The sequence below is a fragment of the Paraburkholderia sp. FT54 genome (assembly GCF_031585635.1).
Taxonomy (GTDB): Bacteria; Pseudomonadota; Gammaproteobacteria; order Burkholderiales; family Burkholderiaceae; genus Paraburkholderia.
Genome location: NZ_CP134198.1, coordinates 173015 through 288357 on the forward strand (window position 1 = coordinate 173015; position 115343 = coordinate 288357).

The 115343-nt window shown below is 59.9% G+C and carries 85 protein-coding genes and 22 pseudogenes (2 of these 107 running past the window's edge); 40 read left to right on the forward strand and 67 right to left on the reverse strand.

Going from position 1 to position 115343, the window contains the following annotated elements:
• Positions 1–619 (reverse strand): annotated as a pseudogene (locus tag RI103_RS37815) (ATP-binding protein) (it extends 500 nt beyond the left edge of the window).
• Positions 620–750: 131 nt separating this feature from the next.
• Between RI103_RS37815 and RI103_RS37820 the strand changes: the two are divergent.
• Entirely contained in the window at positions 751–1149 is a 399-nt protein-coding gene (locus RI103_RS37820; RefSeq protein WP_310819704.1) for a response regulator, read from the forward strand.
• A 316-nt stretch (positions 1150–1465) separates the two neighbouring features.
• On the opposite strand, the gene RI103_RS37825 is transcribed toward RI103_RS37820, so the two are convergent.
• The 22 genes from RI103_RS37825 to RI103_RS37930 form a co-directional block, all read right to left on the reverse strand.
• A complete protein-coding gene (locus RI103_RS37825; protein ID WP_310819705.1) occupies positions 1466–1780 on the reverse strand; it encodes a TrbM/KikA/MpfK family conjugal transfer protein in 315 nt (104 codons plus the stop codon).
• Positions 1781–1791: 11 nt separating this feature from the next.
• Positions 1792–2244, reverse strand: a complete 453-nt coding sequence (locus tag RI103_RS37830) for a hypothetical protein (RefSeq protein WP_310819706.1) — start codon at positions 2242–2244, stop codon at positions 1792–1794.
• A complete protein-coding gene (gene stbB, locus RI103_RS37835) occupies positions 2244–2957 on the reverse strand; it encodes a StbB family protein (protein WP_310819707.1) in 714 nt (237 codons plus the stop codon). The genes RI103_RS37830 and stbB overlap by 1 nt, the downstream gene beginning before the upstream one ends.
• A gap of 76 nt (positions 2958–3033) precedes the next feature.
• Positions 3034–4710, reverse strand: coding sequence for an LPD7 domain-containing protein (locus RI103_RS37840; RefSeq protein WP_310819708.1), 1677 nt, complete (start codon positions 4708–4710; stop codon positions 3034–3036).
• Complete coding sequence (locus tag RI103_RS37845; protein ID WP_310819709.1) at positions 4707–6488, reverse strand: type IV secretory system conjugative DNA transfer family protein; 1782 nt, start codon at positions 6486–6488, stop codon at positions 4707–4709. Before RI103_RS37845 ends, RI103_RS37840 begins: the two co-directional genes overlap by 4 nt.
• A gap of 2 nt (positions 6489–6490) precedes the next feature.
• Positions 6491–6814, reverse strand: coding sequence for a hypothetical protein (locus tag RI103_RS37850; RefSeq protein ID WP_310819710.1), 324 nt, complete (start codon positions 6812–6814; stop codon positions 6491–6493).
• 89 nt (positions 6815–6903) lie between these two features.
• On the reverse strand, positions 6904–7194 hold the full coding sequence (locus RI103_RS37855; protein ID WP_310819711.1) for a hypothetical protein: 291 nt from the start codon (positions 7192–7194) through the stop codon (positions 6904–6906).
• Positions 7191–7418 (reverse strand): DUF3717 domain-containing protein, encoded by a 228-nt coding sequence (locus tag RI103_RS37860; protein WP_310819712.1) that lies wholly within the window; start codon positions 7416–7418, stop codon positions 7191–7193. The genes RI103_RS37855 and RI103_RS37860 overlap by 4 nt, the downstream gene beginning before the upstream one ends.
• The gene (locus RI103_RS37865; protein ID WP_310819713.1) at positions 7415–7678 is read right to left on the reverse strand and encodes a hypothetical protein; all 264 of its coding nucleotides are present in this window, start codon (positions 7676–7678) and stop codon (positions 7415–7417) included. The genes RI103_RS37860 and RI103_RS37865 overlap by 4 nt, the downstream gene beginning before the upstream one ends.
• Positions 7675–8712: a P-type DNA transfer ATPase VirB11 gene (gene virB11 / locus RI103_RS37870; RefSeq protein WP_310819715.1), complete on the reverse strand. Its 1038-nt coding sequence runs from the start codon at positions 8710–8712 to the stop codon at positions 7675–7677. Before virB11 ends, RI103_RS37865 begins: the two co-directional genes overlap by 4 nt.
• Positions 8713–8766: 54 nt before the next feature.
• Positions 8767–9426, reverse strand: coding sequence for a hypothetical protein (locus RI103_RS37875; protein ID WP_310819716.1), 660 nt, complete (start codon positions 9424–9426; stop codon positions 8767–8769).
• Between the two features lie 11 nt (positions 9427–9437).
• Complete coding sequence (locus tag RI103_RS37880) at positions 9438–10670, reverse strand: TrbI/VirB10 family protein (protein ID WP_310819717.1); 1233 nt, start codon at positions 10668–10670, stop codon at positions 9438–9440.
• Positions 10671–10796: 126 nt separating this feature from the next.
• Positions 10797–11687, reverse strand: coding sequence for a TrbG/VirB9 family P-type conjugative transfer protein (locus RI103_RS37885; RefSeq protein ID WP_310819777.1), 891 nt, complete (start codon positions 11685–11687; stop codon positions 10797–10799).
• Positions 11688–11704: 17 nt separating this feature from the next.
• Positions 11705–12562, reverse strand: coding sequence for a type IV secretion system protein (locus RI103_RS37890; RefSeq protein ID WP_310819718.1), 858 nt, complete (start codon positions 12560–12562; stop codon positions 11705–11707).
• A gap of 301 nt (positions 12563–12863) precedes the next feature.
• On the reverse strand, positions 12864–13736 hold the full coding sequence (locus RI103_RS37895; protein WP_310819778.1) for a type IV secretion system protein: 873 nt from the start codon (positions 13734–13736) through the stop codon (positions 12864–12866).
• Positions 13737–13805: 69 nt separating this feature from the next.
• The gene (locus RI103_RS37900; protein WP_310819719.1) at positions 13806–14051 is read right to left on the reverse strand and encodes a hypothetical protein; all 246 of its coding nucleotides are present in this window, start codon (positions 14049–14051) and stop codon (positions 13806–13808) included.
• Positions 14041–14814: a type IV secretion system protein gene (locus RI103_RS37905; RefSeq protein WP_310819720.1), complete on the reverse strand. Its 774-nt coding sequence runs from the start codon at positions 14812–14814 to the stop codon at positions 14041–14043. Before RI103_RS37905 ends, RI103_RS37900 begins: the two co-directional genes overlap by 11 nt.
• A gap of 25 nt (positions 14815–14839) precedes the next feature.
• Positions 14840–17410: a transporter gene (locus tag RI103_RS37910; protein ID WP_310819721.1), complete on the reverse strand. Its 2571-nt coding sequence runs from the start codon at positions 17408–17410 to the stop codon at positions 14840–14842.
• Positions 17410–17847, reverse strand: a complete 438-nt coding sequence (locus RI103_RS37915) for a VirB3 family type IV secretion system protein (protein WP_310819722.1) — start codon at positions 17845–17847, stop codon at positions 17410–17412. Before RI103_RS37915 ends, RI103_RS37910 begins: the two co-directional genes overlap by 1 nt.
• Positions 17848–17854: 7 nt before the next feature.
• Positions 17855–18118: a hypothetical protein gene (locus RI103_RS37920; RefSeq protein WP_310819723.1), complete on the reverse strand. Its 264-nt coding sequence runs from the start codon at positions 18116–18118 to the stop codon at positions 17855–17857.
• Between the two features lie 152 nt (positions 18119–18270).
• Positions 18271–18930: a lytic transglycosylase domain-containing protein gene (locus RI103_RS37925; RefSeq protein ID WP_310819724.1), complete on the reverse strand. Its 660-nt coding sequence runs from the start codon at positions 18928–18930 to the stop codon at positions 18271–18273.
• A gap of 136 nt (positions 18931–19066) precedes the next feature.
• On the reverse strand, positions 19067–19327 hold the full coding sequence (locus RI103_RS37930) for a DNA-binding protein (protein WP_310819725.1): 261 nt from the start codon (positions 19325–19327) through the stop codon (positions 19067–19069).
• Positions 19328–19411: 84 nt separating this feature from the next.
• Between RI103_RS37930 and RI103_RS37935 the strand changes: the two genes are divergently transcribed.
• Positions 19412–19810: a helix-turn-helix transcriptional regulator gene (locus RI103_RS37935; RefSeq protein ID WP_310819726.1), complete on the forward strand. Its 399-nt coding sequence runs from the start codon at positions 19412–19414 to the stop codon at positions 19808–19810.
• Between the two features lie 163 nt (positions 19811–19973).
• Here RI103_RS37935 and RI103_RS37940 read toward each other — a convergent pair whose 3' ends face one another.
• Positions 19974–20996, reverse strand: coding sequence for an autoinducer binding domain-containing protein (locus RI103_RS37940; RefSeq protein WP_310819727.1), 1023 nt, complete (start codon positions 20994–20996; stop codon positions 19974–19976).
• Between the two features lie 12 nt (positions 20997–21008).
• A complete protein-coding gene (locus RI103_RS37945) occupies positions 21009–22982 on the reverse strand; it encodes a diguanylate cyclase domain-containing protein (protein WP_310819728.1) in 1974 nt (657 codons plus the stop codon).
• 512 nt (positions 22983–23494) lie between these two features.
• Here RI103_RS37945 and RI103_RS37950 point away from each other — a divergent pair.
• Positions 23495–24940, forward strand: coding sequence for an IS1182 family transposase (locus RI103_RS37950; protein WP_310819779.1), 1446 nt, complete (start codon positions 23495–23497; stop codon positions 24938–24940).
• 556 nt (positions 24941–25496) lie between these two features.
• Here the strand turns inward: RI103_RS37950 and RI103_RS37955 are convergent.
• From RI103_RS37955 to RI103_RS37965, 3 genes are all read right to left on the reverse strand, one after another.
• Positions 25497–26810, reverse strand: coding sequence for a diguanylate cyclase domain-containing protein (locus tag RI103_RS37955; RefSeq protein ID WP_310819729.1), 1314 nt, complete (start codon positions 26808–26810; stop codon positions 25497–25499).
• A 304-nt stretch (positions 26811–27114) separates the two neighbouring features.
• Entirely contained in the window at positions 27115–28698 is a 1584-nt protein-coding gene (locus tag RI103_RS37960) for a methyl-accepting chemotaxis protein (protein ID WP_310819730.1), read from the reverse strand.
• A gap of 388 nt (positions 28699–29086) precedes the next feature.
• Complete coding sequence (locus tag RI103_RS37965) at positions 29087–30247, reverse strand: EAL domain-containing protein (RefSeq protein WP_310819731.1); 1161 nt, start codon at positions 30245–30247, stop codon at positions 29087–29089.
• A 570-nt stretch (positions 30248–30817) separates the two neighbouring features.
• On the opposite strand from RI103_RS37965, the gene RI103_RS37970 reads away from it, so the two are divergent.
• Positions 30818–31162, forward strand: coding sequence for a cytochrome b/b6 domain-containing protein (locus tag RI103_RS37970; RefSeq protein WP_310819732.1), 345 nt, complete (start codon positions 30818–30820; stop codon positions 31160–31162).
• Positions 31087–31380, forward strand: a complete 294-nt coding sequence (locus tag RI103_RS39880) for a cytochrome b (RefSeq protein WP_409077091.1) — start codon at positions 31087–31089, stop codon at positions 31378–31380. The genes RI103_RS37970 and RI103_RS39880 overlap by 76 nt, the downstream gene beginning before the upstream one ends.
• 406 nt (positions 31381–31786) lie before the next feature.
• Here the strand turns inward: RI103_RS39880 and RI103_RS37975 are convergent.
• Together RI103_RS37975 and RI103_RS37980 are read right to left on the reverse strand one after the other, a co-directional pair.
• Positions 31787–32955, reverse strand: a pseudogene (locus RI103_RS37975) (IS91 family transposase).
• 16 nt (positions 32956–32971) lie between these two features.
• Positions 32972–33136 (reverse strand): annotated as a pseudogene (locus RI103_RS37980) (tyrosine-type recombinase/integrase); the annotation flags it as partial.
• 154 nt (positions 33137–33290) lie between these two features.
• Here RI103_RS37980 and RI103_RS37985 point away from each other — a divergent pair.
• From RI103_RS37985 to RI103_RS37995, 3 genes are read left to right on the forward strand one after another with little or no spacing between them, the layout of a single operon-like run.
• Positions 33291–34526, forward strand: a complete 1236-nt coding sequence (locus tag RI103_RS37985; RefSeq protein ID WP_310819733.1) for a tyrosine-type recombinase/integrase — start codon at positions 33291–33293, stop codon at positions 34524–34526.
• Complete coding sequence (locus RI103_RS37990; RefSeq protein WP_310819734.1) at positions 34523–35467, forward strand: tyrosine-type recombinase/integrase; 945 nt, start codon at positions 34523–34525, stop codon at positions 35465–35467. The genes RI103_RS37985 and RI103_RS37990 overlap by 4 nt, the downstream gene beginning before the upstream one ends.
• Positions 35464–36462: a site-specific integrase gene (locus tag RI103_RS37995; RefSeq protein ID WP_310819735.1), complete on the forward strand. Its 999-nt coding sequence runs from the start codon at positions 35464–35466 to the stop codon at positions 36460–36462. The genes RI103_RS37990 and RI103_RS37995 overlap by 4 nt, the downstream gene beginning before the upstream one ends.
• 114 nt (positions 36463–36576) lie before the next feature.
• Here the strand turns inward: RI103_RS37995 and RI103_RS38000 are convergent.
• The 3 genes and pseudogenes from RI103_RS38000 to RI103_RS38010 all read right to left on the reverse strand — a co-directional run.
• Positions 36577–37288, reverse strand: a pseudogene (locus RI103_RS38000) (tyrosine-type recombinase/integrase); the annotation flags it as partial.
• Between the two features lie 409 nt (positions 37289–37697).
• A complete protein-coding gene (gene serC, locus RI103_RS38005) occupies positions 37698–38792 on the reverse strand; it encodes a 3-phosphoserine/phosphohydroxythreonine transaminase (RefSeq protein WP_310819736.1) in 1095 nt (364 codons plus the stop codon).
• Positions 38789–40063, reverse strand: coding sequence for a RimK family alpha-L-glutamate ligase (locus tag RI103_RS38010; RefSeq protein WP_310819737.1), 1275 nt, complete (start codon positions 40061–40063; stop codon positions 38789–38791). Before RI103_RS38010 ends, serC begins: the two co-directional genes overlap by 4 nt.
• Positions 40064–40854: 791 nt before the next feature.
• Here RI103_RS38010 and RI103_RS38015 point away from each other — a divergent pair.
• A pseudogene (locus tag RI103_RS38015) lies at positions 40855–41481 on the forward strand (tyrosine-type recombinase/integrase).
• Positions 41482–41702: 221 nt separating this feature from the next.
• On the opposite strand, the gene RI103_RS38020 reads toward RI103_RS38015, so the two are convergent.
• Both RI103_RS38020 and RI103_RS38025 read right to left on the reverse strand, forming a co-directional pair.
• Positions 41703–43115, reverse strand: a complete 1413-nt coding sequence (locus tag RI103_RS38020) for a sensor domain-containing diguanylate cyclase (protein WP_310819738.1) — start codon at positions 43113–43115, stop codon at positions 41703–41705.
• 420 nt (positions 43116–43535) lie between these two features.
• A complete protein-coding gene (locus RI103_RS38025; protein WP_310819739.1) occupies positions 43536–43844 on the reverse strand; it encodes a hypothetical protein in 309 nt (102 codons plus the stop codon).
• 700 nt (positions 43845–44544) lie between these two features.
• On the opposite strand from RI103_RS38025, the gene RI103_RS38030 reads away from it, so the two are divergent.
• Positions 44545–50070, forward strand: a complete 5526-nt coding sequence (locus tag RI103_RS38030; RefSeq protein ID WP_310819740.1) for an AAA family ATPase — start codon at positions 44545–44547, stop codon at positions 50068–50070.
• 236 nt (positions 50071–50306) lie between these two features.
• On the opposite strand, the pseudogene RI103_RS38035 reads toward RI103_RS38030, so the two are convergent.
• The 6 genes and pseudogenes from RI103_RS38035 to RI103_RS38060 all read right to left on the reverse strand — a co-directional run.
• Positions 50307–50597, reverse strand: a pseudogene (locus tag RI103_RS38035) (IS3 family transposase); the annotation flags it as partial.
• Between the two features lie 18 nt (positions 50598–50615).
• Positions 50616–51794 (reverse strand): annotated as a pseudogene (locus RI103_RS38040) (IS30 family transposase); the annotation flags it as partial.
• Positions 51795–51874: 80 nt separating this feature from the next.
• Positions 51875–52213 (reverse strand): hypothetical protein, encoded by a 339-nt coding sequence (locus tag RI103_RS38045; protein WP_310819780.1) that lies wholly within the window; start codon positions 52211–52213, stop codon positions 51875–51877.
• Between the two features lie 59 nt (positions 52214–52272).
• Positions 52273–52494: a hypothetical protein gene (locus RI103_RS38050; protein ID WP_310819741.1), complete on the reverse strand. Its 222-nt coding sequence runs from the start codon at positions 52492–52494 to the stop codon at positions 52273–52275.
• A gap of 36 nt (positions 52495–52530) precedes the next feature.
• Positions 52531–53004 (reverse strand): hypothetical protein, encoded by a 474-nt coding sequence (locus tag RI103_RS38055; protein ID WP_310819742.1) that lies wholly within the window; start codon positions 53002–53004, stop codon positions 52531–52533.
• Positions 53001–53555, reverse strand: coding sequence for a Tautomerase enzyme (locus RI103_RS38060; RefSeq protein ID WP_310819743.1), 555 nt, complete (start codon positions 53553–53555; stop codon positions 53001–53003). Before RI103_RS38060 ends, RI103_RS38055 begins: the two co-directional genes overlap by 4 nt.
• Positions 53556–53659: 104 nt before the next feature.
• Here RI103_RS38060 and RI103_RS38065 point away from each other — a divergent pair.
• The 7 genes and pseudogenes from RI103_RS38065 (at position 53660) to RI103_RS38095 (ending at position 60909) form a co-directional block, all read left to right on the forward strand.
• Positions 53660–54696, forward strand: a pseudogene (locus RI103_RS38065) (GlxA family transcriptional regulator).
• Between the two features lie 216 nt (positions 54697–54912).
• Positions 54913–55395 (forward strand): MarR family transcriptional regulator, encoded by a 483-nt coding sequence (locus tag RI103_RS38070; RefSeq protein WP_310819744.1) that lies wholly within the window; start codon positions 54913–54915, stop codon positions 55393–55395.
• Positions 55396–55470: 75 nt separating this feature from the next.
• On the forward strand, positions 55471–56463 hold the full coding sequence (locus RI103_RS38075) for a carbon-nitrogen hydrolase family protein (protein ID WP_310819745.1): 993 nt from the start codon (positions 55471–55473) through the stop codon (positions 56461–56463).
• 43 nt (positions 56464–56506) lie between these two features.
• Entirely contained in the window at positions 56507–57550 is a 1044-nt protein-coding gene (locus RI103_RS38080) for an alpha/beta hydrolase (protein ID WP_310819746.1), read from the forward strand.
• A gap of 81 nt (positions 57551–57631) precedes the next feature.
• Entirely contained in the window at positions 57632–58564 is a 933-nt protein-coding gene (locus RI103_RS38085) for an NAD(P)H-binding protein (protein WP_310819747.1), read from the forward strand.
• 22 nt (positions 58565–58586) lie between these two features.
• Positions 58587–59938 (forward strand): annotated as a pseudogene (locus RI103_RS38090) (epoxide hydrolase family protein).
• Between the two features lie 336 nt (positions 59939–60274).
• Positions 60275–60909, forward strand: a pseudogene (locus RI103_RS38095) (LysE family translocator).
• A 1025-nt stretch (positions 60910–61934) separates the two neighbouring features.
• Here the strand turns inward: RI103_RS38095 and RI103_RS38100 are convergent.
• The 5 genes from RI103_RS38100 to RI103_RS38120 form a co-directional block, all read right to left on the reverse strand.
• Positions 61935–63038 (reverse strand): hypothetical protein, encoded by a 1104-nt coding sequence (locus RI103_RS38100; RefSeq protein ID WP_310819748.1) that lies wholly within the window; start codon positions 63036–63038, stop codon positions 61935–61937.
• Positions 63039–63693: 655 nt separating this feature from the next.
• A complete protein-coding gene (locus tag RI103_RS38105; protein ID WP_310819749.1) occupies positions 63694–66807 on the reverse strand; it encodes an efflux RND transporter permease subunit in 3114 nt (1037 codons plus the stop codon).
• Positions 66804–68015 (reverse strand): efflux RND transporter periplasmic adaptor subunit, encoded by a 1212-nt coding sequence (locus RI103_RS38110; protein WP_310819750.1) that lies wholly within the window; start codon positions 68013–68015, stop codon positions 66804–66806. The genes RI103_RS38105 and RI103_RS38110 overlap by 4 nt, the downstream gene beginning before the upstream one ends.
• A complete protein-coding gene (locus RI103_RS38115; protein WP_310819751.1) occupies positions 68012–69493 on the reverse strand; it encodes an efflux transporter outer membrane subunit in 1482 nt (493 codons plus the stop codon). Before RI103_RS38115 ends, RI103_RS38110 begins: the two co-directional genes overlap by 4 nt.
• A gap of 159 nt (positions 69494–69652) precedes the next feature.
• Positions 69653–70330 carry a response regulator transcription factor gene (locus tag RI103_RS38120; RefSeq protein ID WP_310819752.1) on the reverse strand — a complete coding sequence of 226 codons (678 nt, stop codon included), beginning with the start codon at positions 70328–70330 and terminating at the stop codon, positions 69653–69655.
• A gap of 161 nt (positions 70331–70491) precedes the next feature.
• Here RI103_RS38120 and RI103_RS38125 point away from each other — a divergent pair, with 161 nt between their 5' ends.
• The 5 genes and pseudogenes from RI103_RS38125 to RI103_RS38145 all read left to right on the forward strand — a co-directional run.
• Positions 70492–71175 carry a response regulator transcription factor gene (locus tag RI103_RS38125; protein ID WP_310819753.1) on the forward strand — a complete coding sequence of 228 codons (684 nt, stop codon included), beginning with the start codon at positions 70492–70494 and terminating at the stop codon, positions 71173–71175.
• Complete coding sequence (locus tag RI103_RS38130; RefSeq protein WP_310819754.1) at positions 71162–72517, forward strand: ATP-binding protein; 1356 nt, start codon at positions 71162–71164, stop codon at positions 72515–72517. The genes RI103_RS38125 and RI103_RS38130 overlap by 14 nt, the downstream gene beginning before the upstream one ends.
• A gap of 260 nt (positions 72518–72777) precedes the next feature.
• Positions 72778–73497: an EAL domain-containing protein gene (locus tag RI103_RS38135; protein ID WP_310819755.1), complete on the forward strand. Its 720-nt coding sequence runs from the start codon at positions 72778–72780 to the stop codon at positions 73495–73497.
• A 317-nt stretch (positions 73498–73814) separates the two neighbouring features.
• Entirely contained in the window at positions 73815–75395 is a 1581-nt protein-coding gene (locus RI103_RS38140) for a methyl-accepting chemotaxis protein (protein WP_310819756.1), read from the forward strand.
• A 28-nt stretch (positions 75396–75423) separates the two neighbouring features.
• Positions 75424–75529: pseudogene (locus RI103_RS38145) on the forward strand (IS6 family transposase); the annotation flags it as partial.
• Here RI103_RS38145 and RI103_RS38150 read toward each other — a convergent pair.
• The 3 pseudogenes from RI103_RS38150 to RI103_RS38160 all read right to left on the reverse strand — a co-directional run.
• Positions 75527–75769 (reverse strand): annotated as a pseudogene (locus tag RI103_RS38150) (DDE-type integrase/transposase/recombinase); the annotation flags it as partial. The pseudogenes RI103_RS38145 and RI103_RS38150 overlap by 3 nt on opposite strands.
• A 419-nt stretch (positions 75770–76188) precedes the next feature.
• A pseudogene (locus RI103_RS38155) lies at positions 76189–77200 on the reverse strand (IS110 family transposase).
• Positions 77201–77474: 274 nt separating this feature from the next.
• Positions 77475–78536 (reverse strand): annotated as a pseudogene (locus RI103_RS38160) (IS110 family transposase).
• An 87-nt stretch (positions 78537–78623) separates the two neighbouring features.
• On the opposite strand from RI103_RS38160, the pseudogene RI103_RS38165 reads away from it, so the two are divergent.
• Positions 78624–78929, forward strand: a pseudogene (locus RI103_RS38165) (IS6 family transposase); the annotation flags it as partial.
• Positions 78930–79092: 163 nt separating this feature from the next.
• On the opposite strand, the gene RI103_RS38170 reads toward RI103_RS38165, so the two are convergent.
• The 4 genes from RI103_RS38170 to RI103_RS38185 form a co-directional block, all read right to left on the reverse strand.
• Positions 79093–80469: an IS30 family transposase gene (locus RI103_RS38170; RefSeq protein WP_310819757.1), complete on the reverse strand. Its 1377-nt coding sequence runs from the start codon at positions 80467–80469 to the stop codon at positions 79093–79095.
• Positions 80462–81760, reverse strand: a complete 1299-nt coding sequence (locus RI103_RS38175; protein WP_310819758.1) for an MFS transporter — start codon at positions 81758–81760, stop codon at positions 80462–80464. The genes RI103_RS38170 and RI103_RS38175 overlap by 8 nt, the downstream gene beginning before the upstream one ends.
• Before the next feature lie 163 nt (positions 81761–81923).
• On the reverse strand, positions 81924–82757 hold the full coding sequence (locus tag RI103_RS38180) for a fumarylacetoacetate hydrolase family protein (protein WP_310819759.1): 834 nt from the start codon (positions 82755–82757) through the stop codon (positions 81924–81926).
• Positions 82758–82909: 152 nt separating this feature from the next.
• On the reverse strand, positions 82910–83512 hold the full coding sequence (locus tag RI103_RS38185; RefSeq protein ID WP_310819760.1) for a VOC family protein: 603 nt from the start codon (positions 83510–83512) through the stop codon (positions 82910–82912).
• Positions 83513–83854: 342 nt separating this feature from the next.
• Here RI103_RS38185 and RI103_RS38190 point away from each other — a divergent pair, with 342 nt between their 5' ends.
• From RI103_RS38190 to RI103_RS38205, 4 genes are all read left to right on the forward strand, one after another.
• Positions 83855–84181 (forward strand): NIPSNAP family protein, encoded by a 327-nt coding sequence (locus tag RI103_RS38190; protein WP_310819761.1) that lies wholly within the window; start codon positions 83855–83857, stop codon positions 84179–84181.
• Entirely contained in the window at positions 84166–84819 is a 654-nt protein-coding gene (locus RI103_RS38195) for a polysaccharide deacetylase family protein (RefSeq protein ID WP_310819403.1), read from the forward strand. Before RI103_RS38190 ends, RI103_RS38195 begins: the two co-directional genes overlap by 16 nt.
• 134 nt (positions 84820–84953) lie before the next feature.
• On the forward strand, positions 84954–85724 hold the full coding sequence (locus tag RI103_RS38200; RefSeq protein WP_310819404.1) for a TetR/AcrR family transcriptional regulator: 771 nt from the start codon (positions 84954–84956) through the stop codon (positions 85722–85724).
• Between the two features lie 451 nt (positions 85725–86175).
• The gene (locus tag RI103_RS38205) at positions 86176–86457 is read left to right on the forward strand and encodes a hypothetical protein (RefSeq protein WP_310819405.1); all 282 of its coding nucleotides are present in this window, start codon (positions 86176–86178) and stop codon (positions 86455–86457) included.
• A 124-nt stretch (positions 86458–86581) separates the two neighbouring features.
• On the opposite strand, the gene RI103_RS38210 is transcribed toward RI103_RS38205, so the two are convergent.
• Positions 86582–87442, reverse strand: a complete 861-nt coding sequence (locus RI103_RS38210; RefSeq protein ID WP_310819406.1) for a pirin family protein — start codon at positions 87440–87442, stop codon at positions 86582–86584.
• A 398-nt stretch (positions 87443–87840) separates the two neighbouring features.
• On the opposite strand from RI103_RS38210, the gene RI103_RS38215 reads away from it, so the two are divergent.
• Complete coding sequence (locus RI103_RS38215; RefSeq protein WP_310819407.1) at positions 87841–88818, forward strand: LysR substrate-binding domain-containing protein; 978 nt, start codon at positions 87841–87843, stop codon at positions 88816–88818.
• Between the two features lie 118 nt (positions 88819–88936).
• Here the strand turns inward: RI103_RS38215 and RI103_RS38220 are convergent, their stop codons facing one another.
• Together RI103_RS38220 and istB (RI103_RS38225) are read right to left on the reverse strand one after the other, a co-directional pair.
• Complete coding sequence (locus RI103_RS38220; protein ID WP_310819408.1) at positions 88937–89266, reverse strand: hypothetical protein; 330 nt, start codon at positions 89264–89266, stop codon at positions 88937–88939.
• Positions 89267–89554: 288 nt separating this feature from the next.
• Positions 89555–90302 (reverse strand): annotated as a pseudogene (gene istB, locus RI103_RS38225) (IS21-like element helper ATPase IstB).
• A 117-nt stretch (positions 90303–90419) separates the two neighbouring features.
• Here istB (RI103_RS38225) and RI103_RS38230 point away from each other — a divergent pair.
• The 8 genes and pseudogenes from RI103_RS38230 (at position 90420) to istB (RI103_RS38265) (ending at position 97998) form a co-directional block, all read left to right on the forward strand.
• Positions 90420–90722: a hypothetical protein gene (locus tag RI103_RS38230; protein ID WP_310819794.1), complete on the forward strand. Its 303-nt coding sequence runs from the start codon at positions 90420–90422 to the stop codon at positions 90720–90722.
• 863 nt (positions 90723–91585) lie between these two features.
• Positions 91586–93229 carry an IS21 family transposase gene (gene istA, locus RI103_RS38235; protein WP_409077075.1) on the forward strand — a complete coding sequence of 548 codons (1644 nt, stop codon included), beginning with the start codon at positions 91586–91588 and terminating at the stop codon, positions 93227–93229.
• Positions 93226–93996: an IS21-like element helper ATPase IstB gene (gene istB, locus RI103_RS38240; protein ID WP_310819409.1), complete on the forward strand. Its 771-nt coding sequence runs from the start codon at positions 93226–93228 to the stop codon at positions 93994–93996. The genes istA (RI103_RS38235) and istB (RI103_RS38240) overlap by 4 nt, the downstream gene beginning before the upstream one ends.
• Before the next feature lie 202 nt (positions 93997–94198).
• Positions 94199–94774: pseudogene (gene istA, locus RI103_RS38245) on the forward strand (IS21 family transposase); the annotation flags it as partial.
• A gap of 100 nt (positions 94775–94874) precedes the next feature.
• Positions 94875–95854, forward strand: a pseudogene (locus tag RI103_RS38250) (transposase); the annotation flags it as partial.
• A gap of 8 nt (positions 95855–95862) precedes the next feature.
• Positions 95863–96651, forward strand: coding sequence for an IS21-like element helper ATPase IstB (gene istB, locus RI103_RS38255; RefSeq protein ID WP_253045107.1), 789 nt, complete (start codon positions 95863–95865; stop codon positions 96649–96651).
• Between the two features lie 91 nt (positions 96652–96742).
• A pseudogene (locus tag RI103_RS38260) lies at positions 96743–97183 on the forward strand (IS21 family transposase); the annotation flags it as partial.
• Positions 97180–97998 carry an IS21-like element helper ATPase IstB gene (istB, locus tag RI103_RS38265; RefSeq protein WP_310819411.1) on the forward strand — a complete coding sequence of 273 codons (819 nt, stop codon included), beginning with the start codon at positions 97180–97182 and terminating at the stop codon, positions 97996–97998. The pseudogene RI103_RS38260 and the gene istB (RI103_RS38265), both read left to right, overlap by 4 nt.
• A gap of 961 nt (positions 97999–98959) precedes the next feature.
• On the opposite strand, the gene RI103_RS38270 is transcribed toward istB (RI103_RS38265), so the two are convergent.
• The 5 genes from RI103_RS38270 to RI103_RS38290 all read right to left on the reverse strand — a co-directional run bounded on the left by RI103_RS38270 (position 98960) and on the right by RI103_RS38290 (position 103778).
• Entirely contained in the window at positions 98960–99460 is a 501-nt protein-coding gene (locus tag RI103_RS38270; protein WP_310819412.1) for a VOC family protein, read from the reverse strand.
• Positions 99461–99635: 175 nt separating this feature from the next.
• Positions 99636–100301, reverse strand: coding sequence for a polysaccharide deacetylase family protein (locus RI103_RS38275; RefSeq protein WP_310819413.1), 666 nt, complete (start codon positions 100299–100301; stop codon positions 99636–99638).
• A 61-nt stretch (positions 100302–100362) separates the two neighbouring features.
• Positions 100363–101205, reverse strand: coding sequence for a fumarylacetoacetate hydrolase family protein (locus RI103_RS38280; protein WP_310819414.1), 843 nt, complete (start codon positions 101203–101205; stop codon positions 100363–100365).
• A 362-nt stretch (positions 101206–101567) separates the two neighbouring features.
• Positions 101568–102881, reverse strand: coding sequence for an MFS transporter (locus RI103_RS38285; RefSeq protein WP_310819415.1), 1314 nt, complete (start codon positions 102879–102881; stop codon positions 101568–101570).
• A gap of 309 nt (positions 102882–103190) precedes the next feature.
• Positions 103191–103778: a VOC family protein gene (locus tag RI103_RS38290; RefSeq protein WP_310819416.1), complete on the reverse strand. Its 588-nt coding sequence runs from the start codon at positions 103776–103778 to the stop codon at positions 103191–103193.
• A 341-nt stretch (positions 103779–104119) separates the two neighbouring features.
• Between RI103_RS38290 and RI103_RS38295 the strand changes: the two are divergent.
• Positions 104120–104281: pseudogene (locus RI103_RS38295) on the forward strand (IS110 family transposase); the annotation flags it as partial.
• Positions 104282–104365: 84 nt separating this feature from the next.
• Here RI103_RS38295 and RI103_RS38300 read toward each other — a convergent pair.
• From RI103_RS38300 to RI103_RS38320, 5 genes and pseudogenes are all read right to left on the reverse strand, one after another.
• Entirely contained in the window at positions 104366–105256 is an 891-nt protein-coding gene (locus RI103_RS38300; protein WP_310819417.1) for a recombinase family protein, read from the reverse strand.
• An 819-nt stretch (positions 105257–106075) separates the two neighbouring features.
• Positions 106076–107524: a catalase gene (locus RI103_RS38305; protein ID WP_310819418.1), complete on the reverse strand. Its 1449-nt coding sequence runs from the start codon at positions 107522–107524 to the stop codon at positions 106076–106078.
• A gap of 40 nt (positions 107525–107564) precedes the next feature.
• Entirely contained in the window at positions 107565–108275 is a 711-nt protein-coding gene (locus RI103_RS38310; RefSeq protein WP_310819419.1) for an HD domain-containing protein, read from the reverse strand.
• Positions 108276–108296: 21 nt separating this feature from the next.
• A pseudogene (locus RI103_RS38315) lies at positions 108297–109115 on the reverse strand (IS5 family transposase).
• A 483-nt stretch (positions 109116–109598) separates the two neighbouring features.
• Positions 109599–112484 carry a winged helix-turn-helix domain-containing protein gene (locus RI103_RS38320; protein WP_310819420.1) on the reverse strand — a complete coding sequence of 962 codons (2886 nt, stop codon included), beginning with the start codon at positions 112482–112484 and terminating at the stop codon, positions 109599–109601.
• 256 nt (positions 112485–112740) lie between these two features.
• Here RI103_RS38320 and RI103_RS38325 point away from each other — a divergent pair.
• The 3 genes and pseudogenes from RI103_RS38325 to RI103_RS38335 all read left to right on the forward strand — a co-directional run.
• Positions 112741–113150 (forward strand): annotated as a pseudogene (locus RI103_RS38325) (IS6 family transposase); the annotation flags it as partial.
• Between the two features lie 69 nt (positions 113151–113219).
• Positions 113220–114596, forward strand: coding sequence for an IS30 family transposase (locus RI103_RS38330; RefSeq protein WP_310819782.1), 1377 nt, complete (start codon positions 113220–113222; stop codon positions 114594–114596).
• Positions 114597–114650: 54 nt separating this feature from the next.
• Positions 114651–114875: a DDE-type integrase/transposase/recombinase gene (locus RI103_RS38335; protein WP_409077076.1), complete on the forward strand. Its 225-nt coding sequence runs from the start codon at positions 114651–114653 to the stop codon at positions 114873–114875.
• A 106-nt stretch (positions 114876–114981) separates the two neighbouring features.
• Here RI103_RS38335 and RI103_RS38340 read toward each other — a convergent pair whose 3' ends face one another.
• A protein-coding gene (locus RI103_RS38340) for a hypothetical protein (protein ID WP_310819421.1) crosses the window boundary here: on the reverse strand, positions 114982–115343 show its 3' portion. It continues 376 nt past the right edge of the window; 362 of the gene's 738 nt are visible here — the last part of the coding sequence; its start codon lies off the right edge, out of view; it ends in the stop codon at positions 114982–114984.

Sequence of the window (115343 nt, forward strand, 5' to 3'; positions counted from 1 at the left end):
TATCGTCAAGCAGCGCCTGCATGCGAGCGCCGCTTCTGATCAATCGAGACGCTGCGACCGATACTTTTTCACCGGCATTCAACGCCGCCAGATAAGTCGCTGTTATCCGGACCGTCTGGAGGGGACTGCGCATGTCGTGCCCCAGCATCCCAAGGAACAAATTGCGAGCCAGATCCGTCTGCGCACTAAAAAAGCCTACCGACTCAGCGATGGCCTGGTCGATGCCCTCATTGAAACGGACGATGTCCTCGACTTGATGCTCGTCGGGCCCACCTTCCTCGATCCACAGTCGAAGTACGCTGGAGCGCAGCGCGCGGTATTCGGCCGTCAGTTGATTGATGTCAAAACCACTTCGCGCACGCAGAAGGGCGTGCGTTTGTGCGGCTGTCTCTGGAGCCCCAGGAGGCGCAGGCATGTGCCCCTCGGATCTTTCAATCTGGTCCGTCCTGGTTTGGGGCGTGGAAATATCCTTTGCCACGGCCTCCAGAATTTGTTGGGCGTGGTCCCGCAAGGCTAGCGGCCTCATGTCTGTCGCTGCCGGTGAGAGTGTGCTGGCAAACGCCTCCCATCGAGCCACAATGGCTTCCATGTGTTCGAGGATAAAGTTTGCTAATCGCATGTGTACCCCTTGTGGGACGGGAAAGATCCCGTACGAGTTATTTTTGCGGAATGTCTTGCTAAATAAAAGCAAACTCTGCGCCATTTGCTCGGGCTCATGAATTGCGACTCACATAGCAATCGGAGAAGTCAATGGCCAACCCAAACGCCGCGCGCCTGCTCATAGCCGACGATGACCCGAACATATTGGCCGCCTACGTGTTGTTTTTCGCCGATCGCGGTTACGACATCCGGACCGCGAGAGACGGAGCGGGTGCGCTTGCGGAATACCATGCATGGCGCCCAGCCGTTGTGGTTCTCGATATTCAGATGCCCGCTATGGATGGGCGGACGGTGGCAAGGGAGATTCGACGCCAACAATCCAAACCGTTTCCCTTGCTGGTCGCGATTACCGCACTGTCATCGCCCTCTGAGCAGGCCGAGTCAATCAAGTCCGGCTTTGACCACCATTTTGTAAAGCCTGCTGACCTGCTTGTAGTTCTGGCGGCGATTGCCGCCCCCCGCACAGGCCCCAGCGGCACGGACGCATGATGGTCCACTCTGCATTGAGCGGCCGATTTTCCGCGTTTCCATTGGATTCACTGAAATGGCGGGGAAGCACCAGCCCCATTTCTTCCGGAATCCACTCTGAGCGATGCCAGTCTAACCTTCAGTGATAGCGGCTGGGCGTCGGCAATCATGCGCGGCGGTTGGCAACGATCTGCACGACTACGCCGACCGGCCGGTCATGGCCGAACCCGGAAGCCTGCTATCGCGTGCTGTCGACTGCGGGACGTAGCCCGCACCGTAAAAAAGTCCTGACTTCCGAGGGCAAGATATTGTCAGGATCTGAGAGAGCGGCTACGCGTCACGGACCAGATTGAACGTTTCCGTACCGGTCGTTCACACCTTTCTTCGTATCCGGTCCAGCGCTCTGGCACTGGTTCGTGAAATCGCTACGGGCATTCGACGTGCCTGTCTCATCGAAGTGACCGTGGCGAAATTTCACGATGGAAAAGTAACCCGTCATATAATTATTGCAGTCCCCGCCGGCACTTCCATCGGCGATCAAGCCGGCGAGACACAGGACGGCACCGCAGGCGGACGGGTTGTCGTCGTCGGCCAGCGCCACCGTCTGGGTGGCGACCGCGCTGCAGATCAATATTGCGATCATTCGTTTCATGAGTTCCCCTGTCAGGTGGTCAGAAGGCGCAGCACCGCGAGGGCTCCTACCGTGAGCGCCGCCGAGCCAAGCATGGCGATCACGGTCCATGCGGCCAGTTCGATTCTGCCGATGCCACGGCCGCGGCCGCGCTCTTCGCGCAAGATATCTCGCAGCAGATCGCGGCTTCGTCCGTTGGCTTCGTCGTATTGCCTGAGCGAGATCTCGCCTAGCAGTTGATCGCGGGCCTCCGAAAACCGCCCCGCTTCGGCCAGCACATCGGTGCTCGATGCTGCGAACTGGTTGAGGAACTGCTCGTAGCGGGACGTGAAGCGCAGCAGCGTAAGTTCACCGTCGTCCTTGAACTGCTTGCCCGTGGTATCGAGCAGCTGGGACAGACCCTTCACGTCCCGTCGCAGCATCGATAGCTCACCCAGTACTGCGCCGATCAGTTCCTCGCGGATCGAATCGTCCGAAGCGCCCATCAGTGCACCACGAGTTTGAAGACTGCGTCCAGTTCGGTGGTGACCCGCGTGGCCAGACGTTTGATTGCAACCAGTTGGCGAATCTGTGCAAGATGTTCCTCGGGCTCCCCGCTCTCCATTGCTTCGGCGTTCATCGCGACATAGTCGGTCGGATCGTTGCGAATATCGATGATGGAGCGATCGAAAGCCTTGATCTTTTCGTAGATAGGGTTCTCATACATCACTGCATCGCGATTCAAGACAAAATTGCGGTTTCCCGCGTAGTAGTCAAAAATTTTTGAGAAAGTCTTTGACACGTCGTCTTTCGGGTTGACCGTGTTAAACACGATGCGAATGCGGTTTGCCGGCACACCGATTTCTCCGGTGAGTGCGCGCAATGTCGAAATTGTGTCGACCTGTTGTTTAAGCGCAGGAACGGTCGGTACCACGAAGGCATCGAAGTCTTCATGAGAACCGTGATAGTCACGCATCAGCGAGACAAAGTCTTCGACGTTCGATGCCCCGATATCGACCACGGCATGCCGCAAGGTCATGAGTTTGTCCTGCAGTTCTCCAAACTCCTTCCCACGCATCGCCGATCCTTTTTCGCTGTCGTCTGAGTTGATCGACTCGACCGGAATCACCTGAGCATCTTCCAGCCGTGGCGCGAGAAGGTGATGTGCAATGGTGCTCTTGCCAACGTTGCCGGAGAAATTGATTACGGCGATCTTCATGATGGTTTGCTCCTGTTGTTCGATTCGACGATCACGGTCGCGAGGCGATCGCGGCCGCCCGTTGTTCTGCGCCGCTTTATGGTTCCATTTCGAGCGTCGGCCCGTCGTGTTCGGCGGTCTGCGACTGCGGGTCCTGTCCGCGCTCCGGCGTCGCCGGTTGGGTGCCCTGCTGTGCTGCGTGAGCCTGGCCTCGCTGCTCCCGCTCGATCTGCTCGCGCACGGCCGCGATCGTTGCTTCGCTTACCTGAGGCATGGGCACGTCCAGTGGCCGGTTAGTTGCGCGCGCCTCAGCCACGGCGCTTTCGAACTCCCCCATCAGCTTCTCCTGCTGCTGCTCCGGCAGACCCTTGATCTCGTCACGCAGCACCTCGCGCGCGGCCTGCGCCTTGATGCGCTCGCGTGCTTCATCGAGTGTCTTCTGCTGTTCCTTTGAGTATTTCCAGTCTCCGCTCAGGAACCGCTCACGCGCCTCATTGATCTGTCGGCGCTCATCAGCTTCGCGCCGCGCGCTGGCCAACGCTTCTCGCTGCTCGCGCGTGGCCAGACCCGGCACATCGGGAGAGAACACCAGCCACTCGTTGCGCCGGCTCTCGACTGACTTTGGAGCGAGCTCGGTACCCTTCTCGTCGAACTGGCGCTGCTGCGCCGTTACCGTCTTGCTGCCGCCCTTTTCCAGCTCGATCCGCTGACCGGGCTGCACACCGCTCTCGCCGATCGCGCGCTCGAGGTCCAGCCCCCAGACGGTGCGCTCGCCGTCCTCTGTCCGCACGGTCGCGTAGTAGCTGTCGTTCTGCTTTTCATCGTGGTTGAACGGGGCGGGACCGTGCGCCACCAGCACCCCCGCCGTGACACCGGCCGGCGTTGGCGTGCCCTGAACGGGAGTCGCCGGCGCAGCTGCAGACTGTTGCGTGGCGGTCGTCGGGTTGCCTCCGGGCGCGGCGTTTTCACGCCCTGTTGTGGCCGTTTTCGCCGACCCCGGCGCTGCGGGTTGCTTTTGCCCCGCTGCATCTGTTGCCTCCATTTCATTCGTGCGCGCCTTGTCCGTGTCATTGGATTTGTCACCGGCCCCGATGCGCATCGCCTCGCGCGCAGCGGTCAGTGCCGCCCGATCCTGCGCACCAGGCTTGAAGCCACGCGTCGGTACACCGGCGAGTTCGGTCGCGATCCAAGCCTGCCGACGGAACTCTTCGCTGCCCTTAAGCTGCAGCTCACCCCAGTTCTTTGCCTTCGCGACTTCGACCATGTGCGCGATCACGTCGCGGTCCTCGCTGGCCGTCGACAGCGAGCGGCCCTTGTCCTCGAAGTGCACCGTCTCGCTTTTGCGATCGAGAAACTTGCCCTCATGCGCCACGTACCGGTTAGTGACCGACTTCGGCACGTCATAGCCGGTCTTCTCGAAAACCGGCTTCGGGCGGATGGTGTTCTCCGGCTGCTCGCCCTTCTTCCCGAGCGGTTTGCCGGTGCCGGCGGCCGGCTTCACCGCCTCGTCGGTCGCTGTGCTGGACGCTGTGTTCGTCGACGGGTCGCGCTTGAGCAGTTTCTCGACCTTCTCCCGATCGGCCGCGCGGATCTTCTTCAGGCGCTCTCCGGTTGCGTCATCGACCGGCGTTTCCGGGGTGCCGGGCACGGCGCCCGCGTCCGGCTCGTTCGCCGGCGGCGTGACGCGCGCGCGGATGGTCGACGCATCGTCGGCATTGGCCGCGTCGCGTTCGCGGTAGTCGATCCGGTCGGCGGGAAATTCGATCTCGTTCATACGGTCACTCCTTGCGGTTGAGGCTGTGATTGAGGTACTGCGTTTTGCGCCGACACGGCGGCCGCCGCGTCCGGCAGGACTTCTTGCAGATAAGGCATCAACTGGAACAGCGATGCGCGGATGCTGTTACGGTTGGCCAGGTGGACAGGCGCGAGCACTCCGATTTCGTGCTCCCGGACGTCACGCACGTGACCGGCCGACTGTCTGGCGGCGTCTGCGACCGCCGCTGCCTGCTGCGCACGTCGGGCCGCGTTCTGTGCCTGCCACCACTGCTCGACGTCGATCTTTGGCACGGGTGCGCACAGCTCGCGCGCGACGAACGCGGCGTGTTTCATCTGTACTTCATTGGGAAACTTCGGACCGAAACCGAACCAGGCGCGACGGCGGTTGGTCTTCTCCAGCTTCGCCATCACCCCCTGCAGGTAGGGGCTTTGCCTCACGAGCCGGTCGACGAGTTCGGCGTCTTCATAGAAAAACGCCTTCTCGCACAGGATCGGCTCGCACCCCTCCATCGTGATGATCTGTTTGTTGTGCTTTAGCGCCCGCAGCTCCTGCGGCATCATCAGTGCCCTGCCGTGCTCCGACTCATTGGTGCTCGTCGACGAACTCCGCCCGCGACTGCGGTTGCGCGAGCGAGCCATGTACGTGAAGGTCCCCAGCATCTTCGAGTACTCTTCCGATTCCTTGACCGTACGCGGCGCATACAGGCTGCGCATCTTGCAGTTGATGGCGAGCGTTTCGGCGCCGTGCTTGCCGTACAGCTTCGGATCCTCGATCTGGGACATGCCCTGAAAGATCAGCATCAGCCGGAGGTTGTAGCCAGCAATGAACGGGTTGGCCGTATCGATGATGTCAATCTTGCCGGGCGCTGCAAACTCGTCCAGCACGAGCGCACACTGGTATTTAAGTGCAGGATTCTCGGCAGGGAGCTCGCGCGTGTTCAGGTCGATCAGCTGCGAGAAAAAAAGATTGACCAGCAGCGCGCCGGCCTTCAGGTCGCCCGGCTTGATGCCCACGTAGATCGACATGCGCTTTTTGCGCACATCCGCCAGATCGAAGTCCGAGCGGCTGGTTGCCGCGTCGACAACCGGATTGCTGAAGACGTTCAGCGGCGCGGTCATCGTCGATACGATGTTCGCGAAGGCTTCCTTCGACTGCGACAGAAAGCGGTTCAGCGCGTCGAGACATTCGAACGTGAGCGCCGGCAGCCCGTCAGTCGCGTGAGCTGCATCGGCGCGCGTGCTGACGATCGACGAGATGTGTTCACGGATCGCCCTGCCCTTGCCGGAGGCCTGTCGCAGCACCTCGCCGAACGTGCACGGCAGCGAGGGCGTTTCCAGCAGATACAGCACGATACCGATGAACAGGTTGCGGGCATTGTCGTTCCAGTACTTCAGACGTGCGTCGACGTTGGACGGATACAGGTGTTCGCCGATCGTCATCACGTCGCCCACGCGCGTGTATGGCGCACGGCGCTGGATGTATTCGAGCGGGTTGTACGCGTGCGAGCGGCCTTCTTCCGAGAACGGCGCCCACAGATAGGTTTCGTGACCGCATGCCCGCCGATAGCCGGACGTATAGTGGTAGTTCTCTTCCTTGATGTCCTCGACCACGACGGAATCGGGATAGGTGAGAAGATTCGGGATTACGAGCGATGTGCCCTTGCCGGAGCGGGTGCCGGCAGCTGTCATCAGGAAGTCCTGGCCGTAATACTTCAGGTATTCGCCCTTGTACTTGCCGACAATGAACGGCGGATACAGATGTTGTGAGGTCGTCATGGTTATTTCTTCTCCAGCAGGCCCGCTTTCACAATGTCGTTACGGGTTGCGAACCGGGCCTCGCCAAACTGCGCGAGGCGCTTTCGGCCCGACACGAGCGCCATCGTGATCACGACCACTGGCAGGCCGGTGACGACCACCGACAGCAGCGTGCACACCTTGAGCGCGCGCACCACCGCAGGCACGTCGCCGTAGGCATGCCAGTAGTCGTACAGCGTGAAAACGCCCGCGCTGCCCTCCGGCAGCTTCTGCATCTTCGCCAAAAGCTGGCCGCCGGCGAACTGGCCGAGGAACGCGAAGCCGCACAGGATCAGCAGGAAGACCACGACGGGGATCAAAATTCGAAGCGGCTTTGGCATGGTCGGTCCTCAGTGCGCGGCCGCGTCGATAGCGGCCTGGAATTTCAGATGCGTTGTCATGCGGCCATCTCATGTTGTTGCAGATGCGCGCTCAGGTCGCGATGCAGGCGCATCGCGTCGCGCACGTTACCGAAGGGTCCGTGGAACTGGTTGCTGTTGTCCGCCGTACAGCGATTGATCGGCTCCCACAACAGGTAGTGCCACTCGCCATAGACTGAGTACCGCGCGATCGTCCAGCCCGACGGGTGGACCAGCGCAAAGTCGCCGGACGGTCGCCATTTACACTGGCTGTCAGCGTGCGAGTCCGCGGCATCGGCAATCGCGGGAACCGGAAGATCTGCCTTCATTGCGGGAACTCTCTGAGTGGATCGGCGGACAGGATCCGCAAGGCGTCGCGCTGCGCGTCGTCCAGCCCCGCGTCGGTGATACCCTTACAGCCGTGCACGATCACGGCGCCGTAGAGCCGCGCCAGCGCGCGGACCTCTGTGCTGGCAGCAAATGCTTCGTCCGACGGCGAACGCATGCGCCATCCCTCGATCGCCGCCTCGATATCGCTGATCGCGAAGTTCATACACGGTCCTCCCTGGGGACGAGCCAGTGCGCCGTGAAACCGCGCGCCCACGACGCCGCATAGACAAAGCACACCGCGAGCACGCCGTACTGATGCGCTCGCCACGCCATGTCGAACCAGAACGGCTGTGCGGCCAGCCCGAAGATGCAGGCCCAGCGCCGCCAGTGCGGACGCCGGTCCTGCGACAGAAACACGGCGAGCGCACCGCACAGGCTGATCGCGATCTGTTCGATCATCTGCGCCGCGGCATCGGCGCTCATGAGACACAACCCAGCAGCTGCGCCTTGCCGATCGGGTCGTACCAGATCTCGGCCAGTCGCCTGTTGCGCATGAACAGGACGAAATCCACCGTGACCCGCACCTGATCCATAATGAATTGCCAGTCGAGCGTCTGGCCGACCGCGCTCTGCTTGACTAGCGTCGCGATGCGCGAATGGGCCGAACGTGCATCGTTGCAATGCACCGTCGTGATGCCGCCGGGTTTGCCCGTGTTCAGCAGCGTCAGGTAGTCCCATGTTTCGTCACCTCGCAGTTCGGCGAGAAAAACACGATCGAACGTCATGCGCAGGGTGGAGCGCACCAGTTCCTTCGCCGGCAGCGTGTCGCTGAAGAACATATGCACGCGGTTCGGGTGATTCGGCAGCGATAGCTCCGGCGTGTCCTCGATCGTGCCAATCCGCTCATCGGACGGCACGATGTCGGAGAGCGCCTTGTTCAGTGTCGTCTTGCCTGAGTCAGTGCCGCCGGCGAGCGCAATGTTCAACCGGTTGGTCACCGCCAGATCGAGCATGCGCCTGACGTTGCGCTGACCCTGCGCCTCAAGCATCCCGAGCTCGAACGGCTGCAGGTCGAGCCCCGGTGGCATGTCGCGGCGCGGCGAGACGTCGCGATATCCCTCAAACCATCCGTTGGTCTCATACTCATCAGCTGTAAAGCGCACATTCGACGGGATACGGATGGTGATCGAGATAGTGTCCTGCTCGCAGGCCGGCTGCATCAGAACGTGCCCGCGTTGCCCATCGGGCAGCACCACCGGGTGAATGGGCTCCTTCGTCGAGAACTTGCCGCCCTTCATCACCGTCAGGGCGTTCGCGAGCTTGAAGCACGCGTCGAGCGAGCAGGCAGGCGCGTCGTGTCGTCGCCATCCGGCACCGCCCTTTGTCCAGATCTCACCGGGACGGTTGATCGCGACCTCGGTGAGGCTACCGTCGAAGAAGTTCGAGATGCCCATCTGCTTGAGGAAGCTGCGGGCGATCGTGCCCTTCTCGATCACATCGATTACGACTGCACTCATTCGTAGTCCTTTCTGGATTAGGGTCACATCCGTTCATCAAAGTGCCGCGTAGGTTCAGCGAGGCGTGGTGCCCGAATCCTGCGGCTCGATCTGCACTGACACGCGATACGCGCGTCGATCGTCCGGCACGCTGCTGGCAAGCTCGCGGAGCGTTTGCGCCGGCGACGTGGAAACCACGGTTGCGCTCAGAGGCGCGGCAGGCCGGGTCAATTTCCAGGCCGCACCGCCGATCGCCACTGCGCAGAACCCCGCTGCAAGCAGGACGCGCGATGTGCGTGGCGCCTGGCGATCGTAAATTGCCGGGATCTCGACGGGTTGACGGTTAGTTGCGCGCGTTTCCATTGCGTGATCGACCGCGTGATTGACTAGCTCATCGAGCGACGGCAATGCGCTGTCGCCCCATTCCGAAATCGTCAGCCCGATACGGGCCCCGACGTTACGCAGCAGGGTGCGCCGCAACGGCGCTGACATGTCGTCGATCCGGCACCCGTCGAGGGTCATGCAATCCTCAAACGCGTGCTCGTCGGCGATCTGCCGAAGTGGCAAGGCATCAGGAACCACACGCGCACGCCGTGCATCGATCCGCTCGGCCAGCTGTCGGATCGTGTTGCCGTAGAAACAGAAACGCAGGGCGTCGCGCAGCTTCGTCTCGAACATGTCGCGATCGAGACCATGCAACGGGAAGTCGTTCGGGTAGGTGATCTTCAGGTTCATGGGTCCGCTCCTCATTGCTGCCCGTTCTGGCCAACAGGGTTGCCCTGCGAGTCGACGTTCTCGTACACGCCGGTCAGGTCAATGTCGCGCGCCACAAAGATATTGATTACCGAGCCCTGGTTCGAATAAGCTGTCGGCGGGATGTTGATGGTGTTACGCAGCGTCTCCGCAGCCACATCCTGCGTGGCGTTCGAACTGTTGGAGAACGTGATTTGCTGGCCAGACCCGGTTGCCTTGTTCGCCAGCGCCTGGCCGAAATCGCCGATCAGGCTCACCATCAGTGCGCCCTTGAACCGCAGCCAGAAGTGCTCGTCAACGTAGGCCGGAATGCCGGCGGCACCCAACGGATCGGCAGCTGGCGAGTTCAGTGGAATGTGTACGTCGCCGTCGTCGATCTCGTCCCAGATCGCGCCGATCACGCCCTGCCCCTGGATCACCGCATCGCGCTGCTCGCCCTTCGCCATTGCACCCTTCCGAACGAGCAGCGTCGTGCCATCGTCGGACCACACGTCCTGCGCGATCGGGCACCCGATCAGGCCCGGCCGATCGGTACGGATCGCCGTCGACTGGCCACAGCGGATCATCGTGTTGCGACTGAGCAGGTAGTGTCGGTTCGGCCGGAACGATGCCTGCATCGGCTGCAGCTTTGACGGTTGCAAGGACTGGTCGATCGCGGAGCCCTTGCCGTCGCCCGCGTCCGCCTTGCTGGTTGAGCTGGGCGCACCGCCTGCACTGCCGCCGCGCAGCGCTGACATGCCCATCGACTTCGCCAGACCTGCCAGACCACTGGCATCGTGGCCGACGGCTCCAGTGCTACCACTGTCGCTGTCGCCAGTGGCTTCATTTGATGCCACGGAACCATCTTTGCTCTGGCCGGAATCGTTGTTGCCGCTCGCGACGAGCACGCTGCCCTGCAGGCGGCGCTCGGCCGGCGTGAGCGGCCGCGGCTGGTTGCTCACGGCCACCGCCTGTCCGTTCGTCTGCGATGCCGCGCCGGCCGGCGTCGCGAGGTGGGAATTCCCGGCAGCGGCGGTCGCGGCCTCCGACGCTGCACGGGCCTGATCTTCCGCGCGTTTGATACGTTCCTTCTGCGTCTCCAGATCCGCACCGGCGTCACTCGCGCTGCTGTCTTTCGGTTTTGTCAGCGCCGCCTGTTTCGCGTCCTGATGCTGCTGGAACAGGCGCTGCAGATAGATCGTGACGCCCGATGCACCCAGCGCAATAACGGCGAGCGCGACCAGCACCAGACGCAGCTTGCCCACGCGCGTTTTCCGACGGCCCGGCAGGTCGAGCGAAGGCTGCGGGCCGACGTCGGTCGACGCCGCATGTTCCATTTCGTTTCGTTCAGTCATACCCTGTTCGCTCCCTGATCAGTTCGTCGATGCATCGGTATGGTCACGCGCGATGCGCGCGCTGCCCGGTACTGACGAGCCCGCACGGTTGTATTGACCATCAGGCGAATAGCCGTCGTTGCGGATACCCAGCACTGACTGACCGTAGCGGATGACAAACGACTTCGACACTTCGTGCACGACGACCGTATCGCCCTCCATATGGAAGTTCGCCGTCGCCTCGCCGCCGTCGGGAAGCTTCGTGAAGATCGTCGGCAGATCACGCGCGGTTGAGTACTTGAAGTACGTGAATCGGCCGTCGTCCCACAACGCGGTCGGCGCGAGTGCACGATCGCCGCGCATCATGTACTGGATATTGGCCGCAGAAACCAACGCCACAGGAGCGAATTTCGGAGCGCCCACGCTGCTCACGATCGATGCGGGAATGGCCGGCCCATTGCCCTGTTGACTGCCCAGCGCAGCGCTTACCGCCTGCTCACGGCGCAGCTGCGCGCTCGCCGCTTTGGCACGCGTGTCCGGATAGTCGAAACGCAGTATCCATGTCGCGGGCTGTGCGGCGGACACGTCGACAAGCGAGAGCGGATAGGTGCGCCGGTTGGTGACCAGCAGAAGATTGGTTTCCGGCTGCGGCGCACCCGGTTTAAGCATCGCGCCACTGTCGTTGATGGCCACGTGCCAGGCCTTGCCGTCTCCAATGCCCTCGCCGCTGTTGATGATGTGTTCGCCTGGCTCAAACTGGATCATCACCGCACGCCCCGGCATGGTCGCCACACGATAGGCCTGGTCCGGATCGTAGGTCGCGCACTGGATGTGCGGGTCTGAACCGCAGCTGCGCGGCGTTTCGAGCGCTCGCACGTGGATCGGTACCAACGCGAAGCTTAGTGCGACGGCCGCTGCGCCTGCTGACATCCGGATCGTTCGTCCTTTCATGCTCCACCTCCGGCCGCCGCAGAGCCCGACGCCGACCCCGACCCCGACGTAGCCCCGGCATCGGCGGGCGCCCGGGTCCAGTCTCGCGTGACCTCGTAGCTCGTGCAGCGAAAACCGTCCGCGTTGAGATCCTGCTGATCCTGCTTTTCCGGTACGTTCACACGCTCGAATGCGACCGTCGCAATCCAGTACGTCGGATCCGGCCGTTTCGCTGCCGGATTCAGCGGGACCAGCTGACGCGAGAAGAACACCTGCGCGGCGGGTGCGAACGTGATCGAGCCGACGTGTGCGATGACCCGCGCCTGATCCTTCAGAAGCTTGAGCGGGCCCACCGGGCCGCGCACCAGCCCGTCATAGGCTTCCTTCTCGTGATCGTCGCTCATGAACATCACCGCGGCGTGCGTGTCCGAAATCGTCTCCCAGTCGTAGCTCTCGCGCAGTTCGACGTAACGGTGCAGATCCGCGCGATTGGTCTTTTCCGAAAACGTAACGTGTCCGTTAGCTGTTGTCGGCAGCACGTCGACCTTACCGGTCGACGAGTCCACTCGCAGCACGGCGGGTGGGTTCGGCCGCTTTAGGAGTCCTAAAGCTCCCATGCCAAAAACAGCGGCGAGAGCGACAACTCCCGAGAGCACCGAGCGCCGGTCCGCGATACGGGCCTTTTCTTCGGCTGCTTCGACCTTCGACTTCTCGAACGCCTGTGCCTGTTTCAGGTACCAGCTGACCGCATCGCGCTCACCCGACTCAACATCGCTCACCGGCGCGTCTGCTCCCGCGATCGACTCTGCCGGGCGTCCCTTACGTTTGCGCGCGGGCGTTGCCGACGCAAACCATTGCCTGATAGTCGATGTCATCCTGTTCCTCACTTCGGTTCCGTAGGAGCCGACTGCTGCGCCAACGGTTGATTGACGGGTACCCACTGACCAGTCGGCTCGGGTGGCTTCGGCGCCGAGCTGCACGCCTGCAGTGCGAAGGCCATCAGCAAAATTGCGACGGGAGATTTCATGGTCTCCGATTCTCCTTTAGGTTGAGCGAATAGCACGTACTCTGTGGTATCTAGTAAAACAGCTTGATCGATACCATCGCACCGATCGTTGCCACCACCGCCGCGATAAGCCACCAACGTGCGATCGTCCTGAATAACCTGACCATCTTTTACGCCTCACTCAAGCTACCGCCGGTCTTCGGCGATCCGCCGCCGCCCATTTTTCCAAGCGAACCGGCAAATCTCGCGACGCTACCCAGCTTGCCCACCATCGTCGAGATACCGACACCGCCCGCGAGAGACGAAGCCAAACCCGGCAGGTTAAGCGAGATAACCCAGAAGGCCAGCCCCATGATGTCCAGGTCGATGACCTGCGCAATAGAGGGGGATCCGTTCAGCGGTACCACGCCCATCGCGAAATTGACTTCGAGTGCACATGCAGCCGCGAAGAGCGCGACCAGCAGGGTGTAGTTCATGCATTGACCGACCCAGTTCCAGAAGAACTGTCGCGATGGCGGGAAGAGCGCCGCTGAGATGAACAACGGACCGAGTGCGAGCAGAAGCCCAAGCGCAAACTTCGCCAGAATGATGTACGCAATGGCTATCGCCATGAACGGGCCACCGAAAATGATCATCAGGGCGATCGTCCAGATGGCCGCAATAACCTTCAGGCCGGACGCCTGCGCATAGATCTCCTGGGCTGCATGGATGTATGCATTGAGCAGGTTGTCGAGACCGGACACCGGGTTGCTACCATTGGTCAGCGCGCCGGCCAGCTGCTCGCCAAGACCATTAAAGAACGGAACGACGTACTCGCTGTAGAACTGGATGTTCATCCCGCAGGTCAGGATGACCGCCCAAGTCGCCATGCGCATCAGGAAATCGTTGATCGGCTCGTCGTTGCGCCCTTGCCAGTACGTCCAGAGAATCAACAGGACATAGATGCTGAAGCAGGTGGCCATCAATGGCGAGATCAGCGCAATGATGTTGCTCGAACCGGTCGAGACCGTGTTCAAAACGTTCTTGTCGAACGAATTGGTCATTGAGGTGAAAAGCTGGACGTCTGCCACGGATAACTCCTGCTTCGGTCAGTGATTGATGGACGCGCCGGATTACTTGAGCCCGGCCGCGCGGGCTTTGGCATCGTCGCTTGCAGCGTTGATACCCTTCGCCTTACGCTCAGCGGCAAGCTTCTCGGGCGTCGTGCCGAGAAACGCCGCATCGAACTTCAGATCCTGCTGCTGCTGTTGCTCTTCCTGCAGGTTGTGCTGGTGACGATCCCACGCGAGGTATCCGAGGTAGCCGGCGATCGCGACCAGCAAAGCGATGATTGAACCAAGAAGTGTCTTATTGACCATTGGTTTTCCCCAGGAATGCGTTGTCGAATTCACGGTCGCGCTGCTGTTCGGCAAGCTGCAGCTCTGTTTTCTGCAACTGCGCGGTGAGCTGCAGGCGCGTCTGGTCATTTGTCACCATCGCCTCTTCCGCGGCCATTCGGTTTTGCAGATCAGCCTTTTGCGCCGGATCCTGCGTCATGTTGGACTGCTGCATTAGCGCCTGGATGTTGTTCAGGCGCGCCATCGTCGCGCTGTACGCCTGCTCGTTCATCGCCTTGTTGGCCGCGAGCGTGTCGTAATAGCGCTGTTGCCCAGTCGTGCTGGCGCCGGTCATGCTTTCCTGCTGCTCGATCGACCGCATCGACGAACTGACGCCCGAGAGACCGCCGTTCTTCGCCTGGTCGTAAATGTTTTGCCACTGTTCCGGAAGGTAGTTACGCAGCGACGCAGCGTTCATAATGTTGCCGAAACTGCTGTTGCCAGTCAGCGCACGGTACTGGTCTTCCTGATTCTGGATCTGCTGCCCCAACTGCTCAACCTGCATCATCTGTTGCGCGAGCTCCGCCGGCGAGATGGTCGGCACACCCTGCGCGTGAGCCTGCGAAAACGCACACGCGCACACCAACGCGGCCAGACTGCGGCGCGGCCAAAGCGTAGAACTCGGCATATAGGCAAAGATGCCCATGCCAGCGCGCATTGATCGAGCCCGCAGCGCCTCGCGAAGGTTCCGGATCGCTCGGTCAACCGGCCGGCGTACGGCCGGATAGAGATCGGTGCTGTTCATCGTTCCCTCCCTGAGTTGCAGCACATCAGGCAAAAACTTCGTCGTCAACCGGCTGGTCAGCCGGTGGATAAATCTGCGCAAGCTCGGCACGTTTGCGCTCGAGGCCGTGCTGCAGCTCGGCGGACCACAAACGCTCATCGGCGCCGTGCTTCGCCGCGAGCCGCGTGCGCAGCTTGCGTTCGAACACGCGGTACAGATGGACGGGTAACCAGACGTCCGGATCGTCGCCAAATTCGGCGCGCACCGCGTCGCAGATCAGTGCGTTCTCGCGATCACCAGAGAACACCGCAATCGCATCGTCCAGGCCGCTCAGGTCAAAGCTGGCGAAGGCCGACTGGTTGCCCTGCTTGATAAGGAAACGGCGCGACTGTGGCGTGAGTTTTTTGAATTCCTTGAACTCCTTGCGGCTCATGCCGTCACGCAGATAGGCCTCTTCTTCGGCCGCCGGATCGGCCAGCCAGATCTTCGTGGCGACCAGACTGCGCAGCGCGGGAAACAGGTCTGCCGCCCGCTGCGCCTGTTCCGGCTGTTGCGTGATCAGGCCCATGAATTCCCCTTCCTTACGCCCGCTCGCCAGCGTTTCCTCAATCTGTTCGCGGATCGTGCGAAAGCGCAGTGGCAACCAATATTCTTCGATCACCGTGAGCATCAGGGTGCCTTCCCGACGCATCAGTTTCTTGAGATGGAATAGGTAGGCAAACGCGGGCTCTGACGGCTCGTAGTTCTCGACAAGAAATGCCTCAACGTCGAAACCGATCCAGCGTTGCTCGCTCATGTTCAATGAGAGATTGGGCGGGTTATCGAACACCCACCAGAACCGGCCGCCCTCCGACTTGCACCAGATCGACAGACGTGCTCGCAGGCCGTCGTCGCCTTCGTCCGGAATGCTGTCCAGTAGCAGGCTGAAGCGGCGCAGCCGAACGTCATCAACCCCCATTACCGCATCGACGGCGTTGCGGCAGTGAATCTTCTCGCCAGCCGTCAGGTCAATCCTGATTGGCTTCCCCTGATGGTCGACACCGTTCTTGCGGCCGCACAGTTCGACGAGCCCGTACAGGAATTCTCGATTGTCTGGTGTGTCGGTGAGCTCGAACGGCGCCCATCCGGTCGGCTTGCCTTTCTCCAGATAGACATAAGCGCCACCCATCGCGCGGATGAACACTTCCCAGCCACGGCCCTTGTCCAGCACGTAGAGCATCGGATCGAAGCGGGACAGCATGCCAGTCGCCGCTGCGATGACCGTAGATTTCCCGCTGCCCGTCGTGCCTTTCGCTTCAAAATGCCCGGCGACCTTCTCCGAAACGTTGATGTCCCCCAGCCGGCTCGCGTGCGAGCTGTAGTTGTACACGCCCGAATCCGAGCGAAACGGAATGACGGCTGACCCGTCACCGATCGGGTTACCTTCCGCCTTGCCTGACGAGTAGTCATGGCACGTGTACATCGCCGCAAAATTGCGCGAGGATTGCACTTTCGGACGCGGTTTGACCGCAGCGCCCGGGACCTGCGAGAAGTACGTGAACGGAGCAGAACCCGTCGCGGGCGACCATTCAATCCCACACTCGTTGCGTGAGCGCGATGCAAACCTGTCGGCGTTCTCCAGCGCTTCTTTCGCTGTTTCGCCGTAGATAACCGCCGCGCCGTGATACTCGCCGAACGACAGTTCACCCGTGTTCACATAACCCTGTGCGTCGCGCAATTCCTTGACCTGATGCTTGGCCTTGTCACCTGCCGACTCCAGCTTGTTGATTGCCGAATCGATGGTCCGGTTGGACTCGAAACCCGTCATGCAGTTGAACGTATGCGTAATCGTGAATTCCATGTTCAACGTGATCAACGGGTCGAGCTGGCCCCAGCCCGGTTTCTCCGGGCAACTGCGAAGGTCGAGGCAGGTTGCAACGCGCCGGTACGCCGGCACGTCGCTCGCCCCGATCTCGAGCGTGTTGTACCCAAAGTGCAGATGGCTCGACGGGATGACATCGGTGCCGGGTTCCGCTGCGACCGGCAGATCGCCAGACTTCCCATTGACGAGATAACTGACGAGCCCATACAAGGGCGAGAACAGCATCTTCGTGCCGTTCATGTGCTTGCGCTCGTACATTTCAAGCAACTCGGCCTCATACCCGGCGAACTGCAGCAGCGCCTGTTGTGCGAGAGACCCGATTTCTTTCAGCCCGTCGTCGAACTCCTCGTATTTGAGGATCAGCGACAGGTAGTAACGGTTCTCGAAGAACTTTTCGTCTCCGAAACGTCGCCCGATGTACTCGCGTACGAACCACTGCAGGAAGCATTCTTTGAAACGGTACACACGATCAAAACTCACGCGCTGTCGCACAAACGTTGCGTGATAGCCAAGGCGGCCACCCAGGTCGCGACCAAGCTTGCTGTACGCTTCCGTGTCACGATCGAACATGCGCTCCATCGCGACGTTCTCGTGCACCTCGAACGGCACGCCGCGCATGGCCAGCATCACCATGAACCGGTTGCCCTCCAAGTGCTGTACGTGTTTCGTGACCGGATGCCCGTACTTCGGAATCCAGTCGTCCACGGTGCCGATCGCGCCGAGGATGTCGCTGGTGACGGCGGGTCTGCTCTGCATCAGGCCTCCGGATCGAGCTCACGCAGTCGGCGCTCACCCTTGGACAACGGTTTGAAAAAATCGCGGTAGACGCGGCGTTGCCGTCCGTATCGCAGCGGCGCGAGCGTGGCGGTGTTGCCGAAGCGCGGGGCCGCTCGCCCGGCATTTAGCCGCGCGCGGACCCGCAGCTGCCAGAAGTAAAAGCGGCATCGCAATTCCAGCCACATGATCCGCAGGCCCTGGTCGTCGGTTTCGCAGATGTGCTTGAAATACAGCAGCACCGGAAAGCCCAGGAAAACGAACAGCAGACCGCCTGGTCCGACGAAGAAGGAAACCAGCACGCCGACAAACATCGACGCGACGACGACAACCAGCATCGCCATGTAGGGAACGCCCCAGATGGCTGCCGTGCGGCCAAGGCCGTTGAATCCGGGGTAGCGGGTTTTTTCGTCCGACATGGCGTGCTCAGCTGAACATGTTCCACAGATACGGTGCGAGCACACCGACCACCGAGCCCACTGCCGCCACCTTGCCGCACATCGTCACAAACTCGCTCCAGTGCGCGCGATCGGCCCAGCACTCCGCCCCTTTCCACATCAGCACGCAGGCCGCAACGACGCCAAGGAACGAATAAAGCCAGATCTTGAAAGTGGTCGCGCCCTGCGTCGCCGAATCGAGCCCACCACCGGCGAATGCGAGTTCCGGACCGATTACAATGCCGATGGCCATCGACTGGCGCATATGGGTTGCGATTCGCCGCATTGATATGCGATATGAATAACCTTTCAGTTGTACTAATTTCACGGTCTTGGGCTTCGTATTGCAATACATGTCTTCTCCTTTTACGTGGTTGAGATCAGGCCGCGTCGCCGCGGCTCAGGTCAGTTGCAGTCGTTGTCGCAGGCGGAATCGCCGAATGCGTCCCATGACGGATGCGGTGCGTCCTGCCGTTGTTTTGGGCCACTACGTCGCGCGGAAGATGTTTTGGCATCGGGCGCTGCTGCGCGTGCTGGTCTGTCGGACTGACTGTCCATCACAACAGGAATCGCAGGAACGGCATTCGTTGAACCTGCCACCGTCTGGGCGTTGGCAACAACGCGCTGGACGTAACTGGTACCGTTGGCGTCGGCAGTCTCGCCGCGCGTGAAATTGCCGCTGTAGTAGCAGCTGATAGCAGCACGCAATGCCGGTGTGCCCTGCCCCATTGCTGCGACCGCCCGCTGATAGCACTCGTGCAGGATGGCGCCGCCCGCGCGCAGGTTTTCGCACGGGTCGAAGGCGGTTTCGTAGGTCAGTCCGTAGCGGGCAAGATTGGCCTTGTTGACCTGTCCAAGCCCCATGCTGAAATTGATGCCTTGCGCTTCGAGTGCCTTCGCCGTCGCTACGGCCTCTTCACGATCACGCGGCTGCCGAACAAGGCGGCCACCAACGACTCCGATCGCGTACGGATTGAAGCCGGACTCAGTCCTCACGACCGCCTGAAGCGTCATGGGGTGCACGTTCGGCGCGCATTGCTGGGCTAATGGGATGAAATCAAGCATGACTTCCCCCCCCTCGCCCACGTTATGTCGCCGGCTGTGCCCGAACGATATAATGGCTTTAGCCATTGTCGACCTCTCAGGTTCCAACAACTGGTCAGGTCGGCGCCGATGCTCGCTACATCGACGCCGACCGCTCCTACTCCCTCACCTGCCCTTCCCTGGCTGGCAGTACCTCGCGAAGATCTGGCTCGTGCGCATCCTCACGATTTACAACGCCGTCTTTCAGGCCCAGCAGGACCGCCGCGTTGTGCGCGTGGCCACGCTTGCCCTTCAGTCTGCCTTGCAACACGCCGCTCACGATGTTGCGGTGGATTCCGTGTTTTGCTGCCCAGCTCGAAACCGAAAGTCCACACCGGTCGAACTCTGCGCGTACGTCTTCCAATGTTTTCAGTGCCATGCGGCGGCCCGTATACTGAGCAAATTGTCCGTATGTGACCCAGTATGAGTCATTTTTTACACGTTTTCAACTAAAATCCCATTTATGACCCATTCGATCGGATCCCGCCTGCTTGAGGAGCGGGAGCGCCTCGGGCTGTCGCAGGTTCAAATCTGCGACCTCACCGGCGTGAGCCGAAAAACCCAGTTTTCTTACGAGAAAAGCGTTCGTCTGCCTGATGCTGGCTACCTGTCCATCCTCGCCAGCAACAATCTCGATGTGCTTTACATCGTTACGGGCAAACGCGCTCCCCGGTACGGGACAGTCGATGAAGAACTGCTGCGCCGCGTATTCACCACTGTCGAAACGGCCCTTTTAAAGGCTGCTCATTCGGTAGCTGTTGAAAAGAAAGCGAAGCTTGTCGCACTGGTTTACCAGACCGCCTCCGAGACAGGTCAGATCGACCCGCTCGTTGCACAGAAAGCAATCGACCTTCTTTCCTGATTCTTTCATTAGCGATGATCGACGCCATCGCACCGGAACGGTACTGACACTATGGCGCAGCGGTTATGGCGAATTCAAGCCATTGAATTAGTATGCGCAGAAAATATCGTAAGTTACGCTAACTATTTACCGCGATCGGGATACAGTGGATCCAACAATAGATTCAGTCGAGCAAACCGTGGGCGGCCGCCTTTTCGACAGCATCTGTAATTCTGGTTGCACCCGTTTTTCTGGTGATCCGCTGGTAGATGGTTTTATAGACCGTATGCTTGGACATTCCCAGTTGATCGGCGACGTGGGATGCGCTCGCGCCATCGCGCAGCATCCTGAGGATTTGTGTCTCCTGTTCGCTGAGTTCGTACTTTGCTTGCGCATCGTGGCGCACCTGCGACACGCGCCAGTCCAGGAGTTCCGACGACATGGCGCGCAACAGCACCCGGTTGTCCCACAGCACCCCCTCACCAGCGGGCGCCCGGACTGAATTGCTCACATGCAGTAGCCCGACCATGCCATGGCCATGGATATGTGCCGGGACAACGATCCCACTCGCAAAGCCGTGCATGCGCGCCTCCGTTACCAGCCAGTGATCGATGCGATGCACATTCACGTGCGACATAAGCGCAGGCGCTACATTCGTTCTGGCGTACACCACGCAGGGATCGTTCATATACCAGAGCCTTGCGATGTACTGTTGCGTCCAGCCAGGCCTGCAACCAACGAGGTAACGGGTCTCTACGGGATCGCCCGCGGCGGGAGTTGCACCGTCAAAACGGATCCATTGGTAAATGAACTGCATTCCGCCCAAACTCGCAGTGATTGTCCGCACCTTTGACAGCAGCGCGCCTTCCGTCGCGCACATTGAAAGCTCGCCAATCAATCTTACGGGGTCGCCGGTTTCGACCTGTTTTGGGCGATCACCTCCCGTCGCTGCGACGCACTTCTGCCGGATACGGTCATAACTCTCCTGCAGGCGGGTCCCATATGGGTCAGCCATCGCAAAGTCCGACAGATCGTCCGCGCTATCTATCGCGACAATCTGGCTGAACGACGCGCCGTCACTCCGGATCAACCTTCGTGTCAGGATGCAGTCCTGCGACAGACTCAACTCCACGCACTCGTTGAAAATGTGATGTTCATCTTCATGCAGTGGCGCGTGTGTAGCTTCCTCGATTACTTTTTCCCGCATCGACGCGTACCTCTACATCGATGAACTCGCCGCGGAGAAGGCATCGGTAACGAAACGACCTTGCACCTCAGCTCCGGGGAATTGCGTGAGCCACGTGAACTGCTCCTTGCTGTTCACACCATGAACGAGGACGCTCAATTCCATCTCGCTGCAGACGCCAACGATGCCTTTAACGAGTGCCCGGGAAACCGGCTCTGAAGGCACACGCGCCACAAGCTCTTCGTTGATGCAAAGGCCATCAACAGGCAGCTTCGCAAGATTCGGAAATGCCGAGTCGGCCGTAAGCGCAGCAAGAACCTGCACGCCTGTCGAACGTATCGCCCCCAGCCTGTCGAGGACATGCGCTGCGGTCTGATCCAGGCGGTGCTGGACGATCAACCGCAGGGCCGACGGCTCCATCGCTTGCTCACGCAAACATTCGGAGATACAGCCAGCAAGGTCACCATCAACGAGCTGCGCGTACGGCACACTCAGGGTAACGTGCTGGACACCCTGCCCGGCGGCACGCCACTCCTGCAGTTGCCGGCACGCTTCGGTCAGTTGGAACTCGCCGAGCTGGACGCCGAAGCCCGACGACTCAACCATTGAGAAAAGCTCGCGTCCCTCCAGGGGAGCGGCCCCATCCCGATTCCACTGCACCGATGCAAGAAGTCCGCGCGCCGTTCCGTCGACCGTGTAGCAGTCCCGGTAATCGAGGGCGAATTCCTTCCTGAGAAACCCATACTGCAGCGCCTGATAAAACTCCAGTCCGCGCTCAGCGCGTTCGGACAGTTCGGGCGTATATACATGACACGCGCTGATATCCTTGCCCTTTCCAACTGCTTTGGCGGCATACATCGCGAGGTCGGCACACGTCAGCAGATCGAATGCATTGTCCCCGTGTCGCACGTGCTCAACCACGCCAATGCTCGCCCGCATACGGTAGCTATTTGCGCGCAGCACATAGGCGAGTTCAAAGTCTTCTACGACGCGGTTTGCCAGTTCTTGCGCTGTGAAGCGGGCAAAGTCATCGCTAATGACGATCACGAATTCGTCGCCGCTGACCCGGATGACCTCCTCCTTATCGCTGCTGACGCGCTGCAGGCGTTTCGCTACCTGCTTGAGCAGTTGATCCCCGTCCTTGTGTCCAAGGGAGTCGTTGATTCGCTTGAAGTTGTCGAGATCGATAAAGAGAAGCGCGAGACGGCCAACGCTTGTCGGAGCGGACATCAGATGGTCGAGGCGATCCATCAGGTAGTTCCGGTTTCGCAAGCCAGTCAATGTATCGGTATTTGCCAGTTCAGCAAGCCGATCCCGTGCCCGTCGTTCTTCGGTGATGTCGATGCCCGAGCAGATTAGAAACGTGTCGTCAGGACGATCGCCCGTTCTGGCGAACTTGTTGCGGAACAGGAACAGCCGCGGACCTTTGATTGTCTTGATCGTCCGTTCAACCTCATACGCCTCTCCACGCCGGAAAAAACCCTCGATGTTCTGACGTGACTCGCTTGCGTCTCCTTCGGACATGAAGAGGCGCCATGCATTTTTGCCAATGACATCCGCTTCCTTGAGGCCGGAGAGTTCTTCTGCAAACCGGTTAAAACGCTGAATAGCGCCATCGCGACTCAGGATAACAACTAGCGAATTGACTTCTGACAGCACCGTCTCGGCAAATGACAATCCGCGTGCGAGATCGCCCGCCACGGCTTCGGCATTGATGCTTGGAGAAGCCGTGCCGGCCCACCTGGTCTGATCGACCTTCCGTCCCACTAGGTGCAGGCGAAACCGTTTTTCAAACAGCTGCGCGTCGACCGTCACGCTCGACGTGACGCCAGTAAGGGAGCGGATTTGTGCGGCCTGCCCGGTGGAAAGCATCACAGCAGCCGCAACGGGGCCGGTGATCGGACTGAGTTCGAGGGCGTTGCTGTCGCGAGACAGTTGCCAACGCGGGCTCAGTGTTTCAAACTGCGCGCGGAACAGGTCGATCGCTTCGTGTTCGTGCATGTCCATCCGAAGACCTTAAATCGTCTGAAGGATCGAACGGGACGTCTTTTACAAAACGTTACATGCTAGGCAATCATTTTTATGCGACTCGCATGACGGCATAAGGTGATGCATGCTTCATCGCCGTGGGCGTATTCGTCTACGGACAGACGCACAATGCTTTCCGAAGCTCTCCTACGGAAAGGACCGCTGCTGAACGCATCGCGGGCAGCTAACCTGCGGATGGCCACCGGCGAAATAAGAGCACGCGAATTAGCGGCGCCTCCATCCTTCCTCCTTACGCACGAGATATGCCGAGACATAGTGGCTGGCCAGTTCTTCCGCGCAGCGCTGTATGAGGTCCGCGACGCTGTCGACTGATTTAGGGCCGAGCACCATTACGATCACGATCTTGTCTGTCTCCGGCACCGTAGCGGACATACCGAAAGCGTTGATGAGGGGGACGGCAACGGGTCGAGCTTGTGTGAAAACACGCCGATCGCCTAGACTGGATTAACTCATTCAGCATGGGTGACCGGATGAAGCGATTTATAGAAGGTGAAGATCGCAAGCAGGTGACGCTGCTTCCGGAGTGTCTCGATGACTTCGTCGCAGAGGACAACCCGGTCAGGATTATCGAGGCGTTTGTAGAAGAGCTTGACCTTGCATCACTGGGCTTCGATGGAGCAATGCCGTCGACTACAGGTCGCCCGTCCTATCATCCAGCAGTGCTGCTGAAGATCTATATCTACGGCTACCTGAACCGGGTGCAATCGAGTCGGCGTCTTGAGCGCGAATGCCAGCGCAATGTTGAGTTGATGTGGCTGACGGGCCGTTTGGCGCCGGACTTCAAGACCATAGCTGACTTTCGTCGTGACAACGGCGTCGGCATTCGCGACGTGTGTCGCCGCTTCGTGATGCTGTGCCGTGAGCTGAAGCTGTTCTCGCAAGCGCTGGTCGCCATTGACGGCAGCAAGTTCAAGGCAGTCAATACGCGCGATCGCAACTTCACCGAGGGTAAGGTTGACAAGCGCCAGAAGCAGATCGAGGAGAGTATCCAGCGATATCTGAACGCGCTGGAAACTGCCGATCGTACGCAACCCGCTGAGCTGGAAGCGAAGACGACCCGATTGCAGGACAAGATCGCGCGCTTACGCGAGCAGATGCGAAACCTCGATCAGATCAAGCAGCTACTCAAGACGCAGCCTGATGGCCAACTCTCGATGACTGATCCCGACGCGCGCTCCATGGCGACGAGCGGCAAAGGCTCGGGAATGGTGGGCTACAACGTGCAGGTGGCCGTTGACGCCAAACATCACCTCATCGTGGCTCACGAGGTCACAAACTCTGGCAGTGACCGGGCGCAGCTTAGCCCCATAGCAAAAGCTGCGCGCGACGCGATGGGTAAGACCAGACTGCGGGCCGTCGCCGATCGTGGCTACTACAGTGGGCCTCAGATCAAGGAGTGCGCCGACGCGGGGATTTCGGTCATGCTGCCGAAGCCGACAACATCAGGTGCGAAATACCATGGCCGATTCGACAAGGCAGACTTCATCTACATTGCGCGGGACGACGAATACCAATGTCCAGCTGGAGAACGGGCAATTTACCGTTACACCAGCGAGGAACACGGGATGCAGCTACACCGATACTGGAGCAGCGCCTGTTCGCAATGCAAAATAAAGTCACAGTGCACGCCCAGCGGCCAACGACGGATAAGTCGATGGGAGCATGAATCGGTGCTGGAAGCAGTTCAACGTCGGCTGGACAAGACGCCTGATGCGATGACCGTGCGCAGGCGAACCGTCGAACATGTCTTCGGAACGTTCAAGCACTGGATGGGTTACACGCACTTCCTGACGCGCAGGCTGCCCAACGTGGGGACCGAGATGAGTTTGAACGTACTCGCCTACAATCTCACTCGAGTGCTGAGAATCCTGGGCTTCAGGAAGACGATGAAGGCGATGCGGTTGGTGGGTGCATGAGCACCCCGTAAGTCCTGAACCCAAGCCCTTAAACTCGTCAGAACGTATCAGAGGGGTACACCCTCTCGTCGGCGCCGTGATAGTCGCAAAGGCGGTCAAACGCACCGCTGGGGTCAGCAGTCACGCGTCGCATTGTAGTGCCATCGGGTTTCCACACACCCTGGGTCGCGTGCTGCCGATCGCGACCGTGTGAGATTCGGGCGGTCCATGCCGTTTGCATGAGGCAGTGATCGGCCAGTTTGAGTCACTCAGGCACGACTCGCGAATGTCGGGTCGCAGGACGACAGGAGACGTTGGCCGAAAATGTTTCGATGTGGTGACGTCTGTCATCTGTCGGCTGTAGTTGCTGATCTAGAATGCTCGCGACGAGGTCGTGCCCGGCTCCCCTGATTCCGTCCACGAACGCGCGCGATTGTGAGCGGCCATCCCCACGCTTCACCCCGACGGAAATGCGCCCGCATGACGATCTAGCCCTGGTCCTCCAGCTTGCGGTCAACTTTGATGAAGCCGCGCACGTCGTCGCCCCGGCAAGGGTGACGCGTCGAAGTTGCAAAATTCAGGCGCACTTGCCAGCGATGCCTGCCTCATTTAGCACGACGGCATTGCCGCCACGGCTTTTGGCCTGGTACATCGCGTGGTCGGCATTGACCTGCAGGGTCTGTTCGTCCAGTCCGTCGTCCGGATAAAAAGCCACGCCGATGCTGGCCGAAACTCCCAGGATGCAACTTTCAACTGCAAAGGGTTCTTCGATAGACTGACGCAGCTTTTCGGCGATCGAAACCGCGTCTTCAGCCTCATTCACGACCGGTAAAATGGCAACGAATTCGTCTCCACCGATACGCGCGATAGTGTCCGATTCGCGTAGGCATTGCTTCATACGCTTGCCGATGCGCTGCAGCAACATGTCGCCCACGGCATGTCCGTAGCGATCGTTGACCGGCTTGAACCCGTCGATGTCGACAAACAGCAGGGCGAATTTCGTACGCGAACGTTTTGCGTTGAGTATGGCCTGCTTAAGCCGGTCGCCAAACAGAATGCGGTTAGGGAGATCGGTGAGGGGGCAATGCTGGGTGAGATAGATGATGTGCTGCTCGGCTTTCTTTCTCTCCGAGATATCCCGGAAAACCACGGTTACCCCATACATGTTGCCGGCGTTATCGCGCAAGGGGGCGCACTTGTATTCAACGGGAAAGCAGGTATTGTCCCTGCGCCAGAATACGTCCTCCTGGACATGGCGGTACTTGCCATCCGATAGCGTCGCATGGATCGGACAGTTTTCGACAGGAAAAATTGAGTTGTCGGCGTGATGGTGGTGGATAGTGTCGTGTCCGAGCCTTCCGACCAGACTGTCGGCATCTTCCCAACCAAACATGATCATGGATGCGGCGTTCTCGGCGATGATCACGCCGTGCATGTCGAGGACATGAACCCCCTCACTGACCGAGTTCAGGATATTGTTCAGCGTGCCGTTCGCCGTTTCCAGTTGACGCCTCACTGTCGCCGTCCTGACCATGGCGAGGATTTTCGCTTTCACGAAATCTTCAGGCGCTGTTTGCGAAACAAGATCGTCAGCTCCAGCCTGAATAACGGTGACAGGGTTTTCCAATGAATCTGGAGCGGTGAGTACAACTATCGGTGTCCATGGCAATTCCTGCATCGCCTCGATCACCCGGATCTTGCCGGTAATCTCGAGTCCCGACATGACGCGCACATCCATATCCATCAATATCAGATCGACGCGTTCAGTGCAGAACGTATCGAGTGCGTCGCGTCCATCGGAGGCGACGATCACGTCGCAGCCGGATGAAGACAGGACAGGCTTCAGGAAGGCGATAAAAGCAGGGGTTACACCTGCAAACAGGATCTTCACGACTGCGACCTCTGAGAAGCGCGAAGCCAGATACAATCGGGGACAGAGATACTGCCGAAGCAGATGATGCGCCAAGCCTGGAGCATCATCAAGCGGCACCTCGCGAGTCCCCGGCCAGTCTTCAAGTGCATCCGCCGGCGCCTCCGACGGCAAAAGGTCGGGAGAACAGATGGTCCGTGGATGTGTAGTGCTAGCCCACGATCAGACGACAAGCCGTTAAGGCGTTTCTTGATCCACTGGTCGGCTCCAACATCGATGAAGCCGCGCCCAGTACATCTCTGCCAGATATTAACGACCGGCTCGTTCAATGCGTCTGAAACGGGAGCGTGAATACCTGCGCCGAGTCCAGCAAACCCTGCGCTTGCTCCTTCAACGTCTGCGCCGCAGCGGCCGACTGCTGCACCAGCGTCACGTTTTGCTGCGTGTTTTGCTCAAGGTTCCCGATCACGCCACGTACTTCGCCGATCTGCTGCGTCTGAGCACGGCAAGCCTGGTGCATCGCTTCCATGATGTGCGTGACGCGCTGCGATGCTTCGACGATGTTGGAGATCGTCGTGCCTGCCGCATCGACCTGCCGCTCCCCCTCGCTAATCCGCGCGCTGCTCGCGCCGATAAGTTCCTTGATTTCCTTCGCGGCAGCTGCGCTGCGCTGTGCGAGCATGCGCACCTCGCTGGCGACGACCGCGAAGCCGCGACCGCCGGCACCGGCTCGCGCCGCTTCGACTGCGGCATTCAACGAAAGCAAATTAGTCTGGAATGCGATCGAATCGATGACGGAGATGATGTCCTCGATGCGGTTCGACGATTCGCTGATCGCGCGCATCGTGTTCACGACCTGACCAACCACGGTGCCACCCTGTGCTGAGGTAGCCGAAGCGTGCTTTGCCAGTTCGTCGGCGTTGCCCGCGCTTTGCGCATTGGCCGCCACGCTGGAGTCGAACTCCTCGAGCGCGCCGCTCGCCTGTTCGAGCGCAGCTGCCTGCCGCTCGGTGCGCGTACTCAGGTCGGCGTTACCCAGCGCGATTTGCTCCGTGGCAGCCGCGACGCCCTGAGCGGCGTCGCGCATTTGCGTGACGATTTCGGCGAGCCTTTGCTGCATGCGCGCCATCGCTGCGATCACGCTTGACGTATCGCCGGGCCGCAATTCGATCCCGCGCGCAAGGTTGCCTGCGCGGATCGATTCGGCCAGCTCGACCACGTCGCTGGGCTCGGCTCCGAGGGACTGCGTGATGTTGCGCACGGTCGCGTAGACGACGGCGATGCCAACGCCGCACGCGAGCAGCGTCAGCACGCTCATCAACCAGCGAAAATCAGTGCTGATCTTGCGCGCCTCGGCGCCTTCCTGCTGATCGAGGTGTTCCTGATAGTCAATCAGCGCGTTGATCCCAGCAAGCCATTCGACAAGCGCGGGACGCGCATCATCGAGCAAAATCTTGCGTGCGCCCTCAACGTCGCCCGCTTGCTGCAAGCTGATCAACTGCTGGATCAGCGGCAGGCTTTGCTCCCGCGCGGCGTTGACACGTGCATAGATCGCCCGTTCCTCCGCGGTGATGTCGGTACGTTCAGCATAGATCCTGGCGAGCGGTCCAGCCGATTCCTCGTACTGGCTCGCGAGCACATTAATGTGATTGATGACCGAAGGCAGTTCCGCCGCGGATACAAGCGTCACGTCACGCACCGCGATGGAGCGGTCGTGGACACTTCCGCGAAAGTTGATTGCGTAACGTTCCTTTACGCCGTTTACGTCGATGATGTCGTCGAGTCGCGCCCGAACCATCTCCACCCGGCTGATCGCGATGACCGTCAGCGCGACGAGCGCAATGAGAACCACGCCGAACCCTGCGATCAACCGCGCCCGAATGGTCAATGTCTTCCTGTTTGTGTTCATGGGGTTCCCCGCGTGCTAACGTAGCCTTGACTTGTGTGGACCGTTGCTGGGCAAGCAACCCTGCGCGGCGCGCCGTCTCTGTTTCGGGGTCTAATAATAACAACAAAATCTCTTTTCGATACTCTATTTATATTGCGATTAAAGTATCAATTGACCTTGACTATCGAGATCCGCAGGCGTACCGCAGTTGCCTGCCGTTGCGTGGTCACCCGAACAGGAATCCTGGATCTTCGCTGCATCGTTCGTGCCGGCGCCCTTTCCTCCGCCGCTCGCCCTCTCACCGGGCAAATGGCATCTTTCGAGGTACAACGGTCGTCTTTTCTTCGGCGTCCGGCAGGTCTTAGCGGTCCTTCCAGATTGTCTTTTGCGGTCCCATGCGATCAGACCGTCAGCGTAGGACGGACTCGGCGGCCTCCGGCTTGCCATAAAGCCAGCCTTGGGCGAGTTCGATACCGCAACCCTGCAATGCGGCATGCTGATGTTCTCGTTCCACGCCTTCGGCGAGCACCAGGCAACCCAGCTTGCAGAGCCGCTCCGCTGACTCACGAATCGCGGCCATAAAGTGCGAGCCCTTGTCGGCGTTGCGTATCACCGTGATGCAAAGTTTGACGATGTCCGGCCGCAACAGGCGGACGGTATCGAAGTCGGCGAACCCGCATCCTGTGTCATCCAAAGCCAACCGAATCCCCAGGGTGCGCAACCGATCGACCACTTCCACCAAACCCTCTGCTTCGTTGAGCGGCAGGTGCTCAGTGAGTTCGATCATCACTTCCGGTCTGCCGGCTAATGCCAGCCTGTCCGCCGCAAGGGCCAAGGCATCAGGGCCCAAATTGATGGTCAGGAAGGCACCTGGCGGTAGTTTGTCTTTAGTGCGCTCGAGAGCCAATTCGGCACACAACAATTCCGCATCCACGGTGCGCCCGGCGGCGTAGGCCGCATCAAACAACTTATCTGGGCGTTCAAGAGGTGACCCCTTCGGACCTCGGGAAAGGGCTTCGAAACCAACCACCGCACAATCGCTGACGCGCACGATCGGCTGCAGAAATGTCTGTATGCAGCGGTGCGCTAGAATCGCTGTCACGTCGGTAGAAGATCCTGTCTGCTCCGCAACCTGACGTTGGGGTTGAGACCTCAACTGGTCTTCGGTCCATTGAGTCCAGCATGCCTTTGCATCCCGCTCGCCTGTTTCGGAGGACATGAGGAATACGGACATGTTGGCGATGATGCGAGCGCCCGTCGCGCCGCCGAATACAGCCAGCAGTGACTCCCGGATCAGGTTGCGCCCCGCGCGCTCTATGGCATCCGCCACTTCCCTGGCATCTCGCGGCAGGCCGTCCGAAAGGACACGAAAGCATGCCGCCCACATTCCATCGGCAGCACAACCATATCGGTCAATCACCGCATGTTGAGCCAGCAAACGCGTGAGCAAGCCATCTGCTGCTTCGCCAAAATCGGCCATCGCCTGGCGGGCTGCTTCATCACCGAAGATTTCAGACAGGTGCACGCTCTGCGCAATATTCACGCTCAGGACGCCAATGCTTCCGGTCATTTGCGACAACCCCGATCGCCGCGGCACGTACGCTTCAGCGACTTCATTTGCATGTATCAAACTATTTTCTGGATCTGGTGAGTATCCGGTCCGTGAGATTCATGCCCTGTACGATCCGGATCCGGTAAAGCTGCCGTGTGTCGCGTCAGACGACTATTTCGCGCAAAGGGCAGAGGACCCGGGAATCATGAGCATCCCGTTTCTGTTTTGAATCCTGCTGCTGACCATACTTGATCAGTGTGCCTTCACCAACATGACATGATCCGGTCGTCGAGATGGCATCTTTGTCATGTCTGCCCCGACCGTCGAAAAGTGGTCGAACTTCGGACATTCGCACGCTTATGTCGAAAGGCAAATCCGGGTCGAACCCAGCCGAGCGCGGTCGTCGCTGATCGACCGCAATCGGTTCGTAATGGGGTTTCCGAAAGTTGACGATCACTTGATTTGTTTGTATTAGATGACCTGTTGGATAGTTGATCCGTTGATCCAGGGAGGCGTGTCGTTGCTGTTTATGCTCTGCAATAACGCAAGGCCGCCTCTATCTCATAGTTTTTTTGAAGGGGGGACTGAATGGTGCACCGCGCGCGCTACGGAGCCGTGGCCCAATTCTTCCACTGGGCGACGGCGGTTTTTGTCCTGGTCGCCTTCACATTTGGGCCCGGAGGGTCCGAGCAGCGGGTATACGCACACGCCCGCGACTTCGACCGACAGCTCCACGAGACGTTGGGTTTGTGCGTGTTCGCGCTTGTCGTAATGCGCGTACTGTGGCGGATGCTCGACACGCAACCGAATCCTCTCCAAGTTTCGCTTTGGATGAGCGTTGCGGCGAAGGCCGTGCAATGGACGCTGTATCTGTTCCTCTTTGCGCTCCCGCTCACCGCGATCACCGGCGCGTGGCTCGAAGGCATCCCCTGACGCTCCTCGCGGGACTGGAGATTCCACCATTCTTCGGGGTTTCACACAATGCTGGCGCGACCGTCGCGACGGTTCACACCTGGCTAGGCGATGCGATCCTATGGGTCGCGGGGTTTCACGCGCTTGCCGGGCTCTACCATCACTTTGTCCTCAAGGACAACGTTCTCGTCTCAATGCTTCCGCGCTGGCTTCCCCTGCGGCGATCGAACGGTGATTAAGGAATGCATGACAGCTTCGGGTGGAATCCGAGGTTCGTCAGGAGACTCAGTTCGTTAAGCGTTGTTCGATGCCTGCCCTTGTCCGCAGCCCATGAGTAAATGAGGACGCATGCGGGCAGGCGTTGGACAAGGCTCGAGGGAGGAAACCGCGGAGTGAACCGACGCGGCCGGAAACTTGGGCGGCTATGGGGAATAAAGCGAGCTCACCGTCAGCCTTGCCACCGGATGCTGAAGCGAACCTGGGTCGGGATGGTGTCGAAGGCGCTTTCGAAGGTGTCGCCCGAGATGATGTGACGATGCCGCGATCGGCGCCAGGGGCTGCCTGGAGCGGCAGACGCGAGTGTCTCCTGTTGGCGCTCGTTGCCGAAGAGCCGACAGTCGGAATGAAGATTCTGGTCATTTACGCTCATACGCTGCCTCGGAATGTCGGGGGCGCGCGAATCGGATTGGTGCGCAGGAGGATCTCGATGATGATCATCGGGGCGCCGCAGTGTTTGCAGACAAAGGTCGGCGCTCTGGTATCCGCAGATGTGTCATCGCTGGCGTCAGTGACTGCTGGGGCGTGCAGCAACGCACGTATGCTCGCCAGGTTCTGCCGTCGCACCGGATTGGCAAGCAGCCCATAGTGACGGATGCGGTGGAACCCACCGGGCAGCACGTGCAGCAGGAATCGACGCATGAACTCACCGGCCTCTAGCGTCATGGTCTTGTAGCGGGTGCGCCCTCTGGCGCGGTAATCCTTCCAGTGGAAGGTCACGCCCCGTTCATCGAGCGCGATGAGTCGCGGTTGGAGATGGCCACGCGATGCGTATAGCGCGACAGATACGCGAGTACGGCCCCGGGTCCGGAGAACGGGCGCTTCGCATACACCACCCATTCACACGCGCGCAACGGCGCGAGCCACCGGCCGAAGGTAGCCCGATCGGCGAGCGCGGCATACTCGCCGAAGAAGCGTAGCTGGCCGCGACCATGCATTGCCGCGAGTTCTTCCAGGAAACGGCGCCGGAACAGGCGCGAGAGCACGCGCACCGGCAGGAAGAAGCCGGGCCGGCATGCGACCCACCGCTCGCCGTCAGGCGACAGGCCTCCACCAGGGACGATGCCGTGCACGTGCGGATGGTGCGTCAGTGCCGAGCCCCACGTATGCAGCACCAGCGTCGCGCCGATCTGCGCGCCCAGATGCTTCGGATCGGCGGCGATGGTGCGCAGGGTTTCGGCGGCAACATCGAACAGCAGGCCGTAGATCACCGCCTTGTTGTACCAGGCGATCGCGCTGATCGCGGCGGGCAGCGTAAAGACGACGTGGTAGTACTCGACCGGTAGCAGATCGGCCTGACGTGCCTCGAGCCACCGGTGCGCGGCGCTCGCCTGACACTTCGGGCAATGGCGGTTACGGCACGAGTTCTAGGCGAGCTCGATCTGTTCGCATCCGGAGCAGCGCAACACATGTCCACCCAGTGCCGCGCTGCGGCACTGTTCAATGGCCGACATCACCTTCAGCTGTCCCAGGCTCAACTGTACGGTTTGTCGCCACGCGGGCCCATGCGCGCGGAAGACGTCCGCGACTTCGGGCACGGAGGTGCTCTGTGTTTCAGGTGCGGTGCAGGTTCTCCAGCGGACTGGTGACTTCGCGCAGCAGGTCGGTGGCCACCTGCGCGTAAAGCGCGGTGGTCTCCAGCTTCTTGTGGCCGAGCAGCACCTGGATCACGCGGATGTCGACCTTCTGTTCGAGCAGGTGCGTCGCGAAACTGTGCCTCCTATCTACCCGGCGACATAGGCGTCACTATGTGCCGTTCCGGACTATGTCGGGTAATCCGGAGATAGCGCGGATTTCACTGGCGATTCAAGTGATCGGCTGGAGATAGTCTTGGCTCCTTCCACCAGCCCCGCATGTCGGGAAGGAGCTCATCGTGAAGTACGTCGTCCATAATCAGGTTGTGCTGTCGCGAGCGCCTGAAGGGCCGCTTGCGGCCTATATCGCATCATTTGCGAGATCGCTCAGTGAGCAGGGATACAGCGCTGGATCATTGCAGCAAGTACGGATCGCAGCGGGGTTTAGCCGTTGGCTTGAACTGACGGGTCTCGGAGTGCGCAGCATCTGCGCTGACCACGTGATACGTTATTTACGATATCGTGCGCGACATGTTCGGCCCCGCCGGGGGGACCAGGCTGCGCTCAGACACCTCATTGATTTTCTGCGCCAGGAGCAACTGACTCCTGCGGAGCGGGTATCACTGCCCCGACTGCCGTCTACTGAGTGCTGCGTACAGGCATACGTGACGTACTTACGCGAAGCGCGTGCCTTGGCCACAGCGACGATCGTCAACTACGTGCCGTTCGTCCGCGGCATCCTTGAAGACTGTTTCGGTAAAGGACGCGTCACACTTTCTCGCCTCTGTGCTGGCGATGTCGTGAGATTTGTACAACGTCAGGCGCCGCGTTTGCAGCCGAAGCGTGCGAAGCTTCTGACCGCTGCGTTGCGATCCTTTCTACGTTATGCGCGCTATCGCGGCGACATTACACTGGATTTGGCCGCCGCAGTTCCAGTCGTGGCCAACTGGTCGATGCCGTCAATCCCACGTGGGATCGCCCCAGATCAAACACGGCAGTTGTTAGCCAGCATCGATCAGCGAAGCGGAACCGGTCGTCGAGACTATGCCATTTTGCTTTTGCTTGCTCGATTGGGGCTGCGCTCCGGGGAAGCAGCGTCGCTTGAGCTGGATGATATCGACTGGAGCGCGGGACGTTTGAGTGTGCGCGGTAAAAGCGGGCAGCGCAACGAATTGCCATTGCCCGTCGACGTCGGCAAGGCGATCGCTACATACCTGATTCGTGGGCGACCGCGTAGTACTTGTCGTCGTGTATTTTTGCGCGTCCGGGCTCCGATCACAGGGTTTAGCGGGGTAAGTGGGGTTGGTTCGGTTGTGCGGCATGCTCTCCAGCGCGCCGGCATCGACGCTCCAACCATGGGGGCTCATCAGTTCCGTCACGGATTGGCCACCGAGATGCTGTGCCATGGTGCCTCGCTCGGTGAGATAGCAGAGTTGTTGGGGCATCATCACCCGCAGACCACGAAGATCTACACCAAGGTCGACATCAAGGCATTGCGTACGCTGGCTGTGCCGTGGCCGGGAGGTGTGCAATGAACACGCTCCGGCAGGCAGTTGCTCAGTATCTCAGTCTTCGACGCAGTTTGGGATTCAAGCTGCACGATGCAGGCAAGGCGTTACTCGATTTCGTCACCTTCATGGAACAGCATCGCGCCCCCTACATTACCCAGGCATTGGCTCTCACCTGGGCGCAACAGCCATTCGAAGCCCAACCCGCACACTGGGCGAAACGACTCAGCTTCGTACGCGAGTTCGCACGTCATCGCAGCGCCACCGATTCGCGCACGCAGATTCCAGCGCAAAGCCTGTTGCCGTTCCAACCGAAACGGGCTCGACCGTACCTGTATTCGGACGATGAGATTCGCGACTTACTGCGGGCCGCACTTCAAATACCATGCCGCTATGAGCGTAGTGCACTGCGGCCCCGGACGTTCTACTGCCTGCTTGGGTTGCTGAGTGTGTCGGGCATGCGTCTCGGGGAAGCACGCAATCTTGAGCTTCGGGACGTGGACCTCACCACTGGGGTGCTAACAATTCGTGGCACCAAATTCGGTAAGTGCCGGCTCGTGCCTTTGCACGACTCGACTCGCGAGGTGCTCGCCGACTACATAGTGCGACGTAATCGTCATTGGGCCGGTCGGCCAGTGTCCTCCTACCTGTTCGTATCCAACCGGGGCAATCGTCTGGACGACGCCGGGGTACATCGGACTTTCTATGCGTTGTCACGACAGGTCGGTCTGCGCGGCGTTTCCGACCATCATGGACCACGTCTGCACGATATGAGGCACGCATTTGCGACGAACACGCTCGTGCACTGGTACCGGTCTGAACAGGATCCAGCGCGTTGCCTGCCGATTCTGTCAGCCTACCTCGGCCACGTCCATGTCGCCGATACGCAGTGGTATTTAAGCGGCTCACCGGAACTGATGCACGAGGCCATGCGCCGGCTCGAACAGCGCTGGGAGAAGCAGCCATGACCACGCCCGCCAGCTTCGCTCCGCTGCTCGAGCGTTTCTTCACACAGCGACTGATGCAGCAGCGCCAGGCGAGTCCCCACACAATCAGTTCCTATCGCGATACCTTCCGTCAATTTCTGAAGTTCGCACAGCAGCGTTTGCATAAGCTACCGTCACGCCTGAATTTCGAGGAGATCGATGCCTCTTTGATCGTTGCGTTTCTGGACGACCTGGAGAAGCACCAGGGCGTTAGCATTCGCAGCCGCAATCTGCGCCTCACGGCAATTCACTCCTTCTTCCGTTACGCTGCCCTCGAAGCACCGGCGCATTCCGCACAAATCCAGCGAGTGCTTGCTATCCCCAGCAAGCGCTTCACCCGCAACTTGGTCAACTTCCTGACGCGACCGGAAGTCGATGCCTTGCTTGCAGCGCCTGATGAGCGTACCTGGTCCGGTCGGCGTGATCACGCCTTCATACTGGTAGCTGTGCAGACGGGACTACGCTTGTCCGAAATGACCGGACTCAAACGCGAAGACCTTATCCTCGGAACCGGCGCGCACGTGCGTGTGATCGGCAAGGGCCGTAAGGAACGCTGCACTCCCATCGCCAGATCCACGCTCGCAGTGCTGAAGCGCTGGCTACGAGAACCTCAACGCGGGAGTGGTGAAGTGCTGTTTCCGAGTGCCAGAGGCGAACGTCTGAGCGTCCACGGTGTGCAGTACCTGCTAAACAAGCATCGCGAGGCTGCGTCCCGAGTTTGCCCTTCGTTGAAGCAGAAACGGATCACCGTCCACCGCTTGAGGCACACGATGGCCATGGAACTTCTGCAGGCCGGCGTTGATCGTTCAGTGATCGCGTTGTGGCTCGGGCATGAATCGGTGGAAACCACGCAGATCTATCTCGAAGCAACCCTTGCGATGAAGGAGCAAGCCCTTGCGAAGACATCTCCGCCACGGGGCAAGTCGGTTCGCTACCGGCCGCCAGACCAGCTCCTCGGCTTCCTGAACAGTCTGTAGGATAGACAAACTATGTCGCGTGATGCAGAGGGCTGCCTTGCGCGACGACGCACGAATATGGGGTGATCGTAAAAGCCCGGTCTCGTTACCCGACATAATCCGGAACGGCACATAGTGGCGCAGCGTGTGCATGGACACGCGCTTGTCGATCTGGGCCGCCTCGGCGGCGGCATGAATGGCGGTTCAGTTGCCGGGTGCTGAGCGGGTCGATGGGATCGAGCCCGGGAAATAGCCACCCGCCGTCGGGCATCTTGCCCTGGGCTCGGGCCACACGCCACCAGACCCGCAGGCGTTCGAGCAGTACGGGAGAAAGTATCGCGTAGCGGTCCTTACGGCCCTTGCCCTGTTCGATGCGCAGGGTCATACGTTGGCCGTCGACGTCCGTGACCTTCAGCCCCACCACTTCACTGACACGCAGCCCGGTGCCATAGGCGAGCGAGAGGGCCGTCTGGTGCTTGAGGTTGCCCGTTGCGGCGATCAGCCGCCGCACTTCATCGGGGCTGAGCACAACGGGCAGTGTGCGGGGTACGCGCACGGGTTGCATCCGGGCCATCAGTTCCGGTTCGTGGAGCGTGATCTCGAAGAAGAACTTCAGCCCGGTGATCGCGGAGTTCAGCGACACCGGTGACGTGCCGTGATCGACCAGATGCAGCTGGTAACCCCGCAGGTCCTCGACGGTGGCAGTATCAGGCGAGCGCCCAAGGTATCGGGAGAACTCGCGCACGATGCGCAGATAATTGGCCTGCGTCTTGGGGGAAAGCTGGCGCATGCGCATGTCGTCGATCATGCGCTGACGCAGCGGGCTGACGTTCGGTTGGGAGGTCATGATTCGGCTCCTGCTGGAGAACGAGGCGGATCGCCTCATTCGCCAACATACGGAACCGCGCAGCCGACCCCTCACGAACCGCCGCGCTTAGCCGGAGCCCCCTACCGCGCGAGCGGCTTCGTTCTTCGGCCACAAGCGGTCCTTGGGGCACACTGTCTCTGTGACAGTTGAACGGCGGCTGGGCCTTTGGAAGCGGACGTCCGATAACGTCTCGGACAGTTCCGTCACCGCTGTCCGGTCATCTTCTCCGGCCCCAGCCACAGGCTGATTTCGCCAGCAGTCCCAGATTGCCGCATTAAGCAGCGGACGCAGGACGTCGATCGCATGCACGAGACCGCGTCCGCGTGCTTGGCCCGATCACTGGCGGGCTGCTGCAGAACAGGTGAAACTGCGACGGCTGCTCGGCTGTTCAAATCCGCTCGAGGCTAAATTCAGTCACTGCGTTCGCGAGAATTTCCACAGCCTGATCGGTAACAGCATTGTAAAGTGACGCCCGCAGACCGCCAATTGAACGATGCCCTTCGATTCCGACGATACCCTGTTCACGGGCTGCGTCTATAAATGCACTGTCGAGCCGCGAATCGCCGAACGTGAACGCCACATTCATCTGCGAACGCCAGCGACGGTCCGCGTGAATTGTCACGCCCCCTTCCAATGCGTCGAGCGCGTCGTACAACCTCTTTGCCTTTCTTTCATTAATGCTTTGCATCGTTTCGAGACCGCCGACGTCGAATCGCAGCCAGCGCGTCACCAACGTCAACACGTAGATCGCAAAGACGGGTGGCGTGTTGTAGTTGGAACCATGCGACACGTGAGTGCGGAAATCGAGGATGGCTGGCAAACCCGCTGGAATCCGTTCAAGCAACGAACGTTTGATTACAGCCACCGTCACGCCCGCCGGTCCCAGGTTCTTCTGCGCGTGCGCATAGATCATAGAGTAAGCGTCTGGCCGGATCGACTTCGACAGAAAATCGGATGACATGTCCGCGATCAACGGCACACTGGTCGCCGTTTCGCAATGCGGAAATTGCAAACCTTCCACAGTCTCGTTCGACACGTAATGCAAATAGGCAGCCGAATTGGAGATATCTAACTGACCGAGATCGGGCAATTGACGATACCCGGTTGCGCGCCCGTCCCACGCCACTTTTCTGCTGGTGACCTTCTCCGCCTCCGATGTCGCTCGGCCGCTCCAATAGCCGGAGGTGACGTATTCCGGCGGCGCGAATGCGCGCCCGGCGAAATTCATCGGAATCATCGCGAATTGCAGGCTACTGCCTCCTTGCTGGAAGGTAATCGCGTAGTCGTCGGAAATGCCAAGCAGCGCGCGCAAATTCGATTCGGCTTCGTTCAGTATCGAGCGGAACCAGTCCGAACGGTGGCTCATGCCAAGTACGGAAATACCGGTTTCCGGCAAAGCGGAGATCGCGACTCGCGTCTGTTCAAGCACAGTTTCGGGGAGCGCTCCGGGCCCCCCGGAAAAATTCAATGCATTGGATTTCACCAGGCCTCCACAGCCGTCGGGTTGGGCTTAAATTGCGAGCGCGGCGCGGCGCGGCGCAGCATTTGTTCAAAGGCGTGTGCGATTCGCCGGATTTGCGGCACCTTGTAAGGGAAAAGTTCCGGGTCGTCCATGTCATGCACGACCATTCCCGTTGCGATTTCGAATATGAGCAGTCGGCCATCGTTCGCTTCGGCGCAATCGAAGCCCACATAGTCGAGACCGGTCAGTTCGGCGACATGGCGTAACGCATCGCGATGACGCTCCGCGAATTCGGCATCGAAACTCGCCATCATGCCCGCCTCTTCTTCGCGTCGATTCGCGTGGGCCATCATCTCCGCGTAGGGGTAGTGAACCATCCAGTCTTTCGAAATGCCCATGTGGCAAACGAACGGTTTTCCGTCGATCATGACGATCCGGTATTTGCGGAACAGGCCATCTGCGCTGCTGTAGTCGATGAAGGGCGCCATGTAAAACTCCTTGGCCTCCGAATTCTCCAGATAGCTGCCAAGCGCCTGTTCGTCGCATATCTTTTCCAGTCCTGTTCCGGCGTGCGATCCTAACGGCCGGATGATGAACGGGTAGTCGTTCTTCAGCACCTCGGGCAGGTTGAGTGCGCCCGAAACGGCCTGGCCGACTTGCTCGCGCGACAAGCGTACCGTGCGAGCCATGCAGATACCATGCGCCGCGCCCAAAGTGGCATATGCGGTATCGCGCATCGTCTTCATCACATGCTCAGGCCGGTTCAGGACCCGGCAGGCGGTGCCGCTCACCATCGACGAAATCTGCGCAAGTACATCCGCTGACTCATCCGATGCGCACGCCGCGACGAAGATCACGTCGTGCTCGGGCAACGCGGTGTTCGCGAGCGGTCGCGCATCGGCGTACAGGACGTCAATCTGCACATCGGCGTTCTCAAGCAGACATTCGAGGGGTGTGTTCGCCATCAGATCGCCGGGAGCCTTAAGCACCAGCACCTTCAGTGCACACGGTAACGTGCCGGCGCGCCTCAACCGGAAATGCCTGGTCATCTGCAACGCTTGCTGCTGGACCGCCAGCGCACTCTCCTTCTGGTATTTCATTTGCAAGACAAGCGACAAATCGAGCAGCGCGTAGGGATCGTCGTGCTGCCTCACGTGATCGAGCAGCAATGCGCCCAACTGCGTCAGATCCTGCCCTGCAGTCGCTGCGCGCAGCAACGGAGCCAGCCCTATTGGCTGGTGCATCCACGGATGCTCGGCGTCAGGGGAAGGTGGAACTTGGACTGTGTTCATTGTTGCTGGTCGGGTCGAATGAATCTGGGAAGCGCAGCAGTGCGCTTATCGCGATATCGGCGTGAGCAGTTCGGATCAGTCGCGGCGTTCCGGAGTCGTGGCGCGGGCAGAGGGCCGCATCTCGCTGATGAGCCCGATTTCTTGCTCGAACCATCCCGCCTCCATCCGCTCAACCGTCGTGGCTTCTTGCTTCGACGGAGAGACGGCAGTGCTGGAGTTGTTGACTATCAATGACAAACCTGGCGAACCGGCACGTGGTCTTGTAATCGGCATATATCTCTTCGGTAGAAATCGCAGCCATCTGTAGAGGCAGAGTGCCCTGGTGGCTGCATTGTTTCCATGACGAGCCATCATACGAGTGGCACACAGATCCGGAACCGGAGAATAGAGCGGCAATTTGCCCTCTACTCACAACTATTCAAATAACAAGAAGCGACAAGCTTTCACAGAGAAAGGTTTGAGCCATAGATGATTGTCCTGGATTACGGCAGCCAGATCACGGCGCGCATCGAGCGCCACATGTCGGTGCGACTCGTGCCCTTTGTGCGACTGACTTTATCTGGCGCACGGCCTCCGGCTATGGCATTCGCGTCATTTGTGCTGCACGCGACGAGACGCCGAGAGCTGCTTGGACCAAGCTGCGATCGAGAGACGGGACGCGGAGACTGAACCACTCCGCTAGGGGACGTTGCATGCTCGACTCCGCGACGGACGGCTGCGGGTCGGGTAGCGACCGTTGCTTCCACTGCGAGACGCACACTGGATCTCCCTTCAACTGGAAGGAGATCATCATGGAAACGCAGAATGGTCGCGCAGGCAACCGTGTGCCGTGGAACAAGGGCAAACTCACCGGCCAGAAGCCGCCGTTGAAGCTTCCGGAAATCTGGGCGATTCGCACCCGACTCCAGATGTCTTCGAACATTCGCGAGCTGGCTATGTTCAATCTCGCAGTTGATAGCAAACTTCGGGCATGCGATCTGACGCGGCTGCAGGTGCAAGACGTCTGCCAAGGCGCCCACGTCGGATCGCGGGCAATGGTAATGCAGCAGAAGACGCAACGACCGGTTCAGTTCGAGATCACGGAGCAGACTCGTCAGAGCCTTGAGACGTGGATTGGGGCGCGGGAATTGAAGTCTACCGACTATCTATTCCCAAGCCGATTGCATGCGTCGCCGCATCTGTCGACACGACAATATGCCAGAGTGGCTCATGGGTAGGTCGCATCGATCGGACTCGACGATACGGCGTACGGAACCCACACTATGCGCCGCACCAAGGCTTCGTTGATCTACCGGCGAACGAAGAACCTGCGGGCGGTGCAGCTACTGCTCGGACATACCAAGCTCGAAAGTACAGTGCGTTACCTTGGCATTGAAGTCGACGATGCCCTCGAGATGGCGGAGCAGACCGAGGTCTGACGGCAACATGGCCGGCGAGCGGACGCTAGCCGGCCATGTTGCCGCTCGCCCAAGTTACAGAGTGGCCACTCGAACGGCCGATTTCAGTTCGATTCCCGTCCGATGCCCCAACCTCGAATATCGGTCAATGCAGTGACTGGGCCACATCGCCCACTATGCGCCGCTGCCGACCCCGGTGAGCGCCTGAGCAACGAAGGCCTGCTGACCCGTGCGAGATGCGCTTAATGACCGAAACGATGGGAAGCGTCATTTTCGGAGAAAGACTGCTGTTCGGCAATTTCGGTAGCGTCGACTACCCGATTGCGACCGCGTACCTTCGCCTGGTATAGGGCTGTGTCCGCCAGTCCCAACAGCGCGGGCGCCGACTCGGGCGGATCTGGGAGCGTCCTGGCCAGGCCGACCGAGACGGTGACGGATGCCCTGCCAGGTGATGCCGATCGGATCCCACGTTTCTCGACAGCGGCTCTTAGCGACTGCGCGACGCGCAGTCCCGCCGCCGGTTCGCAAGCCGGAAGAACCACCACGAACTCTTCGCCACCGTAGCGCGCGACGAAATCGCCCTGCTGCCGCAGGGTGCCTGATAGTGCCCCCGCGACTTGCTTCAGGCAGTCGTCGCCGGCCATATGTCCGAACGTGTCGTTGTACTGCTTGAAATGGTCGACGTCGATCAGCAACACGCAAAACGACTGATTGCGGGCCGAAGTTAATGAAAAATCACGCGCGAACCGGTCGTCAAAATAGGCACGGTTGAAAACGCCGGTCAGGCCGTCGCGTGCAGAGGTCTCAACGAGTTTCCGGTGCGTCTCTGACAGTCGCCGGTACAGGCCCGTGGTCTCGTAGATGAGCATGCCAAGCACTGCGCTCGATGACACCATCGAGGCTACACGCGCTGCGTACCACCCAACGCTGTATCGCGCGCCCGCCGAAAGGGTGAGCGTCACGTCAATGAGCGCGCCGAGGAGCGCGACGGCGAGCCACAAGTCCATCAACGAGCGCACGCGGGTCGTCGACACATGCAGCCGCAGGGCCGCGAGGCAGAGCGCTTCGACAACGAGCCCTGCTCGGCTGTCCGACAACTGGGTGTACGAGCCAGATGTCGCGACCAAAGGCGGGAGGTGAGATTGTCCGGCGGTGGCGAGGATGCACAGTCCGACCGCCACAGCGACGGCGCCAACTGCGACGGCTCTGGCACGAGCACGGTGCGTCAAGCTCGCCGGAACCGACCGAGCGAGCAAGGATGCCGTGACCAACGCGGGAAAGCCGCCGTGCCAGAAAACCCAGATCCATACCGCCGTCTGCGGTCCTGCGCCTAACAGGCCGGTAGGCGAAAACACGCCCGGAAAGACCAGCAACTGGATCGCGGCGATGGCACCGGTGAACGCATAGGCGCCGCTGAGCGCCGCGAACAGCAGCCTGCCCGAGACGGCGTATTGTGTCCACAGTAGCAGGGCCGTCAGGGCTTCGGTCAGCGTAACCCAGGTTGAGAACACCGGGAGAAACGGCGGAACTACCGGGCCCGAATCTTTGGCGTATGGCCAGACCAGAGCGGCGGCGGCAGTCGCAAGTACGGCGACAACCCCGACCATAACTTTGTGTCGGTGCGTGGACGGCAGGTGGATAAGCGTCGTTTGCATTGGAAAAGAGGCGCAAGTGTGGCGGGCGCCACTATAACCCTTGCCGCAGAGGGAAGCCTCCGTATTGACGGCGGTATGCGGAACTTCTTGAGCCCCGGCCGCCCCTCAGGCGGGTCGCCTTTGTCCGTTCAATTCCAACGCGGTGTTTTTCATTACTGCCGCGAACCAGGTCCAATCGGACATGTCAGGCACTCCCCGGGCAATGGAAGCATCGATACACCGCTGCGACAAGACTCCTTGGATTGTCGATTCGCGCTATTAGTCGGTCATCAGCTCGCAAGCAAAGCACGCCCTTCGGCTAGCCAACGACCGGTGCGCGCTTGAAAGCCGCCACGCTGGGACGATGAACCTTGTCGCTGACGGGTCGCATGCGGCCGATCGCTCTCAGACAGAGGTCAGGCAAGCGCATTCTGTGGGCATTTATGCTCCGAAGTAGTCGAGTTCAGGCGTCACGCGCTGAAGATCTGCGACCGAGAGCGTTATGCGTTCGCCTGATGCAGATGCTGCTCCAAATTGTTGCACGGTCCTTAGAATTCGGCGTTTGTTCAACTCGAACGCGAGTCGCACCTCCTGTACAGTCTCACTGCGGGCGCCAAGCTCTTCGCGAACGACTTCAAATGCCAAGGCGAAGGCGCAGTATCCCCAGCCGAACCCGTAGGCGGAAAACCACACCGCAGCCGAGTCGGCGCAAAAAATGGGGACGGTAATGACAGTACGTGGCTGATCCATCGCATTCACCTGCATCGACGATAGCGTGACATCAAAGTGTTGCACAGCGACCTTACAAACGCGGGGCTTCTGCCGGCAAGAAGTTACCGCAGCGATGGAATCTGACAATCGCTGCGGCTGCAGTGCGAACGGCCGGAAAGCACCCATAGCCGCCTAACCAGCGCCGACATCTGAATGTCGGCGACGGTCGACTTGAGCCGGATCCGGTCTGCTCGATGGCGTGCTCCGCCGTTGGTCATGCGTCGGACCGGGCCCGGCCACAACCCGCCGTTCACATGCGTCGTCGATTGGACGTTCGGGCGCCGGCTCTGGCCCGTAACCGGCCTTCCGATTGTCGAAGACGAATGCTCCGTCATCGGCCATTGCGGTCGTTGGTTCATCAACGGGTCAACGGCCGGTATAAGTTCCTCAGCTGACAACGATCGACCAATCCTGCCGGACGGCCGCTTTGACCGTCGCAGAGTGGCAGTGCAACCTCGAAACAGACGGCCAGCCGCTATTGAGACCGTTCAGCATCCGAACCAATATGAGTTCTTGGGATTCGCCTGGAAACATCGAACAGACGCCTTCAGCTGTGGCAGACTAACTTCTTACAGTTCTGACCCGCCGACGCGGATGACGCGCCTTCTCCACTTGGCGTGGCAACCGGCTCGACGGCGGAGACCAGCAGTCGAACCTGACTTATGAGGTCGGTGCAGTCGTGGATAGCACCTTCGAGGTCTTGGGAAAGGACGGCGACCGTGCCTTCGTCAGGACATGGCAGGTAACGGTCGACGGCACGCGAACTTCCGTGCTAGCCACGTGGTCCACCGGCGAGCCTCCGACGGCTGCCGGCCAGGATCGCCTGTTCCACGAATACGCCTTAAAGGACCAGCTGGATAGTGCATGGGCGGTGCGGCCGCTGGAACTCGTGCGTAAAGGCGATCGGACCGTGCTGGTATTCGCGGACCCTGGCGGCGAGCCACTCGAGCGGCTGCTGGGCAGGCCGTTCGAAACGGACCGATTCGTGCGGCTGGCGGTCAGCATTGCTGCGGCGCTCGGCGAAGTCCATCTGCACGGCCTTGTCCACAAGGACGTCAAGCCGGCCCATATCCTTGTCGACGAATCAACCGGATCAGTGCGGCTCACGGGGTTTGGCCTCGCCACACTCCTGCCGCGCGAGCGCCAATCGCCCGCACCGCCCGAGAACATTGCCGGCACGCTCGCCTACATGGCGCCGGAGCAGACTGGCCGGATGAATCGCTCAATCGATGCGCGCAGCGACCTTTACTCGCTCGGCATCACGTTCTACCAGATGCTCACTGGCTCGCTGCCGTTTACTGCATCTGAGCCGATGGAGTGGATCCATTGCCATATTGCGCGAAAGCCGGTACCGCCGGGCGAGCGGGTTAAGCGCGTTCCAGCGCAAGTCTCGCGCATCGTCATGAAGCTGCTCGCCAAGACGGCCGAGGAACGCTATCAAACGGCGGCTGGCCTCCAGCATGATCTTCGCCGTTGTTTGGCTGCATGGGAAGCGGTTCGCCAGGTCAATCCATTTCCGCTGGGCGAACGCGACATCCCCGACCGGCTGCTGATCCCCGAAAAGCTGTATGGGAGAGAGCGCGAAATCGCGACCTTGCTCAGCGCCTTCGATCGTGTTGCCAACGAAGGTACCCCGGCGTTGGTGCTGGTTTCCGGCTATTCCGGTGTTGGCAAGTCCGCCGTCGTCAATGAACTGCATAAGGTGCTCGTGGCGCGCCGCGGGCTCTTCGCATCAGGCAAATTCGACCAGTACAAACGAAATATCCCTTATGCGACGCTGGCTCAGGCCTTCCGGAGCCTTGTCTCACAGATTCTCGGCAAGAGCGACACGGAGATGGGCCAATGGCGCGCCGCATTCCGGGAGGCGCTGGGTCCGAATGGCCAGCTCATCGTCTCTCTCGTCCCCCAGCTGGCTCTCATCATCGGTGAGCCGCCTCCGCCCCCTGACCTTCCGCTACAGGACCAGCAGGCCCGGTTCCAGATGGTATTCCGGCGTTTCCTCTGCGTGTTTGCCAGGTCGGAGCACCCGCTAACGCTGTTCCTCGATGATCTGCAGTGGATGGACCCGGCAACCCTTGACTTGATCGAGCATCTGATTGCGCACCCGGACGTGCGCCACTTGCTGCTGGTCGGGGCCTACCGTGACAACGAGGTCGGTCCCGCGCACCCGCTAGCGCGAACGCTGGCGAGACTCCGCGGCGCCGGCGGGCGGGTGCGGGAGATTGTGCTGGCGGCCCTCCGTCCGGAGGATGTGGCGTGGCTGCTGGCGGATGCGCTGCACATGGAGCCAGGGCGCGTACGACCCTTGGCTGAACTCATGTTCGAGAAGACGGCTGGCAATCCCTTCTTTACGATCCAGTTCCTGCTCGCCCTGGCCGAGCAGGAACTACTGACATTCGATTCCGGCATGGCGGCCTGGACGTGGGACCTGCCCCACATCCGCCTCAAGGGATTCACCGACAACGTCGCGGATCTCATGGCGGCGAAGCTGCGCCGCCTGCCCCGAGCGAGTCGGAAAGCCCTGGGACAGCTGGCCTGCCTGGGGAATGTCGCAAACGCGGACACACTCGCTCTGGTGCACGCGGAGGGCGAGGAGGCGACGCACGCAGCGCTGTGGGACGCTGTGCGTTCCGGCCTCGTCGCGCGCTCGGATTGCACCTATACATTCCTTCACGACCGTATCCGGGAGGCGGCGTATGCGCTCATCCGCGAAGACGCGCGGGCGATGGCGCATCTCCGGATTGGCCGCGTTCTCGCGACCCGGACGTCCGCGGAGGACCTCGAGGAAAACATCTTCGATATTGTGAACCAGTTTGGACGCGGCGCGGCACTGATCAACACGCAGGAGGAGCGCGAACAGGTCGCCCAGCTCAACCTTTTGGCTGGCAAGCGTGCCAAGGGGGCAACCGCTTATGATGCGGCCCTGCAGTATTTCACCGCCGGCCGCGCGTTGGTGGCAGAGACCGGATGGGAACAGTGCTACCGGCTCACCTTCGACCTCGAGCTCAACTGCGCCGAGTGCGAATACCTGATCGGAGAGTCCGCATCGGCGGAAGAACGGCTCGCCATGCTGTCGATTCGCGCACAGACCATGGTTGACGCTGCGGCCGCCACCTGCTTGCGCATCAATCTCTACACTACCTTGGACCAGAGTGACAGCGCTGTCGAGGTCGGCGTGGAGTATCTCCGCCGGGTTGACGACCGGTGGTCGTCGCACCCAACGGCGGAGGACGTTCGCCAGGCCTATGATCGATTATGGCAATACCTGGGGGAGGGCTCGATCGAAGCACTGCTTGACCTGCCGCTGATGAGAGATCCAGAGCGATGCGCGACCATGGATGTGCTCACGGTACTCACATCGCCGGCCTTGTTCACGAACCTGAATCTGTTCCGGCTTGTCGTCAGTCAGATGGCGACCCTCAGCCTCGAGCACGGCAACAGCGACGGTTCATGCCTCGCCTATGCATGGCTGGGCGGCGTCCTGGGGACGTACTTCGGCGAATATCAGGCCGGGTTCCGCTTTGGCAGGCTTGGCCTGGACCTTGTGGAGAAGCGTGGGCTGGGCCGCTTCAGGGCCCGCGTCTACCTGGTCTTCGCCGTCCATGTTGCTCACTGGACTCAGCCCTTGCAGACGTCTCTCGCCTTCCTGAGGCGTGCCTTTGAGGCGGCGCTGGAAGCCGGTGACCTGTCTTATGCCGCGTATAGCTGCATCGACGTGATCACAAACCGGATTGCCACCGGAGATTCGCTCAGCGACGTCGAGCGAGAGGCCGAGCATGGGCTCGAATTTGCGCGGAAAATAGGGTTTGGTCTCGTGTGTGACTGCATCACTGGGCAGCTCAGGCTCATCCGGATGCTCCGTGGACAGACACCGGACTTCACCTCCTTCAATGACGCGGAGTTCGACGAGCACCGCTTCGAGCAACGCCTCGAGAACAATCCCCGGCTGGCCATTGGCGCGTCCTATTATTGGATTCGCCGGCTTCAAGCGAGCATCTACGGCAGCGACGAGGCATCTGCCATGGCGGCTGTATCGAAAGCGGCTCCACTGCTTTGGACAACTCCGACCCAATTTGAATCGGCTGAATATCATTTCTATGGGGCATTCGCGTGGGCGGCGCATTGCGATTTGAACGGGGCCGAGCAGCGACCTCAGCACCTGGAGGCGCTGGCGAGTCATCACAAGCAGCTCGCGGTCTGGGCAGAGAACTGTCCCGCAACGTTCGCGAACCGCGAGGCATTGGTAGGCGCCGAGATTGCACGGCTCGGAGGCCGTGACCTGGACGCGATACGCCTCTATGAAGAGGCCATCAGACTGGCGCGCTCGGATGGTTTCATCCAGAACGAGGCATTGGCTCACGAACGCGCCGCAGGGTTTTGTACGGCGCGCGGCTTTCCGACGATGGCTGACGCGTTTCTGCGAAACGCCCGGCGTTGCTACCTGAGCTGGGGCGCCGATGGGAAGGTGCGGCAACTTGATCAGCTCTATCCCCAACTGAGCGAGAAAGAGCCTGTAGCCGGACCGACGAGCACGATCCAGGCACCGGTCGAGCATCTGGATCTCGCGACCGTGCTCAAAGTGTCGCAAGCCGTTTCAGGCGAGATCCTGCTGGACAAGCTGCTCGACACGCTCATGCGTACGGCTATCGAGCATGCTGGAGCCGAACGAGGCCTGTTGATTCTGTCACACGGGATTGAGCAGCGAATCGCGGCGGAAGCCATAACGAGTGGCGATACAATTGTCGTACGGCTGCGCGACCAGGCCTTGAGCGCATCGGCGCTGTCCGAGACGATCGTCCAGACTGTCCTTCGCACGCAGGAGGCCATCATCCTCGACGACGCCGCGGCCGAACCCGCATTTGCCGCGGATCCTTACATCCGGCAGCGTCACGCCCGGTCCATTCTCTGCCTGCCCCTGGTCAACCAGAGCAAGCTCATCGGCGTGCTCTACCTCGAAAACAACCTGGCTGCGCGCGTGTTCACGCCGACCCGGATCTCGGTGCTGCGGCTGGTTGCCTCCCAGGCGGCGATCGCGCTGGAGAACACCCGTTTGTACCACGACCTCGCGGAGCGCGAAGCGAAGATCCAGCGCCTGGTCGATGCCAACATCATCGGGATCTTCTTCTGGGACCTTGAAGGTCCCATCCTCGGGGCCAATGACGCGTTTCTCCGGATCGTGGGATACGACCGCGAGGATCTCGTCGCGGGTCGCCTGCGCTGGACTGAGCTGACGCCCCCAGAATGGCGCGATTGGCATGAACGCATTTGGACTCCAGAACTCAAGATGACCGGGCGCGTGGCACCCTATGAAAAGGAGTACTTCAGGAAAGACGGCAGTCGTGTGCCCGTGCTCGTCGGCTCGGCGAGCTTTGATGAAGCCCGGAACCGGGGTGTCGGCTTCGTGCTCGATCTGACCGAGCGCAAGCGGGCCGAAGAGGCCTTGCGCGTCGTGCAGAGGGAATTGGCGCACGCAAACCGTGTCGCCACCATGGGGCAACTGACAGCCTCGATTGCCCATGAAGTAAAGCAGCCCATCGCCGCGACGATCGGCAACGCCGAGGCGGCGATACGCTGGCTCGGCCATCGACCGCCGGATCTGGATGAAGTACGCGACGCGCTTTCGCGCATCGTCAAAGAGGGTCGGCGCGCGAGCGAGGTCATCGGCCGGATCCGTGCCCTTGTCGAGAAGGCGCCGCCTCTGACGGATCGCCTGGACATCAACGAGGCGATCCGAGAGGTGATTGAACTCACCCGTGGCGAAACCGTGAAGAACGATGTCACGGTGCGGACGGACCTCGCGGACGGATTGGCGCTCATTCACGGCGACCGGGTCCAGCTGCAACAGGTGCTCCTGAATCTGATCATCAATGCCGTCGAGGCCATGACCGAAGTCAGCGAGGGAGCGCGAGAGCTATTGATCAGGACCGGGGAAGTCGAGGCGGGCTACGTGCTCGTTGCGGTGCGGGATTCGGGCCCGGGCCTGGACCCGAAGCATGCGGAACGCCTGTTCGAGACCTTCTATACGACCAAGGCCAGCGGGATGGGCATGGGCCTGACGATTTGCCGTTCGATCATCGAGGCTCACGGGGGGCGGCTGTGGACCTCCACGAATGAACCACGGGGTGCCGTCTTTCACTTCACCCTGCCTGTAGGACGGGACGAGGTCGTTCGCCCCGACCACCACCGGCCAGATGCTGCGGTATGACGTTGCGGGTCCGGAGAGCGAGCCCGGTCCGTTCCTGGCGACCGTCAACGTGACTCGTGTGATCGCCTCTTCGGACTGTCGGGTTGGATCGATGGTGTTCGCAAGAGTCTGCCCCTGGAAGTCATGATCAAGCAGGCGCTAGTTGTACGAGGTACCGAAGCTGTTCAACGGCTACCTGGTTCGTCGTGCTGCCGCACCGGAAGTGAGGTCGGTCGAGACGCGTGGACGCCAACGGGTTAAGCAGCGACCTGATTCAGATAGTATCGCTGCGTGAATGCTACGGGTGACAGGTAATCTAGACGAGCCTGCGTGCGCTGTCGGTTATAAAACATCTCGATGTATTCGCTGATGGCTCGCCTGGCTTCATCGCGCGTGGCGAAGCGTCGATGATAGACCAGCTCGCTTTTTAGAGTGCCCCAAAACGATTCGATCGGCGCGTTGTCAAAGCAGTTTCCTCGTCGACTCATTGACGCCTGCATGCGGAACTGGCCGACGAGATCCTGATATGCGTGAGCGCAGTATTGGGCGGATTCAACCCGTCGTCCAACACTAGATTGTTGAACAGATTTTAGATACTCGTCCAGAGCTTCGGCAGGTGTCTTCCAGCCAAGTGTTTTCCGGGGTCTGGTATTCAGTGCATTGGCAACGGCCTGGATCTCTCGAGCGCTCCACCTGGATAGGTCTGTGCCCTTTGGAAAGTATTGTCGCAGAAGGCCGTTCGTGTTCTCGTTCGTGCCGCGTTGCCATGGACTGTGCGGGTCGGCGAAGAATACCTTTACCCCGGACTCGACGGTGAAGCGGGCGTGATCGGATAGTTCCTTGCCACGATCCCAGGTCAATGACCGCCACAACTGGGCAGGCATGTCAGTCACGGTCTTCTTGAGCGCATTGGCCATCGTGACAGCTCCGTAGCCAGCCAGCGCGGGGCCGTTCTTCGTTCGGGGAGTCAACCCATAGCCTTTCTCCCGAGGCAGGTGCACGAGCATGGTGAAACGGCTTGATCTCTCCACCAGCGTCCCAATAGCAGATCGGTTCAGGCCGATGATCAGGTCACCCTCCCAATGCCCTGGCACGGCACGATCCTGCACTTCTGCAGGCCGGCTAGAGATCATCACATCCTCGCTAACGTGCGCCCAAGCCTTGGCTTGTGCCCTGGCTCTCGGTACGCGCAACGCCCGCCCTGTGCGAAGACAGCTGACCAGTTCGCGCTTGAGGGCACCTCGGCTCTGGATATAGAGAGCCTGGTAAATCGCTTCGTGAGAGATGCGCATAGATTCGTCATCCGGGAAGTCGAACTGCAGCCGTTTGGAAATCTGTTCGGGTGACCAGCCATTAGCCCATTTACGGTCACCGCGATGCGGCTTGTTTCTCCCTTTGAACGGCGCTTGCCGAGGCCCAGCAATCGCACGGCCATCCGCATCGCGAACCTTGCCCTCCAAACGGTCTTGCACGTAGTGGTGCAGCCGTGGGTTAGTCACCAGTTTCGACGGTTTGGGTCTTCTGGCAACCAGTTCGGCCTTCCACTGCGCAACCGAAGCCCGATAATCAAGCTGGCCGCTGCGAGTTGCAGCGTTACGTGTCAGTTCCCGGGAGACCGTTGACGGGCTGCGTCCGATACGGCGAGCGATCTCGCGTATTCCGACGCCCTGGACCGTGGCGTGGTCAAACGGCTCACGCGCGTCATGACGTTGCCCGTCTGTGTCTACCACCGCCTTCGTCGCCACAACGGCGAGATAGTCTGCCCGCGTTGCCGGTTTCTCCAGGAAAACCGGCGGCGCAGCAACCCAATACGCTTTAGCGCTTTCTACTGGGGAGACGGCGGATTCAAAAGCTTACTCAACGGCTTCAGTGGGCCGATTGGGAGCAGCGAGAATATCATTAAGTGCGCTTTCCCCAAGGGAAGTGCCTCAAGCATTTCATGCGCTCGACTGACGTCCGTAACGTTCAGGATGAACGCCACCCCAGCCCGGTCTTGCATTGAATACCACTGGTCAATCTTGCCCTCGAGGTAGAGTTGTGCCGTATCGCGAACTTCGGTCGGAAGAATGCGTTGGACAAGTTGCATGTCCGTGCCCGGCGGAAAGATACTAATCGCCAATATCTTCGTGGTTGGCGTGGTCGGCATCGGAGTGGTTTGCGCCATGGAGACTCCAGCAGAAGCGACCAGCACAGAGGCTGTTGTCAAATTCAGAAGAAAGCGTTTCACGCAACGTCCAACACCGACATGTCGGCAGAGATTCCGGCCAGTTGGGCAATATCGGTGGTGGCAGCAAGCCCATGCGGGTGAAAGTGGTCGAGGGCGCCCAGTTGCTGTGGTGTGAGCGGGTGATTTTCCGGCCCAGGGACCGTCAGTGCGATCTTCAGCCGATCGGTCAGGCCGGTCGCGCGATAGTGTTCGCGTACGCCACCAAGTGCATCAGTCATCGCAAAATCCTCACTGCTTCGATCGGTAGTCGTTCGTTACGGCAACTCTTCAATACAAGGAGGCTGGCGCGAGGCCACACCAGGTGCCGTATTCAGCGCTGCGGCTTCTGGTCCCGTCAGATAGCAATCTCGGAAGCGCTCATCGACGCGTTCCCCCATCCGTTTCGAAAACAGCAGCGCTGCGTTGAGCGGGCGATGATTGATGACCACGGAATCCGTCTCGCCCTGTTCGTTCAGATGCGCGACGACCACCGTTTCGATCGGCACGCCCTGGATCTGCGACCGATAGGATTTCATGTACAAACCGTTGCCGATCTCGCCCTTGTAGCTGTGATGCTGGAATTCGTAGAGCGAGACCGCGTGTTTGATTACGGAGAGAATATCGGCTCGTCCCTCGATCAGACGCTTCAGCACGGTGGCTTCGAGCGTCGCGTTTTCGGCGAGCCTCGCCAGCCAGAGCGGCGGACCGCCTGCGGGCGCCAGCACGGGGGCTGTGTCGTTGAATTTCATGCTGGACGCTCCAGTTGCGGTTTGTTCGTCATGCCTGCGCTGGAGGCATCGAGCGCTGCTTCGAGCGTGATGCGCGCCTTTTCGAGGCGGCGTCGCGCGAGGCGTCCAACGCCCGCGCCGCGCTCAGACTCGCCCGCCAGCAGCGCATGAATATCGGGCAGCATCCAGATCGCCCCGCGCGTCCCCCATGCGCCATCCGGAATCTCGGTCGGGAAGACCCAGACGCGCGGCGCAACGTCATCGTACGGCCGGTTCTCCGCGCGCGCCACCGCTTCCGTGACGTTTCTGACGAGCGAGCGACGCGATTCGTCGGTGTATTGCCCTTCGGGCGCAGACGGACTGATCCGGTAACGTCTCGTGTTCGTGCGTTCGCCGCCGATGTAGATCGCATCAGGCCGATGCAGATGGAACACGGTGACACGCTGTGCGATCGGATTGGCGGGATCGTACCCTTCCGCCTTGATCAGGATGTCGGTCAGTTCCTTGACGAGGCGCGCTTCGGCCTCGGGTGTCAAGGCGTCTTCGGGCCACAGTGCATCGATCATTGGCATGGTGCTGCTCCTGCTTTCAGGTCATTGGATGTGGCCATGACCGGGGTTTCTCGTGCGGCCGGAAGTGGCAGCATCGCCATTATTCAGGGAATTTCAGACACGCAATGGCCATCGTCCGCATCTGGGTCTATGACGGAATCCTCGCGTCCGGCGTCGCGGGCCCTGTTGACGTCTTCAGCGCGGCCAATCAGTTCCATGCGCGCAAGGCTGCACCGGGCACGACATCCCCGCCCGTGTTTGCATGGCGCGTGGAATCTCTCGACGGGCAACCCGTCACGGCTGCGTCGGGCCAGATCATTCACGTCGACGGCAAGATCGACCCGCGCAAACGGGCGGACGCCGTTCTGCTGACGGCACCGTTTTTCTCGAACATCGACGAGTTCATCGGGCGCCGCGAGCAGTTGAACGCGCTGTCTTCCGCACTGCGGCGTCAACGCAAGGCAGGTGCCGTGCTGGCGGCTTATTGCACGGCCAACTACCTGCTCGCCGAGGCGGGCCTGCTGGATGGCGGCGCCGCAGCGACGCACTGGGCGAGAGCCGCGGACTTCGCGCGCCGCTATCCGCGTGTCGAAGTTCGCGCACAGGAACTGCTGATCGCGCAAGACGGCATCATCTCGGGCGGTTCCGTGACGTCGTATCTGAATCTCGCGGTGCGGCTCGTCGAAACATTCGCCGGCGAAGAACTCGCCACGATGACCGCGAAGGCGCTGTTGATCGATATGAACCGGACTTCGCAGGCTTCCTTTGCAACGCTTCTCGACGAACATGGGCATACCGACACGCTCGTCGCGCGCGCCAGCAGCAGATGGAGGCTACGCTGCAGCAGGGATTCCGGCTGAGCGATCTGGCGGCGTCGCTTGCGGTCAGCGAACGCACGCTCAATCGCCGTTTCAACGAAGCCGTCGGGCTCGCACCGTTGGCGTATCTGCAGAATCTGCGCATCGAGGTCGCGAAAAGGTTGCTGGAAACGCGGCCAATTGGGCTTGAGACGGTGAGTCAGCGGGTCGGTTATGGCGATATCAGCACATTTCGGCAATTGTTCAAGCGCAAGACCGGGCTGTCAGCGGGTGAATATCAAATGCGCTTCTCGCGTGCCGCGGCGGCAAATATCGAGGCGGGGTCAGACCGCAACGACGGCTGACGCGTCGCAAGATCATCACGCCGCAGTCCTCGTCTTTTCCCTCCCTCTTTCCCGCATTGCCCTTTTTGTATCTCAACGTATCTGCAACAGATAGGGATACGCACGCTTACGCATAACCGGTTTTCGGACACAAGCGGGATACGTTCATCCGCTCAAATGCGCCCATCGCGAGCAAAACACCGCACCGCAAAAACTGGGCTTACCGAGGTAGTGCATATGCAACACGAGTCGAACGCAACCGTTGAACTGGACCGCCCCGCGGATGAACCGCTGAGCAGCCAGATCGCGCGCAATTGTCTGCTGACGCGCACCCGGCAGATCGCCCGCGTCATGACTTCCGTTTATGACGATGCGTTGCGTCCGTTCGGCATCGTGGCGCCGCAGTTCTCATTGCTCGTGCTGATCGCGGAGTTCGGGCCTATTAGCCGCTCAGATCTGGGCCGACGGAATCATCACGAGCGCTCGACGCTGACAAGGAATCTGCAGCCGCTGATCGCGCAGGGCTGGGTTGCCGAGGGCGCCCCGGCAAGCGATGGTCGAAGCCGCCCTCTCTCGCTCACGCACGAAGGCAACGCGCTGCTCAAAAACGCCGCGAGCGCGTGGTCGGCTGCACAGAGCCACGCGACGCGCCTCCTCGGCGAAAGCGGCGCCCATGAGCTCATGAATATCGCACGCAAATTGCCGCTGCGCATGGTCTGAAGTTTTTCGGTCGATGTTGCATATGCAAGATTGACCAACGTCTGGTACCCCTCCCCTCTCGTCAAGGAGTTTGTCATGAAAGTCGTCAAAGCCGCCGCCGTCCAGTTCAGCCCGGTGCTCTATAGCCGTGAAGCAACCGTCACCAAGGTCGTGCAGAAGATCCACGAACTCGGCCAGAAAGGCGTGCAGTTCGCCACCTTCCCCGAAACGGTCGTGCCTTATTACCCTTACTTTGCGGCCGTCCAGACGGGCATCGAGCTTCTGTCGGGCACCGAACATCTGCGCCTGCTCGAACAGGCTGTCACTGTGCCGTCCGCTGCCACCGACGCGATCGGCGAAGCCGCGCGAAAGGCCGGCATGGTCGTGTCCATTGGCGTCAATGAGCGCGATGGCGGCACGCTGTACAACACGCAATTGCTCTTCGATGCCGACGGTACGCTGATCCAGCGCCGCCGCAAGATCACGCCGACGCATTTCGAACGCATGATCTGGGGCCAGGGAGATGGCTCGGGCTTGCGTGCAGTCGACAGCGCAGTCGGCCGTATCGGCCAGCTCGCATGCTTCGAGCACAACAACCCGCTCGCCCGCTACGCGATGATCGCCGACGGCGAGCAGATCCATTCGGCGATGTACCCGGGTTCCGCCTTTGGCGAGGGCTTTCCCCAGCGCATGGAAATCAACATCCGCCAGCATGCGCTCGAATCCGGCGCGTTCGTCGTCAATGCAACGGCGTGGCTGGACGCGGACCAGCAGGCGCAAATCATGAAAGATACCGGTTGTGGAATCGGTCCGATCTCGGGCGGCTGCTTCACCACGATCGTCGCGCCTGACGGCATGCTGATGGCCGAGCCGCTTCGCTCGGGTGAAGGCGAAGTGATCGTCGATCTCGACTTCACGCAAATCGACCGCCGCAAGATGCTGATGGACTCGGCCGGCCACTACAACCGCCCCGAATTGCTGAGTCTGATGATCGACCGTACGCCGACCGCGCATGTTCACGAACGCGCTTCGCATCCGACGATCGTCAACGACCAGGGCTCCGACGATCTGCGCACCCAGACTGCATGACCTGCGAACGTCGAACTGTCCCTCTATCGAAGGAGGATTTGCTTTGAACGCAATAATCAGGACCGGCTGCGCGAGCATCGTCGTTGCGGCGCTGATGGCGGCCACCTCGCCCGGCTACACGCAAACGTCCGCAACGGAGGCACCCGTCGCAACGCATGCGCGCAAGCCCGCGGCCGCAAAGACCGGCATCCCGGACAGTACGCTGGTGAAGTCGCTGCCCGGATTCAGAAATGGCTATGCAACCGTGAGCGGCTTCAGGCTGCATTATGTGGTCGGCGGCAAGGGCGCGCCGCTCGTGTTGCTGCCCGGTTGGCCCGAAACGTCGTGGACCTTCCACAAGATCATGCCAGCGCTCGCCGGGCATTACACCGTGATCGTGGTCGATCTGCGCGGCATGGGCGCTTCGTCGAAGCCCGCCGACGGTTACGACAAGAAAACCATGGCCGTCGATATTCACGAACTCGTGAAGTCACTCGGTTACGACAAGGCCAGCGTTGCCGGCCATGACATCGGCTCGGCCGTCGCGTTCGCCTATGCGGCGAACTATCCGCAGGCCACAGATCGGCTCGTGATGCTCGAACTGCCCCACCCCGACGATAGTCTTCTGACGTTTCCACTGCTGCCGCAAGGTAATGTCGGTGACAAGCCTGGCAATGCGCGACCGTACCTGTGGTGGTTCGGGTTCAACCAGATTCACGGACTCCCGGAGAAGTTGCTTGCCGGCCGCTTCGGGCTTGAGCAGAACTGGATCTTCACCTATTTTTTGAAGAACGAAAGCGCGATCGATGCACGCGACCGCGCGGTCTACGAGCACGCGTACAACAGCGTCGATGCCATTCGCGCAAGCGACGCCTGGTATCAGGTGCTGCCGCAAGACATCGTCGATTACAGGAACTACGGCAAGCTCGATATGCCCGTTCTCGCGATGGGCGGCCCCGCCTACGGGTGGATGAAGAAAGTCATCGGACAAAAGGCGGAAAACCTCAGCGCGGTCGAAGTGCAGAACAGCGGCCACTTTGTCCAGGAGGAGCAACCCGAGCTTGTCGCGCAGACGATGCTCGACTTTCTGCAACGCACATACGATTGATCAACGCATGTATGCGGACACTTTCGCAATCAAGTGTGTATATGCATACATAAACCGGATTCTGTTTAAGAGGTACCTGGTATGACAACGAAACCTGTCTACGATCGGCCCATTCTCGTCACGGGCGCAGGCGGCGCGATCGGCGGTATTGGCCGCAACGTGACCGCGACGCTGCTCGCAAAGGGCCATACGGTCCGCGCGCTGGTCCGCAAGGAAGACGAACGCGCCGACGAGTTGCGCCGCTTTGGCGCTGAAGTCGTGGTGGGCGATCTGACCGATCTCGCCTCGATGCACCGCGCAATCGAAGGCTGCGCGCGCGTCTACTTCGGCATGTCCGTCTCTGCGGCGTATCTCGAAGCAACCGTCAATTTTGCTGCCGTGGCGCGTCATCATGGAGTTGAAGTCATTGTGAACATGTCGCAAATGACGGTCACGGAAATGAGCATCACGGAGACCACCGACAGTCCCCAGCATAAGCTGCACTGGCTTGCCGAGCAGGTCTTGCAATGGTCGGGGCTGCCCGTCGTCACGGTTCGGCCGACGGCGTTTCTCGAGAGCTTCTTCCTGACGCTGGGCGCAGCCGGCGTGCGCGACAACGACGAACTCGCCTTGCCCCTTGGCAACAGCAAGACCTCGCCCATTTCCGCCGTCGATGTCGCGAATGCGGTGTCGGTGATTCTCGAGGACCCGGCGCCGCATATCGGCAGGATCTATAATCTGACGGGCCTCGAATCAAATGATCTCGAGCAGGCCGCGCGCGTCTTTTCGCACGCGCTCGGCCGGCCCATCCGTTACCGGAATGTGCCTGTGGCGCCGTGGTCGGACAAATTGCGCGAACTCGGCATTCCCGCTCACGTCGTCGATCATCTGGCCGCGATGGCCGACCTGCACGCTCAGGGACGATACGACCGCATGACGAACGACCTGTTCGAACTCACGGGCCGCAAACCCATGAGCATGTACGACTTCGTGAGACTCCACATCGCAGACTTCACGCCCAACGCAACGCGCTGATCCTAGGCAGGAGACCGATCCCATGTCAAAAGACACGCCCCAATCTTCATCGCGCCGGCACTTTGTCGGTATGGCGGCCGCGGCGCTCGCGGCAGGCTCGCGGAGCCGGCTCGCCTTCGCGGAAACGAGCCCCGCAATCGGCAAGATCACCGAACCCGCGAACGGTGACAGGACGGCGATCCGGCCGTTCCGCGTTTACGTCCCCGACTCGCAGCTCGTTGACATGCAGCGCCGCATCAAGGTCACGCGCTGGCCGGATCGCGAGACGGTGCCCGACGAATCACAGGGCATTCAGCTCGCCACCATTCAGGGACTCGCGCAATATTGGGCAACCGGCTATGACTGGCGCAAATGCGAAGCGCGGCTGAATTCGTATCCGCAATCATCACTGAGGTTGGCCGACTCGATATCCATTTCATCCACGTGCGGTCCAAGCACGAAAATGCGATGCCGTTGATCGTGACCCACGGCTGGCCCGGCTCGGTCATCGAACAGTTCAAGATCATCGATCCGCTCGTCAATCCGACTGCGTACGGCGCGCCGGCTTCGGATGCCTTTCAGCTCGTGATCCCATCATTGCCCGGTTACGGCTTTTCGGCGAGACCTACCACAACGGTCTGGGGACCGGAGCGCACCGCGCGCGCGTGGGTCGCATTGATGAAACGCCTCGGCTATGAGCGCTTTGCTTCGCAGGGCGGCGATCTCGGCGGGATTGTCACGAACATCATGGCCAAACAGGCGCCGCCCGAACTGATCGGCATTCATGTGAACTTCCCTGCCTGCGTTCCGGCGGAGATTCTGAAGTCGCTGGCCGCGGGCGACGCGATTCCTGCCGGCTTATCGGACGAGGAAAAGCACTCGTATGAGCAGTCGAGTGCCAACTTCAAAAAGAAGCGCGGTTACGCTTTCGAAATGGGCACGCGCCCGCAGACGCTGTACGGACGCGCCGACTCGCCCGTCGCGCTGGCTTCCTGGCTACTCGACCACGACGACGGCTACGGCCAGCCCGCGGCGGCGTTGAGCGCAGCCGTGCTCGGTCATCCCGTCAACGGTCATTCAGCAGGCGCGCTGACGCGAGACGACATACTCGACGACATCACGCTTTACTGGCTGACCAACACCGGCATCTCGGCGGCGCGCTTCTATTGGGAGTCGCACGCGAATTTCTTCCTCGCGGCCGACGTCAACGTGCCTGCCGTTGTGAGCGCTTTTCCGAGAGAAAACTACCAGGCGCCGAAGACCTGGACCGAAAAGGCCTATCACAACCTGATTTACTTCAACAAACCCGAATCGGGCGGGCACTTCGCGGCATGGGAAGAACCGATGATCTTCGCGAACGAAGTGCGCACGGGATTAAGGCCCTTGCGCGCCTAAAGTGCGAAGCGCTCCGACGCGCATGCGCCGGAGCGCTCCTCGATGTAATCGTGCTGGTCGGGTCCATGCGATGTTGTTCGCATTGATCTGCCGTTTGGTTCGGCCCCGGGTCCGCTTGCGAAACACGGGTTTTCGACGAAACAGGTCGGACCGAGGCATTCATGAAGGCGGCCCGGGCGTTTGACTTGCTTCGGCCATGCGGCGCCATCCGCCCGCCTCGTTCGACGAACACTGGCGCGCATGTCTGATATTCCTCGAAAGATAGCAATATTGCCACTCCCGCTCGTTTCGGCAAAGCCCGATAATCAGGCGACTTTCCACTTCCGGAACCAAAACATGACTGGAAACGCCTATTTCTCGGCAAACCTGCTGCTTGCCTATGCAGCGTATTTCGTTGGCACCGCGAGTCCCGGGCCGAGCAACCTTGCAATTATGTCCATCGCGGCCAGTCACGGCCGGAAAGCGGCGTTGATGTTCGCACTCGGTGTCATCTCGGGGTCGATATGTTTTGGGCGACGGTGGCGACGCTAGGCGTGTCAGTTGCCCTGATCGCCTATTCGTAATTCATCATTGCAGTCAAGATTTTTGGTGGTCTATATCTCTTGTGGCTAGCCTTCAAATCCGGACGCAATGCGCTTGCGACAGCAGCTGAATCCGTACTGAAGGTGGAACGAACACCGACATTGACGAGCGTCTACTCCCGCGGAGTGATGCTCCATCTCACCAATCCGAAAGCTATCCTCGTGTGGGTTTCAATTGTTGCTCTATCGTCGAACAGCACGGGATCAGCCCATAGTGCTGTAATTGCCGGTTGTGCGGCCATCGGATGTCTGGTGTTCGGCGGTTACGCCATACTGTTTTCGACGGACTCGGCTCGCAGGATGTACGTGCGGACCCGTCGCTCACTGGAAGGATGCCTGGCCCTAGTATTCGGGATTGCCGGCATCAGGCTCCTAGCGTCGCGTGTCTAGCTAGTTTCAGTACCTTCGCTTGTCCAATGTCATACCGCGGGGGAGTCCTGCTATTTCGGCCGAAAGTACGCATCCGCATGTAGTGAAGCCATGACATTCATGGCGATAGAGGCGGGAATATCAGTAAGCCGACTGAATGTCGGCAGGGGCCACCAGATGGAAGGCGTTGAGCGTGCGCGAACGGCGGCTGGGCATTGGCGGATTCAACCGGTGGATGCAATAGTTTGCTGACATTCGCCGCTGCCGAGGTGCGAATGTCGGGAATTCAACTGGTTGCTGCCTCACCAATGCCGACAGCCGAACGTCGGCAATGGCCGATAACTTGGCGGCCGACTCGGCGGCGCGAGCGTCCGTTGTACTCCGGAAGCGGTCATGGCTGTGTGAGGAGTCCGAACGGCAGATCCGGGTCGAGTTCAGTCTGACACGATTGGCTCGTCGGCGTTTCCTTCGCTGGTTCCAGGATCGGACCGTGTTCGGCCACAAGCAGTCACCGAGCAGTCCAACATCCCAGCCGTTCGAAGGTCTCCTGACCATCCATGAGGAGACATCCGGCACACCCCCGAGCGTTCAGCGCAGATCATCTGGTACGTTCACGCCAACTAGAACGTCTGGCCTCGGTCGACCTTGGATACCTGCCGTCGTTCATGGGCCGCTTCTAGATCTTTGCCGCAACCATTGCCGGGAAACCCACGCCGATGGTGCGTGTTCAATGGAGCAGCTCAGATGAAGTCAGGTAGCCAGGACCACCTCCTCCCGCCGCGAGCACACACCCATCCGGGAGCAGTGTGGCGGTTTGCTGACGGCGGCATGGTGAAGGCTGCCAGTCAATGACCACGTGCCGACGGACGAATCGCAGAGTGCCGCGGAGAACAGGTACCTTGAAGCGCCGCATCCGCCTGCGACAAGGACCTTCCCGTTGGGCAAATGCATCGCCGCGTGGAAGCAGCGCGCCTGATTCAGGTTCCTTGTGGCAGACCATGCGCCCGTCGCCGGGTTGAGCACTTCGGCGACGAGCCATCCGGCATTCAATGCGCGGCCGTTACCGCTGGTCTTCGGCCGGTACAAAGGCCATGCCATGCGGACTGGCCCAAATTTGTCACCAAAGGAAGGAGCGCTCCGCTGTGCAAATCAAGTTGGCCGACATAGGCCGGCACCGCAGGCGTGCTACTCGTAGCGGCCACGCCAGTTGATGCGGAGAAGGCCGCGTCGCGCTGCCAGACATTGGCACTAATCTTGTATACGATGTTCGCCTTCGTATCGGACACGAGCAGATAGCCCCGTCGCGCAGTGGCGAATACCGTATCGTCAACCTGCACGTTGCCGAGAAGCGGCAGATATTGCACGTTCAGATCATCGCCCGACGAGCGCAACAGGACAAGCTGACCATCGCCCTGATCATCGAGCAGTACATCACCTGACGGCGTCAGCGTCATCGAATCCGGATCGGGCAGGGTGAGTGTTGCTACCGTGCCAAACGGAATGTTGCTGGCATCCAACGTGCCGCGCATTACCGGAGCAACGTCGATTGTGTAGGTGTTCGCATCGAGGTGCACAACGCGGACAATCGCGGGCCCCATATTCTTTCCGCTACTGTTAAGGGTGGGATTGGACGCACTGAAGTAGGTCTGGCCATCCTTGAACACGATGTCATCGTAACCACCGCCGTGCAGTGTCTTGCCGAATGAATACGGTTTGGACGCCTGGCCGGTCGCGGGATTGATGATGACAAGGTTTGGATTTGCATCCTCATTCTGCATCGCCCAGATCTCACGCGTGTACGGATTGACCTTCAGGCCATCGTTGTGTCCCGCGACTTGATAAGTCTTCACGATACTGCCGTCTTGCGAGTATTCAACAATCACGCTCATCGCGCCGTTCGATCCATCTGGCGCGCCGTTATTCGCATAGCCAACCCAAACGTGACCATCGAGCACGGCCAGTGAATCCGGTGCGCTGATCAACCCACCGGAACCCACTGCGAACACAGTCAGGCTAAAACCTGGCGTGACTAACGGCTTCGCCGCGCTTTGCGCGTCGGCGCCGCCAGCCGCAAAACAGAGGGCAGTGAACGCTAGTGCGGTGCGACTAAAAAGGCGGCTTACTGCGTAAGCAGATCGAATGCTGGGCATGATCGTCTCCGGAAACAGGTAGGCGGGCGGGGTGGGCAGGGGCACCGGTATGTGCCAGGCAGCCGGTAATGAACCGAAATACATGGAAACATGTGCGCATGACTGAACAGTGACGGCGCGTAAAATGCCACCAGGCGTCTGCGAATATTTTCCGACTTTCTTAACTTTCCTTAAGAGACCCTTGAGGCGACGGAGAATTTAAAAAAATGTATTGCTCAAGCACTCCGAATCGAGGTCGATAGGCAGAATGCGGTAATTTTTCTATGGGCGATTGGGATGTCCATTTAGACAATCGGTACAAAGCATCGTACAAACAGCACCTTCGTCCACGGCGTCGATTTCGAATTCAGCGTCGACGGTGCCACCATCGAGTACGAGCGCTTCGTTGGTTACATGGGCGAGTGCCAGCACGTTCACGTTATCGTTTACGATCAACATCAGCGCGTCGCGCGCGCGTTGATGGCGGAAGCGACCGGGACGTCAATTCAAACCGCGCAGGAAACGGGAAAGTGCTATCAGCAGGCGCAACGACTGTTCGCCAGGCAGGCCGCTACCAAGGCAGGCTAAGGTGCCCTGGGAGATTGAGCTTGAAGGAGTGGTCCGCCGCGCCGGATCCGCGGCGGACCGTCAGAATAAGAAGGCGTGCCGCCAGCGCTCAGCCCACCTGTTCGCACTCGACCGTGCCATCTTTCGTTCGATACCCCGCCAGCCAATGCGACAGACGGTCGAACCACAGGTGCACCACCGGCGTCGTGAAGAGCGTCAGCATTTGCGAAACGATCAGGCCGCCGACAATCGCGATGCCGAGCGGAACACGCAATTCCGCGCCCGCACCAGACCCAAGCGCGAGCGGCAACGCGCCAAACAACGCGGCCAGCGTCGTCATCATGATCGGCCGGAAGCGCAGCACGCATGCCTGACGGATCGCTTCGCGCGGTGATAAGCCTTGTTCACGCTCGGCCACGAGTGCGAAATCGATCATCATGATGGCGTTTTTCTTCACGATACCGATCAGCAGGATAATACCGATCATCCCCATGATAGAGAGATCCTGCCCGCACAGCATCAACGCAAGCAATGCCCCGACTCCTGCTGAGGGCAGCGTCGAAATGATGGTAAGTGGGTGAATCGCGCTTTCGTACAGGATACCGAGAATCAGATACACCACGACGAGTGCCGCCGCGATCAGATACGGTTCGCTGGAAAGTGACGCCTGGAACGCCTGCGCCGTGCCCTGGAACGACCCCGTCAAACTGTCGGGTTTGCCTGCCGCGATTTCGACCTGGTGAATCGCCGTCACGGCATTGCCGAGCGATTGGCCCGGCGCCAGATTGAACGAGATGGTCACAGCGGGAAACAATCCCTGGTGATTCACCGCAATCGGCGACACGTTGTTTTCGATCTTCGCCAGCGTGTTGAGCGGCACCAGTTCATTCGTCAGCGGCGAACGCACGTAGAGGTGCGCGAGCGCGTCGGTGGTCAACTGAAAGCCCGGATCGACCTCCTCCACGACGTGGTATTGATTCAGCTGCGTGAACAGCGTTGCGATCTGCCGTTGGCCGAACGCGTCGTAGAGCGTGTCGTCGATGCCTTGTGCGGTGATGCCGAAGCGCGAGGCCGTGCTGCGATCAATCACGAGCGTCGCGCTGGTAGCGGCAGCTTGCTGGTCAGAGGTGACATCGGCGAGTTGCGGCAGCTTCGACAGCTTGTCGGTCAGCACGCCTGCCCAATGATTCAGTTCGTTGATATCAGGGTCTTGCAGCGTGTACTGATATTGAGCGGCACTGATTCGGCCGCCGACCTGAATATCCTGGCGAACCTGCATCGACAGCGAAATACCCATCACCTTCGCCAACTGCGGCTTCAGACGATTGAGCACCTGCGCTGCGCTATCCTTGCGTTGACCGAACGCCTTCAGGTTAATCATCACGCGACCCTGGCTCACGGTCGGATTCGCGCCCATCCAGTAGTAAACGTTATCGACTGCGGGATCGGCTTCGATGATATGGCCCAGTTGCTGCATTTTCGAAGACATCGCCCGTGGGGAGATATCCGGCGCGGCCTGCGCGACACCCATGATCAAACCGGAGTCCTCCTGCGGAAAGAAACCCTTCGGGATCACGACGAACAACGCCAGTGTCGCGACGATCGTTGCAATCGTCACGCCAAGCATCAGTTTCGGCCAATTCAGCACCCAATCGAGACCACGCTCGTAACGCCGCTCCACCGCAACAAAGCCTCTTTCGAGCCACGCTTCAAGCTTGCGCATTCGCCCTGCTTCATCCGGCTCCGGCAGGCGGATCAGCCAGCCGCATAGCATCGGCGTGGCAGTCAGCGAGACCAGCGCCGACATCAGGATCGCCGCGCTCACCGTCACCGCGAATTCGCGGAACAGGCGTCCGACAATGCCGCCCATCAGCAGGATCGGAATGAACACGGCGATCAGCGAGATCGTCATCGAGATAATAGTGAAGCGCACTTCCATCGCGCCGAGCAGCGCGGCTTTCATGCGCGGCACACCTTCCTCGACATGCCGCATCACGTTTTCGATCACCACAATCGCATCGTCCACTACGAAGCCCACCGCAATGGTCAGCCCCATCAGCGACAGATTGTCGAGGCTATAGCCGAGCAGATACATCACACCGAATGTCGCCACCAGCGACAAGGGAATCGTCAGGCTCGGAATGATCGTCGCCCACACGTTGCGCAAAAACGAGAAGATGACCATCACGACGAGCGCGACCGTCAGCATCAGCGTGAATTGCACGTCGTGGACCGACGCATTGATGGTCTGCGTACGATCGCCCACGACATGCAGATGCGCGGCGGCGGGCAGCGTCGCTTCCAGCGCAGGCAGCTTCGCCTTGATGTTGGCGATCGTCTGCACGACGTTGTAGCCAGGCTGCTTGTGAATATCGAGGATGATCGCGCGTTCGTGCTGAAGCCACGCGGCCTGCTGGTTATCTTCGGCGGCGTTCAGGACGGTGCCGAGATCGGATAGACGAATCGGCGCGCCGTTCTTGTACGCGACCACCAGATCGCGATACGCCGAGGCAGTCGTGATCTGATCGGTGGCATTGAAAATCACCGAACGGTCCGACCCGTTCAGGCTGCCCTTCGGCGCGTTCACGGTCTGCAAGCCGACGATCGAGCGCACGTCTTCCAGCGTGAGGCCGCGCGCGGTAAGCTTGTCGGGATCGAGCTGAATACGCACGGCAGGGCGCTGCTGGCCGTGGAAATCGACGAGACCCACGCCCGGCAACTGCGAAATCTGCTGCGCCAGATAGTCTTCGGCGTAGCTGTCGAGCTGGGTGAGCGTGAGCGACGGCGACGTCAGCGCGAGTGACAGCAGGGTGAAGTCGGCCGGGTTGACCTTTTCATAGGTCGGCGGGTTCGGCAGATTCTTCGGCAGGGTGCCACCGGCCGCGTTGATCGCCGTCTGCACGTCCTGCGCCGCGCCGTTGATATCGCGCGACAGATCGAACTGCACGGCGATGCTGGTGGTGCCCAGCGAGCTTGACGACGTCATCTGCGTGATGCCCGCAATCAGCGAGAGTTGCCGCTCGAGCGGCGTCGCTACCGACGTCGCCATGGTCTCCGCACTCGCGCCCGGCAATTTCGCTACAACTTGGATGGTCGGGAAATCGACTTGCGGCAAGGGCGCGACCGGCAGCAGAAAATACGCCACTGTGCCGGCCAGCAGCACCGCGATAGCAAGAAAACTGGTCGCAATGCGCCGCTTGATGAACCGTTCCATCAGGCTCATGACGGATTGTCCTGGTTAGTCTGGCTGCCTGTGGAGTTTGCGTTGGCCGGTGCCTCGGCCACCGTCGGCACCGTGGTCGCCGCCACACGCACGCCTGGGTTCAAACGGCTTTGTCCATCGAACACAATGAGGTCTGCGGACGCGACACCGCTGCGAATTTCCGTCATACCGTCGACCGTCACGCCGGTTTGGACCACACGCATCTGCGCCGTGCCCTTCGCGTCGATGACGTAAAGCTGCGTGCCTCTCTGCGTATTCACCACCGCACGGCTCGGCACGGCGAGCCGTTGCGTATCGGTGCGCAACAGCACGCGCGCATTCACCAGCTCGCCCGGCCACAGCTTGCGATCCTTGTTGGTGAACGAGGCCTTGAGTTTGATCTGACCGGTGGTCGGATCGACCGTACTGTCGATGAACACGAGCGTGCCGTCGGCCAGCGCCGTGCTGCCGGAACGCGTCGTGACGTTCACCGCCAAAGGCGCGGCCGCCTGATTCCCGAGCAGCTCGGGCAGCACGTCTTGCGGCACGGAGAACAGCACGGTGATCGGCTCCATCTGCGTGACGGTGACGATGCCGGTCGTGTCGGTGGGATGCACGATCGCGCCGATGTCGGCCTCACGCGCACCCACGCGGCCGGTGAACGGCGCACTCAGCGTGGTGAAGCTCAGTTGCAGGCGGTCGCTCTGCACCAGCGCAGCGTCTGCCGCGACCGTGGCGGCAAGTGCTTCGACTTGAGCCTTCGCGGTGTCCACGGCCTGGGTGGTCGCCGCACCGATGCCGACCAGCTTCGAGTAGCGCGCGAGATCGAGCCTCGCATTATCGAGCGACGCCTGGTCCTTGCGTTGCGCCGCTTCCGCTTGATGCAATTGCGCCGTAAGCGGGCCCTGGTCGAGTTGGGCGAGCAACTGCCCTGCCTTCACATCCTGCCCTTCAGTGAAGGCTACGCGCTGCAACTGGCCGTCCACACGCACCTTGACGTCCACGGTATTGAGCGCCAGGACCGTACCCACGGCGGCCACGCGAATCGGAAAGTCGCTTTTCACCGGATGGCCGGCATTGACCGGCACCGCAGCCGCTGGCTTCACGGCCGGATGCCTCGGCCATTGCCACGCGACAAGAATCACGACAAGGACAACGCACGCCACCACGAGCGGCGCGCGACGGCGCGCGCGAGGTGCCTCGTGGTTCGGAAGGTCTGCAGGTTTCATGAGCGGGAAAGCGTAGAAATGGAAGCGGTGCTGCTATCGGTCACGCCGAAGCCGCCGCCGAACGCGCGAAACAGGCTCACCGACGCCTGCAGGCGCGCGAGCCGTGCCTGCACCAGCGTGTCTTCGGACTGGTAAAGCGTGCGTTGGGCGTCGAGTACGGTCAGAAAGTCGACGGTGCCGAGCTCGTATTGGGCTTGCGCGAGCGTGGCGGCTTTGCGGGCGGCGTCGGCGGCGATCTGGTCGGCGGCCTCCGCGAGCTGCTGCTGTTGCGCCGCCGAGAGCGAATCCTCGACGTCCTGCAGCGCAGTCACGACGGCCTGCCGGTAATCGGCAACGCCCTTTGCTTCGGCGGCTTGGCTTGCGTGCAACTGGCCATGCAGCGCGCCGCCGTCGAACAACGGCGCGGCCAGCGACGCGGCGAGGCTCGCAAACGGGCTCGACAGGAAATGCGAAAGGGACTTGCTGCTGAACCCGCCGTCGGCGGTCAGCACGATGTTCGGCAGGAAGGCGGCGCGCGCCGCGCCGACGCTCTCATTGGCCGACTGCAACTGCGCTTCCTTCGAGCGGATATCGGGGCGCGTTTCCAGCAGGCTGGCCGGCAGATCCGGACGCGGTTGCGGAATGGCGATGCCGGCGAGCGCGGTTTCGTTGACCGTAAACTGCTCGGGCGCGGTGCCTACCAGCACGGCGAGCGCATGGATGTTGGTGTCCAGCTGCTGTTGCAACGCCGGCACCGCCGCCTGGAAGGTAGCGAGCGCATTGCGCTGCTGCTGCACCTGCAGCTCGGTCGCGACGCCCGCCTCCTGTTGCGCGAGCAACAACTGCAGAATGTGCGCGGCATCGTCGGAGATGGACCGTGCGATCGCCAGACGGCGGCGCAGGCTCTGCACCTGGAAATAGGTGTCCGCCACCGATGCAGTCAGCGTCAACGCCACCGTATCGCGATCGAACTCAGACGCGCGCGCGAGCAGGTCTGCCGCGCTGGCGTTGGCGGCGTCGAAGCCCCAGAAGTCGACTTCGTAACTGGCTTCGGCAAACAGGCTCTGGGTTTTGGTGGTCGAGCCGCGCCCCAGGTGAGCGCGGTCGAAGGTAGCGCCGACCGATAGCGACGGATACTGCGGCGCGCCGGCTTTCTCGGCGTTGCCGCGCGCCTGTTCGACGCTCGCAATCGCCGAAGCCAGCGTAAAGTTGTTGCGCAGACTGCGATCGATCAGCGCATCGAGAGCGTGGTCGTGATATTCGCGCCACCAGCCGCTTTTGACCGGAACGGTATCGGCAAGCGGCGCACTCGCCGAGCCGTCAAAGTGCTGCGCGAGCGGCGCACTGGGCCGCTGATAGGCCGGCACGAGCGAGCACCCGGCCAGAGCCACGACACCCAGCGCGCAGACTGTGCCGCAAACGGCAGCGCGGAGCGTCAGATGAGGCGCACGAGGACTGACGACGGGCGAGAACGGCGCCGAACGGGACAGCCCAGACATTGGAGAACGCTCCGGCAAGATGGGAATGTCGCCAGATTAGTCAGCGGGTCCTGTCGGCGCTTTCGCCCAATAATGAAAAAAATTTTATGCAGAGCAACATGCGGACGGAGCGGCCTGCGCGAGGCCGTCAACGTTGCCCAAAGGTGCCCGCACAGGTGCCTAATGTGCCGGGTTCAGCACATAACCCGCACCCACCACCGTATGAATCAGCGCTACGGGAAAATCGCGATCCACCTTCGCCCGCAGTCGATGCACGTGCAAATCGATGATATTGCCGCGCGGTTCGAAATCGTAGTTCCACGCCGCCTCGAGCAGCATGCTGCGCGTTACGACCTGGCCTTCGCGGCGCGCCAGGCATTCGAGCAACAGAAACTCGCGATGCTGAAGGCGCAGATCGCGGCCGCCGCGCGTCGCGGTTCGTGCCCGCGTGTCGAGCACCAGATCCGCGCATTCAAGCCGTTCGCTCATCCGGCTGCGATCCGCGCGCCGCGCGAGCGCCTCGATTCTCGCCAGCACTTCGACGAAGGCATACGGCTTCATGAGGTAATCGTCGCAACCGGCGCGGATGCCCTCCACGCGTTCGTTCAGCCCGCCAACCGCGGACAGCATCAGCACCGGCGTGGTATCGCCACCAGCGCGCAATTGCTGCACGAGGGCGATACCGTCGAGCGCCGGCAGGAGACGATCGGTCACGATCACGTCGTAAATGCCCTCGCGCGCATAGGCGAGCCCGGTCGCACCGTCGGCCACGGTGTCGACAATGAAGCCGCTCTCGCTCAAGCCGCGCGCCAGGAACTGGCTGGCGCGCGTATCGTCTTCGACCAGCAGGATTCGCATGCGCTAAACAGGTTGATAATGGCTTACATTAGAATTTTTTAATGTTGGTGCGAAACGCCTGTGCAGTTTCGCGCGGCATACTTTGGTGCATCGTAGGTACGAGCGTAGTGTATATGACCGGCTCGCACAGGCTCGCCGCCCGCTCACTTCTGGAAAAACGCATGTCGAACGTATTGGTCGTCGAAGACGACGGGCAAACCCTCGCGGAGATCGTTGAAGCGCTCACCGATCACGGCTGCAAGGTGCAAGCCGCGAGCACGGGCCGCGACGGTTTGATGCTCGCGGTCGCCAACAGTTACGACGCCATCGTGCTCGACCGCATGTTGCCAGGCGCCCTCGAAGGCCTCGGCATGCTGGCGGCGTTGCGCAGCGCCGGCGTGCTCACGCCGGTGTTGATTCTGAGCGCCCTGTCCGCGGTCGACGAGCGCGTACGCGGTTTGCGCGCCGGCGGCGACGATTATCTGACCAAGCCGTTCGAATTCATCGAACTGACCGCGCGGCTCGACGCGCTGATGCGACGGCGTGAAGCCGCGCCCGGTGTGCAGGAATACCAGGTCGGCCCGTTGCGTCTCGACCCGCTCAAGCGCGAAGTAAGCTGCGCAGGCCGTCCGGTGCCGCTCTTGCCGCGCGAATACCGGCTGCTTGAATACCTGATGCAGCATGAGGGCCAGGTGGTGAGCCGCACGATGCTGTTCGAAGCGGTATGGGATTACCGGCTGGACGAGCGAACCAATGTGATCGACGTGCACATCAGCCGCCTGAGAAAGAAGCTGGATCCGGACGGGACGGCTCCGATGATCGATACCGTGCGCGGTTCGGGGTACATGCTCCATGCGCCTGACTGAACTGCACCGCACCACCGGTTTTCGCCTCGCCACGCTGTTCCTGATGCTGTTCGGCGTCATCGCGATACTTTTATTCGGCTACCTGTATCGCGAGATCACCGGCTTCGAACAGGAGCGCATCGACGACTGGCTGATTCGCGAGCACGCACAGTTGCAACGCGAAGAGCCGGACGAACTGGTCGCGCGATTCGAACATCAAAACCAGTTCGATCCGCGCCGTCATCGTCCGTTCGGCCTGTTCGACGCTACCGGCAAACACCTTGCCGGCGGCTACGCGGGCGATCAGCCGGCTATCCCGGGCTTCGACAAACCGTTTTCCATGCCGCTCGCGACGCTGCCCGGCCACCCGCCCGGCCGATGCATCGCCGCGCGCGTGCCGGATAGTCGCATCGCGTTGCAATGCCAGAACACCCGAGAACTCGACCACTTCGACGAAGAACTGCTGCACGCACTGCTTTCCACCGCCACGATCACGCTCGTGATCGGCCTGGTCGGGGCGAGCCTGATCGGCATTTCGGCAATGCGGCGGCTCGACGCGGTGATCGCCTCAATCGAGGAAATCGTCGCCGGCAATCTCAGCAGGCGTTTGCCAGTGCATTCGAAACGCGACGACGTGGATCGCCTCGTCGTCGTCGTGAACGGCATGCTCGACGAAATCGAGCGGCTCATGAACGAAGTCAAGGGCGTCTGCGACGCGATTGCACACGATCTGCGCACACCGCTCACACGGATGCTCGGTGGACTCGAACGTGCGCAGCGCCGCGCCAAAACTGAAGCAGAGTATCGCGCGGCAATCGATGAAACCATCGTCGAAACCAGTGGGTTGCTGCGCACCTTCAACGCGCTGCTGCGCATTTCGGAAATCGAAAGCGGCGTGCGCCGCGCGGGATTCACAACGGTCGATCTGGCTGCCGTTGCCGATGATGTGTTCGAGTTCTACGATCCGACTGCCGAGGACAAGCAGATCGCTTTCGAACTGCAGCGAACGGTATCGGGGCCGCTCGACATCCAGGGTGATTCGAACCTGCTGTTCGAGGCGCTGGCGAATCTGGTGGAAAACGCCATCAAATTCGCCCCACATGGCGGCCATGTGCGGATCACCGTGTTCCGCGACAAGACCGGTGCGGGCGTCACCGTTTCGGACGACGGGCCGGGCATTGCGGCCGCCGAACAGCAAGCTGTGCTGCGGCGCTTTTATCGCGGTGAGGCGAGCCGTCACACGCCCGGCAGCGGGCTCGGCCTGAGCCTTGTGCTCGCAGTGGCTGGCATGCACGGCATGTCGATCCGTTTCAAGGACGCGATGCCCGGATGTGAAGTCCTGTTCTGTAAAACCGCTGAATAACGTCATATTTATCGTCGACGCACACGGCCTTTGTGGCTCTGGTGCAAATAGTTGGTCTAATCGAGATGCATCTTATAAACATGGATACCTTATCAATCGAGAAGGACAGCATTCCAGACGATAGGCGAGACGGTGTCCCTGAACCCGAGAGCGGAGAGGTCAAACTGGCCCTTGCGGATGCGATGCATTAACTCGATGCCTGAAATCGTGGGTCGTGGCATTCCTGAACCGGTTGAAACCGAGGACCTCAACGTCAGGTTGTGGATCAGACGGGATCTTCTACCGACGTTGCAGCGATTCTGACGCACCGCTGCATACAGACATTTCTGCAGCCGATCGTGCGCGTCAGCGATTGTGCGGTGGTTGGTTTCGAAGCCCTTTCCCGAGGTCCGAAGGGGTCACCTCTTGAACGCCCAGATAAGTTGTTTGATACGGCCTACGCCGCCGGGCGCACCGTGGATGCGGAATTGTTGTGTGCCGAACTGGCTCTTGAGCGCACTAAAGACAAACTACCGCCGGGCGCCTTCCTGACCATCAATTTGGGCCCTGATGCCTTGGCCCTTGCGGCGGACAGGCTGGCGTTAGCCGGTAGACCGGAAGTGATGGTCGAACTCACTGAGCACCTGCCCCTCAACCAAGCCCAGGGTTTGGTGGAAGTGGTCAATCGTTTGCGCACCTTGGGGATTCGGTTGGCTTTGGATGACACGGGATGCGGGTTCGCCGACTTCGACACCGTCCGCCTGTTGCGGCCGGACATCGTCAAACTTTGCATCACGGTGATACGCAACGCCGGCAAGGGCTCGCACTTTATGGCCGCGATTCGTGAGTCAGCAGAGCGGCTCTGCAAGCTGGGTTGCCGGGTGCTCGCCGAAGGCGTGGAAAGAGAAAATCAGCATGCCGCATTGCAGGGTTGCGGTATCGAACTTGCCCAAGGCTGGCTTTATGGCAAGCCGGAGGCCGTCGAGTCTGTCCTACGCTGAAGGTCTGATTGCGTGGCACCGCAAGACAATCTGGAATGGCCGCGAGAGCCGAAGGCCTGCCGGACGCCGGTATGAACGATTCGACGAAGATCCAGGATTCCTGTCCGCCTAACAACGCAACGGCAGGCAACAGTAGTACGGCTGCGGAACTTGATCGTCAAAGTTAATTGACGCTTGCACTGCAATACAAATAGATTATCAAAAAGGTTTTTCGTTGCTATTATTAGAACCCGAAAAAATAGACGGCGCGCCGCGCAGGGTTGGTTGACCAGCAACGGTCCACACATGTCAAGGCGACGTCAGCACACGGGCAACCCATGAACACAAACAAGACATTAAGCATTCGGGTGCGGTTGATCGCAGGGTTCGGCGTGGTTCTCATCGCGCTCGTCGCGCTGACGGTAATCGCGATCAGTCGGGTCGAGATGGTTCGCGCGCGGCTCGACGACATCATCGACGTAAATGGCGTAAAGGAACGTTACGCGATTAACTTTCGCGGAAGCGTTCACGACCGCTCCATCGCGGTGCGTGACGTGACGCTTGTATCCGCGGCGGAACTGCCTTCGGTCATCAATCACATTAATGTGCTCGCGAGCCAGTACGAGGAATCGGCTGGACCGCTCGCCAGGATCTATGCTGAACGTACCGACATCACCGCGGAGGAACGGGCGATCTATGCACGTGTCAACGCCGCGCGGGAGCAAAGCCTGCCGCTGATCCAGCAGTTGATCAGCTTGCAGCAAGCGGGCGACGTTGAGGGCGCACGCAAGATTTTGCTCGATGATGCGCGTCCCGCGCTTGTCGAATGGCTTGCTGGGATCAACGCGCTGATTGACTATCAGGAACACCTCGATCAGCAGGAAGGCGCCGAGGCGCGCAAGATCAGCACTGATTTTCGCTGGTTGATGAGCGTGCTGACGCTGCTCGCGTGCGGCGTTGGCATCGCCGTCGTCTACGCGACCGTGCGCAACATCACGCAGTCCCTCGGGGCCGAGCCCAGCGACGTGGTCGAGCTGGCCGAATCGATCCGCGCAGGCAACCTTGCGCGCGGGATCGAATTGCGGCCCGGCGATACGTCAAGCGTGATCGCAGCGATGGCGCGCATGCAGCAAAGGCTCGCCGAAATCGTCACGCAAATGCGCGACGCCGCTCAGGGCGTCGCGGCTGCCACGGAGCAAATCGCGCTGGGTAACGCCGACCTGAGTACGCGCACCGAGCGGCAGGCAGCTGCGCTCGAACAGGCGAGCGGCGCGCTCGAGGAGTTCGACTCCAGCGTGGCGGCCAATGCGCAAAGCGCGGGCAACGCCGACGAACTGGCAAAGCACGCTTCGGCTACCTCAGCACAGGGTGGCACCGTGGTTGGTCAGGTCGTGAACACGATGCGCGCGATCAGCGAATCGTCGAACCGCATCGAGGACATCATCTCCGTCATCGATTCGATCGCATTCCAGACTAATTTGCTTTCGTTGAATGCCGCAGTCGAAGCGGCGCGAGCCGGTGCCGGCGGTCGCGGCTTCGCGGTCGTCGCCAGCGAGGTGCGCATGCTCGCACAGCGCAGCGCAGCTGCCGCGAAGGAAATCAAGGAACTTATCGGCGCGAGCAGCGCGCGGATTAGCGAGGGGGAGCGGCAGGTCGATGCGGCAGGCACGACGATCTCCAACATCGTCGAAGCATCGCAGCGCGTCACGCACATCATGGAAGCGATGCACCAGGCTTGCCGTGCTCAGACGCAGCAGATCGGCGAAGTACGTGGCGTGATCGGGAACCTTGAGCAAAACACGCAGCAAAACGTGACGCTGGTGCAGCAGTCGGCCGCTGCGGCGCAGACGTTGAAGGAGCAAGCGCAGGGTTTGCTGGACTCGGCGCAGGTATTCACGCTCCCGTTTCAGACGCATTGAACGAGCCGGTCGCTGATATCTAACGGAGATGTTCCCTGCCGTCGTCATCAGCTGCGCGGTTCGGTGGTATTTCCGGTTTAGCCTGAGCCTGTGCGATATCGAGGAGTTGTTGCTCGAGCGTGGTGTCGTGGTCGCGGCACCGGGTTTGAACGCAGCACCCGCCGGAAGAAGCACTTTGCCGCGGCCTTATCGCGCCGCTTTTGCACCAGCACATCACCGCACTCGTCGGCCGCTCGCCACAACAGATACGGCTCGCCGCGCAGCGTCACGAACATCTCGTCCAGATGCCATATGCTGCCCGGCCTGGGTCGCGCCGCTTTGGCGGACCGGGCGAATTTAGCGCCAAATTTGTCGCAGCAACGGATCGTTTCGTACATGCCAGATCGTGACGGACCAGTTGCGCAGCTATCTATAAGGAGCTTCCGTTTCTTGCAAGCTGGGTTTAATACCGCATGCGTCGAATCCTGTGTTGTCAGCGCGTGCACGGAAGCATGAGGGCAGACGAGGCAGACTGCAAACCTATAAACGTACATGGACTCCCGCCTATGAGCAAGAGTGGTTTGCATTTTTTCGAAGGTCACGACTGCGTCCGTACATTCGGCTTTTGATGTGCTTGCTTTCGGCACTAGCCATCATGGATGTTTGCGCGCTTGCACCTCATCGGCCTGCTGGCTTCGTACTGCAGCCGCCGGATATATCAGGATCTGCAAGCGCCGGTCCGACCGGTTCGCCATGCTTGCCGCTTCTTGCGCAATCGCGGAAGAAATGAAAGTGATTGAGAAGTTACAGACTGCTACGCCATCTTAAAGCTATCATTGCTCGCCAATATCGCCCAAGCGATTCGCGCCGTCTTGTTCGCTAGGGCGATCGCCGCGACACTCACGTGACGGCGTTGCATCACAGCTTTGATCCAGCGGCTATGCCGATCGTCGTGGCGATGAACGAAGCGCATTACTGCGCGCGCCCTGCACAAGCAGGGTTCGCAGATAGGTATCACCGTGTTTTGTGATGCCACCCAACTTCGTCTTGCCACCGCTTGATCGTTGCTTCGGCGTCAGCCCTAGCCACGCTGCGAACTGTCGCCCGTTTTTGAACTGCAATGGATCCCCAACGCTGCTGAACAACGCGGTCGCCACGACTGGCCCGATGCCCGGAACCGTCGCAAGTCGCCGGCAACCTTCGTTGCGTTTAAATATTTCGGCAATCTCGGCGGCAAGTTCATCGACCCATTGCTGCAAGGCCGCCAACTGTTCGAGGTACATCGAACCCAGCCGCCGCAGCAGGGGCGTGATCCGGGCATCGGTATCGTTGACGAGCGCAACAATACCCTGCCTTAACAGGGGAAGACCCACCGGGAAGACAAACCCCTCCTCAGCAAACATGCTTCGAATCTGGTTCGATTTCGCTGTTCGCTCATGGATAAGCCGCTCGCGCATGCGATGAACGGACTGCAGCGACTGCTGTTCGGCGCTCTTGATCGGCACAGGGTGAATGTCGGGCCGGGAAACAGCAAAGCAGATGGCCGCCGCGTCATTTGCGTCATTCTTTCCGCCCACCAGAAATGGCTTCACATACTGCGTGGGCAACAAGCGTACCGTGTGACCTAGCGAGGTCAATTCACGCGCCCAGAAGTGCGAGCCGTGACAGGCCTCGATCCCAACCAGACCCGGCTCCAGCTTTGAGAAGAACGTCAATACTTCAGATCGGCGGAGCTTGCGCTGTATGACCGTTTTACCGCTGCGGTCAACGCCGTGAACCTGGAAGACGTGTTTCGCAATATCAAGACCGATGGTCAGCGCAGGCATGTCGAATCTCCCGAAAGTGGTTCGGAAAGTGTGCGCCCCGAAGGGGGCGGGAGTCCATGCCATCAGCCTGTTTGGGCGCTGTGATTGCTGCGCCCGGGCCCGGATAGTAACCGCACAGCGGGACTCCATTCCGGCGACGGCGAATACAAGAACTGTAGCGCCTGATAGCTGCTCGAGTTCGCCCGCTGTCGGTCTGACCTGTCGCTATCCCTGCGTGATTCGTGCTGCGCCTGGAAGTCAATTCATGGTGGCATTGCACTTTCTGTTCTGTAGTTCATGCGTGCGCCGCCATTGCATTGCGGGCGGGCGCATGGGATGGATCGAAGCGTTCGTCCCTGGCCAATACGGCCCAGAGGATGCGAGCGTGCTTGTTGGCAACCGCGACCAGCGTCTTATAGTAGCCAATACGCGCATGCAGCTGGACGATCCAGCGCGAGAGCCGGTCATCGCGTCAGTGCGCTGTGAGAATGGCCGATCGGGCGCCCTGGAACAGGAGCGTGCGCAGATAGTCGCTGCCCTGTTTGGTGATCCGGCCGAGCCGCTGTTTGCCGCCGCTGCTGTTCTGTTTGGGAACGAGGCCGATCCAGGCGGCCATCTGCCGGCCGTTTCTGAACTGACGGGCGTTGACCACGGTCGCTACGACGGCAGATGCGGTGATTCGGCCCACGCCACATATGGCCATACAGCGCTGCGTCTGTGGATCGTGACTGGCGTGTTCGGTGATCTGCCGGTCTAGCCAACCGATTTGCTCATCCAGCGCCTGCCATTGGGCCCAGCCATGCATCAGCGCCTGACGGGCCGGACCGGCGAGTTCGTTATTGCCATCCTCAACACGGTCAACGAAATGGCTTCGGAACCGACCGATGCCTTGCGGCAGGAAGACGCCGAACTCGGCTAGCAGGCCTCGCAAGCGATTCACGAGCGCCGTGCGTTCCTCCACGAAACCGGTGCGCATGCGGTGAAGGACCAGCACGCTTTGCTGCGCGGCTGACTTGACCGGCACGAAACGCATGTGTGGGCGGCTGGCTGCCTCGCAGATCGCTTCAGCATCGAGGGCGTCATTTTTGACGCCAGCGCCACCTTTGCGGTAAGGCACCGCAAATTGCGGGGGAATCAGCCGCGCGTCGTGCCCGACACCGCGGAGCTTGCGCGCCCAATAGTGCGCAGCGCTGCACGCCTCCATCGCCACCAGACAGGGGGCAAGGTTGGCAAACCAGCTCATGAAATTCTCACGCGCAATGGCCTTCCGTACCACAACATGTTCACCAGCATCGACCGCGTGGATCTGCATGACATTTTTGGCAAGATCAACACCAACACGGGTAATCGCGTTCATGACTTTCCCCTTCCACAGATGAGCAACGGCTATCATGATGGCACCAGGAGGCGCAGGCGCCACAGGGACGGGAGCTCCTTACCAATTCCGGCGGCAAAAGCGGTGATCCCGGAACTTGCGAACGTGAAGCACGTGTTCGTCAAAGCGGCCGCGCGACTGAACAACCGCGCAGAGAACAGCCACCAACCAACGCGCGAACGCGAGCGTCGCATGCGCGGCTTTCCCGATGCGCGTCGCACGCAGGCGTTTCTCTCATGCTTTGGCCCGATCCGGCAGCACTTCGCGCTGCCCAGACATCGGATGAACGCGGCATGTCATCGTGCCGTAGTCCAGGAACGCTTCGTCACATGGCGTGGTTGGACTGTAACTACCGCATCTCAGAAAGCTGTCTAATAAGGATAACTACGCTTTCGCCAAAAAGGTAGTCTACAGCCGTCAACTTTACAAAGCCGTCGCCATTGCTACAGCTCAGCGTCCCTGATGGATGCGGGGCGCAATGCTCCAACCAACCTCCTCGCCTCAAATTGCCATTTCGATCGTCAATCATTGGGCGGATTCATCCGGTCGTCGCAACACTAGATTGTTGAACAGATTTTAGATACTCGTCCAGAGCTTCGGCAGGTGTCTTCCAGCCAAGTGTTTTCCGGGGTCTGGTATTCAGTGCATTGGCAACGGCCTGGATCTCTCGAGCGCTCCACCTGGATAGGTCTGTGCCCTTTGGAAAGTATTGTCGCAGAAGGCCGTTCGTGTTCTCGTTCGTGCCGCGTTGCCATGGACTGTGCGGGTCGGCGAAGAATACCTTTACCCCGGACTCGACGGTGAAGCGGGCGTGATCGGATAGTTCCTTGCCACGATCCCAGGTCAATGACCGCCACAACTGGGCAGGCATGTCAGTCACGGTCTTCTTGAGCGCATTGGCCATCGTGACAGCTCCGTAGCCAGCCAGCGCGGGGCCGTTCTTCGTTCGGGGAGTCAACCCATAGCCTTTCTCCCGAGGCAGGTGCACGAGCATGGTGAAACGGCTTGATCTCTCCACCAGCGTCCCAATAGCAGATCGGTTCAGGCCGATGATCAGGTCACCCTCCCAATGCCCTGGCACGGCACGATCCTGCACTTCTGCAGGCCGGCTAGAGATCATCACATCCTCGCTAACGTGCGCCCAAGCCTTGGCTTGTGCCCTGGCTCTCGGTACGCGCAACGCCCGCCCTGTGCGAAGACAGCTGACCAGTTCGCGCTTGAGGGCACCTCGGCTCTGGATATAGAGAGCCTGGTAAATCGCTTCGTGAGAGATGCGCATAGATTCGTCATCCGGGAAGTCGAACTGCAGCCGTTTGGAAATCTGTTCGGGTGACCAGCCATTAGCCCATTTACGGTCACCGCGATGCGGCTTGTTTCTCCCTTTGAACGGCGCTTGCCGAGGCCCAGCAATCGCACGGCCATCCGCATCGCGAACCTTGCCCTCCAAACGGTCTTGCACGTAGTGGTGCAGCCGTGGGTTAGTCACCAGTTTCGACGGTTTGGGTCTTCTGGCAACCAGTTCGGCCTTCCACTGCGCAACCGAAGCCCGATAATCAAGCTGGCCGCTGCGAGTTGCAGCGTTACGTGTCAGTTCCCGGGAGACCGTTGACGGGCTGCGTCCGATACGGCGAGCGATCTCGCGTATTCCGACGCCCTGGAACGAAAGTAACCCTATCTCTTCTCGCTCCGCGAACGACAAGTACCTCCCGGATAAGGGGTTCGACATGAAAAGTGGCATGCCGACATTATGACGAAACCAGCGAGTACCTACCGCCTGCGACACGCCAACCGCCTCTGCAGCCTTCTCACTTGTAATGCCTGTCGCGATTTGCTCCCAAAATCGCCGCTCGATCTCTCGCCGATGCGACGGCGCACCTGGCGAGCGCATCGCTGCTCGCCCTGTCAACTTATACATCCACCCCGCTGGTCGTCCCATAAACACCTCCTCGATCAAAGGTGTTGCGACGACCGGTTGAATCCGCCTTGACTGCACCGGTCTCCCCAATCATCCGGTCGTCGCGGCGAAGTATCAGGTACAAGGCAACCAGCACTGGTGCGATCGTCAAACCAGCAAAGAGTATCGTGGCACGTTGAATACCCGCCAGTTGCACGGCAAAGCCAATGCCAATAACCGGCACTGAGATAGCGACATAGAGAGCCACAAAAAAGCTGGAAGTAACCTCGGCGCGCCTGTTAGCGGGACTCTTTGCCGTAATGTCCCCTAGCCCCGCACGAAAGCTGATTCCTTGACCCATTCCCGCAAGTACGGTGGCAATCAGTAGTACATCCAATGAGCCCTCCGGTACGCAAAGGGCAATGCAGGACAGTCCCGCAATCAGTCCACCGCAACCAGCCGGTTGCCGCCGTGGGGCCGGAATCTTTGTCTGTACCCGTTGTCCGAATGCCGAAGACAGGAACAACAGGAAAATAATCGCGCCCACGGTGATACCACTACGATAGCCTAATACACTCCAAATCAAGCGGGGAGCAACCGCCGCAAAGAAACCCACGACGACAAAGCCGGCACCCGCGGCCATCGCGGCGGGCACGAATGCGCCGCGTACCTCGCGAGGCAATGATATTGGTTGAAGTCGGAGCTTCGTCCGGACGAATGGTCGTGCTGTTTCCGGCAGGCGCCAGACAGCGGGTATCGCCGCGCAGACCAGGAGTAGATGCACCGCATAGGGAAGTCGCATCGGCCAGGGTAGTACTTCGACAAGCATCCCGCTCAAGATTGAGCCCAACCCCATTCCGAGCATGTTGGACGCGGTGGCCACGAACGCTGCCTGCCGAAGCCATGCCGGAGGTGCGAACTCAATCAGAGCAGCAGTAGCAGTTCCAGTAAAAATTCCGGTCGAAATACCAGAGAGTAACCGTCCCAGCATCAGCCCAAACAGGCTATGGCTAAACAGAAACGCTACCGCCGACGCAGCAGCAATATAGAGGCCGACCAGCAGCATGGGACGGCGTCCCAGTTGATCAGACCAGTTGCCGGCGACCACCAGCGCACCAAGCACACCCACTGCACCAAAGGCGTAGAGCTCCGTGATGGTTGTCGATGTCAGGTTGTATTGCAGCTGGTAGGACCGATAGATGGTCGTCGGCAACGTCGTTCCCATCATGTTGACCATGAACGCCAGGGCAACGACCACGAACGCTGTCGTCGACCGCAATCGGTCAACGCCTTCTTTCTTCGAGTTTTTCAACGATCTTTCCGAGACAGGTGACGATTGCGGGCAACGTGCTGAATTTCGAGGCGGAGTGCACGCCAACCTGCTTGTAGAGCGAGCTACCGGCGGTCCCCCGCGAGCTGGGCGGCCCCCGACTGGATCGTTTGTGGCCTTCGACTGGCGTGCTCCGTCCGATTGGTCAGATCACCGAGTGCCGCTGCGTGCCCAGGCCCGTTATCGTCATGTCAATGACGTCGCCCGCTGCCAGAAACCGTGGCGGCTTCATGCCAAGGCCGACGCCGGACGGCGTGCCTGTGATAATCAGATCGCCAGGCATCAGTGTCATAAATTGGCTGACGTAGCTCACGAGCGTACCTACATCGAATATCAGGTCTGACGTGTCGCCTTGCTGCCGGATTTCACCATTTACCTTTAGAGAAAGCGTGAGTGCGTTCGGATCGACTTCGCTACCGGTCACAAGCCAGGGGCCGATCGGCGTAAAGGTGTCGAAACTCTTTCCCTTGCCCCATTGACCAGCGCGGTCGATCTGCCATGCACGCTCGGAGATGTCATTGACCATGCAATACGCGGCGATGTGGGCATACGCGCTGCTCTTGTCGACGCGCCTGGCAACGGAACCGATCACGACCCCTAGTTCTATTTCCCAATCGGTCTTTTCGGATCCCGGAGGCAATATCACCTCATCGTCTGGACCCGAAATCGACGAGGTCGATTTCTGGAAGACAACCGGTTCTGCGGGCACAGGAAGACCTGCTTCGTTGGCGTGCGCAAGATAGTTAAGGCCGATAGCGACAATCTGGCGCACAGCAGCCAAAGGGGCACCCAGGCGACCGGGTTTGTCGACCAAAGGCAGTTTCTTCGGGTCAAGGGCTTCGAGAAATCGCAGCCCCTCCGGCGACAAAACATCGTTGTCGATGTCGTGAACAATTGGGCGCAGTGCGCGCACATTACCCTCGAGGTCAAGAAGACCCGGCAATTCGTGCCCAGCCGGCCCGTAGCGCAAAAGTTTCATTGTCTATCCACTATTAAGGTAGGTTGCGATTCGCTGACAGGAGAGAATTTCTCACCGTGTCGGCAGCATATTTGAGCGTTAACCGTGCAGATGTAGCTAGACGACATACGCGTCATCAGGTCTCTTCCCTGGCAAAAAACCCAGCCCAATAATTAGTGAACCGCACCTTCAGCACCCTTGACACGCAACACGTTGTTGCCAATCGTCTTTCCGGCTCGCCAGTCTTCGAGAGTTTTGCGCGCGGTTAGGCGCTGCTCGCGCATAGTGGCGTCGGTGGACGGAAGGTTCGCCGTCAGCTCAAAGTGCATCTGGTTGGGATCGATCAAATAGAGTGAGTAACAGTATCCGTGGTCGATCACGAAGTGATCAATTCCCGCTGCTTTTACTCGTGTTTCCATTTCCTTGATAGCGTCCATGTCATCAACTTCACATGAAATATGGTGGTCGAACGGATCGGTCGGATCAATTCCTCCATTACCGATCTTGCTGGGCGCCTTTTGATCTGCAGGGAAGCAAAAGAAGGCGATGCAACTACCGTCAACGAGTTCAAAATACGCGTGGATATAGTTCGTGGGTTTTTCGTTTAACCCGTCCCACGTTTCAACAAATGCAGCGACCAAAGGCATGCCCAGGATGTCTTCATAAAAATGCCGGGTTGCCTCGATATCGTGGGTGCGGTAGGCGTGGTGGTGCAGCTTCAGAACTTTATTTGATTTGCCAACAACCTGATTTTCGGATCGGATAATCGTTGCCATGTCGTCCTCCAGATGATCTTCGCATGATCGAGACAGTTAAAACGTACCGCCATTGATACTGTACCGGACAGTACTATCTACAGCAAGACATCGATTGACCAACGCGGGTATTCCCTGGCCCCGCGGTTGACTGGCACCCACTCATGGTCCCCTAAATAACGCCGAATAAGCTACCTCCGAAAAGTGAAATCGACCTGTACAGTCGCGCGCCAGAACCGCAACCGCTCATGACGCTGAGAGAAGTTGTCACACATATTTATGTACCGTATAGTACGATTGTTACACGGTCAACTTCCTATAGCGACGTCCGATCGTCCCCAAGCGTTCATCCAGGGAGAATGAATGATTCACGAACTTCGTAGGTACCAAACGTTACCGGGCAACTTACCCGGTCTTCTTGAGCTCCTTGAAGCGAAGCTGCTACCGATTGCATGCAGATATGGAACGTTGCGTGGATGCTGGACGCCGGTGTCTGGCACCATGAATACAGTCATGTTCCTGTGGGAGTATGAAAGCATCGAAGAGCGGATCGCCAAGCGAGCTGCCCTCGCCCGCGATCCCGATTGGCTCGCTATTGCCGAGGAAGCAGCTGGGTATCTGATTGAACAACAGGGTGAATTTATTGCGCCCGTTCCTTTCCTGGCGGAGGCGCCATGCGCATCGCTCTGACGATCGACAATGGGCCCGAGAACACGGTAACGCCCCGTGTTCTTGAAGAATTGGACCGCCGGGGGATCAAGGCAACGTTCTTCGTAGTCGGCGAGCGACTCCTCACTCCAGAACATCGTGCACTTGCCCGTGCCGCTCGCGATGCAGGTCATCTGATCGGTAATCACACGTACACCCACGGGACGCCGTTTGGACTACTTAAAAATCCGCAAGATGCCATAGATGAAATTGCTCGGACCGCAGAGCTTCTGGGAGACTTGGCGGGAGACGAACTACTGTTTCGTCCCTCTACGCAGGGTGGGCCAATGGACGCGCGCACGTTTAATCCTGCCGCAGTGAAGTATCTGACCGAGGGTGGTTATACCTGTGTTCTTTGGAACAACTTACCCGAGGACTGGATCGATCCACAGGGTTGGCCCGAACGTGCGGCGCAAACCTGCAGATCGCTGGGAGATGAAACGAGCGTACTAGTGGTCCACGATATTCTGCCGGAGGCCATGCTCAAGCTTGGTAGTTTTCTTGACGAAATGCTCACGCGCGGCGCGACATTTGTGCAGGAGTTTCCGGATAGCTGCGTACCAATAAGGCGCGGGCAGCCGACCGCTCTTCTCGATGAGATCAGCGCCCGGCCCCTCTAGGGCATCGGCTGAACTCTTAAGCAGGGCTTGACTGAGCAGCGCCACCGAGCCAGGTCAGATGTCGCTCGCGCACGCAGCGACATGTTACACTTCGCCTCGCCACAAGCCTCACGCGGTACGTGCGCGAGACCACTATGGTGACGCGCTCCGCACGAATCAATCCTCGTAAAGTCGTCCTGCCCGATGTCCCATTGCTGCAGCAAGAAGGAAAACTGGGCGCGATCGACGCATCTTATACAGTCAGTCGAACGGACATGCCAAAATCCGCAGGGCGAAATAGTCTGCCAGCGCCGTTACTGCCCGGTCAACGCGCAGTACAAAAGCGCCGTGACTTGCTAGCCATCGCTTCGGAGCTGTTTCTCGTGAAAGGTTATGACGGCGTCACCCTCGACGAGATTGTTGCAGCTGCCGGAGGGTCGAAGTCCACCATATATAAACACTTTCATGGAAAGGAAGGAGTTTTCGTTGCCGCAGTCGAGGCATTGTGCAGCGAAATACTGTCGAAGATATTCCTGTCAAAGCCATATGGAGGATCCTTGCGGGAAGCGCTTCGTGCGATCGGACTTGCGATTTACGACGGGGTATTGTCTCCAAGGGCCATCGAGCTGCAGCGCCTGGTTATTGCCGAGGCACATCGCTTCCCGGAAGTCAGCCGCATCTGGTACGAAAGTGGGCCGGCCAGTAGTTACCGCTGGCTCACCGCCTTTCTTGCAGAGCGCGAAAGGAACGGCGAGGTACGCATTTTTGACACTCGAATGGCCGCCGTACTCTTTCACGACATGTTGATCTACGAAATACATCAACAGGTGCTGCTTGGCCTCATCAAAAAGCCGGGCCGGGCAGCGCTAGAGGCCAGGATTGAAGGCACGATCCGCACTCTGCTTGAGGGCGGCATAGTTCGGTAAGCGCTACAACACCCAAGGCCCACCGATGCTTTCCGAAAGCGTTATGGCATCTCCAGGCTCCGCATTGCAGCTCAAGCATGAGCTGGCCCACGCCCGTGGCAATCTATCTTCGTATGCCTGATTTAAGCTACTGAACGAATCTCCAGCGTCGGGGCACGAGGTGCGCTTTCCCAAGCTCGAATGCATGGGCAGTCGAGCGCACGTTCGATGATTGATTTAGCCCGCGATTATCGCGTCGCGATCCCTGCCAAACAGGCGTCATATGCGGCCAGCCACGCCGGCAAGTCCGTTTTTGATGTCAAATTTCGTTAGCATTTGATTTTCGCAAACGTCGTCGGATACTCGGTTGCTCGCATTCAGACCGGCTCGTCAATGCTTTGTGACTGGTCGCGGTGATTCGACAGAAAACTCTGGCTTCCGCAAAGACGCCCACCAGCAACTGATTGCCTTGATGAAAAAACTCTACGCCTACGAAAGTTTCGAGGTCTCCGTCGAGGTCAAACCGGTATGGCAATCCTCTGGAGGAACCAAACTGTCTGCGCCGCAGGGCTTTATTGCCATCGTGCAGATCAAGGTGGCGGGCGCAATATTCCCTATGGTTGCGCCGATACGCCTCGCAGCCGCTGACCGGCATCCTTTCGCGACGGAGGCCGAGGCCCTAATGTCAGGATACAGCGCTGGACAGCGGATAGTAGATGACACGTTTTCCCTGTTTGAGCCGCTTGGAACTTGATCGGCCCTGGATTGCCAAAACGGCAGGTTGACGAGTCGCCGCGAGCGTTCCCCCGTATGAGGGGGACGAATTCCCAGGTCAGCCTCCATGAGGCCGGCCGGTAGCTCTGCTGAGGCGCCACTGGCTACCCTGCCGCAACGTTAAATTTCCCCGCACGGAAATCCGCGAAGGCTTGATCGAGTTCCGCCTGGGTATTCATGACGAACGGCCCGCGAGCGGCGATAGGCTCATCAATCGGATCGGCGTGTCCGAACAGAATGACGGCATTGTCATTTGCTTCCAGCTCGACCACGTCGCCGTCGTCGTGCAATTCCGCAAGATTGAACTGCGCGACTCGCTTCCCCTCGACGGAAATGCTGCCGCGAACGACGTACAGAAAGACACGCCGCCCCGCTACACCTGCGAATTTCACACGCCCCCCGGCTGCCAGCCGGACTACGGACATGAACGTGTTAGTCAGGGACTGGATGGGACCACGGAAGCCCGACCATTCGCCGGAAACCAGTTCAATCCGACCGGTGCCCTCCTGCGTGGGAATCGACGGAATTGCATCTTCTTGCACACCCACGTAACGGGGCGGCGTCATCTTCAGCGTGGCGGGAAGATTGAGCCACAGCTGAAGGATCTCCAGCTTGCCGCCTCGTTCCATGAACCGCTGCGGTGAAAGCTCGGCATGTACGAGACCGCTACCCGCGGTCATCCATTGCACGCCGCCCGCATCGATGATGCTTTCGTGGCCGCCAGTATCCGAATGCGCGAGACTGCCTTCCAGCACAAATGTCACCGTCTCGAAGCCGCGGTGCGGATGCGGACCAAACGGCAGGCCATCGTTACGAGGTGCGTAGACTTGCGGACCATGATGGTTAAGAAATAAGAACGGATTCAAATCCGGTAAGCCGGGACCGGGCAACGGACGTCGCGTCGTCAGATCCCGGATGTCTTCACGGTAGGCGAGATGGATCGCCTTGAGTGTGCGGTTTGCCATGATGTGCTTCCTTGCGGCGCGGCCGGCTGGCAGCCTGCTTCGCCTGTTGGTGACTCACTTGAAAGAGGGTGCCGATGGCGCCGAAAAAGAACCCAGGGGCAGCTCAAGCGCACCGGCATCATCGCGTGGTTGCCGGGGGTCAAAACGCCGTGTCCTCGGTATTAAGAGTCACGGTACTCACACTAAACGAGGCGGGATAACGTGCCTTCCGGCGTCCTCGTTTGCATGTGTCGCAACCGGAAAGACCCTTGAGCCGCACTGTCCACTCACCGGATCACTCGCTGCTTATCGGGCCTTGCCTGTGCCGATCTGGAATGAATCTTAGATGTAGGACGATTAGCCCGGTAGTACGCTATATTTGCCCTCAGCGTTCTATTTGGTGAACGGCGAGGCAATCAATGCACGATCTGAATGACCTGTTTTTCTACGTCCAGGTGGTGGACAACGGCGGCTTCGCGCCAGCGGGACGAAAACTGGGCATGCCGAAATCGAAACTGAGCCGGCGGATCGCTCTGCTGGAGGAACGCCTCGGTGTGCGGCTCATACAGCGCTCAACGAGGCACTTTGTGGTGACGGAGATCGGCCAGGACTACTATCGCCATTGCGTTGCGATGCTGGTCGAAGCCGAAGCAGCGGACGCCGCGGTCGAGCGCTCCCGCTCCGAGCCTCGCGGCATCGTGCGTCTGAGTTGCCCCACGGCACTGGCCGCGCTCGCGGTGGGAGAAATGGTCGCCCGGTTCATGATGCAAAATCCCCATGTTCAGGTCCACATGGAGGTCGCCAACCGGCGCGTCGACGTCGTCAGTGAAGGATTTGATATCGGGTTGCGGGTGCGCTTCCCGCCGCTCGAAGACGCCGATCTCGTGATGAAGGTACTCGGAGGCAGTACCCAGCGCCTGGTTGCACATCCCGCCTTGCTGGAAAGATATGCGCCCGATCCTTCGCCCGAGGAGCTGGGGCGTTTGCCGAGTCTGGATCTTGGGCCACCGATGCACGAACACCGTTGGACCCTTGACCGGGCTGACGGGAACCGGCTCGAAATCAACCATCAACCGCGGCTTGTCACGACCGATCTGGCCACCTTGCATCACGCCGCACTACTCGGTGTCGGCGTCGTGCAACTGCCAGAGATTCAGGTCAGGCAGGATCTGCTGCAGGGTCGTCTGGTGGAGGTGCTTCCCGGCTGGTTGCCGCGCAGCGGCATCATCCACGCGGTGTTCCCGTCCCGGCGCGGACTGCTGCCGGCCGTGCGCTATCTGCTTGACTTTCTTGCCACCGAGTTTGCTGCTCAAGCCGATGCCGAACGTGCCGCCCGGGAGGTGCAGATGCGCATGCACAAACGTAGCGCTTCCCGGCGCGCAAGGAAATCGGCGTAATCGCTGTCCCTTCGACAAGGGGTGGCCAGCTGACGAAAGATCGGGCAGGTCTGCTGGCGTTTTACGACTTCCCGCTGACTTTATGTTATTGCGGGAATGCTCGTCCCAGGTGCGGTGATCATCTTGCGCGTAGTCCGCCATTATTCAGGTTACCTGTTGCGGTCTTGACCCAACCCAGCATGAACGGGCGACGAAACCGCCGGTTTAATCCAATGCAGTTGATCAGTGCGATCCCACGCGGTGACAGGGCGGTCATTGGAATCGCCAGCAGGATAGGCATCGCGGCGAAAACCCCAATGGGCGTCACCGACAACGCCAGCACCGCGAGCGCCAGGATGAGTCCAGCATGGGGAATCAGCGCAAGTGCTGCTGCGCCAACAAGCGCGTAACAGGCCGAATGCCATCGACGTTCCTCGACGCGATCCGAATGCCGGGAGAGCAGCACCATGCCTATCGCGCCCGAGCCATAGGGAATGATTGAGCACAGTCCGATATGTGACGCGCTTCCTGCCCCCCGCCGCCCGAAGCATCACTGGCATCCAGAAAGCGACGGCGTAGAGGCCACAAACAATGGTGAACCACGCGAACGCGATCACATACACGTTGGGATCTCGCAGCGCTTCGCGGAAACCGCCCGCGGCGTGCGCGCGCGCAGGCTGCGTATTCCACGCAAAGAGAACAGCCATTCCACGCCGTCGCGAACAGGCGGAGCGCTGCGACGCGGGACGTTGCCTTTTTACTCGGACTGCGGCTTCGCAGTCAATCGACTGCGCGTCTTGCGCAACGATTCGCCGGCGAGCGTGATGCGATGAGCGTTGTGTACGAGCCGGTCAAGGATTGCGTCCGCGACGGTGGGTTCGCCGATCGCCTCGTGCCAGTGGTCCACGGGAATCTGGCTGGTCGCCAGTGTGGATCGGTGTCCGTGCCGGTCATCGAGAACCTCCAGTAGGTCACGTCGCGCCGAATACATCAGCGGTGCCATCGCCAGATCGTCCAGAATTACCAGATCCGTCTTGGCCAGTTGCGCAAGCCACCGGGCGTAGCGGCCGCTGCCGTGCGCGATCGCCAGTTTCAGCGCGCGCAGATAGCAGGCGGAGAATCCCTGGCGGCACGCCTGAATCGCGAAGGCACAACCCAACCAACTTTTTGCCGAGCCCGGTTGGCGCGACCAGAATCAGGTTCTACCGCTCCCGAATCCACTCACAGGTTAGCAGCCGGGCGGTGAGCGCCCGGTCCAGCCCGCGGGCGGTGTGATAGTCGATGTCCTCGGGCGACGCGTCGGGGATCTTCAGTCTCGCCCGGCGCAACCGGGCCGCTGTTTGTCGCGGGTCACGCTCGCTGGCTTCGCGCTCGACCAGCAGCCCCAGACGTTCTTCAAAGCCCAGCCGGTCGATGCCGTCCTGGCTCTTTTGCTCGGCAAGCGTCGCGGCCATGCCAGGCAGGCGCAGCGCGTGCAGTTTGTCGACAGTGGGCTGTTGCAGCATAACGACTCCCTTTCAATGGTAGTAGGACGGCCCACGCACGTTGGCGTGCATGAGCGGCAGGTCAGCCTGTGCGGGAGCCCGCTTCGGGCTCCCGCATAGGCCGTGGTCGAGATCTTGGTGCCCGACAATCTGAAATCGGGTGTGCACAAGCCCGGCTTGTACGATGCCGACATCAATCCGACCTATCAGGAAATTGCTGCGGCTACATTTCGAGCGCAACCGCAACCAGACGGAGATCGCCGATGCGGTCGGCACCTCGACAAAGACAGTGTGACATTAACCCGTACGCGTCGCTCATTTGGTCGAGAATCAACCCGGATAAAGGGTGACCCGATCAAACCGGCGAGCGTTGCGCTCAGGAACAAGGCCGTCGTTTGCGCGAGCCTCGCGCTCGGATACCAGAACGCAGAAACAGCATGACGCCTGGAGCAGAGCCGGCTTCAAAGACGCCAAGCAGCACGCGCATTGCGTAGAAAGAGCCCGGACTGTGTACTAACATCATCAGGCATGATGTCAGTCCCCAGCAGATCATGATGCGTGCGATCGTTAGCCGCGCACCAATATTATGCAGCAGGAGGTTGCTTGGTACCTGACAGATGAAATAGCTCGCGAAGAAAATACGGCGCCCAGGCCGTAGGCGGCATCGGTAAGGCCGAGGTCGCCTTTCATTTGCAATGCGGCGAAGCCGATGTTTATGCGATCGAGTAGGCAAACATAACCAAGGCGGTTTCCGAGTAGGCGAGGAGGTCGCCGCCCTCACCCCTCACAGACCCGGACGAGCCCAATTAAGACACCCGGTTCTTCATCGTGCAGATTCGCTCACGGTTTGGCGTAGCTATGGACAACGCGTGGTTGCGGTAACGGAAATATTTTGAGGATACCCGTGAAGGCAACCCCTGGCAGAGAGCGTTTGTTCGACCGTCGCGATAACCACTTACGCCAGATGCGTGCGACCTGATATGGCACGCTCGCCAGGCGCTCATAGTTCCCGCTGATGCCGAAGTAGGCGTAGTGCCTCTTGAGCATTCGACACAGACGCTGATGCTGATCGCGAAGCGGCCGGGTCCACATGCTACGGCAAACCCGGTTTATCGTTTTAAGCGTGCGCGCGACGCGATCTTTGGCGGTCAACTGCCCCGGCGGTCGGTCAAATTCCCCCAGGTATGGTCACTTCAAATTCCCCCACCTGACGATCACCGGCGACGTGTCTGAACGGCCGCCGGAAGAGGAGAAGCAGGACGTTTATTTTTATCCCCTTCGAACAAGAAGAAGGGGATGGGGAGTTGAACGTCTTGAAGCAGCATCTGCAAAGCACGATATTCACATTGCTCGAGCGCGAGGTGAGCCAGCGCAGGATCCATGAGCTAACCGGTGTTGATCGCAAGACGATCCGACGCTACCAGGCGATCTTTGAGTCGCGTCGGGCGGCGTCAAACTCCCCCGGGGAGGCGACCACCGGCCCGGCGGAGCCGGCGGTCGCGCAAACTCCTCCACCTCAAACTCCTCCACCGCCGCGACCACCGGATCCCGGGGCCGCAACTGTCAGGCCGTTCAACTTCGCTCGCTCGGCCAGCGAGCCGCATCGCGAATGGATCGAACAGCAGGTGCGCCTGAAGCGAAACGCCCAGGCCATCTATCAGGATCTGGTTGACCGGTTCGGCTTCACTGCGAGCTACGAGAGTGTCAAGCGCTTCGTGCGTGCCCTGCGACACGTCGACCCCGAGCAGTTCGACCGTCTTGAATTTGCTTGCGGCGAGGAATGTCAGGTCGATTACGGCGAAGGCGCCCCGACGCTCGATCCGAAGACGGGGCGATACCGGAAACCGCGCCTGTTCATCATGACCCTGCGGTACTCGCGACGCAGCTTCCGGCGCGTGGTCTGGAAGTCCAGCAAGCAGGTCTGGGCACAGCTTCACGAAGAGGCCTTCCGGTACTTCGGTGGCTCGACGAGTTACGTGGTTCTGGACAATCTCCGGGAGGGCGTCATCACGCCGGACCTTTACGAACCGGAGCTTAACCGGACTTATGCCGCAATGCTCGAGCATTACGGCGCCGTCGCCGACCCTGCACGCGTACGCGACCCGAATCGAAAGGGGACCGTCGAGAACGCGATCCAGCATACGCAGAATACGGCGCTCACCGGCCGTCGCTTCGAATCTCTCGATGCGCAGAACGAATTCCTCACGCACTGGGAGGAGAACTGGGCGGCCAAACGCATCCACGGCAGAGCGCGACGGCAGGTCGAGGCGATGTTCCAGGAAGAGAAGCCACACCTGCGGCCGCTGCCTGCCAACGGCTTCCGCTACTTCACCGAGGTCGTGCGCACTGTCTGGGATGACACGACCGTCAGCGTTGATCGCAGCCACTATGCCGCGCGGCCCGCAGCAATCGGCAGCCTCGTGTGCGTGCGCATTTACGACACCACGATCGAGATCCGGGACCGTCGGACGCAGGAACTGCTGCGCACGCATGCGCGCGCAGCCGAGCCCGGCTCGCTCGAACTTCCCGAGCGCGAGCGCCCATTCAACCCGTCACGCCAGACCAGCCTCGCACTCGCCAGCGCCGGCGACATCGGGCCTCAGGCGAGGGCGTTGTGCCAGCACCTGTTCGATGCTGAAGGTCGCGTCGGCCATCGCGGCATGTGGGGCATCGTCGCATTGGCGAAGAAGTATCCCCCGTGGCTCGTCGAACAGGCCTGCGATCACGCACTGCGCCACCACATCTACCGGTACCGGCAGGTGCGCGCAGTCGTCGAGCGCCTGTTCCAGCAGGCTCTTGAGCGCCTGGATCGCGCGCCGCAACTCGTCTTGCCGCTGACTCAAGAGCACCCACTGATCCGGCCCGCCGCCGAATACGGCGAGCTGTTCAGCGCCGGCGCTGCACGTAGCGCCGAAACCTTCACTTCCAACGACGGAGAAACTGTATGACGACAATGCTACCGGACATCGAACGGGCCCTTAGGCTGCTGCGCCTGTCCGGCGTGCGCGACACGCTCGAGACACGGGTGCTGCAGGCTCAGGGTACCCAGCAGCCTTTTCTCGAAACCTTCGCGCTGATCCTGCAGGATGAACTCGATCGCCGGCAGTCGCGACTCATCGAGCGCCGTTACCAGCAGTCCGGCCTTGAAGAGAAGCTGACGCTGGCCGAATTCGACTGGTCCTTCAATCCGAAAGTACCGCGCCAGGCCTGCTTCCAGCTGCACGCCCTGAAGTTCATCGCCGAGGGCAAGAACGCGCTGATCATCGGTAAACCTGGCACCGGGAAATCGCACGTTGCGAAGGCTGTGGCTTACCACGCCGTTCAGCACGGACACAAGGTTCAGTATCTCGAGACCGACGACTTCTTTAACCGCTATGCGCTGAGCGCACCGGCGCAGCGCGAGACGCGGTTCCGCGCGATTCTCGAGTGCGACCTGCTTGTGCTCGACGACCTGTTCCTGTCCCGCACAATTCCAGATGACGCGAGCGCCTTGCTGCAAACCCTGATCCATCAACGTTACAAGTTGCACCGTAGTGTCGTCGTGACTTCGAATCGCCTCGTCCAGGACTGGGGGACCTATCTGGGCGACAACACGATGAGCACCACGATTCTCGACCGGCTCATGCATCACTGCCATCTGCTCGAGTTCGACGGGCGCAGCTATCGCCTGAAGGAGGCTGCCGAAACCCTTGCGCGAAAAACGAAAGAAAGCTAAATAACGATCTTGCCCTGCTTCACGGGTGGAGGAATTTGCGCGACCACAAGTGGAGGAGTTTCAACTGACCGTCCGGGGTCAACTGCCGCACCATTGTCATCGGCACCTGAAAATTGATACACCGTCGGCACTGAGGAATTGATACACCTCGACGAAGGGATAATGGCCGCTTTGAGCGGCGATGATCTCGTACGAGGGATACATGCAGATCAGGATATTGCACAAGCAGGGCAAGAGCCTGCGTGCCATTGCTTGTGAGGTTGGCTGCTCAGTCAACACGGTGAGGAAGTATCTGGCGACGCAGGACGCGCCGACGTTTCGGCCCGCGGCGACTCCGCGCGAGTCGATACTGAAACCGTTCGAAGCCTATCTTCGGGAACGGATCGCGTCAGCGGCACCGGACTGGATTCCAGCGACAGTTCTGTGGCGCGAGATTCAGTCGAAGGGATTCGACGGCGGCGAGAGAATCGTGCGCAAGTTCGTTGCCACATTGAGGCCTGTACCGGCGCCCGATCCTTTGGTGCGATTCGAGACTGCTGCGGGCGATCAGATGCAGGTCGACTGGGTCGAGTTCCGCAGGCGCAAAGGAGCGAATCTGTTCGCATTCGTGGCCACTCTTGGCTATAGCCGTGCGACATATGTCGAATTCGTTTTCGACATGCGGCTCGATACTTTGCTGAGGTGTCACGTCAACTGTTTTAACTGGTTCGGCGGTGTGCCGCGCCGTGCGCTGTACGACAATATGAAGACCGTTGTCATCGAGCGGGATGCATACGGTCCGAAGCTGTGAATTTCCGGCATATAGGCGCCATTTCGTTTTCGGCGTAATGGCGCCACCGGATTTCCGGCGTAATGGAGCCACGGCGTTTTCGGCGTAAACGGTAGCGACCTGGCTGGGATGTCACCGGCGCGCCTTCGAGGCATTTGGTGGTGTGCCGGCTCGGGTCATCATCGACAATTGTAAATGTGCAATCACGCGCGCGTGCTATTACGAGCCCGAGGTGCAGCGCGCATACGGCGAGTGCGCAGAAGGATACGGTTTCAAGATTGATGCTTGTCCGCCAAGGGATCCGCAAAAAAAGGGAATCGTGGAATCGGGCGTCAATTTGTGAAGCGAGGCTTCTTGCCCTTACGCGAGTTTCGTGGCTTGGCTGACGCCAATCGCCAAGTACACGCGTGGGTAACTAACGAAGCCGGCAACCGCATTCACGGTACGACTCGCGAGATGCCGCTCAAGCGCTTCGCGGAAGTCGAGCGAAGCCTGCTGATCAGCTTGCCGGATGTGCCGCCGGAGCTCGCAGTATGGGCGAAGGCCAAGGTGCACCGCGACGCTCATGTCCAGTTCGAGCCGAGTTTTTACTCGGTCCCGTATAGGCTGGTCGGCCAGGAACTGTGGCTCAAGGCGACCGACACCATGGTGATGCTGTATCGCGGGCAGGAATCGGTCGCAGCCCACGTCCGTCTTACTCGCGCGGGCGGCCGTCGCACGGTAGACGATCACTTGCCCTCCGCTGCCCAAGCGTGGCAATTGCAGGACACCCAGTGGTGCCTGGCAACTGCTGAGCAGATCGGGCCTGCCTGCCATGCCCTCGTTCAGGCGCTCTTCGGCGACAAAGTCTTAATCAAGATACGCTCGGTGCAAGGCGTTTTGCGGCTCAAACAGAAATACGGAGCAGTCCGCCTTGAAGCTGCGTGCTCGCGCGCCAATCACTACGGCACGCCGCATTACACAGCAGTTAAAACCATCCTGCAAAAGGGATTGGATCAGCTGACGGTGTTAAACGCCTTTGATGCGCTGGCGAGCACCTACACCGAAGGGGGCCGTTTCTGCCGCAACACACAAACCATTCTCCAATAAGGACGGCCATGCATCCCATTCCTGAACTGACTCCACTGCTTAAACAGCTGCGCTTGTCCGGCATCCTCGATTCACTGGAAGCGCGAAACCGCGAGGCCATCGATCGCAAGCTTGCGTTCACCGAATTCCTTTCGCTGCTCATTCATGACGAAGTAGCCCGGCGCGATAACAAAAAGCTCAGCCTGCGCATGCGACGCGCCAACTTCCGTAGCCAGAAGACCCTCGAAGGATTCGACTTCGACCGGCTACCAGGGCTGAATCGAGCCGCTATCCATGATCTCGCCACGTGCCGATTTATTGACGAGAAGGTGGCGGTCCTGATTGCCGGGCCTTGCGGAACGGGGAAAAGCCATCTTGCGCAAGCCCTCGGACACGCTGCAGCCCGGCAAGGACACGATGTGCTGTTCTCAACACAAAGCCAATTATTAGCAAGCCTGCGCAGCGCGGCAGCCGTGGGCACTTACGACCGTCGTTTCCAGTATCTCGCCAAGCTTCCACTTCTGATCATTGACGACTTTGGTCTTAAGCCATTGCGTTCGCCAGATGATGAAGACTTCCACGACCTGATCGCCGAGCGTTATGAGCGCGCAGCAACGATTTTAACTTCGAATCTGGACTTTCCAGAATGGGGGGAAGCATTCCCAGGTAACAAGATGATCGGCGCGGCAACCCTCGACCGCTTGCGTCATGGCGCTCACAAAATCGTCCTCGACGGTGAGAGCTATCGCGGACTAAAACCGGGCGTGGAAACGCTCAGAACCGAGCTTGCAAAAGGAGGCAAAATCAAGCAACCTTGATCCCCGTTCGAGCCCTCGAATTGCCCGTTTCCAGTGGCGTCATTACGGCGAAAATGCCCGGCGCCATTACGCCGAAAGGTGACAGAAGCAGCACCGCTTCCAGCCGGGGTCTCTCGACTTCGCCCGGCACTACGGGTTTCAGCCGCAGCTTTGTCGGCCCTATCGCGCGAAGACCAAAGGCAAGGTTGAACGGATGAACGGATATTTGCGCCGCAGTTTTTACGTTCCGTTGGCCGCTCAGTTCAAGACGGCCAACGTCGAACTGGACGTGACGACCGCCAACGCTGAAGTCTGGCGTTGGCTACGCGAAGTTGCGCATGTCCGGATACATGGAACGACCCGGTTGAAGCCAGGCGAGCAACTGCTTATTGAGCAGAAGGCCTTGCAGAGCGTACCGCCACCGTATCCGGCGCTGTTACCAGCAACGACACCGGCGAGCGGACAAGAGTTGCGCGAGCGATTCCACGACTGGCTGTCTCCGCTACAGCACCCGCTGTCCGTGTACGACCAGCTGATTCGGGTTGCCGCATGAACATCGCACACGAACGCGTGGCGCAGCTATGCGCCCAACTGAAGCTCACGACCATCGCGGACGCGTTGCCACACCTGGCGCAAAAGGCGATCGCCGACGAGGTGAACCTGACAGAGTTTCTCGAATCGGTACTAAAGGCCGAGCACACAGCGCGGCTCGTCAGACAGCGCGCGACGTTTGCGCGCCTGGCAGGCTTCCCGACGATCAAGACCCTCGACGGCTTCGACTTCGCAGCAGCCAGCGGTGTGCCTAGATCTCAGGTCCAGGAGCTGGCGAGTCTGACGTTTCTGGAGCGAAACGAGAACGTCGTATTACTCGGACCGAGTGGCACAGGCAAAACGCACATTGCAATGGCACTTGGTTATGCAGCAACGCAAGCTGGGATCAAGGTGCGCTTCATCACCGCAGCGGACCTGCTGATGACACCGACCACAGCACATCGACAGAATCAGTTGGGAGACGCGCTAAAACGATTCGTCAACCCGTACAGGCTGTTGATCATCGATGAGATCGGATACCTGCCGATGAGCCGTGAGCAGGCCAACCTGTTCTTCCAGGTGATCGCCAAACGATACGAGCGTGGCAGTCTGATCGTGACCAGTAACCTTCCGTTTGGGCAGTGGGACCAGACGTTCGCCGATGACGCAACGCTCACTGCTGCCATGCTCGACCGGCTATTGCATCACGCTCACGTCGTGGCAATCCAGGGCGAGAGCTATCGACTACGCGACAAGCGACGCGCCGGACTAATTATGAAGAGATCGACTACAACAAAGGAGAACGCCGCCAACGGAATGCGGTCGGCACCGCAATAACACTACAACCCGGTGTATCAAATCTGAAGTGCCGATGCCGACAGAAACTGTATCAAATCCTGAGTGCCGTTGACACCATTGCCCGGCCCTTCTCCGAAGTCACCCACACGTGCCTCGGGCCCACGTAAGATTAGTCAAACACAGGGTTCTCCCAGGTTCCTGGGGAGTCCATCCTTATACCTTTGCCCCGCTCTCAGACCCCCGGTCGGTCCGGCGAGCCTCACTATTAGTCGGCTCGTGTTGAGCGACTGCGCCGGGGCAGACGCATAGCCCACGAAAGAACACGTGTTTCTGGTCAGCTCGCGGCTCACAGTTGATGCCAGGGCGCCCGAGTGTTCGGGCCATGGCCCGAACACTCGAACCCTGCTGCTGCTTCATGCTTGCAATGGTCATGCGATCTTCAGGCTGAAACTGTTGATACGTTCTTCTTTTTTGGATGTGCGCACCCTACACGAGGAAGGTGTTGCACTTCAGATCTGATCGCGCCCAAGAAAAAGCAGCGGAATCTGACGCCAGCCGATTTTTTTGTAGAGGGGATCTTAATCCGCAGATTAAGCCTTCAGGTGGCCGACTGGTCAACAATCATTCGTTGCACGCCATGGACTGTATCTCCGTGTTGTCTATTTGGGTCAGCGAGGAGGGTCGTCAAGGAAACGGCATTCCCCCCGTCATACCTGACCTGCGTCATTCACCCGGGAGGCGTCGTTCACATTCGCTAAATCTCAATAGCTCCTTTCCCCCCATTGACTATTCGAATAAGCCGCCTGGCAGCGCAGCTCCGTGGCTATGTAGAATTCCGCATATTTAGCTCACTGAGGAGATTCGCGCGAACAGGCGCGGGCCCCGAGGTCCAGCTTTGCCCTGTGTTTCGACACGTAACGCCGACTGAAGCCTTATCGGGGCAAGGCTCGTCGCGTCTTCGTGGTGCCTCGCCAGCGATTGTTAGATGCACGGATGCCATCTAACCATCTCGCAAGATTTTCTCGGCGGTTTCGAGAATGGGGATACCGTTCGGTACGATCGTCGAGATTTCCACGATCATCCCGTTCGGGTCCTGTGTGTAACAGGAGTAGCAGTAACCGTGATCGACCATCAAGATGGAGGCTCCCGATTCTTCAAGCCGCTTCCGGAACCACTCGACCATCTCGATGAAATCAACACCCAGCGCAACGTGATGCTCGTAGGGATCCTTCGGCATCGGCATGAGTTCGTCCCGCATGCCTTCCTCGAACTGGAAAAACGGAAGCGCACTGCCATCACCAAGTTCGAAAAAACAATGCACGTAATTCGATGGCGTTTGCTTGATTACATCGAAACTCTCTACCCAGGTTCCAACAAGTGGAAGTTGCAGCACCTCCTCGTAAAATTTACGGGTCGCAACCATGTCACGCGTGCGCACAGCATGATGGTGCCAGCCGCAAATTCGATTATTTGCGAGCCGTGCGGCACGTGCGGTGAACATTTTCCTGCTGTTGATCTATCTCCACACTTATCTCCTTCTGAAAAACACAGTAGTAAACAATGCTGATCGGGGCTCGCTCTTGATCAGCCTGCACAGCCGGTCAGGCCTCGCAAGCAGATGGCCTTCCCATACCGGGCCGCAGGCACGGCGCTATCTGCTTCCACCCCGTCCGATGTCAGTTCGCCGCCGGCAGATTGCGCTCCGCGACGTAGGTGTCCAAAAGGGAAACCGGCTCGCCATCGCGGGTCACGATTACCTCCTCCGGAAACTCCTGGGTGAACTCCACGCCGGCATCGTCGAGCCGATCCAGCAATTCGGGCAACCTCGCGAGCGAAGCGTTAGCGATGTCGTGAAGCACAGCCACCGTCCAGTCCTGCCGGGCGACGTCCGCCAGGCAACGCTCGACCCAGCTGGCCTGGTCGTCCCAATCGTGCGGCACGCTGTTCCACAACACGCTTGTGTACCGATTGCGCAGCAGGTAAGTCAGCGCGGCTTCGCACAGCAAATGCGGACCGAGCAAACCGTTGTTCCCGAATGGCCGGAAAAAGCGCCTTGAGTGCGCGTGGCAACCGAGCAACCGCTGCGTCTCGCCGATCTCGTGTTCGACGTACTCTGCGTCGCGCCGCTCGCCGAACGCGACCGTGTGCGTGAGCGAGTGATTGCCGATCCAATGCCCCGCTGCGCTGACTTCATCGAGCAGCGCAGCGGCCGACGGATCAAATAGGTTTTGCCCTACTACCATGAAAGTTGCATCAAGGCTCCTTCTCGCAAGGATGTCGAGAACCTTGCCCGTTACGCCTGGTGTCGGCCCGTTGTCAAACGTCAGAGTTATCTTTTTCACAATCTCATTCGCCGCTGGTGAAGCCGTACAATAAGACCGGTCGCTGCCTTGTCGGTCACTCTCAGAGCGCTTTTATGACTGCATGCCGTTGCGTGCCAAGGCCTGTCATGCTCATGTCAATCACATCGCCGTCTGCGAGGTATTTGGGCGGCTTCATACCCAGTCCCACACCGGCTGGAGTGCCGGTAATGATCAGGTCGCCGGGCATCAAGGTCATGAACTGACTGACGTAGCTCACCACTGCATCAACATCGAAGATCAGGTCCGATGTATTGCCCTGTTGGCACGTCCGGCCATTCACCTGCAAGTTGAGGTCGAGCGCATTCGGGTCGAGTTCGTCGCCAGTGACAAGCCACGGTCCGACCGGAGTAAAGGTGTCGAAGCTCTTGCCTTTACCCCATTGGCCGCCGCGCTCGATCTGCCAGGCCCGTTCGGACACATCGTTGACCATACAGTAGCCCGCTACGTATTTCCGCGCGACCTCTTTGGTGACACGCCTGGCAACCGCTCCGATAACGATACCCAACTCGATTTCCCAATCGGTTTTCTTCGACCCGGGTGGCAACAGGATGTCGTCGTCCGGGCCGCTGATGGATGAGGTTGATTTGCCGAACACCACTGGCTCGGAAGGAATCGGCAGCCCCGACTCCTTCGCGTGCTCCCGATAATTCAGGCCGATAGCGATTATTTCGCGCACCGCCCCGATCGGCGAACCCAGTCGGCCGGGATTGCTTACCAACGGCAGCTTGCTGACGTCGAGCGCCGAGAGGAATCGCAGGCCCTCAGGCGAAAGCACGGTGGCATCAATGTCACGCACGATTGGGCGTAAGGCACGGATGTTTCCCATCGAATCAAGGATTCCTGGACGTTCCTGACCCATTAGGCCGTAACGCAAAAGTTTCATGGCTGTTGATCCTAACGTCGTAGACTGTAAAAATATATGAACAATATAAATATATATGTTCTACCCATAATATGAACTAATGTTTCGCCCGCAGATTCGCCAACAAGTCCCAGCCTTTCAAAGGGGAAATCAGCGGCAACGGTCCACATGAATGGTTTCCAGTTTTCGTTCTAATCCATTCCTGCAGTCCTGCGTTCTCCTTAGCGCCACCCTGATTCCATCAAAAACGCGCAAGCAGTCGATGGAATCTGCCCCTGTCTGATAGTTGCGTTGCCGTTTGTCGTCCGCGTTGCCTCCTCTGTCCCGGATTGGGGCGAAGCCTTTTAAAGAGAGAATTCGAAGGCCGACAAACGCCTCCTCCCCTACTCTGGTGGAATCCGGACAACACGTACGATAACCATCGCACCCAGCACCAACATTCCCGCGATGACATAAAGCCCATTGTTCAAGTTACCAGTGGAGGTCTTGATCCAGCCCAGCATGAACGGGCTAACGAAACCGCCGGTCAAACCAATGCAGTTGATCAGCGCGATTCCACCCGGCGCCGCGCGTGGTGACAGAGCGGTCATCGGAATCGCCAGCAGGATAGGCATGGCGGCGAAAACAGCGATAGTTGCGACCGACAACGCCAGCACTACGAGCGCCAGGTTAAGTCCTGCAAATGGAATCAGCACGAGTGCTGCTGCGCCGACAAGCGCGCAACATGCAGAATGCCATCGACGCTCCTCGACGCGATCCGAATGCCGGGAGAGCAGCACCATGCCTATCGCGCCCGAGCCATAAGGAATGATTGAGCAGAGTCCGATATGTGACGCGCTTCCTGCCCCCGCCGCCCGAAGCATCACTGGCATCCAGAAAGCGACGGCGTAGAGGCCACAAACAATGGTGAACCACGCGAACGCGATCACATACACGTTGGGATCACGAAACGCTTCGCGGAAGCCGTCCGCGGCGTGCGCGCGGGCAGGCGTCAACGGCTCTGTCACGCGGCGCTTTTCGTCAGTAGTGAGCCAGCCGGCAACGCGTGGCCCGTCTGGCAACAACTTTAACGCTACCAGACCAAGAATGACCGTCGGAATGCCTTCGAGCAGGAATAGCCACTGCCAGCCGCGCAGCCCATAAGCGCCGCTCATGTGGTCGAGAATCAACCCGGATAATGGTGACCCGATCAGACCGGCGACCGTGCTCCCGCTCAGGAACAAGGCCGTCATTTGCGCGAGTCTCGCGCTCGGATACCAGAACGTCAGATACAGCATTACGCCTGGAGCAAAGCCGGCTTCGAAGACGCCGAGCAGCACGCGCATCGCATAGAAAGAGCCCGGGCTGTGTACTAACATCATCAAGCATGATGTCAGTCCCCAGCAGATCATGATGCGTGCGATCGTTAGCCGGGCGCCAATTTTCTGTAGCAGCAGGTTGCTTGGAACCTCACAGACGAAATAGCTCGCGAAGAAAATTCCGGCACCCAGGCCGTAGACGGTATCGGTAAACCTGAGGTCGCTTTTCATTTGCAACGCAGCGAAGCCGATGTTTATGCGATCGAGATAGGCAAACAAATAACCGAGAAAGAGCAGCGGTATCAAACGCCAGCCGATCTTTCTGTAAAGGGAGTCTGTCGTCGCAGACAGAGCTGTCGCCATAGGCGGTTGGTCAACAATCATGTCGCTGCGCGCCATGGTCTGTGTCTCCGTGTCGTGTGTTTTAAATCGCCAAAGGGACAACCAGACCGCATTCGGATCCCCGTTACCGTTGCCCGGCATCATTCACTTTTAGGGCATCGTTCAGAATCATTCGAGAAGTATCACACCCTTTCATGTGGCGGCCCATTCGCATAGACCGCCTTTCAGCGAAGCACTTCAGCTATGCAGCGTTCCACCTATCTGGCTCGCTGCGCGAAATTCGAGCAAACGAGTCGTACAGCAAGGCTTAGCATCGCCCTGCCCTACGACAAGTAACCCGTCTGAAGCGCTCCCGGGGCAGGCATGTCAGGTCTTTGTGGTGCCTCGCCATCGATTGTTAGATTCACTAACGCCATCCAGCCATCTTGCCAGGTCCGCAGCCGCAGTTTTCGCCGCGGCTTCCAAAATCGGAAAACCATTCGGTACAATCGTCGAGATTTCCACGATCATCCCGTTCGGATCCTGCGTGTAGCATGAGTAACAATAGCCATGATCCACCATCATGATCTCAGACCCCGCCTCCTCAAGGCGCTTGCGGAAGTAGTCGACCATTTCGATGGAATCAACGCCCAGCGCGACATGATGTTCGTACGGATCCCTCGGCATGGGCATCAGATCTTCGCGCATGCCCTCTTCGAACTGGAAAAACGCGAGCGCACTGCCGTCGCCAAGTTCAAAAAAACAATGCATATAATTCGACGGCGTTTGCTTGATTACATCGAATGCCTCAACCCAGGTCCCCACTAGCGGAAGTTGTAGCGCCTCCTCGTAAAACTTGCGGGTCGCGACCATGTCACGCGTGCGCACCGCATGATGATGCCAGCCGCGAATTCGATTATTGGCGAGCCTTACGGCACGTGCGGCGAGCATTGCCTGCTGTTGATTTATCTCCACACTTATCTCCTTCTGGGCGACGCGGTTAAACGGTGCTGATCCAGGTAACGTCAGTTGCACCGTGGGATTTACCCTGGTCCACGCGGATGCAAATAGACATTTGCTCGGGCCGAATCGGCAGCACCGAGGCATTGCAATGCAAGCGCGAAAATCAATGCGTCAGCGTTGGCTGGGCCGCTGCGGGTGCGCACGGGCCGAAAGACCTCGTCGCCAGCCGCGATCCTAGTGCCGGTCATGGCACAGAGCCCTGCGATCCTTTTTGGCTGGAGTGATTGTCTCCAGACGATATTTCCGCGGACAAGTTAAGAGGTGTGAATCAATGCGATTTGTTGTCACAACCCATTGCGATGGTTCGCATGCGGAGTAATCCACGTACCCGGATCTACGTGGATCGTCGGACGAAGGAAGGCGTGTCGAACAAGGAGATCCACCGCTGCTTCAAGCGCTATATCGTCCGGGAACTATACCCGCTCATCCTGGCTGATCCGCGTTGCGCGGCGTAGCGTGCCGCCTGAAGATCCCGCTGCAACGCGGCCAGGACTTCGTCCTGCTTCAGGGTCTCTTCTTCGCGCGCCACGATTGCTGCCTCAATTGCCGCCGGTTGAACGACTTGCAAGACCGGCGATGGCCGCGTCCGCGCGTGTGCCACCGAACGCAATACAGCGCGGTTGTCCCCTGTCCAGCCAGCCGCGATGATAGCTATAGCGCAAGGCGTCGTGCCTGTTACCCGTGTAGAGTAGCGTCAGCTTGCCCGCGCAGCGGCTGCAGCGCAACACTCCCGCCAGCAGGGCCCCGCCGTTTTTCGGTGCGCCAGCGTGCCCGGCTAGACCCAGGTTGCCACTGATCGCGCACTGGATCCGTTCGAATTCGTCCCAGTCAACGTACCCGTCGTGGGCATTCGGAATGAGCGCAAGCCACTGATCCCGCGGTTTGCGGCGATCACGTTTGCGCGGCTCCCCAGCCTCGTAATTGATCGCGCATTCGGTCTTGCCATATGCATACGTGCCACCGTAGATCGGGTTGGTCAGGATCCGGTACACCGTGCCGTAGCTCGGCCGTTTCCATTGGATCTCGCCGCGCGGCGTGCAAGCTGGCAATTGCAGGCCATGCTCCAGGAACCATAACAACGTCTGACGCACCGAACCTATCGCGCCGAACTGGCGGAATACTGAGCGGATGGCGTCCTGCACGCGCAAATCCGGATTCTTCTCCAGGCGCTGGTCTTCGGTCTTGAGGTAACCCACCGGCGCCGCGACGATGCGTTCGCCGCGTTTGGCCTTCTCCCGCCGAGCTTCGAGCGAACGCTGACGCAACAGTTCCAGCTCGTATTCGTTCAGGCTGTTGCCTCGGCAATTGCGCCAGCAAACGCACTGTCTGCTGCCGGACCTCTTGCGGCAGGTGCGCCCATTGTGGTGTCTTCGGAAAAGGACGGAACAGGTAGAGTTGACCGCCCGGTTGCGGATTGTCTGGCGTCGCATCAGCACCTCCTACGGGGTAAAGGATGGTGCTCGGCTTGTACCACACCGTTCTGCCCGGCACGGGGTCTCTGCGCCAACAGGCGCTTCCGCAACGCTTCACAGTTGACGGCGGGAGACGTTGCAGCAGTGACGCGACAGCAGGCACCTGGATCGAACATCCACTGCGGCACTTCCAGCAAACGCGCCGTCTCGAACGGTTCCAGCGCGCAGCGCGAAACCATCTCTGCATTCTTCCTATCGACGGTCCTGAAAAATCCACACCGTGCGCCCGTACCACGGGTGCCAGCGATAAAGAACTTCCTTTGATTCGCTAATATGGGTGTTGTGTTGTCGGCTTGTACAATGCACGCCGGTTACACTCGACACTCGACGACGTCAGCCCCAGGACTTTCGAGAGGAACTGGCTGGCAGCCCAACAAGGCGAGGCCGCATAAACCCCCTCGGTAATGGGATTCGTCAAATAGGGGCAAGGTCACTCGGCGCATAGCCCCGCTCCAGAAGATATTCGCAGTACCGCTCTGCAAACGGGGAAAGGACGCTGCGCCACAACTATGCCTGAGGTTGCGGAACCCATGGAGGTCCGTAGAACCGATCCATGTTGTGTTCCGTTCGATGCAACTCCGCAGAATTCACGGCTAAACATAACGCCTTCCGATTGTGAAGGCTTTTGGTGGATGGTCGTCGACGTCGTAAGTGGTCTAGACTTCGCGTGGCAAGACAAGTGGGCGTTGCATGTGGCTGGAAAACGGCCTTGGTCGAGCACGGGGCGTCCATATGCTGGACGCCCCGTGTCGTCCAGCCTCTCCTGCCGCCCCAGGCTCACAGCCCTTCAAGCAGCTTGGCGATTGCCTTGGCGACGCCCGCGCCGTAGGCAGGATCCGCTTGGGCGCAGTGCTCGATATGTAATTGCTGGACCGGCTTCGATACGCCATTCAGCGCTCGTGCTGTGTTATCGAACAAGGTCTGCTGCTGCTCCGCCTTCATCATGCGGAACAATGCTCCCGGCTGAGAATAGTAGTCGTCGTCGAGGCGATGGTTCCAGTGATCCGCCGAGCCGTCAATCGACAGCGGTGGTTCGCGAAAGTCAGGTTGCTCCTGCCACTCGCCCCGCGTGTTCGGCTCATATGGCGTGGCGCCGCCTGCATTGGTATCAACGCGCATCAGACCGTCACGATGGTAGCTATGCACGTACTTCGCTCCACGCGGCGCATTCACCGGAACCTGATGGTAGTTGACACTCAGGCGATAGCGTTGGGCATCTCCGTACGAGAACAGCCGGCCTTGCAACATCTTGTCGGGCGAGAAGCTGATGCCGGGCACCACGTTGGCGGGAGCAAAAGCGGCCTGCTCTACGTCGCTAAAAAAATTGGTTGGATTGCGGTTCAACTCCACCGCACCGACTTCGATGAGCGGAAAGTCACGCTTCGGCCAGACTTTCGTCAGATCGAACGGATTGATCGGATAGCTACCTGCTTCCTTCTCCGGCATGATCTGCACGTACATCGTCCAGCGTGGGAACTCCTGGCGCTCAATCGCTTCGTACAGGTCGCGATGATGCGTCTCGCGATCGTGGCCGACCAGCGCCGCTGCCTCCGCGTCCGTCAGGTTTTCGATCCCCTGTTGCGAGCGAAAATGGAACTTCACCCAGAAGCGTTCGTGAGCGGCATTGATGAAACTGAAGGTGTGGCTGCCGAACCCGTGCATATGACGGAACGTCTTCGGAATGCCGCGATCGCTCATGACAATCGTGATTTGATGCAATGCTTCCGGCAGTTGCGTCCAGAAGTCCCAGTTGCTCTGCGCGCTGCGCAAGCCGGTGCGCGGATCGCGCTTGATCGCGTGGTTCAGGTCCGGGAACTTGAGCGGATCACGCAGGAAGAACACTGGCGTGTTGTTGCCGACCAGATCCCAGTTACCTTCTTCAGTGTAAAACTTCAACGCGAAGCCGCGGATATCCCGCTCGGCGTCCGCCGCGCCGCGTTCACCCGCAACCGTTGAAAAACGCGCGAACATCTCCGTCTTCTTGCCAACTTCGGAAAAAATCGCGGCCCGCGTGTATTTCGTAATGTCGTGGGTGACCGTGAAAGTGCCGAACGCGCCGGAACCTTTCGCGTGCATCCGACGCTCAGGAATCACTTCGCGGTCGAAATGGGCCAGCTTCTCGAGAAACCATACGTCTTCAAGCAGTGCCGGGCCGCGTGGCCCCGCGGTGCGAATGTTCTGATTGTCGGCGACCGGGGCGCCGAAAACGGTAGTCAATTTTTTCATGAGAGATCCTCTATCTTTGCAATATGGTGACGGCGGTCATTCAGATATCCTTCACGGTCGAAGTGGTGTTGCAACCGCAGCCCGCATCGTGAGCGTGACCGGCGTTGCTGTCGTCCCATGCGGAACCGAGGATGATCTGGCAGAAGTTCAGGCGCTTGTACGACGGATCGCGAAGCTCGAGCACGTCGGCCTTGACGTTGCCGAAGGTCGTCTCGGGCTTCTTGATCGTTCCTTTCGCAAAGGCATCGATGATGCCGTTCCTGAACGTCTTCTCACGCGGATGTGCAGCCACGACCTGAATCCGTTGTTCGTCGCTGAACTCATGGTAGGCCATGCCAAGCACGTCCATCTCGACCCCGGCGGTGACGAGCGCGACCACCGGCTTCAGGTGTTCAGGCACGCCAGGCGTGGTATGCAGCGCAATCGACAACCACACCTGTTCGATGTCGTACTCGTTCATGCCATACTGCATCATGAAATCGCGCGCAGCATTGGCGCCATCCACCTCGAAACGGTAACCCTCGCTGCTATACGCCGGCATCAGGCCCATGTCGTGGAACATGGCGCCGAGGTACAGTAGTTCCGAGTCGTACTTCAGGCCCTTGCGTTCTCCGCTCAGGGCTCCAAACAGGAACACCCGCCGGGAATGGTTGTACAGCAGGTCGGTTTCGGTATCGCGTACCAGGTCGGTGGCCGCGCGTGCGATTGCGCTGTTCGGTATCTTGATGCCTGCGATGATCGTGTTAGTCATTTCGGTTCCTTAGAGGCCAGTTCAAAAAGGTTGCTCCGTACGCCTGAAGATGCTCCAGCAGACAAGGGCGCAACCGAGTTTCAAGAACGCTTCGTGAATGTCGGCTCGGCGATCGAAGCGAATACGAAGACGACGGAAGTTGCGGAGCCACGAGTGAGTCCGTTCAACCACCCAGCGGAATTTCCCTAGGACGCTCCATGTTCAGTGCGACGCTTCGCGACCACCGGCTTGATGTCGCGCTCGCGAAGTCGCTGACGATGCGGGTCGGAATCGTAGCCACGATCGGCATAGGCGAGCTTGGGCTTCTGAAAACGGCCGGTCCGCGCACGCCACGAATCGGCGGGATCGCGACAACAAGCGGCAGCAGTTGGGTGACGTCGTTGCGCTTCGCGCCGGCCAGGACCGCGCTGATGGGAACGCCGTTTGCGTCCACGAGGATGTGGTGTTTGGAACCGGGTCGCGCGCGATTCGTGGGGTTCGGGCCAGTTTTTCGCCCGCCCCAACGGCTCGTACCGACGAGGAATCGACCGCGGCGTGTGAGAGGTCGATCTGGCCAGCCTCGCGCAGCTTGTCGAGCAGCAGTTCGTGCAGCCGGTCCCACACACCAGCCTTCTGCCAGGCGTGCAGTCGTCGCCAGCAGGTTGCGTCGGAGCCAAAGCCCAATATGGTCGGCAGGTGGTTCCATCGTAGCCCCGTCCTCAGCACGAACAGGATGCCATTCAACGCCGCCCGATCCGATACGCGTGGGCGGCCAGGATGCTCTTTGCGCCGTGGCTTGGGCGGCGGCAGTAACGGTTCGATCAGTGCCCACAATTCATCATCAATGATCGGCGCTTCCATCCCTTGGGTTCCGTTGTCCAGACATCCAAGGTTAACCGCTTGCCGAGAAAGTAAACAGCCCCCTCAGGGGTCTTTGAACTGGCCTCTTAGCTTATTAGTGTGCGGAGGACGCGCAGCCTATTCTGGATAGCGCACCACTGACTATGACGTCGACCGTTCCAGCGTGAGCCTCGCTAATGATCAAGATCAACGAAGCCACATCGAACACCACCTTCGCGAACGCCAACATGCGCTGCGCCGTTCTCCGGAAAGCTTGGGGATCGCACTTGGCTCACTCCATGATGTATCAGGCTTACTCAGTAATTTTTGAACGGCGTTCTATACGACACTATGATCAAACATCGGCATCATGGCGCGTTAAACGTTGTGAATAAATGCGAAGACATGTAAGCCGGCATGTCATGACTGTGATGTTTGCAGAACGGATGAATTTTGGCGGCCAGCGCCCGTTGCAAAGGACCGACCGGGCGCCTCGCTTGACGGTCAATCGACAGTGCGACTCAGATCGTCTAGAAGGCGCCTCGCTTTCTTGAGATCGGACGTGCCGAATCCTTCGGTAAACCGGCCATAGACTCCGGCAAGCAGGTCATGCGCTTCCGTTCGGCGTTCTTGATCGGACAGCAAACGTGCGAGCGTCGTTGCTGTTCGCAGTTCCCAGCCCAGGGCTGATTGCTGACGCGCCGATTCGAGCGAGCGTAAGAGCCAGTCCTTGACTTCCGACGGATCTGACCGCGGCGCTGAAGCGAGGATCCGTCCCTTGATGCGCAGAATCTCGGGCGTCTCGCTCGATCCACCGTTCTCCGCGACCCTCGCCAGCGCGTAATCGATTGTGGCGACAGCGTCCTTGATGTTTCCCAGCACCATCAAACCTTCCGCCAAGGCGCTCGCCAAAACTGGAGTAAGGATGTGATGGCGCCCGGCATACAGTTCCTCCAGACACCAGCGGAGCAACTGGACACCGCATTGCGCATTGCCGCGCCTGATCGACAATTCACCCGTCAGACCTAGGCTCACAGCCTGACATGGCCCGAGCGAATGCCGTGCGGTGTGAGCGACCAACCGCTCGATGATGGCTTCCGCCGTCGTCCAGTCTCCGCTCCAGGTGAACACGGACGAGGTCCAGATCAGTGCGCTGGAGAGGCTGACGGGATGCTTGAACTGGTCAGCCTCGTGGATCGTTTGACGTGCAACCGTCACGGCCTGGTCCGGGTAGCCCTGAAGCCATAACGTTCGTGCGAGAGCGACCAGCGCACGGATACGGTGATCGCAGCCGAACTGGATCATGTTCATACGGTGGGACGCGATCGCGCGAACCACCGCAGTTTCGCAGTGCGCTCTGGCGCTCGCCTGGTTCCCGATGAGGTGATGCGCCACGCCCAGCATACAGTCTGCCAATGCGGCGGCGGCCGGAACGGCCAGTGCCTTGGCCACGATCTCGCTCTGCTGCGCGACCTTCAGCGCGCCTCTGAAATCTCCGATCCGTGTCAGAAAGATGTTGAGACCGCCAAGCAGCCTGAGTTGATGGTACGGCTCATGGAGCGATTCCGCGAGTTCGAGTCCACGAGTCAATGCTGAGCGGACCTCCTCACGGTTGCCCGTGGTGAACATCGACGACAGCCCGAGCGATGCCTGCAATTCCATCTCTCGGCGGCTCCCGCGAGTGGCAGATTCGATTAGGGCCAGGGCGCGCTCCGTCCAGCGCCGACACTCGCACAGCAGTGAGAGCTGGAGGAAGAGGGGGGCCGACGCGGCGACCAGCGCAGTGCCGACGCAGGGGTCCCCGCGGTCCGAGAAACTCCAGTCCAGAGCCGCGCGCACATTTCCAAGCTGCTGGGCGCACTCCACCAGGCCATGACCATCAGCGGCGTTAGCACCTTCGAGAAATTCGCAGAAATAGATCGCGTGACGTCGTGCGGCCGCGTCCATTTCGCCACTTTCCGCGAGTTTCGAGGTAACGTACGCGCGCGTGGTGTCGAGTAGCCGGTAACGCATCGTCGCGTCACCAGCTTTCTCCGCCGACGCAAGCGACTTCGCGACGAGACTGCCCACGGCATCCACGACCCGGGCTTCGTCGACATCAACATCCGCCGCGACGGCCCGCGCCGCGTCAAGGGAAAACGTGCCAACGAATAGGGAAAGCCGGCAAAGGATGGTTTGCTCGAAGGCGGTGAGCAGGCGGTAGCTCCAGTCGAGCATCGCGTTCAGCGTCTGATGACGGGGCAGCGCCGTGCGTCGGCTCCGCCAGAGCAACCCGAAGCGGTTATTGAGGAACTCCGCGGTTCCACGAATACCGTACGCATCGACGCGGCCGGCCACAAGTTCGATTGCCAGAGCGATGCCGTCGAGCTTGCGGCAGATGTCGGCGACGATAGAGGCATCCCCGTCGCTCAGCTCGAAGCCATTGTCGCCCGCGGCCGCCCGCTCCACGAAAAGCTGCACAGCCGGGTATGCCAGTGCCTTCGCGGCCGTCAGCCCTTCTTCGTCGGGTGGGCTCTCCAACGGCATCAACCGATGGACGTGCTCGCCCTCGACACGCAGCTTCTCCCGGCTTGTCGCGAGGATATGCACCTGCGGAGCGTCCCTGAAGATGCGTTCCGCCAACGTGGCTGTTGCCTCCACCACATGCTCGCAACAATCTAGGACGAGTAGTAGCCGCCTGTGTTGGAGAAAAGCCATAAGGCTCGGCAGCGGGTTGGCGGACTGAACCACGATGCCAAGTGCCGACGCAATCGTGGCGGCGACGAGCTCTGGTGTGGTAAGCGCGCCGAGGTCGACGAAGCATGCCGGAACCTCGAATTCCGCAACAAAGACATGGCTCACAGATACAGCGACGGTGGTTTTACCCATGCCGCCTGGCCCCACGATGCTGACGAAGCGCTGACCGGCAAGCTGGCTTGAAATGGTCCGGACGGCATCTTCGCGACCGACCATGCGCGTCAGTTGGGCGGGAAGCTGGGTGTCGTAGCCCGAAACAGGCTTCGAGGCCGCGACGGGTTGTTCTGTTATGGCCTGAAGCCGCCCTGGCGTAGCGGCACGCGAAACTGGAGCGACAAAACAGTAGCCTCTGCCCGGGACATTGGTCACATACCTCGCGCCGGCCTGCCCGTCGCCAAGCGCCTTGCGAAGGCTGACCAATTGCACCCGAAGACTGCTCTCGTCAACGACGACGTCCGGCCAGACGCGCGCTATCAGGTCACGCTTGCTGACGACTTCGCCCGCACGTTCGACCAGCACGATCAGGATCTCGAGCGCGCGACTGCCCAATCGAAGAGCAACGTCTCCCTGATAAAGAAGTCGTTCCGCAGCAAGCAGGCGAAACGGGCCGAATAATGCGATCTCATCGTCTCGCACATCGTGAGAACGGTTCACATCCTACCTTAATCGTGGGTCGCCCTGCGCCCGCTGCATGACCGGATTCCCAATCGCAGTGCGTGCCTGGGCGCGTACCGCGAGGACCATAGCACGTTTTTTTTTCAAACGCACGGCCCTCTTTGGTCGGGCCGCGCATAATGAGCGAGTCCACGCTGATTCCGGCAAGCATGAGCTTGCCCCCGAAAAACGGGTTCTGGTTCAAATAGGAATGCGGATGGTTTAAGCTCGCGGTTTAACGAGTGGGTGGCGAGGCATGGGCAAGTGGCCAAGCATCGACAAGCTGTTCGACGGTCTGCATTTCGATCGCGAGGTCATCGTCCTGTGTATGCGCTGGTACCTACGCTACAAACTCAGTCTGCGGGATCTCGTCGAGATGATGGCTGAACGGGGTTTGTCGCTTGCACACACGACAATCCTGCGCTGGGTGCAGCGCTATGCGCCGGAGTTCGTCAAGCGCTGGAATCGTTTTGGCACGCCCACTGGACAGTCGTGGCGTGTCGACGAGACCTACCTGAAGATTCGCGGCAGGTGGGCGTATTCTACAGGGCGGCTGATCGGGCTGGTCAGTCGGTGGACTTCATGCTGCGCGCGAAGCGCGACGTGAAGGCGGCCAAAGCCTTTTTCAGCAAGGCCATCAAACAAGAGGGCCAACCGCCGAAGACTAGGCGGATTCAACCGGTCGTCGCAACACCTTTGATCGAGGAGGTGTTTATGGGACGACCAGCGGGGTGGATGTATAAGTTGACAGGGCGAGCAGCGATGCGCTCGCCAGGTGCGCCGTCGCATCGGCGAGAGATCGAGCGGCGATTTTGGGAGCAAATCGCGACAGGCATTACAAGTGAGAAGGCTGCAGAGGCGGTTGGCGTGTCGCAGGCGGTAGGTACTCGCTGGTTTCGTCATAATGGCGGCATGCCACTTTTCATGTCGAACCCCTTATCCGGGAGGTACTTGTCGTTCGCGGAGCGAGAAGAGATAGGGTTACTTTCGTTCCAGGGCGTCGGAATACGCGAGATCGCTCGCCGTATCGGACGCAGCCCGTCAACGGTCTCCCGGGAACTGACACGTAACGCTGCAACTCGCAGCGGCCAGCTTGATTATCGGGCTTCGGTTGCGCAGTGGAAGGCCGAACTGGTTGCCAGAAGACCCAAACCGTCGAAACTGGTGACTAACCCACGGCTGCACCACTACGTGCAAGACCGTTTGGAGGGCAAGGTTCGCGATGCGGATGGCCGTGCGATTGCTGGGCCTCGGCAAGCGCCGTTCAAAGGGAGAAACAAGCCGCATCGCGGTGACCGTAAATGGGCTAATGGCTGGTCACCCGAACAGATTTCCAAACGGCTGCAGTTCGACTTCCCGGATGACGAATCTATGCGCATCTCTCACGAAGCGATTTACCAGGCTCTCTATATCCAGAGCCGAGGTGCCCTCAAGCGCGAACTGGTCAGCTGTCTTCGCACAGGGCGGGCGTTGCGCGTACCGAGAGCCAGGGCACAAGCCAAGGCTTGGGCGCACGTTAGCGAGGATGTGATGATCTCTAGCCGGCCTGCAGAAGTGCAGGATCGTGCCGTGCCAGGGCATTGGGAGGGTGACCTGATCATCGGCCTGAACCGATCTGCTATTGGGACGCTGGTGGAGAGATCAAGCCGTTTCACCATGCTCGTGCACCTGCCTCGGGAGAAAGGCTATGGGTTGACTCCCCGAACGAAGAACGGCCCCGCGCTGGCTGGCTACGGAGCTGTCACGATGGCCAATGCGCTCAAGAAGACCGTGACTGACATGCCTGCCCAGTTGTGGCGGTCATTGACTTGGGATCGTGGCAAGGAACTATCCGATCACGCCCGCTTCACCGTCGAGTCCGGGGTAAAGGTATTCTTCGCCGACCCGCACAGTCCATGGCAACGCGGCACGAACGAGAACACGAACGGCCTTCTGCGACAATACTTTCCAAAGGGCACAGACCTATCCAGGTGGAGCGCTCGAGAGATCCAGGCCGTTGCCAATGCACTGAATACCAGACCCCGGAAAACACTTGGCTGGAAGACACCTGCCGAAGCTCTGGACGAGTATCTAAAATCTGTTCAACAATCTAGTGTTGCGACGACCGGTTGAGTCCGCCCTATCACTCCCGATGGTTATGCAGCCACGCACCGCGCGGTGCGCGAAATGAAGATCGACCGCCTGCTACCCGAAGATAGCGCGATTCGGTCTTCGAAGTATTTGAATAACCTGGTCGAGCAGGACCATCGTAACGCCAAGTCCAGAACGAACGTCATGCTCGGTTTCAAACGATTCGTGAACGCTGCGAACACGATTTCAGGGATCGGGTTGATGCACCGTGTTCGCAAAGGACAATTTGGCCTTGCCCGTTTGCGACAAAGATACGACTGATCCCGCCGTCTGGAATGCCGTCCTCTCCACTCAATAAGATATCCTGTCTATAGACACAAGATCGCTCCGACCAACTATTTGCACCAGAACCCGGGATACCGGGTGCTTAGGCGGTGCCCAACCGTGATTTGGCAATCCGCTTGAGATCATCGGGAGTTGAAGCAGATTCAACCAACTGCTCAAGCAGCTCGGCGGCTCTCTTTTCGTCTTTCGGGCCGCCGTCGCCAAGCGTCAAACTCGTTGCCAGGTTAAGTATCGAGCGGGGCAGCCCTCGCGAGGCCAAAGCCTCAAGGAGGTGACGAGCCACTTCGGGTTCCCGGTTTCGGTTGCCGCTTAGCAGCTCATCCGCAATCGATTCTACAAACCTCAGCGAGCTTTCGTTTTCCGTTCTGTGTATGCCAGTCGTAAGCGCTTGTTCGAAGTGGCCAACGGAATGGCGCGCGGCGTGCGCCAACGTGCTCAGCGCCT

What these genes read in the sequence shown, in the direction of transcription:
- RI103_RS37820 (WP_310819704.1), top strand. Translation starts at nt 751, where the DNA reads ATGGCCAACCCAAACGCCGCGCGCCTGCTCATAGCCGACGATGACCCG.
- RI103_RS37825 (WP_310819705.1), bottom strand. Translation starts at nt 1,780, where the DNA reads ATGAAACGAATGATCGCAATATTGATCTGCAGCGCGGTCGCCACCCAG.
- RI103_RS37830 (WP_310819706.1), bottom strand. Translation starts at nt 2,244, where the DNA reads ATGGGCGCTTCGGACGATTCGATCCGCGAGGAACTGATCGGCGCAGTA.
- stbB (WP_310819707.1), bottom strand. Translation starts at nt 2,957, where the DNA reads ATGAAGATCGCCGTAATCAATTTCTCCGGCAACGTTGGCAAGAGCACC.
- RI103_RS37840 (WP_310819708.1), bottom strand. Translation starts at nt 4,710, where the DNA reads ATGAACGAGATCGAATTTCCCGCCGACCGGATCGACTACCGCGAACGC.
- RI103_RS37845 (WP_310819709.1), bottom strand. Translation starts at nt 6,488, where the DNA reads ATGACGACCTCACAACATCTGTATCCGCCGTTCATTGTCGGCAAGTAC.
- RI103_RS37855 (WP_310819711.1), bottom strand. Translation starts at nt 7,194, where the DNA reads ATGAAGGCAGATCTTCCGGTTCCCGCGATTGCCGATGCCGCGGACTCG.
- RI103_RS37860 (WP_310819712.1), bottom strand. Translation starts at nt 7,418, where the DNA reads ATGAACTTCGCGATCAGCGATATCGAGGCGGCGATCGAGGGATGGCGC.
- RI103_RS37865 (WP_310819713.1), bottom strand. Translation starts at nt 7,678, where the DNA reads ATGAGCGCCGATGCCGCGGCGCAGATGATCGAACAGATCGCGATCAGC.
- virB11 (WP_310819715.1), bottom strand. Translation starts at nt 8,712, where the DNA reads ATGAGTGCAGTCGTAATCGATGTGATCGAGAAGGGCACGATCGCCCGC.
- RI103_RS37875 (WP_310819716.1), bottom strand. Translation starts at nt 9,426, where the DNA reads ATGAACCTGAAGATCACCTACCCGAACGACTTCCCGTTGCATGGTCTC.
- RI103_RS37885 (WP_310819777.1), bottom strand. Translation starts at nt 11,687, where the DNA reads ATGTCAGCAGGCGCAGCGGCCGTCGCACTAAGCTTCGCGTTGGTACCG.
- RI103_RS37890 (WP_310819718.1), bottom strand. Translation starts at nt 12,562, where the DNA reads ATGACATCGACTATCAGGCAATGGTTTGCGTCGGCAACGCCCGCGCGC.
- RI103_RS37895 (WP_310819778.1), bottom strand. Translation starts at nt 13,736, where the DNA reads ATGACCAATTCGTTCGACAAGAACGTTTTGAACACGGTCTCGACCGGT.
- RI103_RS37900 (WP_310819719.1), bottom strand. Translation starts at nt 14,051, where the DNA reads ATGGTCAATAAGACACTTCTTGGTTCAATCATCGCTTTGCTGGTCGCG.
- RI103_RS37905 (WP_310819720.1), bottom strand. Translation starts at nt 14,814, where the DNA reads ATGAACAGCACCGATCTCTATCCGGCCGTACGCCGGCCGGTTGACCGA.
- RI103_RS37910 (WP_310819721.1), bottom strand. Translation starts at nt 17,410, where the DNA reads ATGCAGAGCAGACCCGCCGTCACCAGCGACATCCTCGGCGCGATCGGC.
- RI103_RS37915 (WP_310819722.1), bottom strand. Translation starts at nt 17,847, where the DNA reads ATGTCGGACGAAAAAACCCGCTACCCCGGATTCAACGGCCTTGGCCGC.
- RI103_RS37920 (WP_310819723.1), bottom strand. Translation starts at nt 18,118, where the DNA reads ATGGCCATCGGCATTGTAATCGGTCCGGAACTCGCATTCGCCGGTGGT.
- RI103_RS37925 (WP_310819724.1), bottom strand. Translation starts at nt 18,930, where the DNA reads ATGCTTGATTTCATCCCATTAGCCCAGCAATGCGCGCCGAACGTGCAC.
- RI103_RS37930 (WP_310819725.1), bottom strand. Translation starts at nt 19,327, where the DNA reads ATGGCACTGAAAACATTGGAAGACGTACGCGCAGAGTTCGACCGGTGT.
- RI103_RS37935 (WP_310819726.1), top strand. Translation starts at nt 19,412, where the DNA reads ATGACCCATTCGATCGGATCCCGCCTGCTTGAGGAGCGGGAGCGCCTC.
- RI103_RS37940 (WP_310819727.1), bottom strand. Translation starts at nt 20,996, where the DNA reads ATGCGGGAAAAAGTAATCGAGGAAGCTACACACGCGCCACTGCATGAA.
- RI103_RS37945 (WP_310819728.1), bottom strand. Translation starts at nt 22,982, where the DNA reads ATGGACATGCACGAACACGAAGCGATCGACCTGTTCCGCGCGCAGTTT.
- RI103_RS37950 (WP_310819779.1), top strand. Translation starts at nt 23,495, where the DNA reads ATGAAGCGATTTATAGAAGGTGAAGATCGCAAGCAGGTGACGCTGCTT.
- RI103_RS37960 (WP_310819730.1), bottom strand. Translation starts at nt 28,698, where the DNA reads ATGAACACAAACAGGAAGACATTGACCATTCGGGCGCGGTTGATCGCA.
- RI103_RS37965 (WP_310819731.1), bottom strand. Translation starts at nt 30,247, where the DNA reads ATGACCGGAAGCATTGGCGTCCTGAGCGTGAATATTGCGCAGAGCGTG.
- RI103_RS37970 (WP_310819732.1), top strand. Translation starts at nt 30,818, where the DNA reads ATGGTGCACCGCGCGCGCTACGGAGCCGTGGCCCAATTCTTCCACTGG.
- RI103_RS39880 (WP_409077091.1), top strand. Translation starts at nt 31,087, where the DNA reads ATGGACGCTGTATCTGTTCCTCTTTGCGCTCCCGCTCACCGCGATCAC.
- RI103_RS37990 (WP_310819734.1), top strand. Translation starts at nt 34,523, where the DNA reads ATGAACACGCTCCGGCAGGCAGTTGCTCAGTATCTCAGTCTTCGACGC.
- RI103_RS37995 (WP_310819735.1), top strand. Translation starts at nt 35,464, where the DNA reads ATGACCACGCCCGCCAGCTTCGCTCCGCTGCTCGAGCGTTTCTTCACA.
- RI103_RS38010 (WP_310819737.1), bottom strand. Translation starts at nt 40,063, where the DNA reads ATGAACACAGTCCAAGTTCCACCTTCCCCTGACGCCGAGCATCCGTGG.
- RI103_RS38020 (WP_310819738.1), bottom strand. Translation starts at nt 43,115, where the DNA reads ATGCAAACGACGCTTATCCACCTGCCGTCCACGCACCGACACAAAGTT.
- RI103_RS38025 (WP_310819739.1), bottom strand. Translation starts at nt 43,844, where the DNA reads ATGGATCAGCCACGTACTGTCATTACCGTCCCCATTTTTTGCGCCGAC.
- RI103_RS38045 (WP_310819780.1), bottom strand. Translation starts at nt 52,213, where the DNA reads ATGGCGCAAACCACTCCGATGCCGACCACGCCAACCACGAAGATATTG.
- RI103_RS38050 (WP_310819741.1), bottom strand. Translation starts at nt 52,494, where the DNA reads ATGACTGATGCACTTGGTGGCGTACGCGAACACTATCGCGCGACCGGC.
- RI103_RS38055 (WP_310819742.1), bottom strand. Translation starts at nt 53,004, where the DNA reads ATGAAATTCAACGACACAGCCCCCGTGCTGGCGCCCGCAGGCGGTCCG.
- RI103_RS38060 (WP_310819743.1), bottom strand. Translation starts at nt 53,555, where the DNA reads ATGCCAATGATCGATGCACTGTGGCCCGAAGACGCCTTGACACCCGAG.
- RI103_RS38070 (WP_310819744.1), top strand. Translation starts at nt 54,913, where the DNA reads ATGCAACACGAGTCGAACGCAACCGTTGAACTGGACCGCCCCGCGGAT.
- RI103_RS38075 (WP_310819745.1), top strand. Translation starts at nt 55,471, where the DNA reads ATGAAAGTCGTCAAAGCCGCCGCCGTCCAGTTCAGCCCGGTGCTCTAT.
- RI103_RS38085 (WP_310819747.1), top strand. Translation starts at nt 57,632, where the DNA reads ATGACAACGAAACCTGTCTACGATCGGCCCATTCTCGTCACGGGCGCA.
- RI103_RS38100 (WP_310819748.1), bottom strand. Translation starts at nt 63,038, where the DNA reads ATGCCCAGCATTCGATCTGCTTACGCAGTAAGCCGCCTTTTTAGTCGC.
- RI103_RS38105 (WP_310819749.1), bottom strand. Translation starts at nt 66,807, where the DNA reads ATGAGCCTGATGGAACGGTTCATCAAGCGGCGCATTGCGACCAGTTTT.
- RI103_RS38110 (WP_310819750.1), bottom strand. Translation starts at nt 68,015, where the DNA reads ATGAAACCTGCAGACCTTCCGAACCACGAGGCACCTCGCGCGCGCCGT.
- RI103_RS38115 (WP_310819751.1), bottom strand. Translation starts at nt 69,493, where the DNA reads ATGTCTGGGCTGTCCCGTTCGGCGCCGTTCTCGCCCGTCGTCAGTCCT.
- RI103_RS38120 (WP_310819752.1), bottom strand. Translation starts at nt 70,330, where the DNA reads ATGCGAATCCTGCTGGTCGAAGACGATACGCGCGCCAGCCAGTTCCTG.
- RI103_RS38125 (WP_310819753.1), top strand. Translation starts at nt 70,492, where the DNA reads ATGTCGAACGTATTGGTCGTCGAAGACGACGGGCAAACCCTCGCGGAG.
- RI103_RS38130 (WP_310819754.1), top strand. Translation starts at nt 71,162, where the DNA reads ATGCGCCTGACTGAACTGCACCGCACCACCGGTTTTCGCCTCGCCACG.
- RI103_RS38140 (WP_310819756.1), top strand. Translation starts at nt 73,815, where the DNA reads ATGAACACAAACAAGACATTAAGCATTCGGGTGCGGTTGATCGCAGGG.
- RI103_RS38170 (WP_310819757.1), bottom strand. Translation starts at nt 80,469, where the DNA reads ATGTATAAGTTGACAGGGCGAGCAGCGATGCGCTCGCCAGGTGCGCCG.
- RI103_RS38180 (WP_310819759.1), bottom strand. Translation starts at nt 82,757, where the DNA reads ATGAAACTTTTGCGCTACGGGCCGGCTGGGCACGAATTGCCGGGTCTT.
- RI103_RS38185 (WP_310819760.1), bottom strand. Translation starts at nt 83,512, where the DNA reads ATGGCAACGATTATCCGATCCGAAAATCAGGTTGTTGGCAAATCAAAT.
- RI103_RS38190 (WP_310819761.1), top strand. Translation starts at nt 83,855, where the DNA reads ATGATTCACGAACTTCGTAGGTACCAAACGTTACCGGGCAACTTACCC.
- RI103_RS38195 (WP_310819403.1), top strand. Translation starts at nt 84,166, where the DNA reads ATGCGCATCGCTCTGACGATCGACAATGGGCCCGAGAACACGGTAACG.
- RI103_RS38200 (WP_310819404.1), top strand. Translation starts at nt 84,954, where the DNA reads ATGGTGACGCGCTCCGCACGAATCAATCCTCGTAAAGTCGTCCTGCCC.
- RI103_RS38205 (WP_310819405.1), top strand. Translation starts at nt 86,176, where the DNA reads ATGAAAAAACTCTACGCCTACGAAAGTTTCGAGGTCTCCGTCGAGGTC.
- RI103_RS38210 (WP_310819406.1), bottom strand. Translation starts at nt 87,442, where the DNA reads ATGGCAAACCGCACACTCAAGGCGATCCATCTCGCCTACCGTGAAGAC.
- RI103_RS38215 (WP_310819407.1), top strand. Translation starts at nt 87,841, where the DNA reads ATGCACGATCTGAATGACCTGTTTTTCTACGTCCAGGTGGTGGACAAC.
- RI103_RS38220 (WP_310819408.1), bottom strand. Translation starts at nt 89,266, where the DNA reads ATGGTGCTGCTCTCCCGGCATTCGGATCGCGTCGAGGAACGTCGATGG.
- istB (WP_310819409.1), top strand. Translation starts at nt 93,226, where the DNA reads ATGACGACAATGCTACCGGACATCGAACGGGCCCTTAGGCTGCTGCGC.
- istB (WP_253045107.1), top strand. Translation starts at nt 95,863, where the DNA reads ATGCATCCCATTCCTGAACTGACTCCACTGCTTAAACAGCTGCGCTTG.
- istB (WP_310819411.1), top strand. Translation starts at nt 97,180, where the DNA reads ATGAACATCGCACACGAACGCGTGGCGCAGCTATGCGCCCAACTGAAG.
- RI103_RS38270 (WP_310819412.1), bottom strand. Translation starts at nt 99,460, where the DNA reads ATGTTCACCGCACGTGCCGCACGGCTCGCAAATAATCGAATTTGCGGC.
- RI103_RS38280 (WP_310819414.1), bottom strand. Translation starts at nt 101,205, where the DNA reads ATGAAACTTTTGCGTTACGGCCTAATGGGTCAGGAACGTCCAGGAATC.
- RI103_RS38285 (WP_310819415.1), bottom strand. Translation starts at nt 102,881, where the DNA reads ATGGCGCGCAGCGACATGATTGTTGACCAACCGCCTATGGCGACAGCT.
- RI103_RS38300 (WP_310819417.1), bottom strand. Translation starts at nt 105,256, where the DNA reads ATGCGACGCCAGACAATCCGCAACCGGGCGGTCAACTCTACCTGTTCC.
- RI103_RS38305 (WP_310819418.1), bottom strand. Translation starts at nt 107,524, where the DNA reads ATGAAAAAATTGACTACCGTTTTCGGCGCCCCGGTCGCCGACAATCAG.
- RI103_RS38310 (WP_310819419.1), bottom strand. Translation starts at nt 108,275, where the DNA reads ATGACTAACACGATCATCGCAGGCATCAAGATACCGAACAGCGCAATC.
- RI103_RS38330 (WP_310819782.1), top strand. Translation starts at nt 113,220, where the DNA reads ATGTATAAGTTGACAGGGCGAGCAGCGATGCGCTCGCCAGGTGCGCCG.
- RI103_RS38335 (WP_409077076.1), top strand. Translation starts at nt 114,651, where the DNA reads ATGAAGATCGACCGCCTGCTACCCGAAGATAGCGCGATTCGGTCTTCG.